We start from the raw sequence: 112723 nt of genomic DNA, 5'->3' as shown, positions 1-112723 counted from the left end.
TTATATGGTGTGAATTGGAGCGTATCACAAGGTTGACTTCCCCTGACTTGCAACACACACAGTGCGCCATGCAGGCCATGATCCCATTCCCCGAAATTTCACCCGAGATTTTCAACATCTCGCTCTTTGGTATCGACTTTGCGCTACGCTGGTATGCGTTATCCTATATCGCTGGAATACTGATCGGCTGGAGGCTGGTCGTGGCCACAGTAAAGCGCCCCAAGCTTTGGGCAAAGGATACGCCGGTTCTAAGCGTTTCAGAGGTCGAAGACCTTCTTACGTGGGTCATTCTGGGTGTAATACTTGGGGGCCGGTTGGGCTTTGTGCTGTTTTACAAACCTGCCTACTATTTGCAAAATCCGGCGGAAATCCTGCAGGTGTGGCAAGGCGGGATGTCTTTCCACGGCGGGTTGATCGGCGTCATCATTGCTTGTTTTGCCTTTGCCTGGAGGCGCGGCGTACGCGGCTTTTCGGTGGCTGATATTCTATGTATGGCGACACCCGTGGGGCTGCTGCTTGGTCGGGTCGCTAATTTCATCAATGCCGAGCTTTGGGGGAGACCGACTTCGCTGCCTTGGGGAGTCGCGTTCCCCGGCGCCGCAGCACAGGATTGTCCGGGCGTCGAGAGTATTTGCGCCCGTCACCCCTCACAGCTATATGAGGCACTGCTTGAAGGCCTGATACTAGGACTTGTCCTATTGTTTCTGGTCTATCGGCGCGACGCGCTTAAACGCGTTGGATTCGTGACGGGTGTGTTTTTTGTTGGATACGGAATTTCACGTTTCATAGTCGAATTTGCCCGACAAGCGGATGCGCAATTCATCTCACCTGAAAATCCGCTTGGCTATGTCATACAATTCGGACCTACTGGCCTTAGCATGGGGCAACTTTTGTCGCTGCCGATGATCGCCTTTGGCCTTCTCATGATTAGTCTGGCAAGACGGCGCGTAAAATGAACGGATTGCGGGAACATCTGCTGCGCCGGATTACCGCAAACGGGCCTATAACACTGGCCGACTACATGTCCGAATGCCTGTTGCATCCCAAATCTGGCTATTACGCCACCCGCGATCCTTTGGGTGCGGCAGGGGATTTCATCACCGCACCAGAGGTCAGCCAGATGTTTGGCGAACTGATCGGGCTGAGTCTTGCACAAAACTGGATGGATCAAGGCGCACCAACGCCTTTCATTCTTGCCGAAGCAGGCCCCGGTCGTGGAACACTGATGGCGGATGTTTTGCGCGCCACGCGAACCATTCCGGGATTTCACGACGCGATGGAGCTGCATCTGATCGAAATCTCAGAACCCTTGAAACTTCGACAGCGCCAAACGATAGCGCGCGGCGACATCACATGGCATGATAACTTAAGCAGCTTGCCCGACCTTCCATTGTTCCTGATCGCCAATGAGTTCTTCGACGCGTTGCCCATTCGGCAATTTCAGCGTGACGGAAATAGCTGGCGCGAGCGCCAAGTGGGCATCCTTGAAGAGGATCTGGCCTTAGGATTGTCGGATCCAATGGCACCATCCCAACTTGAACACCGCCTGGAAGATACAAAACCCGGTGACATCGTGGAATTCTGCCCGTCGGGCGCATTGGCTGCCGAGGTGATTGGTGCACATATCACGCAACAAGGTGGGTCGGCATTGATCGTGGATTACGGTGATTGGCGATCCCTTGGCGATACGTTTCAGGCATTAGAACGTCACGTCCCGGTCGACCCACTCGCCAATCCCGGACAGGCTGATCTGACTGCGCATGTGGATTTCGAAGCTCTGGCACGCGCCACACCATCCCGCTACAGCCGCCTGACGCCTCAAGGGGTGTTTCTGGAGCGGTTGGGTATTACGGCACGCGCACAGGTTCTGGCCAAAAATCTTACCGGCGACGCCCTGCAATCGCACTTAGCTGCACATCGGCGCTTGACCCAAGCCGAGGAAATGGGGACGCTGTTCAAGGTACTTTCCTTTTATCCCGACGGGGCCTCTCCCCCACCCGGACTGGAACCATGACACTTGAAATTCTGACCGCCGATTGCCTGGCCCCGCTGCGCCACGGTTTTTTCACCCGCAAGGGCGGCGCATCCTCGGGCGTTTTCAAAGGGCTGAATTGCGGGCTTGGTTCGTCAGACCAGGCCGAAGTGGTCAAGATCAACCGCGCCCGTGTCGCAGACGCGATGCAGGTGGCCCCGGATCATCTGGTCACGGTCCATCAGGTTCATTCGCCGGATGTCCAGATGGTCGAAGGCCCATTGACCGGCAAACCCGAGGCGGATGCGATGGTCACCGCCACAACCGGCATGGCGCTGGCTATTCTGACCGCCGATTGCCAACCGGTTCTTTTTGCCGATAGCAAGGCCGGGGTCATCGGTGCGGCGCATGCCGGCTGGCGCGGTGCATTGGACGGGGTGCTGGAAGCAACCGTGGCGGCGATGGAGAGCCTGGGTGCCCTGCGCACTGACATCAAAGCGGTCATTGGCCCCTCGATCAGCCAGGCTGCGTATGAGGTGGGCGCCGAGTTCATCGACGAATTTCTGGACCAGGATCAGTACAACAGCCGGTTTTTTTCAAATGGCAAAGGCGACCGCTATCAATTCGATCTAACCGGCTATGGTTTACACCGGCTACGTACCGCTGGTGTCGGCCATGCTGAATGGACCCGTCATTGCACTTATTCCGATCCCGACCGGTTTTTTTCGTACCGAAGGGCCACCCACGCCCGTGAAGCCGACTACGGCCGCCTGATTTCAACCATTCGTTTATGAATAGGGCAAGACAGCGGCACCTTGACGGTCTCCCCTGCCCGATTTCCTTCACACAAGGCTCAGTTTCAGACGCAGTATCCTAAAATTATATATTAATTTTAAATGTTTACGCGAAACTTGCGTCCAAATCATAATTCCACTGAAAATGCCCGGATATCCCTGCCAATTAATTCCAAATCGTCAAATCATGGCCGCAAAGTCTGTTCATATTGAGGACAGTTAAAAAAGATTGGTCGAGAAACGGCCTTTTCAGAGCAGAGGAAAAAGAAGAGATGAAAAAGCGTTGGTTAAATTCGGTTATCAAAAACAGCAAGACCCAGGCACCGGCATTGCCGTTTCACCGGACAGTGCGCTTAGCCCACAAGCATGCGCCCAACATCACGCTTGTGAAGAAATTAAAGACCGCCTGAGCGAGGCGGTCTTTAACGAAGGGTTCACCAGTACTTTTCGTATCAGTAAGCAAGGGTGGATCGCCTCGAGAACGGGGCGGTCCATTTCTGTTTTTACGGTCATGAAGGCCGCAATTGTGGTCGACGAGGCGAAGTGATGGAAACAAACACCCAAACTCTGGCCACATTGGTTAAATTTCCGATACAAAATCGGCAAAAACTTGACTGAATTCAGGCATTTCTGCCATGATTGAAGTGTAAATAGTAATGTCCCATGACAGTCCTTCTGTCGTTGTCGGTGGGGGCCGACGCGGTTGTGACATCCTTGTAGTAGGTACCACAGCATGACCATGCCCTCTTTTTCCAACGCCTTGCCGCAGCCGAATTCCGAATACAAAAGGCCACCAAGTCGCTCACATGCTGCCATTGAGGACCGCAAATCTCTGGTGATGCGCAAGTTTCAGATCGCCAGCTTGACACGCGATGGTGCGATCCATTCAACGGACCAGATCGGTCCGGCGACACCCGAATTCGAAGCCGCTTTTTCGGGCTTTGCACATGGTACGTTGATCAAAACATCCGAGGGGATGATCGCTGTCGAAGACCTTCTCCCCGGTATGGAATTGATCACGGCAGAACGCGGACCAATGCCACTATTGTGGATTGGGTCAATGACCTTGGTGCCCGAGCACGACAGCCCGACTTCGAAAAATACGCGTCTGACCCGCATCATGTCTGACAGTTTTGGCCTCGCCCGCCCCGCGGGTGATCTGATGGCCGGTCCGGGTGCACGTATTTTGACCCGCACGACCGAGTTCCATGACATTGTAGGCGCGGAACAAATTTTAGCACCGGCCCGCGAACTGGTGGATGGCGTTCAAGTTATTCATATCTCTCCGCCGCGACCCGTAAGTGTGTACCATTTATGCCTGCATCGCCATGCTACCATCAATGTAGCGGGGCTGGAGGCAGAGACATTTCACCCCGGTCCAGGTTTCGAATGCGCTATGGGAACGAACATGCTGGCGCTTTTCCTGTCATTCTTTCCCCACATCCACGTACCATCGGATTTCGGCCCTCTTGCGCATCCTCGCAGGGCCGAAAATGGACTTTGTGAAACGGGATAGTTGACTATCAGGCAGTCTTGTTCAAACGCTCTTCGAGAACGTCGAAAGGCACGCCCGGTTCATCCTTGGCACCGCGGATCACCAGCGACGTTTTCACGCTGCCTACGTTTTCGGCGGCCGTCAGCTCTTCGGTCAGAAAACGTTGAAAGGTCGACAGATCAGGTGCAACACATTTGAGGATGAAATCAACCTCGCCGTTCAGCATATGGCATTCGCGGACAAGCGGCCAACCATCACATCGCTTTTCAAACGCGCTGAGGTCTGCTTCAGCCTGGCTTTGCAGCCCGACCATGGCATAGACCTGCACCTCGAACCCCAGCTCACGTGCATCAACATCAGCATGATACCCGCGGATATAGCCCTGTTCTTCCAAAGTTCGAACGCGACGCAAACAAGGTGGTGCCGAGATACCGACGCGGCTGGCCAACTCGACATTGGTCATGCGGCCATCGGCCTGCAATTCGGCCAGAATCTTGCGATCTATGGGATCAAGACGTGCTGCGACCATGGCGGGTGACCTCCTTCGTTTCTTATAGCAGCGGCAGCAGCGCGCGCAATAATGTTTCAACGTCGAGCAACAATCTATCTAAACAGCTAGAATTCAACCTGAGGTCGCAATTCCTCGAATCGGCACCATCATGACCCTACGTAAATGCGTTAAATTACGTGAAAATTTGATTATTTTGCTTCACGAATCCGTTAGCTTTGAGCTAATATCCGCCTAAGCGATTCATTTAGGGTCGTGATGTGCTTTGTTTCTCCGGATCTATTTTGTGGGGGCAATGTAATTTTAAACTAAAGAGGCCTGGCCCATTCAGGCGCGTCCGTGAGCGTAAATTACTGATCGGACAAAACCCGAGGGGGTCGGCTTTCTGAAAAGAAAGTGGTGGAGGTTCACCCAATGAAACTCAAAAAACTAATCATCGCCGCAGTGGCGAGTCTTGGTCTGGCCGGTCCGTCATCGGCTGCCGTAATTGATATCGGCTTTGCGCTGGACCAATCGGGAAGTGTCGGATCGTCAAACTTCAACCTGGTGCGTACTGCACTGGCAAATGCGCTTGACCAAATCCCGACTTCGGGCCCGAACCAGTACCGGATCGGCGTGGTCAAGTTCAACAGCTTTGCAACCAATGTTGTTTCGCCTCCGACGATCGTCACAGCTGGCAACATCGCCGCGATCAAGAACACGATCGCAACGACATCCTATTCCGGTGGTGGCACAAGCATCGCGGCAGGCGTGACAGCGCTGACCAACATGTTCACTTCGGCTGGCTTGGGTGACATGACGCTGTTCAACGTGACAACCGATGGTCAGTCGTCAATCTCGGCCCTGCAGGCAGCATCGACTGCGGCTGCGGCTGCGGGCGTTGATGGCATCAGCTACGAAGGCATCGGCGGTGGCGTGAACACTGCCGGCCTGCTGAGCGTTGCTTTCCCGACACCTGCCGTGCTGGCGACACTTGCAACAATCCCGGATCCGACCAAGAACGGTTTTGTTCTGCCGGTTGCAAGCTTTGCTGATTACGAAGCCGCAATCAAAGCCAAGGTCCAGCGGATCGTGACACCGACAATCCCACTGCCAGCGGGTCTTCCGCTGATCCTGTCGGGTGTTGTGTTCCTTGGTGGTCTGCGCGCTGCGAAAAGCCGCAAGGCCGCAGCGTAACACACGCGACATAGCCCAACAAAATTGGCCCGCAGTTTTGACTGCGGGCCTTTTTTATTGCCAGTACACCGTCGAACTTTGCGGTTTTACTTTGCCAATTCCTCGATATTGATCAGCATCTTGTCCTCGCCCACATAAACTGCGGTGGCCGTGGTAACCTGTTCTTTGGTCAGCCCGTCGTGATTGTCAGGTGCTTCTGCCGGAGCGTCATCCGGGTTGGTCCAGAACCAGACGCCGCAGGGCAGACGTTCGCCGCAAATCTCGGCACCCGCCTTGCCCAGATCTTCCTGGCTCAGGCCCTCGGGGCATAGCGCGACCGAGATGATGTCGCTGCTGTCGCGCACCTCACACAACCCTTCCTCCTGCGCGGCAACGGTTGTCGCCGCCGCCATCGCCAGCACTGAGACCGCGGCTAAACTTCGAAAGTTACTCATAAATCCCTCCAATCGGGCTTTCTCATTATTTCAACAATATCAAATCAGGACCGGCGGCACACGCAAGATCACACCAAACCCATACCGGCTTACATCCAAACGCCTGTATTATAACAGTAATAGCCGCTCAGCATACCCCAAGTGACCGCCAAATCCTTCTCTTGGGCAAAAAAACTGGCGTCATCGGGATTCCGTTTCCCCGCGATCTGGCCTTGGTCGTCCAAATCCAAATAATCCCGGAGACGGGCGCCAGCTCTTGATGCGAACGGAATTTCCATCAGAGGGTTTTGTCTTGGGAATGCTCCGACTATATGAGACGGGCACATAAACGCCGGGAGAATCCGTTCATGTCAGAGACGCGCCACACCAAGACCCTGATCATCGGCTCCGGCCCTGCTGGCTATACCGCCGCTGTCTATGCCAGTCGCGCGATGCTATCGCCCATTCTGGTGCAGGGGATTGAACCTGGCGGCCAGCTGACCACCACCACCGAGGTTGAAAACTGGCCCGGTGATACCGAGGTACAAGGCCCCGATCTGATGGTGCGCATGGAGGCCCACGCCAAGGCGATGGGATGTGAAATCATTGGCGATATCATCATCGATTTAGACGTCAGCAAACGCCCCTTTACCGCGAAGGGTGACAGCGGCACCACCTACACCGCCGACGCGGTCATTCTGGCCACCGGCGCGCGGGCTAAATGGCTGGGTCTGGACAGCGAAGAGGCGTTCAAGGGCTTCGGAGTCAGCGCCTGTGCCACCTGCGACGGTTTTTTCTATCGCGGCGAGGAAATCGTGGTGGTCGGCGGCGGCAACACCGCCGTCGAAGAAGCGCTTTTCCTGACCAATTTCGCATCGAAAGTGACGCTGATTCACCGCCGGGATGAACTGCGCGCCGAGAAGATCCTGCAGGACCGTCTGCTGAAACATCCCAAGATCGAACCGTTATGGTTTCACGAGTTGGAAGAAGTTATCGGTGATGACAATCCCAAGGGCGTGACCGGCGTTCGGGTGCTCAACAACAAGTCAGGCGAGGTGACGACCATCCCCTGCAAGGGTGTCTTCATCGCCATCGGCCACGCCCCCGCAACCGAACTGGTGAAAGACACGCTGGAGCTGCACAATGGCGGCTATGTCAAGGTCCAGGCGGGCAGCACCCACACCTCGGTGCCGGGCGTGTTTGCCGCCGGCGACCTGACCGACCATATCTACCGCCAGGCGGTCACCAGCGCCGGTATGGGCTGCATGGCGGCACTGGATGCCGAGAAATTCCTGGCCGAGCAGGAATGACATCGGCGCCATCCGTCAGACTGACCCCGATTTCCGGGAAATTTTGGCGGATTGTCTGGCAGGACCGGTTACATACGGTTCTTGACGGGGTTTTGTCACCCGAGGGGCGCCTGCACCATTCCGGCCAGAAAGCGCTTTATATCTCCCCCTCGCCGGACTGGGCGGCAATGGCGGTTGATGCTTATATACGCGCCGACGATCCACCCCGTCTGCTGGTTGAGCTCGAGGTAACCGACGCCAAGGTTGTTGATTTGCGCGATGCTGACATCTGTCATGCGATTGGTGTGAAGGTAGCGACCGCCGGCGTGCCGTGGCAACCCGAACGTCAGCAGGGAAAGCCCGCTACAAGCTGGCAGGCCAGTGACGCGGTGCGGCGCACAGGGGCCGATGGGCTGATCTATCCCGCCCGCTCCTATCCGGATCGCTGGCATGTCGTTTTGCACAGGTGGAATGAGCTGGGCGCGGTCAGGATCTCGGATGCAGGCAGGGCGCAACCCTGGTCCAAATCCAAGCCGTGACCCACTGGCCACAGTCGCGAAACAGTCTGTTGCAAGCAAGATTTGGGGTTTTGTTTTTGCATAAGCTGTGACATGTGTTCACGCGTGAACATACTTTTGAGTCGCCTTTATGAATTCGATCGACCCCAAACCCAATCTGCCGGAAAGCGATCAACTTTTTCGCCTTCTGCGCCAGCTCGATCTGGCGCCGGACGCGTCGCAGCGGGCCACCGCCACGGCGCTTGGGGTTTCCCTGGGTGGGCTGAATGCACAGCTTCGCGCAGCAGCTGAGGCAGGCTTCATCAGCATAAGCGACCGCAAGGGCGATGACCGTCGCCAGCGTTTCGCCTATGCGCTGACGGCGCGCGGAGCTGCGGAAAAAGTACGTCTCACAGATCAATTTCTCGCGCGGAAACTTGCAGAATACGACGCTCTGCATGCCGAACTGACCGGCACCGCCAGTAATCTTGTTCCCCTCAAACACAGGACCAGTCTCGTGCAAAACAACCTTGCTCCCATTCCCGAACTCTTTGTCTCTTACGAAAGCGCGCAGAAACTGAAAGTCGAAGCCGCCGATCTTGTCAGCTGGGATCTGACCCCGCGCCAGATTTGCGATCTGGAACTTCTGATGAACGGTGGCTTCAGCCCGCTCAAAGGTTTTTTAAGTGAAGAAGACTATAACGGCGTTGTTGAGAATATGCGTCTGGCCGACGGTAAGCTCTGGCCGATGCCTATCACGCTGGATGTCTCCGAGAAATTCGCCGAAGGGCTGCAGATGGGGCAAGACATTGCCCTGCGCGATCAGGAAGGTGTCATTCTGGCAACGATGACTGTCACCGACAGCTGGACGCCCAACAAGAAGCGCGAAGCCGAAAAAGTGTTTGGGGCCGATGACAGCGCCCACCCGGCCGTGAACTACCTGCACAACACCGCAGGCAACGTCTATCTGGGTGGCCCGGTGGTTGGTATCCAGCAGCCGGTGCATTACGATTTCCGTGGCCGCCGCGACACCCCCAACGAGTTGCGCGCTTACTTCCGCAAGCTGGGCTGGCGCAAGGTCGTGGCCTTCCAGACCCGCAACCCCTTGCACCGCGCGCATCAGGAGCTGACCTTCCGCGCCGCAAAAGAAGCGCAGGCCAACCTGTTGATCCATCCGGTCGTGGGCATGACCAAACCCGGCGATGTCGATCACTTCACCCGCGTGCGCTGCTACGAGGCGGTGCTGGACAAATACCCAGGATCGACCACCACGATGTCGCTGCTGAACCTGGCGATGCGCATGGCCGGCCCCCGCGAGGCCGTCTGGCATGGTCTGATCCGCAAGAACCACGGCTGCACGCATTTCATCGTCGGTCGTGATCACGCGGGCCCGGGCAGCAACTCCGCCGGTCAGGATTTCTATGGCCCCTATGATGCGCAAGAGCTTTTCCGCGAGCATCAGGAAGAGATGGGCATCGAAATGGTCGACTTCAAACACATGGTCTATGTGCAGGAACGTGCCCAGTACGAGCCGATGGACGAGATCAAAGACAAGGACAAGGTGACCGTCCTGAACATCTCGGGCACAGAACTGCGCCGCCGTCTTGCCGAAGGTCTGGAAATTCCGGAATGGTTCAGCTTTCCGGAGGTGGTGAAAGAGCTGCGCCGGACCCGCCCGCCACGGTCCAGACAGGGCTTCACCGTCTTTTTCACCGGCTTCTCGGGCTCGGGGAAATCGACGATCGCCAACGCGCTTATGGTCAAACTCATGGAGATGGGCGGTCGCCCGGTCACTCTGCTTGACGGTGATATCGTCCGGAAAAACCTCAGCTCAGAACTGGGTTTCTCAAAGGAACACCGCGACCTGAACATCCGTCGTATCGGCTATGTCGCTTCTGAGATCACCAAAAACGGCGGTATCGCCATCTGCGCGCCGATTGCGCCCTACGCCACAACCCGCCGCGCCGTGCGCGAGGACATCGAAGCGTTTGGTGCCTTTGTCGAGGTTCACGTAGCGACCAGCATCGAAGAATGCGAACGCCGCGACCGTAAGGGCCTCTACAAGTTGGCGCGCGAAGGCAAGATCAAGGAGTTCACCGGAATTTCTGACCCTTACGATGTACCGGAAAATCCTGAGCTGAGCGTCGAGACTGAAAATGTCGATGTCGACAACTGCGCGCATCAAGTGGTTCTGAAACTGGAACAGATGGGCCTGATTGCAGGTTAATCCAACCAGTACAAGTGACTACAAAACGGGCTACCCTTTGCCAGGCGGCCCGTTTTTTGTTTTATCTGTGATTTATGTACGCGATCTCACTCACTTCGATCCCACCGCGTTTTGACAGGTTGGGTCCTGTTCTAAATAGCCTGATGTCACAAGACCCGGCGCCGACTGCGGTGATATTATGCCTGCCGTACCGCTACCGTCGGTTCCCTGGTGAGGTGGTGCTACCAGAGTTGCCTGACGACGTAAGCTTGATGTGGGTCGACCACGATCTGGGACCGGCGACCAAAGTCCTACCCGCCGCTGGGGCACTAGCGGGTACATACCAGCACTTAATCTACTGCGACGACGACTGGCTGATGCCACCGCATTGGGCTGCCACACTATTAGCGGTACAGCGTAGCAAAGAAGCTGTCGCCTGTACTGGTTATAATGTCTGTCGGTTGGGCCGCACTTCCAAGACATCTTCTGAAATGGTGGACATTGCACAGGGATTTTCCGGCGTTCTGGTGAATCCGGCGTGGTTGGCGGGCAACGATCTAGCGCCACCAGAGCCGGCGTGGTCTGTCGATGATATCTGGCTATCGGGGCAATTGGCACAGCAGGGCATCCAAATCAGGTTGGCTCCGGAAGCGCGCCACAATTTACGTTTGGCGTACGCGGATGAACACAGCTTGCAGGACCGTTTGATTCCTGGCCTGGACCGCGATTCCGCAAATCGAGCCTGCGCTGACTTGTTATATGAAGAATTCGGAATCTGGCCGACACGGGTTTGAACCTGCCGCCAAGATTAACCCTTTTGGCGCTCACTAAGTTGCTGCGCGCCGCGTTCAGCCAAGGGGCCAGTGCCATCTTTCCAACGGCGGTGAATCCAGAACCACTGCTCCATCCGCTCGCGCACCTGATGTTCCAGCCGGTCATTGACTTCCTGGGTCATAGTCACAGCATCTGTCGGCTCAACCGGTTCTTCTACAAGAATGTTGAAATCCAGGCCATTCTCGGCCCGTATTCCCCAGACCGGCACCAATGGTGCATCAAATTTCAACGCCAGCTCTGCCGTCGCCAAAGGAGACATTGCTGGTTTACCGAAGAATTTGAGAGGCACGCCATCGTGAGCGTTAAGATCAGTCAGAATGGCCAAGACGCCACCACTGCGCAGGTGTTTGACCATCTGCATCATGCCGCGTCGCCCTTGTTCGAACATCGGCTGTGACAGCGCGCCCATCGCCGCCGTGTAGCGGGTATTGAACCAGTCATTATGCATCGAGCGATAAAACACGCCCATCTCGAACCCCTGCTCGATCATTGCGACCCGTGCAGCGTTGAAACTGCCAAAATGTCCGGTCACGAAAATAATCGGTCGGCCATCTGCCTGGGCCTGTTGTATCGTCTCAACGCCCGGTCCGAAGACTTTGGAATGACGCGTCCGTTCCGAGAATTCCTTATGCGAAAAGAGCTCGATCATGTTGCGCCCGGCATTGTCGGGCACAGCACGCATGAGGCGTGTCACTTCAGCCTCGGGCAAGTCTGGCAGAACATGGGCAAGGTTTTCGCGAACACGTTTGTCATACCCGGCGATCGGTGCCACGACCTTGGAAGTCAGCCATCCGACAAGCGGAATGCGCCATCGATAAGGAAACAATCGTGCAAGCGCAATTGGCGCATACATTGCCAATCCGACAAATGTATCGCTGACACGACTTGCAAATGGGGTAGACTTGTCGCTCATTACCTTGCCACAATGGGGTTAGTCGACGCAGACATAAGCTTGTACCCGTTCAATCACAAGGTTTAACGGCTTGTGCGAGAAAGGGTAAGCCAAGCATGACTGACCCTCGGAACATAAAGGCGAACGTCGGCTGATATCAGCCCCCATCCTTGCCCGCTAACTTTAACACCGGATATCGCATCAGGTGGACCAAGTGCGGAAACACCAGCCTTGGCCGTTCGGTACAGCCAGTAACCCTGCCCGGAGACAAGGGTTGGATATGGTCAAAATGGTTTGGCCCAACGAACCAAATTCGACACAGGATGTAGAAAAATATTAAAGCTCTAGAGGTAAGTTTTCCGGGTCATAATCATCCCGTTTAGCCTTGCGCGCGTAGACACTGGGATGAACCTGTGCGGTGACATCCACGTCCCTTGGCTCCGACCTAGGCAGATAAAAACCCAAGACCTTGCGGCGAGCGTACCATTCCAAGCGGTGCGACCGTTTTGGCAAATATTCGAGGATTTTCCAGGCCCATGACATCGATTCATGTAGATCATCGGTTTCGTTCGGCGCTGCATAATGCCACGTACTGTTCTTGGGATTTTCACCGAAAACCAATAGATTAGGTAGTTTTTTCCGAAAGCGCAGACCATTTTCAGCAGCCTCATCCATCATCCATTTCAGCGCAATTTTCGCTGCCCCGCTTTCGGATTCGGGATAACCGCCGCCGATGTCGGAGTGCACGCCTGAGAACCAGACCTGCTTGATATCCTGATCTTCTGCGACATCGTCTTTGATGAAGGGATTCGGTTTGAATTTCTGCGGCTCTTTCCAGGGGGTCAGGCGAAACATGCGCCGCCTCTCGTCAATAGCCATCGCATGGCGAAACGTCTGCACACTTGGGTTGGAGTGCGTGTAAGGCAGCACCTGAAATGACGGCACATAAAAGCGATCTGGCCTTGGAATGATGACCGATCCGACGGTATCCCAACACCCCATGAAACGGATCGGCACATAATTGGTCTGCAATACGCGGTGAATGCGCCAGGCGATCTTGAAATCATCCTCTTCGCTGGCCTGTTTGTAAGCGGTCAGGGCATAGCCACAGAGGTTATCCTGCTCTGGCGACAAAAGCCCAATTAACTTCATAAATCCTGCCAAAACGCGGACCGTGTACGCACCCCGACTGAAGCCGAACAAATAGATTTTATCGCCTTGTTGGTAGTGTTTAACAATGAATCGATACGCCTCAAGCACGTTGTCATCGAGCCCATATCCGGTGGCCAGGCCAAAGACGCCCTTGGCTTTGTTCTTGAGGACCGCCCAGGCACCGCTGTTACTGATCGTACCAACACCAGGGTCGTAATAAGCGACCTGCCTCTCATCCTTTTCCAGAATGCGGAAAAACTTGAGGACATTGGATTGATGTTCTTTGATTTCGTTGCCGGTACCGTCGCAGCAAATTACAATAGATTTTGACATTCCTTTTGATCCTTTCAGATCTGAATGCCAATCATGCTAACGGCGATGTTAACGCAATACAAACAGGGCGGTTACCAGCCCTGCTCAGCACTTTATCGAGTGACTTGAAGGTTAGTGAACCGCCACAGGCTCCATGTCGTTTTGCCGTGCCAGAACAAAGGCCAGCGACCTGTCACGCACCAGAGCCAGGCGTTCGCCATCACTGGTGTGAACAGCATAAAGCGTCTCATGACCCATCGCCTGCTCACGCATTTCCTCGGGCAAATCTGCGACATTTACCGCACGCACATAGACAATTGCCCGCTCTGCGTCAGCTCCAAAATTATATTTCGTATCCATACCACTTACCCCTTTCTGATCTTGATCGTCTGCACCACGGTCTCCGGCTGTGCCCGTGTCAAATCGACATGTAGCAAGCCGTTTTCAATGATCGCTTCGCCAACTTCGACACCATCCGCCAGCACGAAGGATCGCTGGAATTGCCGCGCGGCGATGCCGCGATGCAGGAAAATCCGGTCTTCGCCCTCTTCGCCCTGACGACCCCGGATGACCAGTTGCCGGTCTTCAACGGTAATCGAAAGGTTATCCTCGCCAAATCCAGCGACAGCCAGCGTGATGCGATAGGAATTCTGCGAGGTTTGTTCGATATTGAAGGGTGGATAGCCTTCATTGCCCGATTTAGCGCTGCGTTCCAGCAGGCGTTCCAGCTGTTCAAATCCGAGCATATAGGGGTGCGACCCCAGAGTAAGCTTTGTCATCGACACGTCCTTGGCTTTAAGCGACAGTCATGTGCAAGGCCCCTTTATGGCGACCTTCAGATATAAATATGGGCATTAAGCCTGTTGCGTGCAAGGGCTTTGCGAAACCGTGGTTAAGCAGTATGTTAGCGATCAAAGGTGCCAAGGAATCGTCCCCAGATGAACGCCTATCGCGATCTATCAATGAAATCCGAGGAAGTTTTGCGCGTTGAACTTGAAGAGTTTCGCCGCCAGCATCGTGATTTGGATGAGGCAATTTGTGCCTTGGAAGAAAAAGGCGCACGCGATCCGCTCACAATCAAGCGGTTGAAACAGCAGAAACTGCGCCTCAAAGACATCATCGCCATGATCGAAGACCGGCTGATCCCAGATATTATTGCCTGACGGCTTCGTCAGGGGCTTTTCCGCGCCACCAATGTGAAACTCATCGGAATTTGAGCGGTTCGACCCTCGTAAATGTCGTAGTCGACCTCGCGGTTCGAATGCGCATATTCACTAAGGCGTTCGATAACCAAACCCGCTTTAGAACAGGCGGTAACAATCTCTCCCAGTCCATGCGTGAACCAATAGGAGGTCGGACCAGGCTTGCCCGGCGTACCATCATAGGTGATGGTCTCGGACCATGTCATTGGCGTTTTGTCAAAGTAAGATCGGAACGGATTGAAGGGGTCTTTCGCGTCGGGATCGAACATTTCCATCACCGGGTGCGATTCATAGATCACCAATGAGGCGTTAGCGGACAATAACCCGGCCACAATCTCAAAAAATCGCACCAGATCCGGCATCCAGTTCAATACACCAATCGTAATCAGGCCAAGTTCAAAATCGCCGGGCATATCGTCGGGCAGATCATAAATGTCTGAGCACAGAAACTGACATTCAGACCCTGCCAAGTCCGCCAGTGTGCGCGCTTGCGCAAGGAACGCCTCGGACACGTCGATACCAAGCACTGGGATCGCGCCCAAGGACGGCAGCGATAGCAACTCACGCCCGTTGTTACATCCGATTTGCACTGCCCGGCGGCCAGCTATGCCGATATCCTGCAAGGTTTGCGTCATGGTCTGGTCAAATGTCGAAAACCCTCCCTCTTTCAGGCTCCGGATCATATCGTGCCATTCTGCTCTATCCTCGAACGCGGCAGCCGACGCATCCCAGGCATCTCGGTTGGAAGCGGTAATCTCTGTCAGCTTTTTCATTTTTGTACCTGATTGGTTGCTGCGTCCTTTTCTCTGCCAAAAGACGCTCGTTTTCAATGTCCACGCTAATTGCAATTGCCGTTCATCTTAGCAGTAGAACTCTGTGCACGGATCAGTATAGTGCGCGCTTCATTGCTAAAGGGCGTGACATGGCAGAGCGACAGGTTGGCATCATCATGGGCAGTCAATCCGACTGGTCGACAATGCGTGAGGCTGCGGTAATCCTTGATCAACTGGGGGTGACCTACGAGGCCAGAATCGTTTCGGCCCATCGCACACCGGACCGTTTGTGGGAATATGGAAAGACTGCGGTTGAACGCGGTCTCAAGGTGATCATCGCCGGTGCGGGTGGTGCCGCTCATTTGCCAGGCATGATGGCATCGAAAACCCGAGTGCCCGTAATTGGTGTTCCCGTGCAAACCAAGGCGCTTTCGGGTGTCGACAGTCTCTATTCCATTGTTCAGATGCCCAAGGGATTTCCCGTCGCCACAATGGCGATTGGCGCAGCGGGTGCAGCCAATGCCGGGTTGATGGCCGCCGCCATCCTTGCAAACGCCGATGATGCGTTGGCGCAGCGGCTTGATGAATGGCGCGCCACCCTTTCCGCCTCAATCCCGGATGAGCCCGAAGATGACTGAACCTTTACGTACCGGCGCAACCATCGGCATTCTTGGAGGTGGTCAACTTGGCCGCATGCTGTCGGTTGCAGCATCGCGACTTGGTTTCAAAACCTGCATCTTCGAACCAAGTGCGGATTGCCCGGCCAGCCATGTGGCAAATTATCACTTCAAAGCCCCGTACGAGGGTGAAGAGGCTTTGCGCAAGTTTGCAAACAGCGTCGATGTGATCACTTACGAATTCGAGAATATCCCGACCTCTGCCTTGGATATCCTTGAAGCGTTGAAACCAGTGCATCCCGACCGCATGGCACTGCGTGTCAGCCAGGATCGGTTGGTCGAGAAAGCGTTCCTGAACGATCTGGGCCTGAAAACTGCTCCCTTTGCTGCCATCGACGATCCGATCGACCTGACCGAAGCGATGTCGGAAATTGGGCTTCCGGCGATCCTGAAAACACGCCGCTTCGGCTATGATGGCAAGGGCCAGGCCCGGATCACAGCCGAAGCAGAGGCCGATCAGGCGCTGGCGGACATGGCCGGTGCTCCTGCGATCCTAGAAGGGTTTGTTGACTTCAGTCACGAAGTGTCGGTCATCGGTGCCAGAAGCGCTGTCGGTGAAGTGTCTTGTTTCGATCCAGGCGAAAACGTTCACAAAGATGGCATCCTGAGAACGACAACCGTACCAGCAAGACTAAGCGCCGCACAACGAACCGATGCCGTTCTGCTTGCCGCCAAAATTCTGAACAAATTGGACTATGTCGGCGTGATGGGGGTTGAACTTTTTGTCACGACCGATGGCCTTATCGTCAACGAAATTGCACCGCGCGTTCACAATTCCGGGCACTGGACACAGCAGGGATGCAGCGTTGATCAATTCGAACAACACATCCGTGCGGTCGCAGGCTGGTCGCTGGGGGACGGTAGCCGCTATGCAGATATCGTGATGGAAAATCTGATCGGCGATGACATGGAACGCTTACCGCAGATCATCCAGGATCCAACTGCATCGCTTCATCTCTACGGCAAGGCTGACATAAAAGCGGGGCGGAAGATGGGGCATGTGAACCGCATTTCAACAAAATCGTAAACCAACAGAACCGACGACTTCCAATCTCAAATCGCAAAAAATCAGTTTCATACGTCACTTATACCACAGGTGCTGAGGATGGCGATATTGCGAGGAAGACGAAGGAAAAGGCGCGCGTAAATTGCGCTCAAATTGAATACCCTATGAATCGCGTAGCCACGTCCCCTGACATATAGCTGATCCGCCCCCCTGAAATCGTCGCGGCCACCCTGCGCGTTGCAGCATCCATCACTGTCATGTCGGCGCGTTTGCCGGGGCTCAGTTCTCCGCGGTCGGTCAATCCCAACACCCGTGCCGGTTCGCTGGAGATCAGACTCCAGGCCCCTGCCAAATCGACAACACCGCTATCAGCCAGCAAAAACGCCGCGCGGCGCAACGATGGATAATGATAATCCGAAGCCAGCGCATCCACCAACCCCATCATCACCATTTCGATCGCGCTCACATTGCCATTATGTGACCCGCCTCGTACGATATTGGGTGCGCCCATGATGATCGCATCTCCACCCGACCGCGCCGCATCCGCCGCTTCCAACGTTTCGGGAAACTCCGCAATCGCGACGCCTCGATCTCGCCAATCGCGACGCTGCTCGGCATTGCGGTCATCATGGCTTCCCATCAGGATGCCGCGACCAGATAGCTTTGCACAGAGATGATCGACCGCCGGGCCCACCTCAGCCGAACGGGCGTGCATGGCTTGCATCATCTCAAGATGTTTTTCCGGATTGCGCCCGATCCGTAACGCCTGTCCCGTCAGGCGCGGGGGTCGCTTGCCTTTTTCCAAGGCGTCATGTGGCAGGTGATCGTTAAAGACGACATAGCCGATCTGGTATTTTTCAATCAGCTCAGCGACCGCGTCGTAATCTTCCAGCATGGGTATCTCAAATCGCAACTGCACCCGCAAATCCGTCTCGACCCGACTCTGAATTTCAGCCAAGCCATCAAAGACCCGGGTAGCAAATTCCGGGCCACGCATCCCGCCTTCCCAGCTGTAAAACTGCGCTAACGTGGCTGTGGTGATGCCATTTGCCGCCAGTTCGGCTTCTGCGGCGATCAACCCTTGATCCAAATCCTTCATGGCACCGCGACGTGGCGCCAGATGCCGTTCGAACCCGTCACCGTGTGCGTCCACGATCCCCGGCAGAACCAGAAAGCCACTCAGGTCCACCTCTCGTAAATGCTTGTCCTCTAAGACCAGCCCATTGCCCAAAGCAATCGGTTGCTCTGCCATGCCATCAGGCGTCAATACGCGCGCGCCGACAAGCCGCAATTCGAGCGTGCTCATTCGCTGCCGCCCCAGAACAATTCACCGATGCCCAGATCGTGATCGAATTTTCCGTCACGCAGAAATGCCTGAACCTGTGCAATGACTATAGGATTATTCATCATGAAGGTATGCGTCACCGGTAATTCAATATGATCCGTCATACCCTCGACACGGGTTGACGCAACCGAAACTTTACCATCATCCGGACCTTCGATCAGGATTGAAAAATAGGGGTTAAGTGACCTCGTTCCGGCAATGACGCCGAGTTCGAAATCCACAGGTGGTAAACGTTCGGGTAACCCTTCCGGCCCGGTTTCCAATTGCACCGAGGCTGGACCGTTGAGCCATTCGAACAGCTCCAATGTTCCCAACTCATCCACGACTTCCGAGCCGTGATTTGGCGGCGCCAGCATCACCACGCGCCCAAAGTTCTCCTGATCGTGATCCTTTAGCCAGGCCCGCAGCAAGATGCCCCCCATTGAATGGGTGACGAAATGCACAGTCGTGTCGCCGCAGGCCTGAATTGCGCTCGGCAGTGTTTCTTCAGCGAGTTTGGTGATCGGTTTTTCAGTCGACGGATATCCCGGGGCCACCGTCTTGTATCCGTCATTTTCAAGAACTTCCTGCATCAGCAAGAAAGAGGTTTCCGTTCTGGCCAATCCGTGCAGGAGCACAACGCAATCCGCATGAGCACTCAACGGCAGGACAAACAACAGAGGAAACAGAATTCGCATCATGACCTTGAGATACGCGCAATTTCCCCGTTACAAAAGAGGCTCTCACGCAACGGAAGACGCTAATCATGCCCATTCGCCTCGCGACACGCGCGATCATCGTCCAGGAAAACCGCCTGTTGCTTGTCAATGCCTTCCCGGGCGGCAAAAGTGATCTGTGGTGCGTGCCTGGCGGCGGGGCCGAAGCTGGGGCGTCGCTGCCCGACAATCTGATCCGTGAAGTTCACGAAGAGACCGGATTGACGATAGAAGTCGGCACACCGTGTCTGATCAATGAATTCCACAATCCCGATGACGGGTTTCACCAGGTGGATATCTTCTTTCGCTGCTCAATCAAGCAAGGCACGATCAGCGACGATTGGACCGATCCCGAGGCAGTAGTGACGAACCGGCGATTTGTAACACGCGAAGAGATGTCAGCGCTGCGCTATAAACCCGACAGCCTGCCTCACGTCGCCTTTTCCCGCGGCATGGGCTATGATCCGTTGGAACGCTTGATCTGGTAGGAGTTGCGATGAACAAGGCCTTCACCAAGGAAGAAGACGGCAGCACCCCTCCGCGATTGCCAGACCTGCCCGTTTCCGAGCATCCCAATCACGTCACGCCCCGCGGGCTGGCCATGTTGCAGGAACAACAAAAAGTTGTTGAAGCAGAAGTTGGCCGGCTGCGCGACAATCGCGAGTTTCTGGATGATCTTTATCCGCTTGCAGTTGCAGAACGTGACCTGCGTTATGTCGAGGCAAGATTGGCCAGCGCCGTCCTTGTTACGCCGCCTGAGCATGCAACTCATGTCAGCTTTGGCGCCAAGGTCACGGTGGAAGATGAAGACGGGAAAACAGCCAGCTACACCATCGTCGGCGAAGATGAAGCCCAGCCTGAGATTGGCTTGATAGCCGCTTTCTCGCCGCTGGCGCGTGCGTTGATGGAGGCACAGGTCGGCGATATTGTCGAATGGCCGAAGCCCACTGGCACAGTCGAACTTGAAATTATCGACATCCTTTTCTGACCTGCTTCAGATATTAGCTTCTTGGAGTAGAAAGACCGGAAGAACAAAACTCGTGATCTTCGAGAATGCCTGACGCGTTTGGTTTCACTGACGCTTTGGGCGCTTTACAACCGATATGGCCACACCGCCCAATACCAGTGCGGAAGCCAGCGAGAATTGTAACGTCAGCGCCTCATCCAGGAAAAGCACACCGCCTACCGTAGCAATGACAGGCACGGTCAGCTGCGCAACCGCCGCTACCGATGACGCCAATGATGGCAGAACACTGTACCACAACGCATAGCCCATGCCTGAAGTGACAGCCCCGCAGATGATTGCCAACAGAATGCCTTGGGACGTCAATATGGTCGGCTCGACCGATGGCAGAAGATACCCCACAAGTGCGCCCATTGGCGCCGCCAGAATGAAGTTGGCCGCGGTGCCTTGCAATGCGTCGCGGCTCAGCCTCCCAGCAAGCGAATAAACACCCCAACCGACACCGGCGAGCGCCATGAGCAATCCATGCACCAAGCTTACCGAAGTGTCGCCACCGGGCCATAAAAGCCAGGCCAAGCCAGCGAATGCCAGCACAGCCCCAAACCAGCGACGCGCAGGCATAGGTTCGGATTTGATCAGCCCCCCCGTGAACATGGTAATTTGCACGACCCCGAAGAGGATGAGGGCACCCAGCCCTGCATCCAACGCCCTATAGGCGGTTGAAAACCCGTAGAGATAGATCAGAAGTGAGGCGACACCAGCCACCCGGCCTGCTCCACCAAGCCGCACGCCACCGCGCAACAACACACACAGAAGTGCCAGAACAGCTGCCCCTGACAACAGCCGGATCACCCCAAAGCTGACCGCATCAATGCTGCCGCCTGCCAGCGCCAACCGGTTGAGAACGGAATTGGCGGCAAAGGCGATCATGGTTAAGGCCGACATCAGGAAAAGACGCATCAGAGGCTTTCAAAGGCTTTGGGATAGATCAACGTCTCTTTTGGCACATCACTCCCCGGACCAGCCAGCAACGTATGCGTGATCGGATAGGGAGATGTCAGCTGCGCCGCCTGCGCAAGGTTGAAACCACATTTCGAATAGAAATCCGGTTCCCCCAGGACCACAATATACCTGCAACTGATCCGCGCCCACTCTGTCAGCAAACCCAACATCCGTTTGCCGTTGCCCTGCCCCTGAAGTTCGGGATGGATCGCGACCGGTGCCAGGCAGAGCCAACCCTTCGGCTGGACGAAACCGGACAAAGCGTAATAGCCCGCAATCCCGAAATCCTGCCAGGGCAATACCATTTCACCTGCAATCTGCTGCTTTTTACGCAGGGTTTCCACCAACCGGACCTCATCCTCGCCACCAAAGGCCGCCCGCAACAGATCAGACACCGCTGCTTCTTCACCGCGCCGCATCTCACGGCAGAAATCAGGGCCTCTAACCATTTTGGGCCCCTGCATGCATCAGGTAAAACTGCCAAATGGAATGAAACTCACGAAGTCCCCGACCTTGATTTCCTGACCTGCATCCGCCATTTCCACAAGGCCCTCGGCCCAACTGAGGCCGCTGATCCGCCCGGACCCTTCAGATTTGAAAACTTCGGCGTGACCATCGCGAATGCGGGCGCGTAAGTATTCACGGCGTCCCGGTTTTTTATTCTTTGAAAACGCAGCGGGGACCTGAAAGGCTTGTGGCGCGCGCCATCCGGCCCCAGCCAGTAGGCCCATTGCCGGGCGCGCAAAAATCAACGTGCAGACAAGCGCGGCTACCGGATTTCCCGGCAGGCCGAACACCGGCGTCCCCTGCCACATGCCCAATGCCAAAGGTCGCCCAGGCTTTAGCGCGATCCGCCATTCCGCTATGGCTCCCGCCTCATTCAGCAGGGCCGAGACGTGGTCTTCATCACCTGAAGATGCGCCGCCAGATGTCAATATCACATCGGCCTGTTCTGCCGCGCGGTCAAAAACGCGTCGCAGGGTTTGGCGGTCATCGGTCACTTTGCCAAGATCAACCGGCAGATACCCGAATTGACGCACCAGACCTGTCAGCATTGGCCGATTGGCATCATAAATTTGACCCGCCGACGCTGGTGCGCCCGGTTCGACCAGCTCATCGCCAGTCGAAATTATGGCAACCCGAAGTGGTCGGTAAACCGGCAAATGCGCGGCACCCACCGCTGCCGCTAACGCCAGATCCGCAGATGTCAGAACCCGGCCGGCCCTAAGAGCGATATCCCCGGCGCAAACATCCTCGCCCGCCTTTCGGGTGTTCGCACCGGGTTTGAGGCCTGCACGAAAGGCAATCTGCCCATCGCCAACGGTTACGTCCTCTTGCAAGACAACGGTATCGACGCCTTCGGGCAAAGCGGCACCGGTCAGGATACGGATCGCATGTCCAGCGGGCACATGGCCTGCAAAAGCCAGACCCGCAGCCGCACGGCCATCGACAAGCGGCAGCACCGCATCACCGCCACCCAGGCTCTCATGCGCATATCCATAACCATCAACGGCGGTGTTCGCCTGGGGCGGGTTCGAGCGCAAGGCCATCACAGGCGCGGCTAGAACCCGGCCCAATCCGTCGGTTAGTGTGCATTGCTCTTGCGTCACAACCGGGTGCAGCCGGTCCTGCAACATCGCAAGAGCCTGGTCTACCGGCGTCCAGTCCACCCCGGCAGGCAGCGCAAAACAATCGTCGCGCAGGGGCGGCGGTTTGAGCGTCACAACCCAACCTCCGTCAGAACAAAATCCGCAATGGCGGTCGTATCGTCCAGATCAAAGACCGGGCAATCCAATTCCAGCGCGGTATCGCTCGCGACCGCGCGGATGGTTTCATCCGAGACTGCGATTAGAGAGTTGCCGGTTTCGGCACGGAAAGCTTCGATCTTGGCATGATCATCGCGCTTGTAACCCTCAACGAGCACCAGATCGACCGGCGACAGTCTGGCCAGTAATTCGGAAAGTGGCGGCTCCTCCTCGTTGCGCAATTCATGCATCAAAGCCCAGCGATTGCGCGAAGCAAGCAGAACTTCCTGAGCGCCCGCAGACCGGTGGCGAAAACTGTCTTTACCTGCGTGATCCACGTCAAAGCTGTGATGGGCGTGCTTGATCGTGGAAACGCGAAGACCGCGACTGGTGATTTCGGCCACAAGCCGTTCCATCAGGCCGGTCTTGCCAGCATTCTTCCAACCGACAACGCCATAGATTTTCATGTCTGTGCCTCTCGCAGGGTGCGGGCTCTTTCAAGGTCCTCTGGCGTGTTTACATTGAAGAACGGATCACCTGCGCCGTCAAACAATGCTTCGCGCCCACCGTGGCTGTCAGTCCATTGAACCACCTTACGCAAGCCAGTTGTCAACGCGTTTCGCAGATCATCTCGCCTCGCTACAGGCCAGAGACCAAAAGTCGGATGTCGCCCGTCCGGCGTAGCGGCAAGTACCAAGGGCACATTTTGGCCTTCAGACGCCGCCAAAAGACGCGGCACCAGATCGTGGGGAAAAAACGGCGTATCGGCGGCCACGGTCACGATCGTATCAGCGCCTTTGCCGGCGGCCCAGTCCAGCCCGGCCAACACGCCTGCCAGGGGACCGACAAAGCCTTCGATACTGTCAGCCAGCACGGGCAAGTCGAATTGCGCGAAACGCGTTGCATCGCCGTTTGCATTAAGTGCCAGATCGGACACCTGCGGCTGCAACCGATCGATCACCTGATCCAATAACGTGACTTCACCCAGCTTTAGCAGCGCCTTATCGCCGCCACCCATGCGCCGCGCGAGACCACCAGCAAGGATCACACCAAGGGGTTGCTTCATACCTGCGCCCCCTTACGTCCGGATTTGCGCGGCTCTTCCTTGATCTGCTCCGGGTCGGCATCACGGTCCAGGCGCTGTTCACCACTGAGGCAGACAAACCGCTTACCGCGCATGCGGCCAATCAGAGTCAGGCCCACCTGCTGCGCGATCTCCACACCCCAAGCGGTAAAGCCTGAGCGCGAGGCGAGTACGGGAATGCCCATCAACGCGGTTTTGATCACCATCTCGGAGGTCAGCCGCCCGGTGGTATAGAGCAGCTTGTCTGACGCCCCTACGCCCTCGGACAGCATCCAGCCGGCAATCTTGTCGACAGCATTGTGGCGGCCCACATCCTCCATGTAGACCAGCGGGCGTGCGTCCTGACAAAGCACGGTGCCGTGAATGGCACCAGCTTCGAGATAGAGTGAGGGGGTACGATTTATCTTGGCGGCCAATGCATAAAGATCCGAGGTTTTGATCCTTAGATCAGGCAGGGTTACCCCATCCAGCCCCTCCATCATGTCACCGAAAACTGTACCGACAGCGCAGCCGCTTGTTCGGGTCTTTTTCTTGAGCTTTTCCTCATAAGTGGTCTGCCCATCGGTCCGCACCACAACAGTTTCGAGATCTTCGTCGTAATCGACCCGCTCAACCGTTTCACCGTCGCGCAACATACCCTGGTTGCGCAGGAAACCAAGCGCAAGGTATTCAGGGTAGTCGCCAATGGTCATGGCGGTCATGATCTCTTGCCCGTTCAGAAAGATGGTCAGCGGGCGTTCCTCTACCACCGAAATCCGCGTTATCTGCCCGACATGATCCACACCCTCCACCGCGCGGGTCAAGCGCCCCGCAGCGGGGTCGGGTGCAATTAAATAATCATTTAGGTCTTCTGTCTTTGCCACGGTCGGATCCTTGATCGTGCGAGGTTACACGCAATCTAGGGCCAAGTACCGGGGACTAAAACCACCAATCGCAAACCGTAGGTGCGCGATCAGTATTGCAGCGTCTTGGCACGGGCAACCGCATCAGGCGCCCACTCACGCAGAACCTTGCTGTTGTCGTCGCTGTCATATTCGTAAAGTTCTTGTTCGCGCACGCCTGGAACCTTGGCAAACTGCTCTGCCAATTTGACGGGATACCAGGTGGTTTGAATGTTCTCGAACCCGGGCAAACCGGCCAGAACGGACGAGGTGCTGCGCGCGCACATGGCAGAGGGCACGGCGCCATAGGACATAACCGCGTTGATGGCGGCCTCGGCAACGGCGGGCGAAACATCAAGTTCCTGCACTTTCACGTGGTAGGTCTTGCGGGCATGGTAACGTGTGTAGACATCGGCAACCGGCGGGGTGATGCCAAAGACAACATCATTCCGCTCGGGCAGGGATTCGTGTTTGAATGATCCGGCCGGGTCAAAAATCACACGTTGTGAACCGTTGATCATCAACGAAGTATGCGCACCTGCCCCGGTCCGGTTGTTGATCATGGTGAAAAGCGTCAGACGCGTCGGTCCTTCGTGCCGGTATGTCGCCCTGGCGACCGCATCATCGGGAGCCCATACCTTTTGGCCCGCACATCCCGTCAGAGCCGAGGCCGCAAACAGGGCCAATACCAAATTACGCATGTTATTCCCCAGGAAAAGCGGCAGACGCTTTTGTCTTCAACCGTTTACGAGTGCGAGAAACACAAGGAAAACAACGATAACAACGCAAGACCAGCCAACCGCTTTGACAAAACCTTCAAAGGTTTTTTCCTGCGTGGTGATGTTCATCTCGCCATGTTTGTGATCGGCCATTTTTTATCCCTCAAAAAGGTAAATTCCGGATTCTGAAGTTGGATACTTGATTTTGCCGGGGCTGTCACCACCCGAAACCGACCCGGCTCAGGCTTTCTCAAGGTCCTCGACCAACCGAAAACCAATACGGTTCGGTGCGGATTCCTCAACCTTCTTGGGTAAGGCACGCAGCATCACGTTGAGTTGGCTGACATGTTGCACCAGTTGGGTTTTACCGCCCGCAGGATCGCTGCCATAGAAGGTCACGATGTCCGGATCAAAATAGCCCATACCCTCGATCCTGAGCACACCGGCGTCGCCCCCGGTAAACCCCATCGCCACCTCATGTTCATTATCCAGCGTCTTTTCAAAATTCTGAATATAGAGAATCAGCCGTTCATAGGCCCATTGCGCCGGGCTTTTCTTTTCCACCGACTTCAGCTCGATACCCGCGGTGACATCCTCACCACCCTTGCATCTTTCGGGGTCGGCATGCACTTCGTGGCAGCGCGGTATCGCATCCGCTTCAAGCGCCTCGGCCGAGGTTTCGATCTTGTCACCCATCACAACTCATCCCTTCATCTGCCAAAGCCACGCGCCATCCTGACGCCGTGTACGGCTGATTTCCCCAGCCTGATGCAGATGATTGAGATGCGCAACCGCTTCGACAAGGGCCAATCCATAGGTTCCGGCATCAATTTTTCGTTTGAAGAGCGGCGCAAAGCATTCGCCTGCGGTGTGTGGGGACTTGAGATGCGCGCGCAATCTCTCCAATGCGCCATGATGGTTTTCAGCCAGTTGACGCATCCGCACCGGCAGCCCGGTAAAGGGAAGCTTGTGGCCCCCCAGCACCAGATGATCCTCGCGCGCAAGTGTCGCAAACCTCTCACAAGAGGCAAGCCAATCACTAAGCGGATCGGCTTCGGGTTCGGTCGGGTAGACGCCGATGTTTGGGCTGATCGACGGCAGGATCTGATCCCCTACCAGCACCAGAGTGTCGTCGCGGCTCCAGAGCGTCAGGTGCTCGGGTGCATGTCCATTGCCGATCCGAACGTCCCAGTCCCGTCCCCCGACATGCAACACATCCGCCTCTTTTACGCGGGTATAGCCAACGGGCAATGCGTGGCAGGTATCTGCAAAATTGAAGGGGCGGGTATCCTTGCGCGCCTCATAAATTGCTTGATCCATCCCCGCCGCGCGCCACAGTTTCAACGCCTCTTCGGTTGGACGCTCTTCTTCATCTAAGATGAGCATGCGCGCCATCAACCAACTGGTGCGCGTGGCAACCAGTTCGGCGCCGAACCGCGCCATCAACCAACCCGCCATGCCGACATGATCCGGATGGTGATGTGTCAGGATCACCCGACCCACAGGCTTACCCGCCAGCGGCCCGTCCAACACCTGTTGCCACAACGCCACCGAGCGTTTCGAGTGGATGCCCGTATCAACGATTGTCCAACTGTCGCCGTCGTCAAGCGCGTAGATATTCACATGATCCAGCGCCATCGGCAGCGGCAGGCGTATCCACAAAACCCCATCGGCAATTTCAATGGCATCGCCCTGTTCGGGCGCAGTTTCCCAAGGGTATCGCAAAGCGCCACCGGCCCCGTCCATCACGTATCCAACTCTTCCGCGCTGATCGCATAGAGGTCATCGGCCCCGGCGGTGGCATGGGCCAAAAGGCCAGTGTGTTCAGGTAGCAGGCGTTTGACATAGAAACGCGCAAGTTTGCTACGCGGTCCGATACCCTTTTCGGTGATGGCGGCGGACAGGTGAAAATGTGCCCCCAAGACCCGCGCAAAGGCTTTCAGAAACGGCACCGAACCGGCAAACCGCTGATTTAAATCCTTCTGGCCCAACATCCATTCCAACGCTTCGCGCAACGTCTCAGACGCTTGCCAGACAGGCTCTGCCAGATCGGGTAGGTCGGTGCGCGCGGCCTCGGCCTGCTCTTCGATCTCATCCAGAAGCGCATTTGCCGCGTCACCATCATCCATCAATTTTCGCGCTACCAGATCCATTGACTGGATGCCGTTGGTACCCTCGTAAATCGCGGTGACGCGCACATCTCGATTGTACTGTGCAGCCCCGGTTTCCTCGATATAGCCCATTCCGCCATGCACCTGGATGCCCATATCGCTGACATTCATGCCGGTTTCGGTTCCGAACGCCTTGGCGATAGGTGTTAGAAACGCCGCCCGCGCAGCCCATTCGGCATCACCGGTTGCGGTCTGCATGTCGATGGCGACGGCGCAGGCCAGGGCAATCGAACGCGCGGCAAAGATATCTGCCTTCATCGTTGTCAGCATTCTGCGCACGTCGGCATGGTCGATAATGGTGCCTGTCCCGTCCTTAACCGGGCTACGGCCCTGTTTACGATCCAGCGCATAGGCCAGTGCGTGCTGATAAGCGCCTTCCGCCGCACCGATCCCCTGCCCGCCCACACCAAGACGGGCGTTGTTCATCATGGTGAACATGGCCCGCATCCCGTCATGTTCCTTGCCAACCAGCCACCCGGTTGCCCCATCATATTGCATCACCGCAGTCGGACTACCGTGCAGGCCCAGCTTATGTTCAAGGCTGACGACGCTCAGGCTGTTTGCCACGCCGGGTTTGCCTGTGTCATCGGGGATGTATTTGGGCACCAGAAACAGACTAATGCCTTTGGTGCCGGGCACACCGTCCGGCAGGCGCGCCAGAACCAGATGGCAGACGTTTTCAGTAAAATCATTGTCGCCCCAGCTAATGTAGACCTTCTGACCGGTGACGGCGTAGGTACCATCACCCTTGGGTTCCGCCTTGCTGCGAAGCGCCCCCACATCGCTGCCGGCCTGCGCTTCGGTCAGGTTCATGGTGCCCGACCATTCGCCACTGACCAGCTTGGGCAGATAAACCTCCTTGATCGCATCGCTGGCGTGATGTTCCAACGCCTCGATTTGTCCCTGTGTCATCAAAGGGTTAAGCTGCAGACTCAGACATGCCGCCGACATCATTTCATTCACTGCCGTCGTCACCGTCATCGGCAAACCCATACCGCCATGATCAGGGTTCGCGCTGATCGAAATCCAACCACCTTCGGCAATTGCCTTGTACCCCTGATCAAAGCCCGGGCTGGTACGCACCACGCCGTTTTCCAGCTTGGCAGGATGAAGATCGCCGTTGCGCTGAAGCGGGTGCAGAACCTCTTCGCACATCCGGGCCGCCTCTGTTAGGATCGCGCCGGTCACATCCGGCGTCGCCTCGGCGAAGCGATCCGTCTTGATGATCTGGTCCAACCCGACCACGTGATCAAACAGAAATTTGTAATCCTCTACCGGCGCGCGATACGGCATGGGTAACTCCTAAGTCAAAAAATCCGGGGCAGCTTGGCATCGCCCGCTGCACCCTATATGCATTCCATCCGCGATCTAGCGTATCTGATCGCGCAGGACCATCAACCAAAACGCCGCGTCAAAATTCCGGGACAGCTCATGCAGATCAACCAGATATCGGCAAATGCAGACGGGTTCAAAAGTGCCTCAGAAGTGTTGCGCAAAGGGGAGCTCGTGGCCTTCCCCACCGAGACCGTCTATGGGCTGGGCGGGGATGCACGCAACGATCTGGCCGTGGCACGCATCTTTGCAGCCAAGGGGCGCCCAAGATTTAACCCCCTGATTGTGCACGTGAATTCAATCAGCGCCGTGCAAAAACTTGTCGAATGGCCGGAACAGGCAGATATCCTGGCGCAGGCGTTCTGGCCCGGACCGCTGACATTAGTCTTGCCGCTGAAACCCGGATCGGGGCTGTCCCCGCTGGTCACTGCCGACCTGCCAACGCTTGCGGTTCGCGTACCGGCGCACCCGGTTGCGCAATCTCTTCTGGCGGCTTTCGATGGCCCGGTTGCAGCACCTTCGGCCAACCCGTCGGGGCGGATCAGCCCGACGACGGCCGCGCATGTGATGGCTGGTTTGTCGGGGCGGATCAGCGCGGTTCTGGATGGTGGACCCTGTGAGGTTGGGGTGGAATCCACGATCCTGGGGCTTGCGGATGCTCCTACCCTGCTGCGACCCGGCGGTTTGCCTGTAGAGGCGTTGGAAGCTGCGTTGCATGGGCCTGTGGCGCGGCATTCATCCGACGATCCGCTGACTGCCCCGGGCCAGATGGCATCGCATTACGCCCCTGACGCACGGGTCAGACTGAACGCCGCTGAGACCCGGAAAGACGAGGTTTTGCTGGGCTTTGGCCCGGTTGAGGCCGATCTGAACCTGTCCCCCGCCGGGGACCTGACCGAAGCTGCCGCGAACCTTTTCCATCACCTGCACGCGCTGGATGCGATGGACGCGGCGGGGATCGCGGTGTCACCCATCCCCGAGCACGGTTTGGGGCGGGCAATTAATGATCGGTTACGCCGAGCGGCCGCACCGCGGCCCTAACTGACCCCCGAATCACCCCTCAACCCACTGGTTAACATGGGAAAACCCATGTCGGTATAACGTCGGTATTTTGTCGGTATTACGTCGGTATAAGGCACCGAAAACCAGCGTGTTAACAGAGCGCACGGGCAAAAATCGCGGGTTTCAATGAAAGGGGCGGCCTGGCAAACACCCCACAGAATGACCTTTTGCGGGAATTTGAGATCAACGCGGCTGGCGTGATCTTTCCATGAACAGAGCCTTGTCACGACCATAGCGACCGATAACTTCGTTGGAATAGCCCGTCTTTCTGGCGACATTGAGGGAAGCGGCATAGTCGGGGTCAAACATGCAGGCTGTCTGGGCGAATTCCAGATGCCGATCCGCCCAACGGAGCATCGCGGTCACCGCTTCGGTCGCATATCCGTTGCCCTGCGCGTCGGTCTTGAAAGCCCAGCCTGCTTCGGGTTTGCCTTTCAGGCTTGGACTGGTGTCTCGATGATAATCGGCGAACCCGACCTCACCCAGAAAAGCCCGGTCTTTTCTGGATTCGACAACCCAATACCCAAATCCCAGATGATGCCAATGGCCCGCATAGCGCAACAGGCGCGACCAGGATTGTTCGGCCGTAAACGGTGTGCCCGATATATGTGCCACGACCCGAGGATCAGCCCACATCGCAGCGCTTTCCGGAAAGTCGCTGGTTTGATGCCCGCGCAGGACCAGACGTTCGGTTTCCAATACCGGGACCAGATCGTGATGGGGCATGAGTTCGGGCTTTCCTTGGCGTCGCGATCCGAGACTAGCACACTGTTTTTTCACTGCCAGCAAAGATGACCAAGCGTGAGGCCAAGCTGTGATCCAGCGCAAACGCGCCGGTCGAAACCGCACCCGTGATCATCCAGACCGATGACGCGACGCGCGCCAGTGTGGCGACGAAGTGAGGCAGTCGGGACAGGGAAAACCCCCGAACATTGGCTGTAAGCGATGCGAATGACCGGCGTGACGCAAGGTTAACCCTGCCAGGTGGCGGGAAAATGCCTGTCGTTAAAAGGCCAGTCCCTGCAAGCGTTTGGATAGGTTTACAGAGTGCCCCGGCAGGCAAAATGCCGGTGTCTGTGGTCCGGCCTGTCATCAAACAGGACCTCAGTTGTGGAAAATATGATATTCTTCGCCATAGGTTGCGTTGGTCCAATAGCTTTGCCGTATGTGTCCAGCGCTGCTTTTATTTTGAAGATGGGAAGGCAAATAAGTCAAAATACGCAGGAAATACCCGGCATCCGGGGATGCCATGAAACCACCCTGCGTATTTCGATAAAGGCCGACCCGATATCCAAGACCCAAATATTTCGAGCACCATTAGTGCGCATTTTTAATAGCTATTTGGAGAGATTTAATGACGAACGATTCCAGACATGACATTGACGTGATTGAAAGCCGCGACGCAGCCGACGATCAGCAGGTTGATACACCTGCCCCGCTCAACACCTATTCCCATCAATTCGGGCGTACTGTCATACCCTCGGCCCAGGCATCGTCGAGGACGGCGACCATCCCGTCAATCAGTGCAGAAGACAGCCGCGAGCGCCGTGCGCGGTCCGCCTTTGAGCGTCGCCTTCAGCCTGATTTTCAAAAATTTGAGAACCGCCAGCCCGACGAGGGCCAATCCTGGAGCACGCAGTTTCCCGGATGCGAGGGTGCAGACGATGGTGATGACGACCTGGCAGAGACCGGTCGCACCACGATCGTACATCAAAGAGCGGCTGAAACACTCGAGAAACCGGAACGCCTTTTGAACAAGACCGCGGTTGCCCTTGTGATCGTCGACGGGCCCGGACCCGAGTTCAAGATATCGGATGCCGAACGCGAAAACATCGAAAGTCAATGGCAGGAAGCAACGGAGTGGATCAGCGCCCAAAGACCGACTGCCAAAATCTCGTGGTACACCGAGGTGCATGACGCGTCGGTCGATATTACGCCCTGGGAAGGCGCACCCTGGAAAGGCATGCCGAACTATGATGGCGTTTCGGCGATGTTTACCAATTCCGCCAACGGGAAGATCTACGGATTTGACATCAGTGTCGGGGCCAACAGCTCAACGCCGCGGCCGCAATATTTTCGGATTTCCAGCGTGGCCAATGGTGTCGACGCAGGATACCCCAAGGACATCAAGGACCATTGGGACCTGCCCGCGCAATTTGACAGTGGCGTTGATGCCGCGTGTTGGCGGGAAAAGAACGAGAAAATTTACCTGTTCAAAGGGTCGAAATATGTGCGCGTTGACCCCGAAACCTTTGCTGCCGATCAGGGATATCCCAAGCAAATCGCGGAGGGTTGGAAAAACATCGATCCAGAATTTGCCAAAGGTGTAGACGCTGTCCTTGGCCACAAGGGCAATAACAGCATCTACATGTTCAAGGGCGACCAGTATATCAAATTCACCAATGGCAGCAGCACAATGGCGGCGGGATATCCCAAACCAATCGCGGATCATTGGGGCGGTGAAAACCTGGGTAATTTCGCCAAGGGGATTGATTGTGCGTTCTGGCGGGACAGCACCTCTACCATTTACCTGTTCCGCAATTCCCGGTTTGGCGGCAAGTATCTGCAGATTGATCCGGACACGTTCACCGTCAAGGAAAAGTATAAAGAAGGGGTGCCGATCGGGCTGTCAAAAGAGGATGCGGAAGCGCTGTGGCGCAACCCCGCACTGGAACAACTGGGCGTCGAGGGAAGCATGGCAGGCGCAGAGCAGCTTGCCTTGAATGCGAAGGCTGCTGGCGGTGCCCAGAACGCCATTATCGCCTTTGTCACCAAATGGACGGCGGTGCATTCCGGCTATGCAAGTGGTCATCGGTTTACGCTTTCCAAATCGAGCCTTGCCGGCAATTTTTTCCGCACAATGGCGCATGAGACGCTGCATCTTTTTGGCGCGAAGGACGAATACAAGACCACCTCATCCTGCTCGAAGGAATACGGGAGGTTTTTCAAGGCAAAGAACACCAATTCCCGTTCCTGTACCCCGAGCCCGGTGCCTTGCATCATGGATGCGAATGAGCCCGCTGTTTGTGCCTACACGGAATTACATGTCGGCTGGGGCCCGTTTGAAGAGAAGGTCGACGCAACTGTCTTCCGGGGCGACACCGGCAAGACCTACCTTTTTGGCGGGGCTCATTACATCCGATACTCTGATATCGCTGACATCAAGGAAGGGCGCGACAAAGGCTACCCACGCTATATCGCAAGCGGGTTCTCGGGGTTGCCAATTGGTTTCAAGCTGGGCATCGACACGGCGCTATGGCGCGAGGACAACGAGGCGCTCTACTTTTTCAAAGGCGACGAATATGTCCGGTTTGACAAGGGCAGCAATACGGTCAAATCGGGATATCCCAGGAAAATCAAAAATCACTGGAAGGGGCTTCCTGTTGAATTTCAGTCGGATCTCGATGCGGCGTTCTGGCGAAAGTCCAATGACCGGATTTATCTTTTCAAGGGCAATAAATACGTCCGGATGGAAGTGACCGCGAGTGGCATCACCATGGAATCCGAGTACCCGAAAAGCATTGCCACCCATTGGGATGGGCTGACAGGGGTTGATGCCGTGTTGATGCGCCGCGACACCAATCAGATCTATTTCTTTCATGGCACGCGATATACGCGGTTCTCAAAGGTGAGTGACGGCAAGGACGCGGGTTATCCGAAGTTCATCGACCGCACCTGGATGCCGTTTCCGCGATAAGAGCTGTGCAACGGCGGCAGGTGACCGGAAAGGCGCTGCAGGTTAGTGGCAAAGGCTCAGGGCGCAACAGCGTCATCTGTGGCTCTGAATTGAACCTGGCCCTTGCAGCCATCTGCCAAAGAAAAAGCCCCGCCGTTTCCGGCGGGGCTTTGATCTTGTTCAGGCAGGTGCCTTACTCGTCGCGGCTTTCCGGTGTTTCCACCAGATTGTCGAACTCGTCGCCACCGATGATGTCATCCTGCGTCGGCGCGGCGAGGGCAGCGGCGGCTTCGGCCTCTTCCCGGCGTGCTTCGATGACGACATTGTCACGCTGCTGCGCGATGTGGCGCATCTGCTGCGTAGCCCCACCGGTGCCGGCTGGAATCAGACGGCCCACGATGACGTTCTCTTTCAGGCCGACCAGCTTGTCACGTTTGCCCTGAACCGAGGCTTCGGTCAGAACCCGCGTGGTTTCCTGGAACGAGGCTGCCGAGATGAAGCTGCGGGTTTGCAGCGACGCCTTGGTGATCCCCAGAAGGATCGGTTCGCCCTGTGCCGCACGACCGCCCTTCGAAATGGCCTTTTCATTGGCCACATCGAATTCCTGCTTGTCCACGTGTTCACCTTTCAGCAGCGTTGTATCGCCGCTATCCAGGATCTCCCATTTCTGCAGCATCTGACGCACGATGACCTCGATGTGCTTGTCGTTGATCTTCACGCCTTGCAGACGATAGACCTCCTGCACCTCGTCGATCATGTAATCCGCCAGCGCCTCGACACCCATGATGGAGAGGATGTCATGCGGGGCCGGGTTGCCGTCCATGATGTAGTCACCCTTCTGGACGTAGTCACCTTCCTGAACCGGAATGTGCTTGCCCTTGGGCACCATGTATTCGACGGGCTCCATCGTGTCGTCCGCGGGTTCGATGCTGATGCGACGCTTGTTCTTGTAGTCGCGACCATAGCGGACATAGCCATCGATCTCGGCGATGATGGCGTGATCTTTGGGGCGGCGCGCCTCAAAGAGTTCGGCCACACGCGGCAGACCACCGGTGATGTCCTTGGTTTTCGCACCTTCGCGCGGAATACGCGCAACCACGTCACCGGCCTCGATCTCCTGACCGTCTTCGATCGACAGAATGGCGTCGACCGACATCGGGTAGGTCACCGGGTTACCAGCATCGTTGCGCACCGGTTCGCCATCGGCACCGACCACCAGAACTTCGGGCTTCAGCTCGTTGCCCTTGGGGGCCGCGCGCCAGTCGGTCACGATCTTCTGGGTCATGCCGGTGGCATCGTCGGTGACGTCCCGCACGGCAACACCGCTGACCAGATCGACAAACTTGGCCGTCCCCGACTTCTCGGCGATGATCGGCAGGGTATAGGGATCCCACTCGAACAGTTTGTCGCCACGGGCCACCTTGGCGCCTTCCTTGACGAAAAGGCGCGTACCGTAGCCAACCTTGTGGCTGGCAAGCTCAACGGCGTTTTCGCCCATGATCCGCAACTTCATGTTACGGCCCATGACCAGTGTGGCGCCGCTGGAGCTTTCCAGGGTCTGGGCATTTTCGAATTCGATCTTACCCTCCTGGCTGGCTTCGAGGAACGACTGCTGACCACCCTGAGCAACGCCTCCGATGTGGAAGGTCCGCATCGTCAGCTGGGTGCCGGGTTCACCGATCGACTGTGCCGCGATGATGCCCACGGCCTCGCCGTTGTTGACCATCGTACCGCGTGCAAGGTCACGACCGTAGCACATGGCACAAACGCCGTCTTCGGCCTCACAGGTCAGCGGCGAGCGGATGCGCGCGGTTTGCACCGCCGCCTCTTCCACCGCATCGGCCATGCGTTCGTCGATCAGCGTGCCATTGGCAATCACCACCTCGTCATTCGACGGGTTCAGGATATCCTCGGCCGCGACACGGCCCAGAATACGCTCACCCAGCGTTGCGACGACCTCACCATCATTGACGGCGGCCTCGGCGGTGATCGCACGATCGGTGCCACAGTCATGCTCACGAATGATGCAGTCCTGCGCCACGTCCACCAGACGACGGGTCAGATAGCCCGAGTTTGCGGTCTTAAGCGCCGTATCCGACAGACCTTTCCGCGCACCGTGGGTCGAGTTGAAGTATTCAAGAACGGTCAGGCCTTCCTTGAAGTTCGAGATGATCGGCGTTTCGATGATGTCGCCGTTCGGCTTGGCCATCAGGCCGCGCATCCCGCCCAGCTGTTTCATCTGAGTGACCGAGCCACGGGCACCGGAATGCGCCATCATGTAGACCGAGTTCGGCTCGGATTCGGCACCGTTCTCATCGGTACCAGAGGCCGAAATCGTGCCCATCATGGCGTCGGTGACCTGATCGTTACATTTCGACCAGGCATCGACCACCTTGTTGTACTTCTCACCCTGGGTGATCAGGCCGTCCATATATTGCTGTTCGAAGCCTTTGACCTGATCGCGGGTTTCTTCGACGATGCCCCACTTGGTATCCGGAATGACCATATCGTCCTTGCCGAACGAGATGCCCGCCTTGAACGCTTCGCGGAAGCCCATGGTCATGATCTGGTCACAGAAGATAACCGATTCCTTCTGACCGCAGTAGCGGTAGACGGTGTCGATCACCTGCTGCACTTCTTTCTTGCGCAGCAGCTTGTTGACCAGGCTGAACGGTGCCTTGACGTTTTTCGGCAGAAGCGCGCCCAGACGGACACGGCCCGGCGTGGTTTCCACGCGGGAAATCACTTCGTTGCCTTCCTCGTCGATCTGAGGAATGCGCGCGGTGACCTTGGCGTGCAGGTGCACCTCGCCCGCGTCCAGCGCATGCTGAACCTCTTCGATCGAGGCAAACGCCATGCCTTCGCCCTTCATCCCCTCGCGTTCCAGCGAGACGTAGTAGAGGCCAAGGACCATGTCCTGCGACGGCACGATGATCGGTGCGCCGTTGGCAGGCGACAGAACGTTGTTCGTGGACATCATCAGCACGCGTGCTTCCAACTGCGCCTCAAGGCTCAGCGGGACGTGCACGGCCATCTGGTCACCGTCGAAGTCGGCGTTGAAGGCCGAACAAACAAGCGGATGCAACTGGATGGCTTTGCCTTCGATCAGGACCGGTTCGAACGCCTGAATGCCAAGACGGTGCAGCGTCGGCGCCCGGTTCAGCATGACAGGGTGTTCGCGGATCACCTCATCCAGGATATCCCAGACCTCGGGGCGTTCCTTTTCCACCAGTTTCTTGGCCTGTTTCACAGTCGACGACATGCCTTTGGCTTCGAGCCGCGAGTAGATGAACGGCTTGAACAGTTCCAGCGCCATCTTCTTGGGCAGGCCGCATTGATGCAGCTTGAGTTCCGGGCCGGTCACGATGACCGAGCGGCCCGAGAAGTCGACGCGTTTCCCCAGAAGGTTCTGACGGAAACGGCCCTGCTTGCCTTTCAGCATGTCGCTGAGCGATTTCAGCGGGCGCTTGTTGGCACCGGTGATGACACGACCGCGACGGCCGTTGTCAAAGAGGGCATCGACCGATTCCTGCAACATCCGCTTTTCGTTGCGCACGATGATATCGGGCGCGCGCAGCTCGATCAGGCGCTTCAGACGGTTGTTCCGGTTAATCACGCGGCGGTAAAGATCGTTGAGGTCGGAGGTGGCAAAGCGGCCCCCGTCGAGCGGTACCAGCGGGCGCAGCTCTGGCGGGATGACCGGAATGACGGTCATGACCATCCATTCGGGCCGGTTGCCCGACTCGAGGAACGATTCAACGACTTTCAGGCGCTTGATGATCTTCTTGGGCTTCAATTCGCCCGTGGCTTCGGCCAGATCGGCGCGCAGCTGTTCGGCTTCGGCCTCAAGGTCGATATTCTGCAGCATCTCGCGGATGGCTTCGGCACCGATATTGGCGGTGAAGGCGTCCATGCCATAGGCGTCCTGCGCATCCATGAACTCCTCTTCTGAGAGCATCTGGCCGTAGGTGAGATCGGTCAGGCCCGGTTCGATCACAACGTAGTTTTCGAAATAGAGCACGCGTTCCAGATCACGCAGCGTCATGTCCAGCATCAGGCCGATGCGCGACGGCAGCGACTTCAGGAACCAGATATGGGCGCAGGGTGCGGCCAGTTCGATATGGCCCATGCGTTCACGGCGAACCTTTTGCAGCGTGACTTCCACACCGCATTTTTCGCAGACAACGCCGCGATATTTCATCCGCTTATATTTGCCGCAGAGGCATTCGTAATCCTTGATCGGGCCAAAGATACGCGCGCAAAAGAGGCCATCACGCTCGGGCTTGAAAGTCCGGTAGTTGATGGTCTCGGGCTTTTTGATCTCGCCGTAGGACCACGACAGGATGCGCTCTGGCGAGGCCAGAGACACCTTGATCTCGTCGAACACCTTGACCGGGGCGACGGGGTTGAACGGGTTGTTTGTCAGTTCCTGGTTCATTTTCAAATCCTTGAATTCGGGCGTTGGATGGGCGGTGGGGCTGACCCCACCGTTATTCCGCATCCTCCGCGTCCAGGAGTTCCATGTTCAGGCCGAGGCCACGGACCTCTTTGACCAGAACGTTGAACGATTCCGGCACACCAGCTTCGAAGTTGTCTTCGCCTTTGACGATGCTTTCGTAGACTTTCGTCCGTCCGGCAACGTCGTCCGACTTGACCGTCAGCATCTCTTGCAGGGTGTAGGCGGCGCCGTAGGCTTCGAGCGCCCAGACTTCCATTTCCCCGAAACGCTGACCACCGAACTGCGCCTTACCACCCAGCGGCTGCTGTGTGACGAGGCTGTAAGGTCCGGTTGAACGGGCGTGGATCTTGTCATCGACAAGGTGGTGCAGTTTCAGCAGGTACTTGACGCCTACTGTGACCGGACGGGCAAATTGTTCACCGGTACGACCATCAAACAGGATCGACTGACCGCTTTCGTCAAAGCCTGCGCGTCTCAGCGCATCGTTGACGTCCGCTTCTTTCGCACCGTCGAAGACCGGCGTTGCGATCGGTACACCACCGGTGACGTTACCAGCGGCTTCGATCAGCGTTTCCTCGTCCATACCGGCGATGCCTTCGTCGTAGACATCTTCGCCATAGGCGATTTTCATCGCTTCACGTACCGGGGTCATGTCGCCCGAACGGCGGTATTCCTGCAACGCCTCGTCAATCTTGACGCCAAGGCCACGCGCGGCCCAACCCATGTGGGTTTCAAGGATCTGACCAACGTTCATCCGGCTGGGAACGCCCAGCGGGTTGAGACAGAAGTCGACCGGCGTCCCATCGGCCAGGAATGGCATGTCTTCCATCGGTACAACCTTGGAAATCACACCCTTGTTGCCGTGACGACCGGCCATCTTGTCACCCGGTTGCAGCTTGCGCTTCACCGCAATGAACACCTTGACCATCTTCATCACGCCCGGGGGCAGATCGTCGCCGCGGCGCACCTTCTCGACCTTATCCTCGAAACGGGCATCCAGTGTGCGTTTCTGCGCCTCGTATTGCTCGTTCAGGGCCTCGACGATCTGGGCATCCTTCTCGTCCTTGAGGGCCAACTGCCACCATTGGCCTTTGGTCAGCATATCCAGCAGCTCTTCGGTGATCTCCGAATTGGATTTGACACCTTTGGGGCCTTTGACAGCAACCTTGCCGAGGATCAGCGATTTCAGACGGGCATAGATGTTGCGATCCAGAATCGCCAGCTCGTCATCGCGGTCACGCGCCAGGCGCTCGACCTCTTCGCGTTCGATCTGAAGCGCCCGTTCGTCTTTTTCCACACCGTGGCGGTTGAAGACACGGACCTCGACCACTGTGCCGAAATCACCCGGTTTGACGCGCAGCGATGTATCGCGCACGTCCGAGGCTTTTTCACCGAAGATCGCGCGGAGAAGTTTTTCCTCCGGCGTCATCGGCGATTCACCTTTGGGGGTGATCTTACCGACCAGAATATCGCCCGGCTCCACATCGGCACCGATATAGACGATGCCCGCTTCGTCGAGGTTGCGCAGGGCTTCCTCGCCGACATTGGGGATGTCGCGCGTGATCTCTTCCGGACCCAGTTTGGTGTCACGTGCGGCCACTTCGAATTCCTCGATGTGAACGCTGGTGAACACGTCATCGCGCGCCACACGTTCGGAAATCAGGATCGAGTCCTCGAAATTGTAGCCATTCCACGGCATGAAGGCCGTGACCACGTTCTTGCCAAGCGCCAGTTCGCCCAGATCGGTCGAGGGGCCATCGGCAATCACCTCGCCCTTCATCACCGTGTCACCCACTTTTACAAGCGGCTGCTGGTTGATGCAGGTATTCTGGTTCGACCGCTGGAATTTGCGCATGCGGTAGATGTCGACACCCGCATCGCCCAGTTCCAGATCGCCGGTGGCCCGGACAACGATCCGGGTGGCATCGACCTGGTCGATGATACCGGCACGTTTTGCCAGGATCGCAGCACCCGAGTCGCGCGCCACGACGCCTTCGATCCCGGTGCCCACAAGCGGAGCCTCGGACCGCAGGGTCGGCACGGCCTGACGTTGCATGTTCGATCCCATCAGGGCGCGGTTGGCGTCGTCGTTTTCCAGGAACGGAATGAGCGAGGCCGCAACCGAGACCAACTGTTTGGGCGACACGTCGATCAGGTCCACATTCTCGCGCGGGGCAAGCATGTATTCGCCCGACTGGCGGGTCGACACCAGATCGTTGATGAAGTTGCCTTTTTCATCGAGCGTTGCGTTGGCCTGCGCCACGGTGTGACGCATTTCCTCGGTGGCCGACATGTATTGCACTTCGTCGGTCACATGGCCCGCTTCGACCTTGCGATAGGGTGTTTCGATGAAGCCGTATTTGTTCACGCGTGCAAAGGTTGCAAGGCTGTTGATCAGGCCAATGTTCGGCCCTTCCGGCGTTTCAATCGGGCACATCCGACCATAGTGGGTCGGGTGCACGTCGCGCACCTCAAATCCCGCACGTTCGCGCGTCAGACCGCCCGGCCCAAGCGCCGACAGGCGGCGTTTGTGGGTGACTTCGGACAGCGGGTTGGTCTGGTCCATGAACTGGCTGAGCTGCGAAGAACCGAAGAATTCACGCACCGCAGCAGCAGCGGGTTTGGCGTTGATCAGATCCTGCGGCATGACGGTGTCGATCTCGACCGACGACATGCGTTCCTTGATCGCGCGTTCCATCCGCAGAAGGCCAACACGGTACTGGTTCTCCATCAACTCACCAACCGAGCGGACCCGGCGGTTGCCGAGGTGGTCGATGTCGTCGATATCGCCCTTGCCATCGCGCAGCTCGACCAGCGCTTTGATGCAGGCCACGATATCTTCGCGGTCCAGCGTGCGCTGCGTGTCAAGCTTGTCCAGATCGAGACGCATGTTCATCTTGACCCGGCCAACAGCCGACAGGTCATAGCGTTCGCTGTCGAAGAACAACGTGTCAAAGAGGGCCGAGGCGGCCTCTTCAGTGGGCGGCTCACCTGGGCGCATGACACGGTAGATATCCATGAGCGCGCCAACGCGGTTCATGTTCTTGTCCACCGCCATGGTGTTGCGCATGTAGGGGCCGACATTGACGTTGTCGATATCCAGAACCGGGATGTCGGTGATGCCCGCATCCAGCAGCTCTTGCAGCGAACCACCGCTGATTTCACCGGCCTTGTCGTATTCCAGCGTCAACTCGTCACCGGCTTCGACATAGATCGCGCCGGTTTCTTCGTTGATAATGTCCTTGGCCACGAATTTGCCGAGGATCTGCTCGAAAGGCAGCAGCAGGTCGGTAACCTCGCCTTCGTCGATCAGTTTCTTGACCGCACGCGGGGTGACTTTCTTGCCGGCCTCGGCAATGACTTCGCCCGATTTGGCATCAACCAGGTCATAGGTCGGGCGGGTGCCGCGCACACGTTCCGGGAAGAACTTGGTGACCCAGCCCTTTTTCTTCTTCAGCTTGTAGTCGACGGTTTCATAATAGGCATCCATGATGCCTTCCTGATCCAGGCCAAGCGCATAAAGCAGCGTCGTCACCGGCAGTTTGCGGCGACGGTCGATGCGGGCATGCACGATGTCCTTGGCGTCAAACTCGAAGTCCAGCCAGCTGCCGCGGTAGGGAATGATGCGGCAGGCAAAAAGCAGTTTGCCCGAGCTGTGGGTTTTGCCCTTGTCGTGGTCAAAGAACACACCGGGCGAGCGGTGCATCTGGGAAACGATCACACGTTCGGTGCCGTTCACCACAAAGGTGCCGTTCGGGGTCATCAGGGGCATATCGCCCATGAACACGTCCTGTTCCTTGATGTCCTTGACCGATTTCGCACCGGTATCATCATCGACATCAAACACGATCAGGCGCAGCGTTACCTTCAGCGGAGCGCTGTAGGTCATATCGCGCTGCATGCATTCTTCGACGTCGTATTTCGGTTTCTCAAGATCGTAGTTCACGAATTCCAGCACGCTGGTTTCGTTGAAATCCTTGATCGGGAAGACCGACTGAAAGACGCCTTTCAGGCCTTCGCCATCCTGCGGCTCGGGCTGATCGCCCGAATCCAGGAACAGATCATAAGAGGATTTCTGAACCTCGATGAGGTTTGGCATCTCCAGCACTTCGCGGATTTTGCCGAAATATTTGCGTAGACGTTTCTGGCCGAGGTAGGTCTGAGCCATGGTCGATGTCACCTTTCGTTTCTCACCGGTCGCGCATGCAGTCGGGCCCCTGCACCGCGTCCTTCCGAGACGATGGGTTACGATCAATTCCCGGTTCGTGTCCCACCACAAACCTCCCGATCGCGAAACCACATCTTAGAAAGGGCTCTGGGCGATGTCGCGCGACAAAGCCCTTTCTAAGACAGGTTCGGCTGGGCCCGGAAATACCGGACCCAGCCAGAATTTTGATCCGGGTTGCCCCGGCGAGACTTACTTCAGTTCGACTTCGGCGCCAGCTGCTTCCAGCTTGCCTTTGATCTCTTCTGCTTCGTCTTTCGAAACCTGCTCTTTGACAGCTTTGCCGCCAGCTTCGACCAGGTCTTTTGCTTCTTTCAGACCCAGACCGGTGATGGCGCGAACCTCTTTGATGACGTTGATTTTCGACGCACCGGCCGATTTCAGGATAACGTCAAATTCAGTTTGCTCCGCACCGGCGTCGCCGCCTGCATCGCCTGCCGGGCCCGCCATCATGACCGCGCCGCCAGCGGCGGGCTCGATGCCGTACTCGTCTTTCAGGATGGTTTTCAGTTCTTGTGCTTCGAGAAGCGTCAGACCAACGATCTCTTCTGCCAGTTTTTTCAGATCAGCCATTTTAGACTCTTTCCGTTTAGATGTGTTCCAACGTCGGGAAATCAACCCTACGCGAATGTTACAAGTTGCTTCAGGCGGCTTCCGCCCTCTCTTCGATCGTCGAAAGGATGCTCGCGATGTTAGAAGCAGGTGCGCCAATGGCCCCCGCGATGTTCGAAGCAGGTGCCCCGATCATGCCGGCGATGGTCGCGATGAGTTCATCGCGCGACGGCAGTTTCGAGGTGGCTTCAACACCGGCACGGTCCAGAGCGGTCTCACCCATCGCCCCACCAAGGATCTCAAACTTCTTGTTATCCTTGGCAAAGCCCTCGGCCACCTTGGCTGCTGCCACGGGGTCCTCGGAGAAGGTCAGAACGGTCATACCCGAGAGATAGTCGGCGATGCTTGCGCATGGCTTTCCTTCAAGGGCGATTTTGGCGAGCCTGTTTTTAGCGACGCGAACGGATGCCTCGGCGTCGCGGGCGCGCGCACGAAGATCCTGCATCTCAGCAACTGTAAGACCCGTGTAGTGTGCAACCACCACAACGCCAGAGCTTTCAAAGATCTGGCCGAGTTCGTCGACCACTTTCTCTTTCTGGGCTCTATCCACAGTTTCACTCCAGTATTGGAAGGCTTGCGCCCCCCGGCTCAGATTTACCGGAACCGAAGTTCCGGCGTTTAAGTCCGAATTACGGGGCAGCACCAAATCGCCCGAGGTCAGTCCACGGTCAATTCACGTCTTTTCCCGTCTCAGGCAGGAGATTAAGCCTCGGATCAAGCCCGACGCACCCGCCATCTTGGACGAATCAACAGATCGCCGCGCGGACGCGACGACCTGTATGGCTGTGCCCAATAGGCCTTGGTGGCCAAAATGTGAAGGGGCAAATCGGCACCGATCAGAAGTTTTTTGCGAAAACTGCCTTTTCCGGGCGTAAATGCCCGGTTTACTGTCCCGAACATGACACAAGCTGGTCCGTCACATACGCCCCGAACGCTGCGCGACGTTGTGAATACGCGCTATACCAGAATCAGGTATGCGGCGGGTAGCGATGACCATCTGATCATTTCCTTTTCCAGCATCGGGCGGCGCCGGGCCGAGATGCCGCCCGATGAATTTACCGGCACGCTTTTGCGCCAGCCAGAGCAGCATTGCATGTTCATCAGCGACCTGCGGCGATCCTGGATGAACGACCCCCATTACCTGAAATCGGTAAAGAGTGCCGTCGACAAGATACGCAAGCGCGAAAACATCAACCGGATCACCACGCTGGGGCTAAGCATGGGCGCTTTCAGTGCGCTGGTGGCATCAGCCCTGTTCCCGGTCACCACGGCGATTGCCATTTCGCCGCAATTCACGATGTCCGGCGCCGTGATGCCGAAAGAGACACGCTGGCGGTATTGGCGTAAGGGCATCAAGACATTCCGTTTTGAAACCGCCGAAGCCTCTCCCGGGCCGGGACGATCCTATATTTTTCACGGGCTAGAGAATGATCTGGACCAGATGCGCGCCTTTTCAGTCCTGCCAAATCGCGATCATTTCGTATTCCCCGAAAGCAATCATTCCGAGCTTGGGCGTCTTTTCAAAGAAAATGGTGTTCTGCTTGATCTGGTCAACGCCTGTGCCACGCGCAACCGGAAGGAAGTCGCGCGTCTTGTCGGCAGTTGTGGGGGGACGTGGCGCGCCAGATACGAAAAACAGCAAAAGCTGGAAAATGCCGCCTGATCCATCTGGGTATGGAAACGAAAAGACCCGGCGCGCGGATGCGGCCGGGTCTGAGCATTGGTATGTTTGCCAGGCTTAGTTGCCTGCGGCGTTGTCCACAGAAACACTCACGCCCGGACCCATTGTCGAGCTGAGCGAGATTTTCTTGAGGTAGGCACCCTTGGCACCGGTCGGTTTGGCCTTGGCCACCGCTTCAACGAACGCACGAATGTTTTCGACCAGCTTGGCCTCATCAAACGACGCTTTGCCAACACCGGCATGCACGATGCCGCCTTTGACGGCCTTGAACTGTACTTCACCGCCTTTGGCAGCTTTGACAGCGTCGGCGACATCCATGGTGACGGTCCCGACCTTGGGGTTCGGCATCAGGTTGCGCGGGCCCAGAACCTTACCCAGACGGCCAACGATCGGCATCATGTCGGGGGTTGCAATACAGCGATCAAAGTCGATCTTGCCGCCCTGCACGGTTTCCATCAGGTCTTCGGCCCCAACGATGTCAGCGCCTGCGGCCTGAGCTTCCTCGGCCTTGGGACCACGGGCGAAGACCGCGACGCGCACGTCTTTGCCGGTGCCATTCGGCAGACCGACAACACCGCGCACCATCTGGTCGGCGTGACGGGTATCAACGCCCAGGTTCATGGCGATCTCGATGGTTTCGTCAAATTTGACGTTCGAATTGCCTTTGATCAGCGCAACGGCCTCTTCGACTGTCACATTCTCTTTGCCGGCAAATGCTTCGCGTGCCGCGCGGGTACGTTTTCCAAGTTTTGCCATCTTACTTCACCTCGATGCCCATGGACCGCGCCGAGCCGAGGATGATTTTCATCGCCGCTTCGACATCATTTGCGTTCAGATCTTTCCATTTCGCCTCGGCGATTTCCTTGACCTGCTTGGTGGTCACATGACCAACGGTTTCGCGTCCGGGAAGTTTGGCTGCCGATTTCAGCTTCGCCGCTTTCTTCAGATAGTAAGACGCGGGCGGCGTCTTGATGTCCATGTCAAAGGACTTGTCCTGATAATAGGTGATCACGGTCGGGCACGGCGCACCGGGCTCCATTTCCTGCGTCTTGGCGTTGAACGCCTTGCAGAATTCCATGATGTTGATGCCGCGCTGACCCAGTGCCGGACCGACCGGCGGGGATGGGTTTGCTTGACCGGCGGGCACTTGCAGCTTCATCTTGCCTGCGAGTTTCTTGGCCATTGGCCTTCTCCTTTTACAGCATCCGTCCACCGCGGGTGGCCGGACAGGTTTGCCCGTGGTTCGGTGCCGTCACGCGTGACGACCGCCTCCCACGATTGAACACGTCAGGTCTGTTTCGTGACCTGCGTGAATTCCAGTTCGACCGGAGTTTCCCGGCCAAAGATCGACACCGTCACCTTCAGGCGTTGGTTGTCGTCGTCCACTTCTTCGACCATGCCGTCGAAATCTTCGAACGGTCCGTCATTGACCTTGACCTTCTCACCCACTTCAAAGTGGATAAGCGTGCGCGGCGCTTCTTCGCCTTCCTGCACGCGGTTCAGGATCGCGTTGACCTCGGCATCGCGCATCGGCATCGGGCGGCCTTGCGGGCCCAGAAAACCGGTGACGCGGTTGATCGAGTTGATCAGGTGATAACCCTGATCCGACATTTCCATCCGCACCAGCACATAACCCGGCATGAAACGTCGCTCGGCCGTTACCTTCTTGCCGCGGCGGATTTCAATCACTTCTTCGGTCGGCACGAGGACTTCTTCGATATCGTCCTCAAGAGCATTCTCGATGACCGACTGTCTGATTTGCTCGGCGATCTTCTTCTCGAAATTCGAGAGAACACTAACCGAGTACCACCGTTTTGCCATTCCGCACCTTGTCCTCGTTCTGGCAGGCCGACCGGCCAGCATTCATTGTCTTTTCAGGCGTTTACACCTGAGTTACCGAAACAAAAAATCGGCGCGCAACTCGAATCGCAGCGCGCCATGTCCCTAAGATAGCGGTCCACTACCCCCGTTCGCCCTTGATTTCAAGGGTTGGCGGGTGATTTTCTGATGACTTAGCCGAACAGCCCCAGAACGCCCTGCAAGCCACTGCGGATCAGCAAATCGACCAGTGCAAAGAACACCGCTGTCAGCGTTGCCATGATGAAAACCATCACGGTGGTCAGCAAAACCTCGCGCCGGGTCGGCCAGACGACCTTGGAAACCTCGGCCCTGACTTGCTGAATGAACTGAAGCGGGTTTGTGCGTGCCATAAGCGCTGACTTCTCTCAGATAACTCTCTGGGGCGACATACGCGGGCATTGACACAAATTCAAGGGCAGATGCCAAGGTGTCTACATCTGTTTGCAAATCTTTACCGCGTGGTAATTCGGCTCACCCCCGCTGAGCCTCTTTCGCCAACCGATCAAAAGGATCCGGGCGGTCCGCTGCTATATTCTGATTCTGCGAAAAGTCAGGCACATGGATCTGATCGCTCCAGCTGCCCGGCATCCGGTCCAGAACCGCGTCGATGCGTTCTGCCATCGCCTGAGCGCGGTGGCGAATATTCTCAGCCAGTTCGGGACGGCGCGCATGCAGTTTTTGCCACGCACCGACGACCAGTTCGGCCACACGATCCGGTCCAAGCGTAAGATACCCGATCAGCACCACCCAGAAAGCGACAAAAAGAGTGATTGGGATCAGCCACGGGCGCACATAGACGACCGCCGCAATCAAAGCAAAGAACGCGAATTTGCGGGACGGTCTGTAGCTGCCGACATATGCGACGGCATTTTTCAGGTTACGTTTGAATTTTCCCGGACCCATCTTTTCCTTAGGCTTTGATTGCGCCATGGGTTTGTCGGTGGTCCTGGCTTTTTGGAACAGCTTTCTGGGATGCTTGATCGGCTCAGCGTCGGCCTCGTCGGCACCGCGTACAAGCTCGGGTAGGACTTCGCGACTGACCTCGCGTTTTTGCGCTACCATCATCTGACGGATCAACATATCAGCGGTCGCATCGGCATCGCCGACGGCGGCATTCGCCCCGTGCGAAACGTCCGTCGCCCTGTGCGTGTCTGACGGCGCTTGTGATGTATTTTCTAAACCACTCATCTATTTCGCCCGAAATATCCCACGCCCCCACGCGGACCGGAACACTGCCAAACTGGCAAGTCCCGATTAAAGGTTATCTTAAGGCCGAAATCGGGCGGAATCATGGCAAACCCATGTTGGAAACAAGGCCCGACAACGTAGCACCACTGAATTCGTGAGAAAATATTTCGAATTTGTGAGAGTTGGCAGTGCGCGCAGTCTCAAGCTATCCAGTCTCGGCGCAATTTCCCTGGAAACAGGGAATTTACAGGGAAATTCTGCTAATTTAGCCTGAAACCTACTGATTTTGATGATTTTAGCCCTGAATACCGACGCAATAACAGGCGCTTACGGACCAATTCCCTGTTCTTTTGATAACAGGGAAGGCGCTGGCGCTTATCGAAAACCCGGCATGTTCAGTTCTTTCAAGCTGCCGCTATCGTCTTCATCGTCGTCGGCATCTGCCAGATCCGCCAAAAGCAATGTGACAGCGTGGCCGTTATTGGCCAAACGTGTTTGTTCAAACAACTCGACATCTGACCGGCTCAACCAGGCAAGCGGGTTGGTTTCCGTGACGCTACTAAATCCTTTGGTGCCATTGGCTACAATCTTACCGGCCAGGCTGAGTTGGGGCAGCCGTTCGCCACGCTTGCAGGTGATCCACGGAAACCTACTGCTTTTGACAGAATACCGAACTTGACCATTTCGCGACCAAACCGCCGCTAGGCATTCTTCCCTGCGATCGACCATGCGTCGGATTGTTGCCTCCAGGCTGACGTTTAGATGATCGCGCAGCCGCTGAGCATCTTTCAGATCAGGATCCTGGGAAAGCAACGGATCGAACAGTTTGAACGGTGCAAGCAAATTGATGGCGAACGCGTTCGCCTCTGACTCCTGTCGGTATTGGCGTTGGCCAGCGCGCGTCTCGCGCATATCCTTTGCCTTGCAGGTGAATCCTCTGTCGCCGGACAACTTGTGCCGCTCCATCAGAAAATGCCCCAGCTCGTGCGCAATCGTAAACCTGGCTCGTTGATCGCCATATCGTGTGTTAGCCAGGATCGACCCGGCGCTCCGGACCGTGTCTGTGAGAAGCATGCCCTCAAAACCATCAAACACTTGCGACTTGATATCAGCGATGTCCAACGCGCGCGCAATTTGACCCACTGGTACGGGTGCATCGATTGTTTCAAGCTGTGCGAATATTGCCCGAGCGATCGCCGTAGGTACGTGCAGGTCAGCCAGATCAATGCGGGAGAGTTGCAATTTCTAGCCTTGGCTTCCAGGCCGCGTCTTCATTGCACGGATTGTGTCTTCGACAATAGCGCGGTCTCGCGGGGAAAGGTCTTCCAGGCCGCGGTGGATGCGTTCGATCTGCAAGGTGTCGGCGTCGGGTTCGTCGTCCTCGCCCACCAAAGCATCGATGCTGACCCCGAAATGCTTGGCCAGTTTCCGGACAAGATCAAAGGATGGATTTTGGCTGTGCCCTTTTTCCATTTCCCAGATATGTGCCTTGGAAACCTCAACCGCATCCGCCACCGCCTGCAAGGATTGCCCGCTCTTCTGGCGCAGGCTGTGCAGACGCTCTCCAATATGCATGAATGCCTCCTTGTATGATGTGTCTGACAAATGCATACACCCTTGCTTTACAAGATGCCAATCGTAAGATATATCTTACACCGAAGGCCGATGAAGTGATTCTACCGGCGAGCAGATATAAGGAGGTCGAAATGGCCCGACAGAATTTGGAATGGATCGCCATTGGCGATCTCACACCGTGGAAGCGCAACGCGCGGACTCATTCGAAAAAACAGATCCGGCAGAGAGCATTGAGGCGTTTGGATTTACCAACCCAGTGCTGATTGACGAGCGCCGGACCATTCTGGCGGGGCACGGCCGGGTGGCAGGCGCGAAGCTTCTGGGCATGACAGAGGTGCCGTGCCTGAGGCTGGACCACATGAGCGATGATGAGAAGCGCGCCTATGTTCTGGCCGACAACAAGCTGGCGCTGAATGCGGGCTGGGATGAGGATTTGCTGGCGGCGGAGCTGGGCGCGCTGACGTCAGCGGATCTCGACTTTGATGTCTCGATCACGGGGTTTTCTATTCCCGAGATCGACAATGTGCTGGAGGCGGTGTCGCCCGAAGAGCTGGGCGATCCGGAGGATGACGTTATGCCCTTTGATGCACCAGCCCGCGTGCAGTTGGGTGACATTTGGCAGCTTGGTCCGCACCGGTTGATCTGCGGCGATGCGCTGGAGGCCGATGTTGTGTGCGCGTTGATGGACGGCGGAGAAGCCCGGATGGCGTTCAGCGATCCGCCCTACAATGTGCCGATCGACAGGCACGTTGGGAACTCCGGCAAGATCCAGCACCGGGAGTTTGCCATGGCCTCCGGCGAGATGAGCGAGGCCGAGTTCACCGGGTTCCTTGCGACGGCCTGCCAAAACCTGGCGGATCACAGTGTCGACGGATCGATCCACTTCATCTGCATGGACTGGCGTCACATGTCCGAGATGCTGGAAGCGGGACAAGGGGCTTATGCCGAGCTCAAGAACCTGATTGTCTGGGCCAAGGACAATGGCGGCATGGGCACGTTCTATCGCTCGCGCCACGAGCTGATCTTTGCCTTCAAGAAAGGCACCGCGCCCCACATCAACACATTCGAACTGGGCCAGCACGGGCGGTACCGCACCAATGTCTGGGAATACCGCGGCGTGAACAGCCGCCATGCGGGGCGCATGGAGGAACTGGCACTGCATCCAACGGTGAAGCCGGTGCAGATGATTGCCGATGCGATCCGGGATGTGTCAGCCCGGGGCGACATCGTGCTGGATATCTTTGGTGGGTCTGGCTCGACGCTGATTGCGGCGGAGAAGACCGGGCGGCGCGGCTATCTCTGCGAGCTTGATCCGATCTATTGCGACCGCATTCTGGCGCGGTGGGAGGCATATGCCAAGGATGCGGCGGAGCAGCTTGTTTGTGGTTGGCAGAGACCCGTGGCACAAAACCTGGAGGCTGCGGAATGAGTGGAGAGAAGAACAAGCTGCCAGTAGAAAAGCCAGGCGCCACCTATGAGGTCGGCTATGGCAAGCCGCCGGCGACGACCCGGTTCAAACCCGGGACGTCCGGCAATCCGCGAGGGCGGCCAAAAGGTGCGAAGAACAGGCTGCCCAAGCTCAACGAAGAGCGCCTGAAGAGCATCATCCTGCAGGAGGCCTACCGCGACATCACCGTGCGGGACGGCGCGTGCAACGTCACGATCCCCATGGCGCAGGCCGTCATGCGGTCCCTGTCGGTCAATGCCGCCAAGGGCCAACATCGCGCGCAGCGGCTCTTTGCCGAGATGCTGTCGACGACCGAGCGGCAGAACAAGCAGCTGGCGGATGAATGGCTGAGTACGGCGATGGACTACAAGATCGAGTGGGACGAGGAGCTGGAGCGGCGCGCCCGGCTTGGCATCACCGACCTGCCCGATCCGGTGCCGCATCCCAACCACATCAAGATCGACATGAACACTGGCGAGGCGCGGGTTGTGGGTCCATGGACCAAAGAAGAGAAAGCCGAGCTCGATATGTGGCTGGCAAAGCGCGACGAATGGGAAGCCGATCTTGCGGCGCTGAGGGATGATCTGGCTGCCGAAGAAAGCGAAGGCATCCGCGAGATAATTCGAGGCGATATCATACACGCCGAACGCATCCTCAGCATCATCGGCCAGTTGACGGAAAAGTTCAGGCGGTAGTTCGGTTCAATGGTCATGGTAGGGCTGGCGGTCAATCAAAGGACGACGCCAGCCCCTACCGGTCATCCAACATTGATGCAGAGAATGACAGGAGTGAGCCCAACCTGTGAATTCGATTTTTCTGCTGCGAGCGCGCGCAGCGCAAAAGATGCTGCATATGCAAGATTTGGCCCGCCACGTTGCGGCAGAAATAACGGACATGGCGTATCTGCGGTGACTCTGGTTTTGGAGGTTCCGAACATCGTTAACGTCGATGGTGAGGGTTAGATCTCCGACAGGCCCTAGCGTAACGCAAGACCCGAAAAATGAAAAACAGGCGGAGATGCCGTGGGCGCAAAGGAGTGGACCTGGGCAACAACCGCGCTGGTCAATCGGCGTTGTGACATGCCAGTTGCCAGTTTTCACCGACCGTTCGCAGTACCGGCATATCCCGGCGGCACACGTCAGTCGCACTTTTGCACCTGCTGACAAAGGGACATCCGCTGGGCAAATCCAATGGGCTGGGCAGATCACCGGACAACGCTTCATCTGTCGCTGCCGTTTCCCCCGGTTCAATGGATGGCCGCGAGGCCAGAAGACCTTGGGTATAGGGGTGCTTTGGCGCGGCGAACATCGCCTCAACCGGTGCTGTTTCCATCACCCGGCCCATATATAAAACCACCACCCGGTCCGCGATACGGTGCACAACGCTCAGATCGTGGCTGATAAAGATGATGCCGATCTTCAGCTCGCGTTGAATATCTTCGATCAACTTCAGAATTTGGGCCTGCACCGAGACATCCAGCGCCGAAACGGCCTCGTCCATCACCACCAGTTTGGGATTTGCAATCAGCGCGCGAGCGATGCCAACCCGTTGGTTCTGACCGCCGCTCATGTGATGTGGCAAACGGTCGTAATGCACCGGTTCCAGGCCAACGGTGGTCAACACCTCTTCTGCGCGCGCCCGCCGCTCCTGTTCGGATGTCACACCATGAAACCGCAGGGTGTCGGCGATCGAATTGCCGATCGACATGGCCGGGTTCAGCGATCCGTTCGGATCCTGAAACACCATTTGCATATAGGTACGTGCGGCACGCAAATCAGGTTTGGACAACGCCCGCAAATCCCGGCCCATAAGAGTGATCTCACCTGATGCGGGCTCAATCAACCGCAAGACAAGCCGACCAAGCGTGGATTTACCGCAGCCACTTTCGCCAACGATGCCCAGCACTTCGCCGCTGTGCAGATCAAACGACACATTGCTGACTGCGTGTAGGGGTTGAGTTCCAAACAGGCTGGTTTTGCTGCGTATCTGAAAGACCTTCGAGAGGTCGCGCACCTTGAGAATTGGATCAGTCATCTGATGCCCCCATCTGGGGTTTGACATGGCAGGCAATGGTGTGATCCGGACCAAGGCTCTCCAGGGTGGGCGTTACCTGTCGGCAGTCATCTCTGGCAAATGCACAGCGCGGCGCAAAAGCGCATCCGGTCCGCTCGCCCAATGGGATGGCGGGTGTGCCGGGGATCGGGCTGAGCGGTTGCGTTGAATCCTCAAGCGCGCGCACCGTGTTGATCAGACCCTGGGTGTAAGGGTGGCACGGGTTGGCAAAAATCTCCCGCACGGGGGCCTTCTCTACCACCCGCCCAGCATACATCACCATCACCTCATCTGCGATACTGGCAACCACGCCCAGATCATGGGTGATCATGATCAGCAGATTGCTGATCTCGGCCTGAAGCGCCTTAAGTAGCTGCAAAATCTGGGCCTGCATGGATACGTCCAGCGCGGTTGTCGGTTCATCTGCAATCAGAATTTCCGGTTTGCACGACAGCGCAGCCGCAATCATAATCCTCTGGCGCATGCCCCCGGAAAACTGCGCCGGATAATCCGACAACCGATCCCGAGGCGACGGAATACCCACCTGGCGCAGCAACTCAACCCCCTCGGCTGCGGCCTCAGCCTTGGACATATTACGATGCAAAAGCAGGCTTTCGGTGACTTGCGCGCCGATGGTCATGGCCGGGTTCAGTGACGTCAGGGGGTTTTGGAAAATCATCGAAATCCTGTCACCACGGATGTCCTGAATCTCGCGGCGCGACATGGTCAACAGATCTTCACCATGAAACTTCGCGGAGCCATGGGTGACCTTGCCTGGCTTTTGCACAAGCTGCATGATCGAGCGCAAAGTGACACTTTTTCCTGAACCGCTTTCGCCAACAATGCACAACACCTGTCCCGAGTTGGCCGAGAATGACACGCCGTCCACCGCGTGTAGTTTCCCGCGCGCCGTGGCAAAATGCGTGCGCAGGTCTGTGACTTCCAGCAGCGGTTGGGTGGTTGTATCTTTCATGATTTACCCGGCCGATCTGGGATCGAAGATATCGCGCAAACGATCCCCGATCAGGTTGAACAAAAGTGCGGTCAAAACGATCATCACGCCCGGCACAAAGGTTACATGTGGCGAGCGGCGCAATACGCCCGCTCCTTCGGCCACCATCGCCCCCCAATCGGCGGTGGGCGGTTGCACCCCAAGCCCCAGAAAGCTGAGCCCGGAGGCCACAACCACCATCAAGCCGATCAGCGTGGTGACATAGACAATCACCGGTCCGATCATATTGGGCAGAATATAGCGCCACATGATATCATGCGACGTGGCCCCCGCACTGCGCGCCGCCTCAATGTAGGGGCGTGACAACACCTGCTGCGTCGAGGTGCGTGCCACGCGGGTGATGTAAGGCAACAACACCACGAAGATCGACACGATGATGGTCAACAATCCCGGCCCCATCACCCCCGCCACAGCAATGGCCAGCAAGACGATGGGAAAGGCAAAGAAGATATCCAGAACCGCCATCAGCGCCGCATCTACCCGCCCTCCGGCATAGCCTGCGAACAGGCCGATCAACACCGACAGCACCGTCGCCGCCAAAGTGGGCACGATGGACACAAACAATGAAATGCGCGCGCCCGCCAGGGTCCGCGACAGCAGATCACGCGCCTGATTGTCAGAGCCCAGTAAAAGCCCTTCGGACCACAGGGGCATATTGGGGGTCGCGGCCACGGCATCATCCGGATTATGCGGGCTGAGCCACGGCGCAAAGACCGCCACAAACAACAGCACCGCCAGACAGCTCAGCAAAACAACCATGCGCCGGTCTTGCAGCAACCGCCTGACGACCCCGGCGATGACAGAGGTTTTCCGCGATGCACGCGGGGTCGCGTTGGGTGTTGAGGACTGGCTCATCACGAATGCCTCAGTTTGCGCGACAGCATTTCATTCACCAGATCAACAGCCAGGTTGATCAGAACAAAGCTGAAAGCGATGAACAAAACACAGGCCTGCACCACAGCGACGTCGCGCCCGAGAATGGCCTGATACAGCAATTGCCCGATACCCGGCCAGGCAAAGACCACTTCGGTAAAGAGTGCCCCGCCGATCAGATAGCCCAGCTGCAGCCCCACGATATTCAGGATATGCGGCAGGCTGTTGGGCATGGCATGTTTCATCATCAACTGCCTTGTCCCGACGCCGCGCGCAATGGCCACGGCGATATAGTCACTGGTCAGCACCTCAACAAAGACGGCCCGCACCATCCGCACGATCACCGCGGCCGAAGCGGCAGCCGCCGTCAGCGCAGGCAACACCAGATGGTTGGCAATGTCCCAGGCATCCCCACCGCCAAAAGCCTTTGTCATCCCGCTGGCCGGAAAAATGCGGTATTGCAGGGCGAAGATGTAAACCAGAACGAGACCCAGCCAAAACGGCGGCATCGCCCCCAGTATCTGGACCAACCCCATGCTGATGCGATCAAACCATCCGCCCTGACGTGCCGCGGATACGATCCCGACAACAACCCCCAGGCCAACCGCCACAAACAAGGCAGCAGCGGCCAAAAGCAGGCTGTTGAGATAGCGCGGCACCACCTCGGCAAGAACCGCATTGCGTGAAATAAGGGAGGTACCGAAATCACCCTGAAGCGTGTTTTTCAGCCAAATCATATATTGCAGGGTCACCGGCTGGTTCAGGCCCAGCTGTTCGCGCAGGGCTTCTTTGGCGGTCTCAGAGGCTTGCGGCCCCAGCAAGGCTGTCGCCACATCTCCGGGCGACAGTTGAAGCAAGGCAAATACAACGACTGAGACCCCAAACATCACAAACGCAAAGCGCACGAACCGGGATATGATGGCTTGGATCATCTGCGGACATCCTGCAAGTTTATGTGGCGGTGGCGGTGGCGATGGGATGAGTGCGGCCACACCGCAGAATGGTCGCACTCGGGCTTATGAAGAAAGGTAGGTGGCCTATTCTTCGATATAGACGTTCGAGAAATCAAACCAGTTTTCGGCAGGATTCACGAAGCCTTTGACCGACTTGTTCAGGAACACGGGCTGGCTGTCATTGTACATCGGAACAAAGCCTGCGTCTTCCATGATCAGACGGTTGGCCTCCTGATACACTTTGGCCGCTTCGGCCTTGTCTTCCATCGCCACGGCTTTGTCGAATAATGCATCAACCGCTTCGTTGCAGTACCAGCCGGAATTCACACCATTGGGCGGATGCCCGGTGCAGCGTGAGACAACACTTGTCCAGGACGGCACGGATGTGCCCCAGCCCATGGTGCCAAAGCCGGTGTCTTCGTTCAGACCAGCGGCCCATTTGCCAAGATAGGCGATCCATTCGTTCTTGATCAGGTTCACATTGATGCCAATCGCGGCCATGTCGCGCTGGAACCATTGCTCGGACAGCTCACCCAGACCATAGATGAAGATCTCCATGTTCACATCAAACCCATCGGCGTAACCCGCTTCGGCCAGCAATGCGCGGGCTTTGTCAGGGTCGTAGGGGTACATGTCAAAGTCGGGGTCATATGCGAAGGTCCCAGCCGACAGCATCCCATAAGCGGGCGTTGCCGTGCCACGCATCAGCTGCTCGGTCATGCCTTTGCGGTTGAACCCGTGCAGAACCGCCTGACGAACGCGTTTGTCCTTCAGGATCGGGTGCTTGTTGTTGAGATGCATGTACCAGATCGACGGCACATTGGCGTTGGTTGAAAGCGTCAGGAAGTCTTCCTGCTTCAGATCCTCGATCTGCTCCCACGGGGGAACCGTCATCATGTGAACCTCTTCGGCCAGAAGGGCGTTCACGCGGGTCGAGCTATCGGAGAGTTTAACAATCACCAGCTGGTCCAGCTTGGCATTTTCGCCCCAGTAGTCCTCATTGCGCTCCAACACGATCTTGACGCCCTGCTCGCGCTCGACAAACTTGAACGGGCCGGTGCCGGTGGGGTGCAGGGCGACTTCTTCGTTGCCATGCTTTTCAATGGAGGCCGGGCTCATCATCAGAAACTGGCCGTAGCTGTGGATCGTGCCGTCAAACCATTCGTAGTTTGGATTGGTCAGCGTGAACCGCACGGTGTTGTCATCGACAATCTCAAACTTTTCGATCCAGCCCGTGGTGCCGCCCATATAACCGGCAGACTTTTCATTATATTGCGGCGCGTCGGGGTTCATCACCCGGTCAACGTTGTATTGCACCGCTTCGGCGTTGAAATCGGTGCCGTCGTGAAACTTCACCCCCTGGCGCAACTTAAAGGTCCAGACCTTGCCATCTTCGGTGATCTCATAGGATTCAGCCAGGGCAGGCTTCAGCTTCACATAGGGTGCATCTGGATCATGCAGATCCGCCTCCAGCAGACCTTCGAACACCTGCCGCGTCACCGATCGGCCAATCCAACCACCCATCGCATGTGGGTCCAGCGCGTCGGCCTCGGCCGGTGTGGCCCAGACAAGCGTGCCTTGCGCAGCAGCGGGCAATCCACCGATTGTCAACGCCCCCAAAGCACAGGCTGCACCTATTGATTTAATCCAATTCGTGAACTTCATTTTACTTCCCTCCCTATGGGATATTGTCCGGGTATGGCCCCGGTTGACCTTCAGTTTGCCAATGCCCAAAGCGATGTGGCGGGATGCCGCGCGTGCCAGGGCATGGCGTCTTCAAGTTGGCGCGCCAGGCGCAACAGTATTCCTTCACAACCGAACCGCGCAGTGAACTGCACACCAATCGGCAGCCCCTTGGCCGTGATGCCAAGTGGCAGCGAAATCGCGGGCTGTCCTGTTACGTTCCACACTGGCGTGAACGGAATGATCGTCATCAGATGATCCCACCATTCCCGCGATGTCAGGTCAGCGTTCTGATCGAGCACGCCGTGGGCAAAGGGCGGCGTGGCAATCGTTGGCGTCATCAGCAGATCGTATTGTTCAAAAAACGGCGCAATGCTGCGGCAGCAGGCGTTAAAGCCGCCCAGCACAGTGGCAATCGTTTCGGGCGCGTTCATTTTGATGCCTTCGCGGTAAATATTCCACATCACGCGCTCCAGCGTATCGGGTCCGGGCGCTCGGCCGGATGTCTCGGCGGTTGCCTTGATCCAGGCGGTTTCGCCCACAACCCAGGCTGCGTTGATCGCCTCGGATAGTTGTTCGGCATCGAATTTCGGCGCGTCTTCGGCCAGCTTATGGCCCATGGCTTCGAGCATATGCGCGGTTTGCATCACGGCCTCGGAGACAGCCGCGTCAGGTGCAGGGGCCCAGGGCGGTACAGCAGAAACCGCGACGCGAAGCCCTTTGGGGGCACGTTCCAGATCACCGCCATAGGGCGCATCAGGCAGGGGGATCTGGTAGGGATCACCCACCCCCGGCCCGTTGGTACAATCCAGCATATGGGCGGTGTCGCGCACGGTGCGGCTCAGGATGCCTTCGCAGGACATCCCAAAAAGTGCTTCGCCGAAATCCGGGCCAAGCGGGTTGCGCCCGCGTGTCGGTTTCAACCCGACCAATCCGCAAGCCGAGGCTGGAATGCGAATGGATCCGCCGCCGTCATTGCCATGGGCAAACGGGACATATCCCGCCGCAACAGCCGCCGCCGAACCTCCACTGGACCCACCGGGAGAGAGCCCCTTTTGCCAGGGATTATGCACAGGACCAGACGCCAGCGGCTCGGTGGATGCATTATATCCGAACTCCGGACATTTACTGAGCGCGACAGGCACCGCGCCGGAGGCCCGAAAGCGCTTCATCAACTCGGTATCGTGGGGGGCTTTCATTCCTTCGCAAAGGCGCGACCCGTTTAGCACCGGTTTGCCTTCCAGCATCAAAACGCAGTCTTTGATGATCATTGGCACACCACCAAAGGTGCCTGATGCCTTTGCATCCTGAGGCATGGCAGCGATATCGTCACGGAACACATCCAAAAGCGCGGATAGTTTAGGGTCCAACGCATCAATTGCACGCAAAGCCGCCTCGGCCAGCTCACGCGGCGTGACATCCCCCGCCTGCACGAGTTCAGCCAGCCCAATCCCGTCAAAAGATACGTATTCCACGAAGTTCAAATCGTATTCCTTTCAGGTTTGTGTTCTGGTTCACGCCAAAACAGACGGCATTTCCCCTTGGTGCCACAGCGCCAATTGATAGCATTGCGCTTATTGCAAGGCCTCCAACACACCCTTGCAGGCGGCATCAATCGCAGCGGCCTGATGCTGCTGAAGCGCCTGCTGCCCATAGCCCGCCATAATATCAAGCATCGGATCGACAATATCGGTGGTTACGCCCGACAGCTGCTCCATCACGGCCAACCCGCAATAGGGGACAAGATTGGGAGAATACCCGCCCTCATGGGCCATAAGCAGTTTGCCACCACATAGTTTATCGGCAGCATCCATTAGCATTTGGGTCAGAGTGCGATAGCCACCGCTGTGCATCATCATACGCCCCAGCGGATCAACCGCACCCGCATCAAAGCCCGACGACACGATGATCATGTCCGGCTGATAGGCTTCAAGTGCTGGCACGACGATCTGACGAAACGTCTGCTCATACGCCCCGGTGCCGGAACCGGGCGGAAGCGGAACGTTGATGGTGTACCCTTCGCCAGCACCTTCTCCACGTTCGTCAATATGGCCGGTTCCCTTGGGATACAGATCATCCTGATGGATCGAGATCATCAACACATCGTCACGATCCCAAAACGCAGACTGTGTACCATTGCCATGATGCACATCCCAATCGACAACCGCGATCCGTTTCGCGCCGTGCTGTGCCAGCAGTTTCATCGCGGCAATGGCGACGTTGCCAAACATGCAAAATCCGCGACCCCAGTCAGCTTCGGCATGGTGGCCCGGTGGGCGGACCAACGCATAAGCATTCTTGACCTGCCTCGACCAGACGGCCTCGGCGGCACTGATCACTCCACCAGCTGACAGCATGGCAATCTCAAAGCTGCCAGGGCCAAAGGGGGTCAGCTCTCCGGCGTCACCACCACGATCATTGCTCATCTTTTGTAGACGCGCGACATAATCTTCGGTGTGGAAACGTGTGATATCCTTGTGCTGCGCTGCGACCGGTTTGATCAGTTCAAGATCATCCATGATGCCCGACACCTCCATGAGGTTGCGCATCCGTCGCTTGGTCTTGGGAGATTCGGCATGTTCATCCGGTTCAACTGTCAGGCCCGGTTGCAGGTAAAGCGACGCTGTTCCTGTATCGTGCCACATATAAAGTTCATGCGTTAGAAATCCGGTTTTCATCGCGGTCTTGTCCCCTCAGCGGTCTTGGCAGCTTGCACGACCAGAGTGACAAATGGCTGGGACAAGTCTTTTCTCTGCGTCTTTGATTTCTTTCTCGCCGCGCCAAATCCTTGACAAGATCGTAGTTTTGCGGACCAATGCCTCATGTTCACACAGCCTGAAAGCAAACAAACCTTCATCACCGGCCCTCAAAAAGGACGCTCCCCGGCAGCCTGTTGGTCACGCGCACTTTCAAATTGCTTCTTCCCGATCGAGGCATCAAACTTCACCGCCAAGTCAAGATTTCAAGGCTCAGTGACGGTTCGATCCGTGGGGGATATCAACGTCTCCCGGATGCAGTCAGACGGGCATCACCTGAACCGAACCAAATCAGGCATTGCCAAATCATCGCAGGAAAGCCTGCTGTTTATCATCCCCACCCAAGGGCATTTTTCGTTTGAGCATATGGGCCGTGAAGGTCTGGTGCGTCACGGCGATGCCCTGCTGTTGAAAACATCAGAACCCTACCACACTGTTTGTTCTGACAAATATGCGAACGTACTGTTCGAAGTGGCGGTGCCCAAGCTGGAACATCGCATCGCCAGTGTCGAAGATGCCTGTGGGCGTACGATGACCCTGGACAGCGCGTCGCGCTGGTTTTTCAAACAAACGCTAAGTTCCATGCTGGATCTGGAAAACGACGATGAGACCGACCAGAATGCGATCAGTAACGAACTGTCAAACTACATCGTCAGCCTTGCCGTCAAAAACATCGGGTTGCATTTGCTGGGTGGTCAGGGAAATGCAAGCAGCACCTACCGCGAGGGTGCGCGCCAACGCGTGGCGACTTACATCTTGGACAATCTTTCTGATGCGGACCTGACCCCTCAAAAAATTGCTGATCATCACGGCGTATCGGTCAGCTATCTGCACAAGCTCTTTCACGGTTCCGGCACAACTGTCACCCAGCTGATCATCGAAAAACGCCTGAGCATGTGCCTCGAAATGCTGAGGAATCCAGCCTGCAACGGGCTTTCTGTCACCGAGATTGCCTTTCAAGCCGGATTTTCCAATTCGGCTCATTTCTCAACCCGGTTTCGCAAACAGTACGGGTTTCCTCCGCGTCAGGCCCGTGCGTCGCAGGATTGCTGACCGCACACTGATTGTCTGACATAACAGCAGGCGCCAGGCTGTTCACCCTCAGACATCCAAAACCAGCCTTCCTGATTTGGCGCGCGATACACAGACCATCATGCAGGAATTCTCAGCTTTCTCGTCGTCATCTAAAACCAGATCACGGTGATCCACATCGCCCTCTAGAACGGCTTGTTCACACGTGCCGCACAGGCCTTGGGTGCATTGGGTCTCAATCTCCAATCCGTGCGCGCGCAGAACTTCGAGCAATGTTTGATCGGCACCCACGGTCAGAACCTCACCGCCTTGGCCCAACTGAACTTCAAACGCCGTATCTTCGGCCGTGTCACTTTGCACTGCGGTGAAATGTTCAAAATGCACGGTCATCGGTGGCCACGCCCGGCAGGTGTCCTTGACGGCATCCATCAAGGGCGTTGGCCCACAGCAATACACATGCCGTCCGGCCTCATGCGCTCCGATCATAGCGGCCAAATCCGGCAGGCCATCCTTGGCGTCGTTGTGATAGGAAATCTTGTCCGATAGAGCGCTATCCTTCAGCAAATCCGCAAAACCAAACCGGTCCTCGCTGCGGGCCAGATAATACAAACGGAAACTCTTGCCCAAACCCGCCAGCCGCTGAGCCATCGCCAATATCGGTGTGATGCCGATACCGCCGCCGATCAGGGTGAAATCAACCCCGTCCTCTTTCAATCTAAAGTGATTGCGCGGTTCGCTGATTTCGATAACCTGACCTTCGGCAAACTCACGGAAAACCGCCTCTGATCCGCCGGTGCTGTTGGCATCTTTTTGAATACCGACGCGGTAATAACCGGTGTCGGCGGGGTCTGAGCAGATCGAGTATTGTCGCGACAATCCTTCCGAGATGAACACATCCACATGTGACCCGGCGGTGAATTCCGGCAAATTCTCACCGCCTTCAGGCTCCAGTCGGTAGCTGCGCACATCAGTGGCTTCGTCGCGGATCTTTGCTATTCTGACCTTCATTTTTCTCTACCTGTTTGTGCCACAAATTCTGGTGGCATATGAACACTGATCTCTGGCAATGGGCCGTCAAACCGCTCGGCCTGTACCAAAGTTGAATTGGGCGATGGCCCCTGTCCAAGACGCGACGTACCGACATCTGCGGTCAGCACATTCGGATTGCCATGAACGCAGGTTTTTGCATCCCCGTCCATAGGCGCATACCAGGCCCCCGTCGGCAAAACGAGCACGTGATCAGCCACCCAATCCACCACTTTCGCCGCGCACAGCAGCGAGCCAGTGTCGTTGAACACACGTATGATATCACCGTCTTGAATGCCTCTGCGATTAGCCTCTTGCTGGTTCAGATAGCCCGGTTCGCGGCCCTTGATTTTTGAGGCTGCTGAGGCCCCATTTCCATCCAACTGCCCATGAATCCGGCTGCGCGGCTGGGGCGACATCAGATGCAGGGGGAACTCTTCCGCACGTTTCGATCCCAACCAGTCATGCGGGGGCAACCACATCGGATGCCCCGGACAATCGTCATAGTTAAACCTGGCGATGGTTTCGGAATAAATCTCAATCCGCCCACTTGGGGTTGGCAGCGGGTGCGCCTTGGGGTCGTCACGGAAATCCTGCAGCAACACCCTTTCGACATCTTCCGGGCAATGCTCGAACGAGCCCTGCTCCCAGAAGGTTTCAAAATCCGGCAAAGTGACACCCATTTTGGCAAATCTTTCCTGACTTTGGGCGTACATATGGCGCAACCAGTCATCTTCATTTCGGCCTTCGGTATAGCGCTTCAGCGTACCCATGCGTGCGGCCAAGCCGCTGAAGATGTCGTAATCCGTGCGCGAGTCACCAACTGGCTCCGCGCATTTTTTCATCGCAATCAACCGGCGGTCCGAATTCGGTGCCATCACATCGTTGCGTTCCATCGTGCTGGCCACCGGGAAAACGATATCGGCATGGCGCGCCATCGCGTTCCATTCCAGCTCATTCACAATCACAACGTCAGGGTTGCGCCACGCCTGGCGCAAACGATGCAGATCCTGATGATGGTGAAACGGGTTGCCACCCGCCCAGTAAACCGCCCGGATATCGGGAAAGGTGATGATTTGCCCATTGAAATCAATTTGTCCCCCGGGATTTTCCAGCATCTCGGTTACACGTGCCACCGGGATACGCTGCCGTATGGGGTTACTACCTTGCGGCACCGAGGCATAGCGGCGCCGATGCACCGGATTTGCCACCCCGTTGAATGAACTCAGCCCAAAGGCAAAGCCCCCGCCCGGCAGCCCAATCTGGCCCACCATCGCTGCCAGAACAATAAGCATCCAAAACGGCTGCTCGCCTTTCTCGGCGCGTTGCAGGGCCCATGTGGCGGTCAGCAAGGTGCGCCCGGCGGTCAGCTGCTCGGCCAGATCGCGTATGGTCTGCGTATCCAGATCGCAAATCCCGGCCGCCCATTCGGGGGTTTTCGGGGTGCCGTCCGCATCCCCCATCAGATAGGGTAGGAACCGGTCAAACCCGACAGCATAGCGATCTAGAAAATCGCGGTCATGGCGGTCGGTCTGCACCAGGTGATAGGCCAGCCCCAACATCAACGCTGTGTCAGTGCAGGGGCGCGGGCTTATCCAATGGCTGTCCATGACGCCATCAACATGGCTTTGGGTTGGGCCAATGGTGATCAACTTAACGCCAGCCTCGCCGCAGGCCTTTATCCAATCCGCATTGGTATGTGCACTGACCCCGCCCGGAGACACCTGCCCGGTGACAGAAGGCAGCCCACCAAAGGCCACGATAACATCCGTATTATCTCGGATCACCGGCCAGGTCGTACCGCTATAAATGATGTCATCCTCGGCGCCAACGATATGCGGCAACAGCACTTCGGCGGCGGCATGGGAATAGGTGTTTACGCTGGCGGTATACCCGCCCACGGTGTTCAGAAACCGGTGCACCTGGCTGAGCGAGTGATGGAACCGCCCCGCGCTGGCCCAGCCATAGCTGCCGCCAAAAACCGAAGCTGCGCCGTGGTCCTTGTAAACCTGCCCCAATGCATCTGCGGCCAAATCAAGGGCCGTGTCCCAACTGACCTCGACAAAGGGCTCATCCCCCCGCGCCGCCTTGGATTTAGCCCCGTTTTCAAGGTACCCCGCCCGCACCGCTGGTTTTTTGATCCGCAAGGGAGACGTCACCAATTCAACAAATGACGCCATGATCGGCGTCGGGTCGCGTTCAAACTCCGGCGCGCGCAATGTGACGCCCGCGCCTTCGGCCTCCACAACTTCGAACACACCAAAATGGGTTCCGGTGTAGGATTTTCCGCTCACGTCGGTCCCGTCAGAACTTGGCCAAGGCCCAGATTGTCATAAGCCTCTTGCAATTGTGTTTTCAGCCAAGACACGCCGGGGCGCCCCAAATGCCGCATCGCCAATATCTGTTGCGCCGGGGCCCATTGCTCAGACCCGCGCAATGCGTCGAGATAAAACAATTCAAACAGGTCGCGTTGCGCGTGGCTCCCGCCGATACACTGCAAAAAGGGCAGCGCCTGTGCGAACTGTTGTGCGGCTGTCACGTAATCCTTGTTTGCCAGCGCCAAAACACCGGAGGCGGCGGGGGCAGCCACGCGCACCCAGGCCACCTTTTCATCTTCGGATGCGGTGTCGGCGCGTGCGATCATGCGATCCACCATCTTGGGGGCATCCGAATGCTCTGCGCGCGCCAATGCATAAAGAAACTGAAAGTCCAGAAAGACGGAAACCTGACTGCTGGCATTTGCGGCAACCTGAGCGGCAAGGCCATGCCACCTGTTGCCCACATCCAATCCAATGCGCTCCAGCCGGTACAGCAATGAAATCCCATTGATCTGATCCTGAACACAGTTCTGGTTCAAGGCCCAGATGGTCTGATCATAGATATCCAGGGCCTCGTGCCCGCGATCCAGATCAATCAGGAACAGACACACATGCCACCAGTTATGGGTCGTCATGAACGATGTCAGCCCTGTCCAGGTATCGCTGACGTCCATCATGAACTGAATGCCGACGTCCATCGTGTTGCGGGCCTCATTGACATGCGCCATCGCGTGATGCGCCCAAGGCTCGGCGCGGTTCAGCGAAACGGCACGGTGAACCGCGCGTTCAGCATCGTCCAGCAGGTGGCATTCCTCGTATCCAAAGGCCAGCATACCGTGCAAATACGGGTTCGCATCACACGCGGCCGCAACCTTCAGCGGGGCGCGTAAAATGCCCGCCGGATTGCCAGTGTCAAAATGCAGGGCTTGCGCCCATTTGGCGGTGATGATGTCAGTGGGATGATCGTCAAGAACCTGTTCCAGCACCTTGGCCGCCGACCGGCGTTCGGTCTTGCACCAATGCTCGGCCGCTTGAATGATGGCCTGCTCACGCGGCAGGGCATGGGGGGCCAGCGCCTTGGCACGACTCAGATAGGCCTGCGCCTTTTGCATCCCATCCGCCGTTTCCGCCGAGGCAAAAAACTGCGCCGCATAGGCCTGTGCCACGGGGCAGTCATGATCAGTGTCGGCAAGGTCGACAATGATATCGACCTGAGTGGTAAACCCCAGCAGCCCATCGCCAAACTGATCCAGCGTCTGAACGGTTTGCTCAGAGGATGCGGTGACCTGAAGGTCGTGTTTATCGGTCCAGATGGGCATGGCGCACTCCTGCGGGTGTCATCTATCTTGGGCGAGAAAGCGTTGTAGCTGCGCGGTGACAAATTCGTGGTTTTCAAGGTTGGACAGATGACCGCTGCCTGGCACTTCCACCATCATGGCGCCGGGGATGGCATCGGCAATCACCTTTGAATAGGCGGGTGGTGTGGCCGTGTCAGATGCGCCAACCAGCACCAGACTGCGGGTCTCAATCCGCGCCAGCCTATCCAACGCATCATGATTGCCGATCAACGTCGCAGCCTGCACCAACCCCTCCGGCGTGGCGCGCGACATGGCGGCCAAGGCAGCATCAAAAACGGTTTCGGAACACTCCGGCGCTACCAAATCACGCATGATTGCTTCGCATAATTCAGCCACCGGTGTGCCGCTCTCCAACGGCGTACGCACAGACGCAACAAATTCTTCCGCATCCGATCCGCCATCCAGGCCAAACTTAGGCGAGCAATCCAGCAGCACCAGAGATTGCACCAATTCAGGGTCGGCCAAGGCCAACTCCATGGCAATCATCCCGCCAAGGGACAAGCCAACCACATGGGCCGCATTTGTCTTAAAATCTTCACGCATGGTGGTCGCCAGAAACGCAGCCATTTTGGTGGGTGTCGTCAGTGCCGCGATGTGATCGGACCCACCATAGCCCGGCATATCCCAGGCAATCACGCGGTGGGATTTGGACAAGACCTGCATTTGCGGCCCCCAGGACTGGCTGGAGCCCGGCATCCCGTGCAGAAACACAACGCTGGGGCCTTCACCCGCCTCAATCCATGAAACATCGCTTTCCTTGCAGGTTTTCATCATATCACGCACGCTCGGCACGAACGGGCATCCGCTTGATACCATTGATGAAATGAGACCTGACGCGGCTATATTCATCCGTCATATCGATATGTTTCACGCGTTTGAGCATCTCTTCGATGACAACCCGGATTTCCAGTTTGGCCAGAAACGTACCAAGGCAGAAATGCGGTCCCTGATGGCCGAACGACAGGTGGTCGTTGGGCGTGCGCCCGATGTTAAACCCAAACGGATCCTCGAACTGGTCTTCGTCGTGGTTGGCCGAAATGTGGAAAAACACCACCTTGTCCCCTTGGGCAATGGGGACACCGCGAATTTCGGTATCCATGGTGGCGGTGCGCCGAAAATGCATGATCGGGCTTGCCTTGCGCAGCACCTCTTCGATGGCCAAAGGCAGGCGCTCGGGTTCGCGGCGCAGGATCTCCATTTTGTCGGGGTTTTCCATCAACAAGATCATCGCATGACTGATGCTGTTGCGGGTGGTTTCATTCCCGGCCGTCATCAACAGCGAGAAAAAGTTCTGGGTTTCAAAATCCGACAGCGCTCCGCCTTCGGGTTTTGCCGTGGCGAGCTTTGTCATGATGTCGTTCATCGGGCATCCGCGCCGCTCATCTGCTAGCCCTTGTGCGTAGTCGAACACCTTTTTGGCATAGGGGCTGCGGAACGGGTACAGACGATACGGATCCGTATCGACCAGATCAACGGGGGCCTCGGTAAAATCAGGTTCGCTGTTGACGATCATCGCATCGCCCCAATCGACCAGCTTGTCAGCGTCCGCGACCGGTGCTCCCAGAATACGGCAAAGCAGGCGCATGGGAATGATCCGCGACAGGTTGTTCACCAGGTCAAATTCGCCCAGATCGAGGCATTCTTCGATGACCTCTGCGGTCAACACACGGAAATCATCCTCAAATTTCTTTACAGCTCGCACTGTGAAATCGCGATTGACGATACCACGCAGACGGGCGTGATCGGGCGGATCAATTTCGATCATGTTGCGGCGGTGGGCAAGTTCCTCTTCGTTCATCTCTTCCAGGTGAACGCCGTAGTTGGAGGTGAACGTCTTGTAGTCGCTCATCACACGGGCCGCATCACCGTATTTGGTAATGGCCCAGAACCCTTTGTTGCCGTCCCATTCTTCGTGCCAACAGACAGGACAATCGCGGCGCATCATTGCAAAGGTGTCGTGGGGGACGGCCTCTTTGTAGATGTCGTGACTGATGACATCGAGCCCGTCAATCGTGGGTGTTTTTGAAGTTCGCATGGTGGTTATCCTCCGCGATGGTTCAATAAAGTTCGAGGTACTCGTTGTGTTCCCAATCGGAAATGTGCTGTTGCGCGCGGTCTAGTTCGAAGCGTTTGACCGTGGTAAACAGGCGCACGAATGGGTCCCCAAGCACTGCACAAAGATCGGTATCACTTTCCAGACAGGCCAACGCCTCGCCCAGTGTTTGTGGCAAGGCCGGGGCTGTGGCGTCATCTTCGGCCAAGCCGGGTTTGGGGTCGGCAAGGGTCAGTTTTTGCTCAATCCCGATCAGGCCCGCCGCAAGGGTGGCCGCCTGGAAAAGATAGGGGTTGGCCATGCCCGCCCCGCCGCGCATTTCCAGATGTGTTGCCTTGTCGCGCGAGGCTTTCATGCGCAGCAGTGCGGTGCGGTCCTCAATCCCCCAGGTAGCGCGGGACGGGGCGAAACTGCCTTTTTGAAAGCGGTGATAGCAATTGATGGTCGGGGCCATGAGGGCAGTCAGGGCGTTTGTATGTGCAAGAATACCTGCCGTGAATTGCAACGCCATCTCCGATAACCCGTCTGGGTCATCCGGGTCATTGAACTTGTTTTCGCCGCTGTTTGCATCGTTCAAACCCATGTGAAGATGATATCCGCAGCCTGCCAACCCCAGCTGCGGTTTCGACATGAACGTTGCCAACAGCCCATTGCGCGCTGCAAATTCCTTGACAATGGCCTTGAACCGAAACGCGCTGTCAGCGCCGGACATGCCATCTTGCGGGGCAAAATTGATCTCAAACTGTGAAGGGGCATATTCCGCGTTGTGCGTTGTCAGCTCAAACCCCATCTCTGTCAGGGTATCCATTAGATCGTTGATGAAATCCGTGTAGTGATTGCGCGCTGTCGCAAAAATGTGTTGCCCCGCAAACAATGGTTCCTTGGTTTCACCATCGTAGAGGTAAAATTCCAACTCATGTCCGGATTTCACGCTGAACCCCATGGCATGCGCCTTGTCCAATTGAACCTGCAACAAGTTGCGAGGCGCTTGTTCCAAAGGCACCCGGTTCTGCCCCCAATGGGGGGTGCAGATCAGGCTGGCTGAGCGGCGGTCCCACGGTAAAACGGTCAGCGTAGAGAGGTCGGGGATCAGAAAGGCATCCATATAACCAACTTCTTCGGCGATCCCGGTGTCGGGCACCACATAGCTGCCCGAATCCAGACCCAACGTGCCACCATACATGTTCACACCCTTTTTTGCGAAGCTGCTGAAGGCGCCGATAGGCACTGTTTTGGAACGTGGAATCCCCATGATATCTGACATCTCAAACCGGACATAACGCACGTCGTCTTCGCGAAGTTTTTCAGCCACGGCATCAACTGTCGAAATTTGTGTCATTGGTTCCCTTGCCGTTTGTGTCGCCGATCTGGATGATTGCCCATTTGCCATTACCACTTTGGGTATCTGCGCATCGAAACTCTTTTGTTTGAAAGCAGTCTTTCTATTCCGTCCGTGTAAGGCATCGCCACAAACACGGGTTTTCCGCTTCAATCCGGCATGGTTTGGGCTGTTTGGAGTGAACAACATCGGGCAGCCCCAACGTCAAATCAAACCCCCATCGGTATGACCACACGCACCACAGACATCCTAGTCAAAGGTGATAACAGAGCGCACCGTTTGCCCCTCGATCATCGCTTCAAAACCGCTGTTGATATCCTCAAGGGCAATCGTCTGGCTGACCATGTCATCCAGGTTCAGGCGCCCGTCCAGATACAGTTGCACGTATTTGGGCATATCTATCCGAAACCGGTTCGACCCCATGTCACAGCCCTGCACCTTTCGTTCTGCCAGAAAATGCAACCCGGACAGCTGGACTTTGTCCTCAGCCCCCATCAAGCCGATGATGGTTGCAGTGCCGCCTTTTGACAGGCACATAAACGCCTGTTCGGCAGCGCTCGGGTGGCCTATTGCCTCAAAACTGTATGTGACGCCTTTGTTGTTGGTGGCCTCCAAAATCTGCGCAACAGGGTCATGCTCTGACGCATTGCATAGATCTGTCGCTCCAAAATTGCCTGCAAGGCTCAGCTTGTCAGGATTGACATCAATCGCAAATATGCGCCTCGCCCCGGCGAGATACGCGCCCTGAATAACGTTCAAGCCGATGGCACCACAGCCAAACACCGCAACCGTCGCACCCGGTTCAACCCTGGCCGTGTTGAACACCGCCCCCAGCCCAGTTGTCACGCCGCAGCCAATAAGCGCCGCGCGATCAAACGGTATATCGCGCGACACCTTTGCGACAGCGTTTTGATGCACAAGGATCTGCTCGGCAAATGCACCCAGCCGCATGAATTGCCCCACAGGCCTGTCATCCATGGTGATCCGCGGCGGCGCATCCTGCGCTCGATTTGTGCTGTCAGGATTTTCGCAGATTGCTGGTGAACCGCTCAGGCAATGCTCACATGCGCCACAGAACACCGACAGACAGGCGATAACGTGATCCCCTGGGGCCACATAGGTCACATCACTTCCCACGGCCTCGACCACGCCGGAAGCCTCATGGCCCAAAACCGCTGGCAAAGCCGTTTTCAGATGCCCCTGCATGAAATGCAGATCTGTGTGGCACAACCCGGAAGCCTTGATGCGCACCAACACCTCATTCGCTGCGGGCTTTTCAATTGACAGGTTTTCGATCTCCAACGTGCCCGGGGCTTCATACAATACAGCTGCACGCATCTGGTCGGTCCTCGGTTGTTCAGAAACAAATATCTATGGGTAAAGTGATGGCACAATTCCGGACCGATACTATCTTCAGGCCCCAAGAATACTTTTCTGTGCGTGTACAGCTGCGTTCGGGCCGGCACCCAACAACGTTTATTGTTTTTTGCCCCTTGTTCATTGAACTTTTCTCGTCTTTTTTTGTTGAGCCTTCCCCCACAACAAGTAGCCCGCCGACGGGGAATGTCGTCGCTGTAAGTGTCCTTGTTCGCAGTGCCTTCGATACCCACTTCGGCGCCGGGGTCGGTGGGATACATTAGCCCTTGCACGGTATCCACGTGTACCGATGCATTTGTCGCTTCCAACACGCCACCAAAACGGGACATCGTGGCATCCGGGTTAGGATTGCCTTCACCCTGAACGACAAAGACTAGCTCGTCTTACCCACGGCTCTCGTCATCGACCAGATACACGCCGGATTTTGTTTTTGGGGTCACTGCTTACGCCCGTCGCGCCACAGGATTCACGGTTGGTTGCACCGCTCAAGCATGCCAACAATGATCTTACCGCATTTGACAATCACTCCGTCTCGCGTTTCGATTGATAAATCCATCCGCAGCAATAGGGTGAACTGGACATCGCACCTCAACCTGGCATTCAAACACCGGTTCGGTGTTGCACTGCGACGCGGAAACAAACGTGCTGCAACTACAAACGAATGCTGCGACCGCGAAGACTAAAAATCCAAGGTCGGTTGTGTCCGCTTAGCTGCCCTTCAGCATAAATTTGGCCAACCAAACTTATCGAATGACTGCTCTGAATCCAGAGTCCCGAATGCTGCACTTTATCCGAACAGCCACGACACACAGAAATCCGACATTGGCTATGCTATTTCTCCTATTTGCAGGTGAAATAGGCCAAGCCTAACCTGCTGGGTGAAGCAGCCGGTACATCCCATTAATGACCAATGCTGCACATCGCTCGTACAGCAGCTTCCAATTGCGTCAATTCTCGACAATGAGCCCATTTTTCCAATTGCTGCACCGTGATCAATGAGATCCAATCACCAAATGCAGGTATTCTATTCCCTGAGCGTTTCCTTAAACGCCTCAGCCAGAAATTCACGGCAAACCCGCACCCGCTTTGTGATATCCCTGCCGACGCGGGACAACAACCAAAGATGCCCGTTGGGAGGGGCCCAGTCGGGCAGCAACCGAACCAGATCACCTCGATCAACAAACATTTGTGCTACCTGAACCGGTAGCGCGCCATAGGCATCCCCGACGGCGAGAAACTGAGCCAAAGTCGCATAGTCGCTGACAACAAGCGCATCGCGATTGACGGGAACTTTGTCGGCGCCTTTGGTATCGTGCAGCAGTTCCAATGTCCCAGCTGCTTCATCATGCATGGGCAGGATATACCGAAACCTGCAAAGGTCATCGGGCGATTTAATTGCATTGAACACTGCTTTGGGAGCCGCATAGAGCCCCATCCGGACAACGCCCACATGTGTCGCCCAATAGTCCATGTTTGGAAGTGTGTCTGTTCGCGTAATTCTGATTGCGATATCGACCTTGTCGGTCGTCAGATCAACAATGGTATCCGCGGATGACAAGCTGGTGCTGATATCCGGATATTTCCGCAAGAGCTGGTGAAGCATCTCTGGCAGGACGGTCATGGAAAAATCGATTGGTGCGGATATACGTACCACTCCCGCCGCGTCCATCGCGCTCTCGGTGATTGCGAACATGCCATCGTCAATCTTCATCACCGCGTCACGGATAAAGGGATAGAACGCCGCGCCCTCAGCGGTGATCCGCGACGATCGCGCAGCACGGTCAAATAGCTTTACCCCCAAATTATCCTCAAGCCGCGTAATGCGCCTGCTCACACTGCTTTTGGTTTCATGCAGCCGTCGTGCAGCGTTTGCAAGTGAACCAGCCTCCACAACCGAGCAAAAGGTTTTTAAATCGATTACGCGCGCATTGATAGTTTCCAAAATTGCAACCTCAGGTGCCAAATTTTTCGGCTATTAGCATCAATTCTGCAACGATATACCCCTTTCAGCCAACAAGGCAATTCAATTCACTTCGAAAACTGCAACCTGAATTATGGGCGAGACACATGAAAAACCTGATCAAAACAACCGTATCCACAGCCGCACTGGCACTATTTGCAGCCACATCCTTCGCCGATGGGATGAGTGAAGGCGGTGGCGCACGCTATGTCTGGACTGAAGGCGCCTTTGCTGGCGAATACCGCCTGACCCTGTTGGCCGACGGTCAGATCAAATGGGAAGGTCTCGAAGGAGCAGAAAAGGGCAAGTCCGCGACTGAAAACGGTTTCTATTCAACCGACATCGCCGAGGGTGTCTACCTTCTGTCGTGGCTGGAAAAAGCAGGTTACACCGTCAACGTGATCTTAAACACCGAAGCCAAAACCATCAACGGCATCGTTTCCAACGAAGAAGAGCACTATTCGCTCAAAGGCGAGCTGCTAGAATTCTCCACTGGCAACTGATCCGGTCCGGCCCACGGTACTGAGGGTGGGCCGCATCCTCCCAGTTTCAAGAAGGAATACCGCTATGTCACAAGTCCACCTGAAGCCGGCTGACGGCAAATACGCAGAGTTTCACGCGGGACATCCCAGCGAGATGCCCACCTATGTCGCATCGTCCGAATTGATAGTTCGTGACTTGCAGGCGATGGCAGCCTGGTATGAAGACGTCATTGGACTGGAATATACAAACGGAAATGTCGGTCAGATCAAAATGGGTATCGCTGGCGAACCCTTATTGACGCTAACACAAGACGTAGAGGCCGAACTTGCACCGAAGTCTGCGCCGGGTCTGTTTCACAACGCTTTTGTCGTGCCAAGCCGTGCCGCCCTCGCACGCTGGTTCGCCCATGTGGTTGACAGCAAAATCACATTGTCAGGCGCGTCGAACCACCTTGTCAGTGAAGCCATCTACCTGGACGACCCCGAAGGCAATGGCATCGAGGTCTATCGCGATACGCCAAGGTCCGAGTGGACGTTTGATGACAACGACTTTGTTCAGATGGCATCTCTGCCAATGGATCTGGACCGGCTGTACGCGGAAGGCAAGGGCCAGCCCTGGTCGGGTATGGAGGCGGGTACGTCACTGGGCCATATCCACCTGAAAGTATCGTCCAACAGCGACATCAACGCTTTTGCACAGGACCTGCTGGGGTTTGACCTGATGCTGGGCTACACCAGCGCGTGGTTTTACGCGACAGGTGGCTACCACCACCATATCAGCGCGAACGAATGGCACAGCAAGGGTCAGCCTGCGCGCGATGACAGCATGACCGGGCTCAAAAGCTACACGCTTCAATTCAACGACCGGTCGCTGCTGGATCAGGTGGCCGCACGGCTGCCCGACAGCGGTTACACTTATTCGATCGGCGATGATGAGATCGTCGTTCGCGATCCCTCCGGCATCGACGTCCGGCTTGTCTGAATATCTGGGGCAGCGGAAACGGCGCCCCTTTCATCTCAATCTCAATCAGAAGGTCGCTAGAAATGACTGATACATCTTCTCTTGCAGCGCTCATGCTGCGGCTGGGCACGGGTACGCTTTTCATTGCGCATGGGCTGCTCAAACTTGTTGTCTTCACCCCTGCGGGCACCGCCGGGTACTTCGAATCTATCGGTTTGCCCGGGATGCTGGCATATCTGACCATTGTCGCAGAACTTGGTAGCGGTGTTGCCCTGATCGCAGGTGTTTACACGCGACTGGTATCGCTCGCCCTCATCCCCGTATTGCTTGGTGCAGCCTATTTTGGGCATGACAGCAACGGCTGGGGGTTTTCCAACGAAGGCGGCGGATGGGAGTTTCCGGTGTTTTGGGCTGTTGTGATGCTGGCTTTGGCTATTCTCGGAAATGGCGTCTATTCCGTGCATTCGTTCTTTGCCAAAGCAAAGCCCGCCTGACTTTATGCGCCATGTGTCGACGATGTCGCTGACCTCCAGTATCGGGCTCATGGCAATCTTTGCCGTGGACCTGATCGACATCCTCTTCATCTCTCTGCTGGGTATTGATGAGCTTGCCGCATCCGCAGGTTACGCCAGCACGCTGATGTTCTTTGCCAGCGCCATTAATATCGGTCTGTCGATTGCGGCTGCAGCACTTGTCTCGCGCGCGATCGGGGCACATGAGGAAGACGAGGCCAGAAGGTATGCCACAAGCGTTGCTGTCTTCACGTTCGCGGTCGGCCTTGCTGTTCCCGTCATCATGCTTGCGAATGCGAACTACCTGCTGGGCCTGGTCGGCGCAGAAGGAGAGGTCGCGGCGAAAGCAAAATCCTACCTGATGATCATCCTGCCCACTACGATGTTCTCGGGCATGGCAATGGTCACTGTCGCGGTATTGCGGGCCTATGGCGATGCCCGACCCGCGATGTATCCGTCGCTTTTGGGGGCGGTGTGAACGCAGTTCTCGATCCTCTCTTCATCTTCACCTTGGGTCTGGGGCTGGAGGGCGCGGCCTGGGCGACAGTAGCCGCCCGGACCGCCACGATGGGCTTTGCGCTTTACCCGGCGATCAAAAAATATGACGCCTTTGCCATCTGTAGCCTCAAATCGGTCTGGCGCGACTTGCCCAAGGTCACTGGGATTGCGATACCCGCCGTTCTGACCAATGTCGCGACACCCCTGGGAAGCGCTATCGTGACGCGGGAAATGGCCAAATACGGAACTGAGGCCGTCGCTGGCATGGCCGTCATTGGCCGTCTGGTGCCTGTCGTCTTTTCCGTCGGTCTGGCGCTGTCCGGCGCGATTGGTCCGATCATAGGACAAAACTTCGGAGCCTCCCGCATGGACCGGGTGCGCGAGAGCTACATTGACGGGCTGAAGTTCCTGACCGTCTATGTCTGCCTTGCGGCACTGCTGCTCTATCTTCTGCGTGTACCATTGGCGAATATGTTCGATGCGCAGGGTGATGCGCGGGTGCTGCTGTTCTGGTTTTGCGGGCCGCTGGCGCTTGCCAACTTCTTTAACGGTGCAATCTACGTATCCAACGCGTCCTTCAACAACCTGGGCCACCCGGCCTATTCAAGTTGGATCAATTGGGGACGCCACACGCTGGGCACCTGGCCGTTCGTAATCGTATTCGCTGGCTGGATGGGTGCGCCAGGCGTCTTGGTCGGCCAGGCCGTTGGTGGCATCCTCTTTGCGGCAGTCGCTGTGTGGCTGAGCTTCCGGGCAATCGAACATCCCGGCGAGAACCCGTTCATGCCGTTTTTCTGCCCCCTGCAATATCGCCTGCATGTGGTGAGCGGGCGCTGTATTCGTTGAATTCAGCAGAAATTTAGTGGAACCGAAACCCGCCACACCGAATGTTCTCGGTTGCAAACTCAAAGAATGCATGGACTCGGGCACTTCGCCGGATGTCAGGGTGCGCCAGCATCCAAAGGGTTGAATTGAACTTCTCCTCCGGATCGTGAACACGAACGAGGTCCGAACAAGCCTCACCCAAATAGCAAGGTAAAGCACCAAACCCGAGGCCGCCGCGAACCAGCTCAAAAACACCCATCAGAGAGTTAGACACTGTAACGGGTGTGCCCTCTGGTTTGTGCTTTACAGTGATCTGGCTCATCGGTGATTGATTGAGACTGTCATTCAGCCTGACCCATCGCTGCTCTGTCGCAGGAAGATTCTTCACCCTATCTAGATAGTCTTTCAGTGCATATGCCGCGTAGGAAAGCTCTGTCAGGTTACGACCAATCCAATGCTCAGGTGGGGAGTTTGTGGGGCGCAATGCTATATCTGCATCACGCTGCATCAAGTCGAGTGGTCGCGTGTCAGACAAGAGCTTCAGTTCAGTGTCAGGGAATTGTTGCTGAAACGTTGAAAACACCGGGGTCAAACAGTGGAGCAGTGAATCCGTTGTTGTTACCGTCAAAGCGCCTGCCAACCGCAAGTCCTGACCGCCCAGTTCCCGCTGGATACTGTTCATGCCGTCGCGCAACTGAAGCCCATTTCGAAAGAAGTGCTCGCCCGCAGCAGTCATGACATAGCCGTGGCTTAACCGCTCGAACAAGGCAACACCCAGGCGGGCCTCGACACCCTCGATCCGACGAAACACGGTCGAATGGTTGACCCCCAATTGACGCGCGGCACCGGACAGACTGCCGGCCTCGCAAACAGCCAGCACAAAGGGGATATCGCTCCAGTCCAGTTTCTGTGCATTCATGCAAGCTCTCCTTGCTGAAACTGTGAATTATCTTGCGGTAATTATCAAGATATCTGTTGTTCAAGCGAACGATGGAGACACGAAATGTTTACGCCCCTGAACCTACCGCAACGTGTTGGCCCCAAACCAGAAACAACCCACGGCCTGCCCCATGCCCAGATCACCCAGCATGGCCCTGATGACATTGTCGATCAAATGCGCGACTGGGCGTTTTCACTGCCCGGTGTCGATGAGACACACAGCCTGGTGTCGGTTCCCGGTGCCCGCGCGATGGTCATGCATGATGAGGCTGCCTGCAATGACGAGGCCTTCATGATCGGTCGCGAGATCGCTCATATCCACCCCAAGCCCGACAATGGCAGCATGCATGTGCAACTCCCTGAAGGCGATGCTCTGGAAGTGGTGAACAAAGGCTGGGGCGAGCATCACACACTGGTCGATCTGGGCCGCCGCCCGGTTGGCTTGGTGATGGTGTATTCGCCCCGTGACGAAGCTGAACTGGCCATCATTAAATCCATTCTCGGCCGGTCTTACGAATTTGCGACTGGCACAAAAATTGCAGCCTAACCCTGAAACGAAAGGACAAGACATGAAACATTTCACTTTTGCTTTGCTGACCTCATTGCTGCTGGCCCCGGCTGTTTTTGCACAGGAGATCGAAACCAAATCACTGGATGAGCTTTACGCTGAGGCCATTGCCGAAGGTGGAGAACTTGTCATCCGTGCGGGCGGCGATAAGGACGATCAGGCGGACTATTACCTGGATATGTTCAAAGAGCGTTTTCCAGAGATCAAACTGACCCACAGCGTAGACCTGAGTTTCTATCACGCTTCGCGCTATGACAATGCGCGCAAAGAAGATGATAAGGCCGATGTGCCGGACATCATTCAACTGCAAACACTGCATGACTTTGACTACTATGCTGAGCGCGGACTGCTTGAGCGTTACAAGCCGAAGAACTGGGAAAAAGTGTACCCAGACTACAAAGACCCCCATGGCAACTGGACAGGTCTGTTTGGCGTGGCGTTTACCAATGTGTACAACAACAGCGTCATTGCAGATGCGGATGCCCCGCGTGATGCGATGGATTACCTTGATCCGGCATTGAAGGGCAAATTGATCTTAGTCTATCCCCACACGGATGACGCCGTGCTGTACCAGTTCTGGAACCTGAAGGAAAAATACGGCTGGGAATATCTTGAGAAACTCGTTGCGATGGAACCAACATGGGTACGCGGCACGTCTATGCCTTATGTGGCCATCGATAATGGCTGGTACGGCGCGAGCTTCACCACGTCCTGGGCCTTTGTGCCGTGGGAAGGCAGTGATACACGCCTTGTGCTGCCCGAAGAAGACTTCTTCCTGACATGGTTCCAGGTTGCCGCCATTCCGACGGATGCCAAGAACAAAGCAGCGGCGAAACTTTATCTGAACTGGATGCTGTCTGAAGAATTCCAAGGCAAATGGCTGCAATTCCCGGCCCGCATGGATATCGAAGCCCCTGGTGGATACAAATCCCACCAGCACTACAATACGTCCCCCGCAGATTTCCACCGCTTCATGCTCAAGCGTGACCTCGTAGAACGCTTCCGCTTGCAAATCGAGCAACTCGTTGGCCCAGCCACTGGCCCCGCACCGCTCGACCTGGACTACACCGTTAAACCTTAAACCTATCTCGAGCGTTGCCCTCGAAAACGTAAGGGCAACGCGCAAACCCCTTCATACAATGGAGAAACACCATGAAGATCCTTATCGTAGGCGCAACAGGCCTGATCGGCGGCGCAGTAGCAGATGCACTTTCTGCCAACCATGACATCATCAATGCGGGCTACAGTGATGGCGATGTGAAAGTCGACCTCGGTTCCAAAGCCTCCATTGAGGCGATGTTCAAGTCCATCGACACCGTCGACGCGGTGGTCAGCACTGCAGGTCTGGCCGGATTCGCGCCCTTCAACGATCTGGATGATGCCGCTTACGACCTTGCGCTTGGCAACAAAGTGATGGGGCAGATCAACCTTGTTCGTGTTGGCCAGAACCACATCAGCGACGGCGGCTCGTTCACGCTGACAGCGGGCATTTTGTCCCGAGAACCGATGCCTGGCTCCGTCGTGATCAGCTTGGCAAACGGCGCGTTGGAGTCATTTGCGAAAGCCACGGCGCTAGAACTTGATCGTGGATTGCGAGTCAACACGGTTAGCCCGGTCTTTGTCAAAGAGACCATGGAAAAGATGGGTATGGACCCGAGTTCCGGTCTGTCCGCATCAGACACCGCCAAGGCCTATGTTGCTGCCATAGAGGGCTGCATGAATGGCGAAACGCTGGATGCGCCTGACTACGCATAGCCTATCATACCTCACAAGATCAGCACTCTAGGCTAACCCATAATACCTTCTCGGGCGATTCTGCGGAGAGCCGGGTGAAACGTTTAACTAAACTGGTTTTTTTGTTCAAACCTGCCATTCAGGTTCCAACACCGTATGGCAGGTTTGTCCGCGTGCCCAACCTTGGACTTGCATCAATCTGATGACCGGAATGCGGGACGAAGCCGCCTTTTGCTCACACGGCTATTGCTGACGCAGAAACTCCTCGCAGGCGCGGCACGCAGTTTATTGCGTCGCAGAAGACTGCCCGATTGCGGTCATTCAATGGTGTAAAATTCAGCCAATTCCAAACCGCCTTTTCGCTGCAGCTGGGGCCGACAATCGGGGAGCGGACATTTCAGCCGTTCCGCTATTTCTTCCAAATGACTGGTTCCAGAAATCTTGACTAGCTAGCTGTAAGGATTTTGCCAAACTGGCTTCGCGAGTTTTCCACCATCTTGCTATCTATGTCGAAATTGACAATGACCTGTTTGCTGGTGTTCAAAAGTCCGATTTCAGCAAGCTATTCAACTTCACCCGCATCATTGAACTGGGCAGCTACCATTGTGTCATATGCGCTGTTTATGTCTTCTTTTAGGGCTGCAACCGCGCGATCTGTATCATCTTTCAGGATACCATCGACGATCTCTTGATGCTGTTCATTGGAAATTTTGTAGTGCCCAAATGTCTGCAGCAAGTGGAAGTAGGGATTAATACGCAGCCAGATATTACTGACAATCTCTAGTAGGGTATCAGATCCTGCCTGTCGATAGATGGTAAAGTGAAAGTTATAGTTGGCGTGAATGAAGCCTTTGACTTCTCCTGCACGTTCGGCGGCAATCATGGCGTTCAGCTTGTCCTGGATATCGCGCTTGAACTCTGCGCTGGTGTTCGCGATCGCCCAGCGAATGCAAAGCGTTTCCAGTTCCAGCCGCACGTTTCGCAGATCGGTAAAGACCGTCTTGTCGAGCTTCGGAACCCCTATAGATCGCCCCGAGACAACGGTAAGCGCGCCAGCAGCCATCAGGCGGGTTGTCGCCTCACGCACGGGCATCGGGCTTACATCAAATGCCTTGGCGATACTGGCGACTGTAATCGATTCTCCGGGCGCCAGGTTTCCCTCCAGAATCAACTGGCAGAGCTGCTGATACACTTCAGTTTGAAGCGTTTTGCGTTGCACAGGTTTGACGGTGTTCAGGCCGGATTTCATTCATGAGGTCCTTCAGATGCTGATTTCTTTTAGCCTTCAGTTTGTGGTTTTTAAAGATCATTGACTTTTGATCAAAGATCAATAATCAATATGATGCGTTAATAATAAAATTTACCGGAAAAGGGAGGAATCATGCTTGGATATAGGAAAGGGGCAGCCAGATGGGTTGCGGCATTGGGGTTGTCTGCGCTAAGCGCAACGGCCGCTGTTGCCGAAGAGAAATACGATGTCTATCTGTCGATGAGCTATATCGGCAATGACTGGCAGGCAGAGGCCGCCAATATGGTCAAGGCACTGGCATCGCATTCCAACTATGCGGATCGGGTCAATTTGCAGGTACAGGTAGCGGGACCAAATGCACAACGTCAAATCCAGCAGATCAACGCGATGGTACAGGCTGGTGCCGATGCCATCGTGGTTTACCCGATTTCACCAACTGCGCTGAACAACGTGGTCAAGAATGCCTGCGACAAGGGTGTTGTAATCATCGCCTATGACGGTGAGATTTCCGAACCCTGCGCCCTGAATGTCACGATTGATCAGCTTGAAGCAGGTCGCGTGACGGCGGAATGGCTGGTCGAGAAAATGGGGGGCGAAGGGGACGTTGTGATGATCACAGGTGTGCCTGGAACATCCGTGGATGCGGCGCGTACCGCCGCTGCGAAAGAGGTGTTCGATCAGCACGAGGGGATCAACGTCGTTGGTGAAGCCGTCGGCATGTGGAGCCAGGCTGTCGCGCGTACCGAAATGTCCAAGATACTGGCCACCCGCGATTGGGGTGACATCGATGGGCTTTGGATGCAGGTCGGGTGCTTCACGGCCAATGCCATGCAAATGGAGGCTGGGATTGCCGCCGACAGTCTGTTGCCTTGTGCGGGAGAGGGATCAAACGGTGGGCGTGTCCAGATGCTGCCCGCAGGATCCGAAGTTGAAGGTGCCGGTGGGCCCTATGCTCCCTTGAGCGCGCCACGGATTTCCTATGCCTCGCCGCCTTACTCAGGTGCCTTGGCGCTGAAGCTGGCTGTTGACAAGCTGGACGGCAAAGACGTGCCAGACCTGACCACACTCCCGCTGCCAATCGTGACCAGCGAAACGATTCAGCTGTGTGAAACCGGGTCCTGGGAAGAACAGAAGGCTGGCTGCAATGCATTCCTGCCATCATTGGTTTCGAACCCCGGCTGGTTCGCGTCGATCTTCTCGGAAGAGCTGCCCGAGGTCGGTTTGAACGCAGCCCTTGTCGGTCAACCTGAACCATAGGGTCGAAAACTTGAAAAATACCTGCGCCCGGCCATGCTATTTGCCGGGCGCAAATATCGACCGTTTGGGGAAGGCGAAATGTCCGAAGCCACCAGTGCTCCTTTCATAGAAGTCAAGAATGTCAGCAAGGCCTACGGTCCGACGATTGCCAATGACAACATATCTTTCAATGTGACTCGCGGCAGTGTGCACGCGGTGCTGGGAGAAAACGGCGCGGGCAAATCGACAACCATGAAGCTGTTGTCGGGACTGATCAGGCCCGATAGCGGCACAATCCGGATCGATGGCGGTGAAGTGTCCTTGAAGTCCCCCAGAGACGCGCATGCGGTGGGCATTCAGACCGCCTTTCAGGAGCTGACCTTGATCCCGGACCTCAGCGTTCTGGACAATATGCTGTTGCCAAAATCCGCAACAAATGCCCTGTCGTTGCTGAAACGAACCGAGGCGGCCCGTGCGGTATCAGATCACTTCAGCCAGTTGGGGCTGGTTGTTGATCTTGACGCCGAAGTGGGTGATCTGGATCTGGCCACCCGTCAAAAAATAGAAATTGCCCGCGTTCTCTATCGTGACCCGGAAATTCTTCTGCTGGACGAGCCGACATCAGCCCTGACCGGAGAAGATGTCGATTGGTTGGGCCAGGTCATCGCGGACGCCAAGTCGCGCGGTGTGACGGTCCTGTTCATATCGCACCGGATGCCCGAGGTGCGGGCCTTCTGCGACACGCTGAGCATTCTGCGTAACGGTCGCCATGTAAAATCTGCGCGGGTGGATGAGATTTCGGATAACGAAATTCTGGAACTGATCATTGGCCGCTCGATCGAAAGCACATTCCCTGCTCGAAACGCCTCATTCGGCAAAGATAGCGAACCGGTACTGGAGGCACAAAACCTGTCGGCAGGCAACAAACTGAGCGACATCAGCTTTGGGCTGCATGCCGGTCAGATCATTGGTGTGGCCGGGCTTCAGGGGATGGGGCAAAAGGATCTTTTTGCGGCCCTGTTTGGCGAAATCCCGATTGACGCAGGCGAGATTCGGGTTGATGGCCACGCTGTCTATCTTGGTTCTCCCGCAGATGCCTTGCATCCCTCCGTTGCAATTGGGCTGGTGCCCGAAGAACGAAAAACCGAAGGCCTGTTCCTGACACTCACGGGCAGACAAAACGCAAGCCTTCCAGTGGTTGATCGTTTCCGAGGCAAGTTCCTGCTTGACCATGATGCCGAGGCAAAGGCAACAGCGGCAACTTTTGCTGCTGTGGAGGTAGACGCCCGTGCGCAATACCTGCCGGTCAGCGCGTTTTCGGGCGGTAATCAGCAAAAGATCGCGATTGCCAAATGGCTGGTGGCACAGAGCCGGATCTTGCTGCTTTTCGACCCGACGCGCGGCATCGACGTGGGCACGAAGCACCAGCTTTACGAACTGATGAGCGAGTTTGTCGCGGCCGGCGGTGCCATCCTGTTCCATTCCACCGAAATCCCCGAGCTGGTGCATATGTCTGACCGGGTGGGCGTGCTCTACGAAGGGCGCATGACAACCTGGCTTGAGCCTGAAGAGATCACGGAGACCAATATTCTGCAGGCTGCCCTTGGTGCCACGAAGCAGCCAGATGGGGTCGCCGCATGAGTGGTGCGGACATCACTTTGACAGCGTCAACTGCGCGCAAAACGCGGGCCCGGCGAAGCCTCGCGCGTAATCGGCCCGTGCTGGTGGCCTTGGCCGTGTTGGCGGTGTTGCTGGCCCTGACCAGCGCCATCAGCCCTTATCCACTGTCCTATTTCGATGTGTCCTTCTTGGCCAGCGGCGGTGCGACAACTGCACTGGCCGCGATGGGGCAAACGCTGGTGATCCTGTCCGGTGGCTTCGACCTTTCGGCGGGGGCCGTGGTGTCGCTGGTCAATGCGGTGCTTGCCAGTCAGATGGATCCCACGAATTTTGAAGCTTCGGTACCTCTATGGACAGCTGTCGGTATCGGTGTGGGCATGTGCGTGGGGGCGTTCAACGGCTTTTTCATCGCGTTCATGCGGCTGCAGCCCATCGTGGTTACCCTGGCGACGATGTTTATCATCCAGGGGCTGACCCTGCTGGTTCTGAGCAAGCCGGGTGGGTTTGTCTCCCCGTCCATCGGGGCGGCTTACATGGGCGATGCCATCCCCAATCTGCTGCCAGCATCCGTGGTGCTGATCGGGGTGGTGATCCTGTTTTGGCTGTGGCTCAAACGAACGCCTTTTGGTCTCGCGCTTTATGCCGTGGGCAGTGATCCCGAGGCGGCGGCAGCAACCGGGCTTCGCACCAATTGGGTTGTCTTCTTTACCTATGTTCTGGCGGGCGGTCTTTACGGGCTTGCGGGTGTCTTCGTCAGTGCGCAGACCGGATCGGGTGATCCTCTTGTCGGAAACTCCCTGCTGCTGCCCACCTTCGCCGCTGTCGTGATCGGCGGCACAAGACTGGGTGGTGGAAAGGGGGGATTGGTCGGGACAGTCTTTGGCGCCTACATTCTGATGATTGTCGTCAACATCCTGTTGTCGCTCAATGTGTCAGCCTATTACGCCACGATCGCGGAAAGTGCTGTTCTGATGCTGGCGGTTCTGGCGGGGTCACTTTCCGCCAATAGCCCGCTGGCGCACAAATTGCGTGGCGCAAGAGACTACTTGTCAGCAAGGCGAAAGGGTATGTTGGTGTCTCAACGGCCCAAGGCCGACAACCGGCTGATCTTTGCGACAGGCGCAGCAACACCGGACACGACACTGCCAAGCTTCTGGGTCCGCAACAGCGTCATGCTGCGATATACGCTGCCTGCCTTTGCCTGCCTACTGATCGTCCTGATCTTGACGCAGGTGGTGCTTGGCAATGTCTTCACCAGCTTTCGCTACTGGGACGCCTTGTTGGTGCTGTCCTCCTTCCTTGCCATACTTGCGCTTGGTCAGGGGGCGGTCATTCTGACAGGCGGGCTTGATCTGTCCGTTCCCTGGACAATTGGCCTGTCGGGCATTCTGGTGGCGGGCATTGTTCACGGAAGCAATGGCGCATTGATCTATGCAGTGCCCATCGTGATGGCCGTCGCTGTGCTGATCGGCTTTCTGAATGGGTTGGGCGTTGTGGCTCTGGGACTGTCGCCCATTGTTGTCACACTCGCCATGAACGGCTTGCTGCAAGGGGCCGCACTTATCTATTCGAACGGTACGCCGGATGGGTTTGCCGCACCGGCACTGCGTTGGGTGATGACCGGAGAGGTCTTTGGCCTTACCCCAATCATTCCGCTGCTTGCAGTGTTTGTGACCATTGCGGTGCTGTTGCTAAGCCGCACTGCCTTCGGGCGTCGGGTCTATGCCATTGGCAATAGCGAAACTGCGGCGCGGTTGTCGGGTGTCAAAACCGCCAGAACCCTGATCCAGGTCTATATTCTGTCCGCCCTCTGCGCCGCTATCGTGGGCATTCTTCTGACAGGGTTTTCGGGTCAGGCGAGCCTTGGGATGGGGGATGACTACCTCTTGCCGTCAATCGCCGTTGTGGTCGTCGGCGGTGCACTGATCACCGGCGGGCGGGGCCACTACATCGGCATGTTTGGCGGCGCTCTGCTGCTGACCGCCATGCAAACCCTGCTTGCGGGCACAACATTGCCCTTCGCCTTCCGGTCCGTGTTTTTTGGCCTCGTTATCCTGGCCGCCGTCATCGCCCTGCGCGAAAAGAGGAGCCACTAGCCATGTCAGAAAACGAAAGCATTCAACTGCCAGGGTTAAAGGGACAGCGGGTGGTCGTGACCGCTGGCGCAAATGGCATCGGATTGGCCATCGCGCGCGTGCTTCATGCCCAGGGCGCACGCCTTGCGATTTGCGATGTAGACGAGGCTGCGCTTGCCAGAGCCAAAGCAGAACTTGGGGGTTGCCTGGCCTGCGTCACGGATGTCTCTGATCCCGATGCGGTCGATGCCTTCTTCGCGGATGTTGAAAAGACGCTTGGCGGGCTTGATGCACTGATCAACAATGCGGGCATCGCAGGTCCGACCGGTGGGGTCGAGGACATCGCGGTCAACGACTGGAAACGCTGCATTGATATCTGTCTGACAGGCCAGTTTCTGTGTGCCCGCGCGGCTGTGCCCATGCTCAAGACAGCGGGGGGTGGGTCCATTGTCGGCATGTCCTCGGCGGCTGGCAAACACGGCTATGCTTACCGTACGCCTTATTCCTCGGCCAAATTTGGCGTCATCGGACTGGTGGAAAGCCTTGCCAAGGAACTTGGCCCTCACAACATCCGCGTCAATGCGATCCTGCCCGGTATTGTGGCCGGGCCGCGCATGGAGGGCGTCATCCGCGACCGTGCAACCGCAACCGGTGTCAGCTACGAGGAGATGGAATTGGATTATCTGCAAAAGATATCGATGCGCCGCATGGTGACAATGGATGATGTGGCCCACACGGTTGCCTTCCTGCTTTCAGACGCGGGCACAAACCTGTCCGGCCAATCGCTGGCTGTTGACGGCAATGTCGAGACGCTTTGATCATGGCAAGAGTTGTGATCATAGGATGCGGTCTGATCGGACGGGCCTGGACGATCAGTTTCCTGCGCGGGGGGCACGATGTTGTCATATGGGATCCCGAACCCGCAGCCATGAAAAACCTGCGCGACAGCCTTGCGGCAACCTTTGACGACTTGCGCGATCATGATCTGTTGAGTGAGCCAACCGAGCTCCTTTTGTCGAGGCTGACCCTGGGCGAAACACTGGAGCAGGCCATCACCGATGCCCGCCACGTGCAGGAGAACACACCAGAGGTTCTGGACAGCAAGCGGGCAATTTTTGCCCGACTTGAGGCTGCTGCCGGGCCGGATACCGTACTGGCAAGCTCGACCTCGGGACTTTTGCCATCTGCGATTTTCGAAGGGCTAGAAACCGCTGATCGCTGTCTGATCGCCCATCCGATCAACCCGCCTTTTCTGGTGCCTGCTGTCGAGATCGTGCCCGGGCCCGGCACCCGTTCGGATGTCGTTCAACGTACTGCCGATCTGCTGTCTTCACTTGGGCAGGCGCCAATTGTGATGAAGAAAGAAGTTGACGGTTTTCTGATGAACCGCCTTCAGGGTGCCTTGCTGAACGAGGCATTCCGGCTGGTCGCCGAAGGCTATGCCAGTGCCGAGGATGTCGATATTGGTATTCGAGACGGGCTCGCCCTGCGATGGGCTTTCATGGGGCCATTTGAAACAATTGATCTGAACGCACCGGGCGGGGTGCGTGACTATGTCGACCGCTACGCAGGGATGTATCGCCAGATCACCGAAGGGGCTGCACCTGTTCCGGATTGGACCAGCGTCGTTCTGGATGAAGTTGAAACAGACCGCCGCGCATGCCTGAAGATCGAAGACCTGCCCGAACGGCAAGCCTGGCGTGATCGTCGTTTGATGGCGCTGGTCGAGCACAAGAACAAAGTGAACAGGGGAGATGGAGCATGAGCACAGCAACGACCCAGAACGGCAAGGTGATCATCACCTGTGCCGTGACCGGTGCGATCCATACACCGAGCATGACACCGCATCTGCCGATCACGCCGGATGAGATTGCCAGCGAAGCGATTGCCGCGGCCGAAGCGGGCGCGTCAATCCTTCACCTGCATGCCCGCAATCCCGAAACCGGTCAGCCCGATCAGACGCCCGAGGCCTTCGCGCCATTTCTGCCTCGGGTCAAACAGGGCACCAATGCTGTCATCAACATCACCACCGGCGGCAGCCCCTACATGACGGTGAAGGAACGTGTCAGCCCGGCGGCTACATATCAGCCCGAAGTTGCCTCGCTCAACATGGGGTCGATGAATTTCGGGCTGTTTCCCTTGCTGAACAAATACAAGGATTTCAAGTTCGACTGGGAGCGCGCGCATCTGGAAGGCTCACGCGATCTGGTCTTTCGCAACTCTTTTCAGGACATCGAATATGTGCTGGAGACCTGTTATGGCAACGGCACACGGTTTGAATTTGAATGCTACGACATCTCGCATCTTTATAACCTCGCCCATTTCGCAGATCGCGGATTGGTCAAGGCACCGTTCTTTGTGCAGTCGGTATTTGGCCTGTTGGGGGGTATTGGACCTCACCCCGAGGACGTCATGCATATGAAACGTACCGCTGACCGGTTGTTTGGCGATGACTTCCGTTGGTCGGTTCTGGGGGCCGGTTCCAACCAGTTCCGTATTGCAGCACAGGCTGCCGCCCTTGGCGGCAATGTCCGCGTAGGCCTCGAAGACAGCATCTGGGCCGGAAAGGGTGAGCTTGCCACTTCGAATGCCGTTCAGGTCAAGAAAGCTCGTCAGATTATCGAAGGCCTGGGGCTGGCCATCGCCACGCCTGACGAGGCACGCGAAATTCTGTCGCTGAAAGGCGGCGATCAGGTGGCTTTCTGAGCCCCGGAAAACAGGAGGAAATGAACATGCGGATCGAAGTTCTGCTGGACGTGAAAACCACACTTGGCGAGGGCCCGGTCTGGGATGTTGAACAGCAAAGGCTCTATTTCATCGACTCGATGGATGGCCGGGTGTTCCGTTGCACCGCGAATGGCACGGAAATCCGGGCCTGGGACGTGCCGGGCAAGATCGGGTCAATGGCGTTGCGCAAGGATGGCGAGGGCGCGATCGTCAGTCTTCAGGGCGGGTTTCACCGGCTGGACTTCAACACGGGCGATTGCGAGCTGTTTCATGATCCTGAACCGAACATGCCCGCCAACCGCCTGAACGATGGCAAAGTCGACCGGCGCGGACGGTTTTTTGCAGGCTCCATGGATACGATGGAAGAAGGGCCATCGGGTGCGCTTTACCGTGTTGATCCCGACTTCAGTGTAACCAAGGTGGATGATGGCATCATATGCTCAAACGGCCCGTGTTTCAGCCCCGATGACAAGACGTTCTATTTTCAGGACACCTGGACAGGTGAAATCTGGGCCTACGACTATGAAATTGAAACCGGTGCGGTTTCAAACCGGCGCACATTTGCCAAGGTAGACGGCAGCAATGGCGGGGCGGCGGACGGGTCAACCGTTGATGCCGAAGGCTATCTTTGGAACGCGCTGGTTTATGATGGAAAGCTGCTGCGTTTTACCCCTGATGGCAACCTCGACCGCGTCATTGACATGCCGGTAAAGAAGGTCACCAGCGTGAATTTCGGAGGTCCGGACATGGATATTCTTTTTGTCACATCGATGGCCAAACCACCGTTGCCACGCTTTCCCGGTGACGGTGTGCAACGAGGTAGCCTCTTCGCGATCTACGGATTGGGTGTAAAAGGTATGCCAGAGCCAAGATTTGGCGCCTGATTGCCCCTCTGAATCCCTGATCAATCTCCCGCAAATCTGTAGCCTCGAAGTTTCCTGTTTATGAAAAGCCGACATTAAGCTTCGGTGCAGCATTGGTCATTTGGGCTCAGTCGTTGAATCCGCGACCCCTTGCTGGAATGCCCGCTGTCAGGTAGCGAACGACACGTGATAATCACGATAGTTCGGGAAACCCTTCCGATTGCAGATGTTTCGCCGGATTGCGTGGGGACTTGGCGAATGGCCGGACTCAGAGCACCTTGGAAACTGGAATCTCCGCACAGGCATTGGGCGGGAGAGAGCCCTCTTTGACAATTTCTGCAACCTGTACGAACGTCTGAGATGGTGCGCATATCATGACTACCAGAACACCGTAGCCACGCCAGAAGATCTATGGAGTAGGGCGGTACGCAAGTCCGGTGCGCGTCGAGGATTGGAGTTATCCCGGTTTGATAGACGGGGTGATAGTTTAAATATCGTTGAATTTATTGGCGCCAGCTTTCTATTTGGTGGTGCCACGCCCTAACCCATTCTATGCTCCTGACCGGTCTGGAGTGCCATTTGCGACACTGAACTGCTACCTAGCTGACTTGGATTCCCATAGGGTGGTTCATGTCTTGCCGTTGCGCTCGAATGCTTCTCATGCTATTTTAAGTTGTATTATTTTAATGACCTTAGAGTGTTAGAGGCGATCCACCATGAAAATAATCCTTGTTACATTCGCCATTTTGTTACCGTTCGGCCAGTACAGCATACCGCCCGTGGGCGGAGACGGCGCGGTTCAAAACTGCAATCCCAAGCTCTACCGGTGCTGACAGCGACATCTAGTGTCTTTGAGGTTCTTTTCCTGTCGCGGGAGCAGCCGAAATGGGCGATTGCGAGGGCATAAGTTGCTACCTTGAGCAGCTTCGAGTGTTGGTAAAAGGGTTTGCGCAGAACACCGGCATCAACACCTTCTGGTTATATTTTATCATTGGGGCAGTAGCACTTTTGCTATTTTCCCGGGATCGGCTGGACCGATCGCTGAAACAACGAGACAAAGCCGGCGATGGTTCCGATGGTCAACCCCTTCCCTCCGGTGAGAATCACGATTTCGAAGCCTTCGTACGGACCTTTCGTCCATCCGAGATCTGCATCTCGCGAGCGTTCAGGCGGGCTTGGATATCCTATGCGGTAATTCTGGTGGCGCTCTATTCCGCAGCCAGCTTCATAATTGCGCTGATGGCCGGAGTGATGACTTGGGAGCAGGCGATCGCAGGTCTGTCGGGCAATGACCAAGCCCAGACCACCATAGCTTCCGGCCAGCCGCAGACACGGGTGGCGTTCCTGAGCACCTTCGAAGTGTCCGAGATCGAAAGCGAGGCCACAGCCGAGGCCGTGGCGCCCAAGCAGACCCAAGACATCGCGGAATGGCCCTTGCTGGTCGCGCTGATGGTGGTCGGGCTGATCCCGGCGATCCCGGGGGTGGCGCGGATCGAGCACGGCATCCGGAATTTCTCGCTGGAGCTGGCAGGGATTCCGCGTGATGTGGTCGATCTGTGGAAACAACTGGGCGGCACGCCGATGCTGCCCGACCCGGCGGATCAGCGTGAGGTGCTGCTGGCGGCGCTGTCCAATGGCCGGGGGGCGGTGATCGACAGCGCGCTAAACTTTGCCGGGCGGTTCTTGGGCGAAGCAGAGACGGCCGCAGCCCGCGATGACCTGGCGCTGGCTTTTCTGTTCTTGGACTGGACCAGCGGCGACAAGCCCTGGCCGGATAAAGAGATCCAGACGCTATACAGCCGGGGCGATTTGGAGGACATCGCTCAGTCGGTGTCCGAGATCGAGAAGGATCTGCGCCATTTTGTGGCGGTGAATACGCTGATCGAGCGCAAGGCAGGTGCCACGGCGGTGCCGACCGGATGGAACGATCCGGGGGTTCGGTTTCGGGGGCCAGGTTTCACCCCGCCGGTGGACGGGGAGATCGAGGGGATCGATCTGCAGGGACGCTGGGCTGATCTGAGCGGGCGTGCGGCAAAGGTCGCCGATCAGGTCCGAGCCAAGGTCGCGCTTTATGCCGAGCGGGTGGACGTTCTGCGCAAGGACGGCCTGCTGGTCCATCTCTACGACTGGATCGAGCGGGCCAAGGCGGTGACGGTCAACTCGGACGGCGGCGAGTCGAGGCGGTCACACCATACCGGGGTGGTGCTGCTTTGCACCTTGATCTATGCCCTCTTCGGGGTTTTCGTGCCGTTCGTGTCGGATTACTTCAGCGGCGCCCCGGCACCGGACGAGCCTGCGGTCAGCCGGGTGCTACGCTATACTTGGACCAAAGGCTTTCCCTGGGCGATGGAGGCACTGGCCTGCTTTTTGGCGGCGAGTTTGGCGGTTAAATCGCTACGCGATACCCCGGCGTTGCGGCTGGACTGGCGGCGGTTTCGCACATCGGGCTGGGGATGGGACTATGCCAAGCTGGCGCTGACCACCGCGGTGGTGGCGGTCTTCCTGATCCTTCTGGCGAACTGGTTGGCGCAATTCGCATCGGTCAGCGCCGAGAACCGGTTCACCGCCCGGACCCTGCCCTGGCTGCTCTTGGACCCAAGGTACTGGTTCAACGGGTTGCATCTGGCGGCGCTGACGGCGAGCTCGGTCGTGCTGGCCCTCGTGGTGGCGCTGATCTCGGATCTGCACGACCAATCCCGCTCAATACCGCGGCTCTTGATAGTCACGGGAGGAGGACTGATGGCGTTGGCGGTGTTTAAGTTCTTGGAGTTCGCGGTGCCTGTGATGCCCTTGTTGCTGAACGATGCGGTGCCGCTGAATGACTACTTTGGTGCGGGCGAGCGCTATGAGTTGATGGCATTCGTGATTGTCGCCTCAATTTGGGTTTATCAACGGGCGAGGGCGCGCGATGGGTGAGAGCAGGCTTTGGCGGCTGGGATTGTCCCTTGTATTGGGGCTTTGGGCGCAGGGGGCGAAGGCGCAGGACAGCCTGAGGGTTGGGGTGCGGGTCGATGCCGCGCCCTTCGCCTATAAGACACCTGAGGGCGAATATGCCGGCTTTGTTTTCGAGCTCTGCACCTATGCGCTGAAAGCAGCGCGCTTGGACTACACCGCGCAGGATGCCAATGTCGACAGGCGGCTACCTGGTCTGATCAGAGTTGAAGGCCGGCCGCGTGAATACGATGTCCTATGCGATCCAACCTCAATCACGCTGAGCCGCGCCCGCGACTATGTCCTCTCGGCGCCGGTCTTCGTCTCGGGTGGGTCCTTCCTGCACTCGGGGAAAGCGGATCAGGCGCTGCTGGGGGAGGCGAACAGGACACTGGAGGTCCGACCGGCGGTGGCGGTCGATGGCGCGCGATTCGAGACAAGAAGCACTTACGCTCTAGAGTCGACCCCGCAAACCAATGTGCCCGACTGCACGGAACTGCCCGAGGGCGCGATCATCGGCGCGCGGCTGGGCTATGTCCGGGAAACCACCGGGCGAAAAGTGATCGACCGAGCATGGTCCTCAGGCGCGCCGCCGATCCATCTGGCGCATTTCCAGACGATCTGCGCCAAGCCGTATCCTTCCCATGCCGATGCGGTGGAGGCGCTGTGCAGGGGCGACGAGATTAGCTATCACTTCGGCGACCGCGATATCATAGACTATTACCGGCGCAAAATACTCGAGACCGATCCCTCCTGCGACGCCACCACCCACGACCTATCCTTCACCTCAGAACCCTATGCAATTGTAATTTCGCCCGAACTCGACCCCAAGATAGCGCGTAGTATCACAGCGGGTGTGCTCGAGGCATTGGGTTCGGGAGTGAAGACCGAGAATGACCCCGAACAGGTTGTCGCCCTGCCTAACTATCTGTTCGCAAAATACTTTCCCGACCGGCGTATGTCCGAAGCATTGCACCAACTATATACAGTGATGCGTGTGCCAGAGTAACTGTGTAAAGTTAGCAGTAGTCCCTTCATGCCGGGAAAAGTAAAAACGCTCATGAGAAACGGGTTTTTCGCCGAAGCGGGCATCGGTGCCAGTGCAGCGAATTCACACATTGTCCGCGATTTGATCCTCCAAGGCGCTCAGCATGCTGCGTTGTTCATGAATGGCCGGTTTCCCAGCCACGTTGCAGCAACAGTCACCGCGCTCTTGCAGCGTTTTTCCCGCTGCGTGCGCGCGCAGCACGAAATCGTAACGACCGGGTCGGGCTCAGAGCGGACCTTTTCTGCGCTGTGCGCCAATGGCCGTTCTCTGCCATTTCCAGAAACAACTGGACTTCGCCGCGACATCGAGCGGTAGTGTAAGCACTTTTGATGCCGCCCGGGAACACCGGGCTCTACTCAGTACAAGGCGAAGGGTTGGCCTTCGTTGAAAGAGTGGAGAAAACGATGACTATCAAGATCAAACAAGAACCCAAAGTCGCAGACAATAAAGCGAACAAGGCAAAGCCCAAGCGGCAGGAACAACTCTCAAAGCTTCTGAACCGCAAGTCTGGTGCCACGATTTCACAGATTCAAACTGCTTTCGGTTGGCAACCGCATACGGCACGGGCTGCACTTTCGACACTACGCAAAGCCGGAACTGCGATTGAACGGTCCGACACGGACAAAGGATCAGTTTACCGTATCGTCAGTAAGGCCTGAGACGATGGATGCGGATCAGACGCTCGAACTTGAGCGAGCGATTTTAGCGATTGATCATCTGGATCGAGGCAAATGCCTGGATCGGTGGCGTGAGGCGTTCAACCGACCTCCGCCGAAGCATCTCTCACTGCAGTTCATAAAACGGGTGCTGATCTGGAACCTGCAGAACCAGACGCTGGGCGGTGTGTCGGCTAAAACTGAGCGTCGTCTGAAGCAGATCGCAGCCGGGCAATCTGTGCCCGCGACAGCAAAACCGGGGTCCCACCTGGTTCGGGAATGGGAGAACCTGGCAGGTTGAAGTGGTGGATGGCGGCTACGTCATGGATGGCAAGACCTGGCGGTCCTGGTCGGCCATCGCCAGGCACATCACAGGCGCCCGATGGTCCGGACCGCGCTTCTTCGGGGTGCAGTGATGCGCCGCATCCGTTGTGCCATCTACACCCGCAAGAGCTCCGAAGAGGGGCTGGAACAAGACTTCAACTCGCTGGATGCCCAGAGTGAGGCTTGTGAGGCCTATATCGCCAGCCAGAAACATGAAGGCTGGGAGGTGGTGCCGGATCACTATGATGACGGGGGCATCTCGGACGGTCATCTGGATCGCCCTGCGCTGCAGCGCCTGATGCAGGCGGTGGACGAGAAACGCGTCGATCAGATTGTTGTCTATAAGATCGACCGCCTGACCCGGTCACTCGCTGACTTCGCAAAACTGGTCGACCGGCTGGATGCGGCAGAGACGTCCTTCGTGTCGGTGACACAGAGCTTCAACACCGCGACCAGCATGGGGCGACTGACGCTGAACATGTTGCTGAGCTTCGCCCAGTTCGAGCGCGAAGTGACCTCCGAGCGCATTCGCGACAAGATCGCCGCCTCAAAGCGCAAGGGCATGTGGATGGGTGGCCATGTACCGCTGGGCTATCAGGCAAATGGGCGGACGCTGAAAATCGATGAAACTGAGGCGCCCACGATCCGGACGCTCTACGACCTCTACCAGAAACTTGGTTCGATACGAGATGTGAAGATACGCACGGAAGCTCTGGGCCTCCGGTCTCGTCGTCGCGAACGGTCATGCGGTCGCATGTCCGGAGGCATTCCTTTCGACCGAGGTCATCTCCATCACATTCTCAGCAACCCGATCTATGCCGGGCGAATCCGGCACAAGGGGCAGATATATGACGGGCAGCATCCCGCTATCATCGACCCGCAGACATGGGACAAGGTGCAGGACCTGCTGCAAAGTGGCGCCGTAATGTCACGCGGCTCCAGGAAAAAAGCAACCACCTCGCCGCTGGCTGGCAAGCTCTTTGATGAGACCGGTGATCGCCTGACGCCCAGCCATAGTCGGAAGAATGGCAAGAGATTGCGCTACTACGTCTCCCGACGAGTAATTGCGGGTGGCAGCAAAGAACATCCAGATGCCTGGCGGCTGCCCGCTGAAAAGGTCGAGGGGGTGCTGACCGAAATGATCAGACGCCATCTCGGAAGGCCGGATGCAGCGGCATCAGTGACGCAGGGTTTGCCTGCAGCCGAGATCAAGACGACCGCCGCGAGACTGACCGCTTGCATCAGCTCGACTGACTGCCTGAATTTGATCGAAAAGGTACATCTGCGTCCGGGCGCAATGCGCATTCAGTTGGACACTCTGGTTCTTGCAAAATGGCTGGACTGCCTGCCGGGACATATCAACGCATCGGAACTGACAATCGAAACTCCATTCCAGATGCGCAGGAGGGGTGTCGAGCTGAAACTGCATCTTGGTGATCCGCCGCAGGAGATCGACAAAACGTTGGTGCAGAACATTGTAAAGGGGCGCCGCTGGTTGGCGATGGTTATTGATGGCAGGTCGATCTCGGAAATCGCAGAGGTCGAGAACGTATCAACGCGCCGCGTCCAGGACATCGCCGGTCTCGCACTGATCGCTCCTGACATTCTGGATGCCATCACGCTTGGCGAACAGCCCGATGGTCTCTCCACCGATTACTTGATCAAGACCCGCTTCTCTGCTGTCTGGTCAGAACAGCGCGCGCAATTCGTCGCGCTCTAAAACTCCCTCTCCCAAACTCGTACCGCCGGAATCGCAAACAGAGACTTCGGCCCGAAAACGACCCAGAAAGCACTCCGGATCGCGTCTCGCTTTAAAACGCGGTGCGCCAAGCGGCGGGAAACGCGCGACAATACCGAGGCAAACCAGCAGCGCCAGAAATCAGGGAAGTGTTTGGCAGGGGCAGCAGGGTTCGAACCCGCGACCTACGGTTTTGGAGAACGCAGGTCTGGGATTGACAGGGATATTCTGAGATATCTAACCATTTACATTTTAATGAAGAATCAATTCTGGTACATTTCGGGGTATCTGTATCAACGCACAAAAACGCACAAAAAACGCACAAAAAATGAAGATGAGATTGAACGAGAGCCAGGCGCTCAAGCTGAAGCACAAGGACAAGGGCTACGAAGTCCGGGATGAAATCGTACGCGGGCTGGTTCTGCGCGTCGGGAAGAAAGCCCCGAAAGTCTGGGAAGTTGTCGTTCAGCAAGGTAAGAAGCGCCGCCGCCAAAGGCTGGGCACCTTCCCTGCCCTATCGGTCAAGGATGCTCGAAAAAATGCTGAAGCGGCCAAGGAATCGGCCCGCACGTTCACGATGGTCGATGGCCCAAAGACCGTTGAAGACATTTTCGAGGCGTACAAGACGGCGCGGCAATCTCAGATGCGCACCTGGCATGACGTGCAATCGGTTTGGGACAATTGGGCGATGGAGAGAATTGGCCACGTAAGAGCGACCGACCTGACAATTCATCATGGCCTGGATTTGCGTGCGCATATCTCCGCAAAATCCTCACCGCTTAGAGCGGGTTCTGTAATTCGGTATCTACGCCCTATGTTCGCCTGGGCAGCAGATGAACAGCTGATTGACGACAATCCCTGGGCCAGACTGAAAGTTGGTGTATCTGCCACGTCCCGTGACCGGGTGCTTTCTGTTGGTGAATGGAATGCGGTTTGGCAGGCAACATATGACCAGCAATATCCGCTCGGCCCCTTTTCCCGAGTACTAATGCTGTCGGCTCAGAGGATCTCCAATGTCGCCCAGATGCGTTGGGATGAAATTCATGGCGATGTCTGGACCATTCCACGCGAGAAGGTGAAATCGACACGTCCGGAAAGCGCCGCCGCACACGAAGTGCCGCTATCCCGAGCATTGGCGGAAATCATCTCTGAACAGCCTCGCCTGGGCCCCTATGTATTCACCACCAAAGGCGACCGTCCCATTTCGCCCGGCTCTAAGCTGAAGAAGCGTTTGCAGCTTGCCTCGGAAACGTCGGACTGGCGGTTCCACGACCTTCGGCGAACTGCGGCAACGTTGATGACGACAGGCAAGGTCTTACGCTTCATCGTGGAGCGCGTGCTTGGACATACTGATAGTAGCGTTACAGCAGTTTATGACAGGGCCACATATCGCGATGAAAAGCGAGAAGCGCTTGAAGTTCTGTCGGCAACTGCGTTGCCGCCCAAATCGGATGACGAAGCGATGCGTGGAGTTAAACGGTTATGAGCGGGTCAAAGAAACCCAAAAAGGTTCGAGTTGGTGGCGGAATCACCGGTTACAATCGCGAGGCGACATTGCTGGATGACGATTACCGGGATGATTATCTATCTGGGCGACCGGTTCCTGCAGCCCTGCGCCGAAACCCGACGCGGCCATTTATCGACCTTAGGCGAGGTATTGAGGACTTTTGCCGCGAAGCCTTCGAAAATGCTTGCTTGCCAGACCCCTTTTCCCTCCTGCCTTCAGATAACGGCCTCGCCCCGCTGTATTGGTCGCAGTTGGCAAACAGAGAAAATCACGAGATCAAGGCAGCGTTAAATGGTGATTACAAGCTTTGCGCTCTCTTGCACTGCCCAAAAGAAGACCATTCTCCGTTGTGGTACGCCGCTCGAATGAGCGTGACTCTAGTGGAGCTTGATATAGTTTGCGCTCAAGGCCGTGCCGGGGAAATTTCCGCCGCAGAGGTTTCCAATCTTTCAGCGCACTTAGGGTGCGAAATCGGAAGGCTGGAAAACGAGTTTAGATTAAAGGTGGCACACGAACGCAAAGCACTAACTGGTCAGGCTGTCTCTGATGGCAGCTCGCTGGGGGGCAGGAAAACCGCTGAGAGGACGCAACCCAGGACACAACGCATTCTTGAGGCTATGGCGACACGTCTCGGAGAAGAAAAGATGACAGTCAATAACGCTGCACGCCTAACTTTCGAGGTCGACAAACTCGGCTCAAGCGTCGCTGCCAATCGAAAACTTTGGACACGGCACTCTGGTTAATCCGTGAAGAAAATTGGGACATCACCCCCTGATGTCCCACATGAGTCACTCTACCACCGTAGCATACCATCAACGTGGAGCTACGGAAATGACCATAGAACCAACCCACTACTACACCTCTTCAGACCCGGAGATGCGTCCTCTGGGTAAGGAGCAAACGCTTGCGGCTTGGCGCAGCCATGGTCGCGGCCCCGCCTACATCAAGATGGGCCGCCGCGTTCTGTATCGCGGTGCTGACATCCTGAACTGGATTGAGGCAAATCGTGTTCCTACTGAAGACGCATAGAAAAACCCCAGCCGGACGGACCGGACTGGGGCTCTATTCGAAGGATAGCTTTTTCGAATGTAGCGCAGTCGGGCCGTCCTTTCAATGTCGAAAGGATAACCAATGACCGACATTAAGACCAAACCACCAAGCAACACGATCCGCATCATGCGGGTTGCAGACCTCCCGCCGGACCGCAATCCGGCGCAGTACGAAATCCAGAATGGCGATGATAAGCCCAAGGTGGTGACACTGATGAAGCGTCAACGCCAGATGATGGATTTGCTGATTGCCGCGCCCGTCTACTGTGCATCTCCAGTCCGCCTCTCGGATGTGGTGCATATCCTGAAACGCGAAATCGGCCTCGAAGTTGAGACTAAGTTCTACCCTGGCAATCCCATCACGGGTGCCGGGGCATATGGAGTTTATTTCCTGACATCGCAGGTTTGCCGTCTCCCCGAGCAGAAGGTAGCGGCCTGATGCATATGGAGAAGCACACACCCCGCCCCATATCGCCTCTGGAACAGCAGGTCCGCCGCATTCGCTGGCAGTCGGGCGTCTCTGAAACCACCGCGCGCACCATTGCTGGCCTTCTCTTCGGGGAGGGCCGGTAATGTCCAAGCAACACGAAACATCGGACAGTTATCACGGTGAAATTGTTCGGCGCGGGTCACACCGCGCCATCATCTGCCGCGATGGTATCCAGTACATCATCCAACAAAGCAGGAAAGTCCGCGCCGGGAGCACTTGGAGGGCTGTCGGGTACTGCACCACCAAAAAAGCGCTGATCCGCCTGAGCGTCGCCTTGGAGCCGCTCCTTGTGCCGGAATTGGAGGCGTTGCCCGACCATGCGCATCAAAACTGGGCGGTTCAGGTCGAAAACCCCGCTGAATTCAGTCAGAGGGCGGCGTGATGCCCGGCAAGCCATACAAGCAAAACAAAAGGGGGGATGGTCGCCATGTCCAGCTTCTTGAATGGCTTCAAGCCAGCGAAGCGTGGTCTGCACTCAAGCCAGGCCCCCGTGCGCTCTATATCGAGCTTAAGCGGCGCTATACCGGCGGCAATAACGGTTCTCTGCATATGAGCCACAGAGAAGCCGCAGCAGCGCTCAACGTTGGCCGTGATACAGCGGCGGGATACTTCTTATCGCTGATAGAAACCGGGTTCATTGTAATGACCCGAGGCCACTGCCTAGGTCCGTCAGGTGTCGGCCAATCTGCTCACTACCGATTGACCGAAATGCCGTCCGCAGATGGACCCGCGACCAAGGAATTCATGTCATGGAAAAAACAAAACCCCCGTAGGAAAATCCGACACCCTATGGCAGGAAAATCCAACACCCTCTGTCGGAAAACCCGACATTCGGAAATTCAAATGTCGGAAAATCCTACCGGTTTTGGCCAAAAACGGCCTTCTACCGTGTCGGAAAATCCTGCCATTTATACATATAGCCATATCCCCCACAGCAAAGTTGAAGCGAACACGAGGCTGAAATCAGGTCACGGCCTCTGCGGCCTCGCTCGCAAGGAGGCAGCATGACAGGCGAAACGAAAGACGAAGCGAAATTGATGGGCAGGCGCGGCAAAAATACAGCCAATCCGCCCAAGCAACGCAGCAGCAAAGACATTGCCGAATCCGATGATTTGTCCAGCATTCCTCGTTTTAAGCCACTCAAAGAGGGCGCATGGGCATTTTGCATTGAATCCGACGAACAAGCTCAAACTCTTTTTGGAAATGGGTCAATGGAATTTGCGACGGCGCTAGCTGCGCACTGCGGCAACGTATCTGGAACGCGCGATGCTTATGAGCTGGATCGAAACTATGCTTTAGCCTTGGTGGCGGAAATTGCTCCCCAAGATGGCATAGAAGCGATGTTAGCCACGCAGATGGCAGCGGTTCACGTTGCGATGATGCGTCACTCGTCAAAATTGGCAAACGCGGACACTCTCCAGCAACTGGATAGCTACGAGCGTATTTTCAACAAACTCGCACGCACTTTCACAAGCCAAATGGAGGCTCTCCGAAAACACCGCCACGGCGGGCAGCAGAAGATGACCGTCGAGCACGTTACCGTCAACGACGGTGGACAAGCAATTGTTGGTCATTTGACTAGGGGGGGTGCAGCAAAATGACGGACTACCCCATGCACAATTCCCCGCGCTGCACGGCGCGTTCAAAGCGCAGTGGGTTGCCCTGCAAATCACCCGCCGTTCGGGGGTGGTCTGTCTGCCGAATGCATGGCGCACGCGGCGGCGGACTGAAAGGACAGAAGAATGGCAATTACCGACACGGGGCGCACTCCCAAGCATTCTTGGCTGACGTCAGTTTTTCTCGCGAATTACTTGCGGCGGCCAATGGCGCGCTCGCGAACCTAAAAACATCCAAACGAAACTCAACCGGGGCAGTGACCTCAAAAACCTACAAGGAACAAGAAAATGACTGAGGCAGTAAATACACTTGAGCAAAAGCGCCGTCGCTTGGATCTCATTCGAAAGCAGGCCGCTGCACGCAAGGCGGCAGCAGAAAGCAGGGGTGGTGGACAGACATTCGAAATTGAAGGTCCGGAAGGCCAAGTTTACGAGGTTCAGGCTGAAAGCCTTGAAGCCGCAGCAAAGGCTGTAAATGACCTCTCAACACCAGAGAAACCTTGGGGCCAGGTGCTCAAAGAAAACCTCCTGGGCGACGATGATCCAACGACCCAAAATACAGGCGAAAAGATTGGCTCGTTTCTAAACAAGGCGGGTGAAAGTCTGACCTTTGGTCTTGTCGGGGATGAGGCCAGCGCGAAGGTTGAATCGGCCCTTGGCATAGGTCGCCCCACAGCTGCCGATTTAGTGACGGGCGATAACCGCAGTGCATACGAGCGCCGCCGCGACCACTACCGGCAGCAGGAAGATCAGTTCGCGGAAGACCATCCTGTCGCGGCTCTCGGTGCTGAGTTCGTTCCATTGGCCGTTCCAGGTGTCGGCGCAATGGCAGCAGCGGCCAAAGGAACCACAATGACGGGTCGCATGTTACGGGGCGGTGCGGTTGCAGGTGGCCAAGGCACGACGTACGGTTTCATGGAGGGCGAGGACGGGTTGGAAAACCGGCTGCAACAAGGTGCCACGACAGGCGCGCTCTCCGCAGGCATCGGAGCACTTGCCCCGGTTGTTGGGCGTGGCGTCGAAAAGTATGCCGACCACCGGGCAACCAAAAGAGCCACTAACGAGATGGTAAAAAACGCGCCCTCTCCGCAAGCATTGAAAGACGATGCCACTGGCTTCTACAACGCCGGTAAGGCTCGTGGTGCCATTGCATCGGCAGAGGACGCTCAGGGCCTTGCAGCCGACGTGGCAGAGACGCTCAAGCGCGAAGGTGTCATGCGGGCAGATGGGTCGCTGATTACCCGCGATCCGGACGCAAAACGCATCCTGGACGAATTGCAGGATCTGGGCCGGTTCGGCCTTGACGGCAATCAGGTCAAACCTGTGCGGGAACTATTCAGCGGAGCGGCAAGCGATGCTAGTCCTGCACGGGCGCGAATTGGTAAAATCCTCTTGGACAAGTTTGATGATTTTGTCGGTCAACGGGCACCAGAATACCGTCAGGGTGACGAGTTGTACCGACGCGCCAAGAAAACTGAAGCGGTCGACCAGATGATAGATGTCGCTGACACCAGCGATACGGCAAATGCGCTTCGTCGGGAATTCCAGAAGGCCGACCGAAACCAAATCAAAGGCAAGTTGGGAGGCATGACCAGTGACGAGATTACCGCCATGCAACGGGTTGCGCGGGGTAGTCGGATGGAAAATACCGCTCGGGCGGTAGGGCGTTCTGCCCCCAGCAGCGTCAGCGGCGCTATGTTTACCGGTGGTGTCCCATTCGCTTCTGCGTCGATGGCTGGCAGCCCGGGCATAGGCGCAGCGGTGGGCGGTACCGTCCTTGCAGCGGGAATGGCTGGTCGAGGCATCTCAAACAGCATGCAACGTGCAAGAGCGGAGATTGCAAAGGCCCTCATGGCTTCAGGTGGCACCATGCCTCAAGCTATAGCGAGCGACCCGCTTAAACAGAAGATTATGGAATTGCTGTTGGGCGGAGCGCCTCGCGCGGGTCAGATGATTGGCGGCGTGTTAGACCAATAAGAGAGCGAGACCATTGCCGAGCATGAGCAGGAAGCCAATTCCCATTATTCCAAGGAAATATGCGAATGCCGCTTCCTGCCAGCTATCCACCTGCTCTTTCGTTGCGCCGGGTCGCACGACCCTTGCGCCCGTTGTCACGACGGCATCCAACCCGTCAGCGAGCAGGTCGGGCAGTTCTTTGAGGAGCGCAACCATGACAACGATGGAAGAGAACGCGGCGTACACGCCAAAGCAAACCAGAACTGCATTGGCAAAGGAATAAAGCATGAACAATATGTATGAATCCGAGCCGTATAATTCAAGTTCCGAGCTGTTCATGGCAATTGCAGAGCGTGAGCGGGACGCCTTGCTCGCAATCACCAGACTCGACGAATATATGCACTTTCGGGAGCAACTGGAACAGATGAGGGCGCGAGGCGGAGAATTCAATCTCGCCCGTTTTGCGTTAGAAATCGCCGTCTACAGCGTCCTCATGGATTACGAGGAAAGCTTAGGGTTGCCCACCCGGGACATACCCAAGCCCGATGGCAAGGGTGGGATTGAGCCGGAAACGGTGGTGCCGGAGGAGTGGAAAGCAAATTCGCCTTAATTTTGATCGAATCTGTATCGGTGCTACTATTACGTGTGGTTTTTGAAGGATGAATTTAATGGATGATTTTCAAATTGGGCAAAATCGGTACCTACCCACTAATGTAAGAATGGTTGGCATTGCTCCTGTGAATCAACGTCACTTAGCGCTCGTTGTCGGGTTGGTTGCGGTTGGCTTACCTACAGTAATGCTGATTGCAGCATTCAATCCGATTTATGATACGTGTTTTCGAGACTCCATCAGCCATTTTTATTACGCGCCCTTCATGGGGAGTTTTTTTGTAGGCGCTCTGGTTTTCATAGGTGCTTACCTAATAGTGTACTCGGGTGAAGATAAACATGGCGCTGAAAACCGATTGTCTTCTTGGGCTGGAATATTTGCTTTCGGTGTTGCGCTCTTTCCAACATCCAATCACGGGTGTGATGCAGCTACTTTCGAAGCTCGTGCATTTGTCGACTTTTCAGTCCCCGCTGGTGATAAAGTTCCACAACCAATGGCAGAGCCAAACCTAGACGAATTTTTCCAGATGATTGAATTTGATCTAGGTATCTTTGTTCTTGGTTCGGATATTATTCATTACTTCAGCGCCGCGCTGCTATTTGCGTTTTTAGCGTGGTTTGCCTTTTTCGTGTTCACAAGCGTCGAGCCAAGCCAGCGAAACCCTGACAACTCCCTGAAACCCCAAAAGGCTCTCCGAAATCGAATTTATTGCATTTCCGGAACAATTATTGTCGTTTCGATGATCGCGATGATCTTGTCAAAAATCTTGACGCGTGTTTTCGGATTCGAACTTGCATGGTGGAATGATGGCAATTGGACATTTTGGTTCGAGGCGTTTGCGCTTTGGGCATTCGGGTTTTCTTGGATGGTTAAGGGCAGGTTCTTAGAAAGACTCGAAGATAATCTAGACGTCGGTAGTGATAATGCTTTGCCTGAAGCATAGCCAAAAAACCTAGTTTTTAGTCCGGAATGACCAGAGTGGTGATGCTATCTCTGGAGAGTCAATTTTCGTAGATGTTGGAGAGGGTGTTTATGGGTACAGAATCTCAAAACGAGGCAATAATCGAACTGTTACTCAAAGAACTGGAACTGACAATCGGCAATACATATTCTGTGCGAATGAAGTTCATTTTTACTGTCTGGATTGGGCCCTTTCTTTTGTTGGGGGCGATGATAGTAGCAACAAAGGGTAATATCTCCATACCAAGTGAATTGCTTACATGGATTAGCGCCGCAGTGGCTTCATTGTGCTATTTTGCGCTTGGTTTTATTGCTGGCCGTTATGAACAAGGAAATTGGAAGCGTTGTGACGAACTTAGAACACTTGTCGCCAACCTTACTAAACTAGATCCAAAACTGCACAATGAAGTTCTTGATGAGCGAAACCAAAAGGACGTGATTATCACGTATTTTTATATGTTCGCAGCCATGTGGGTAATATTTGTTTGCTGCTTGGCTTTCGCAGTGAAGTTTACATGATTTCAGGTGCCCAACTAATAGATTCGTTCCCACAAATGAGGCCACATTGACAGTGATCGGTCTTGTGGAACCTGACATGGGACGTGAAAAACGACAGAAGAACAGCCCTTAAAGTTGAATACGAGGGTTTCTGGGCTGACTAATTTTGGGGAGGATTTAGATGACAATTGAATACTACGAAAAATTTGAGAAAACCTGCGCTGGTTTGAAAAATATCGCGATGATAATTGCAATTGTTGTTGGGGGTGGGTGGACACTGCACGTTTTTCAAGCGCAGCTAAACGTAGAGCAAGCCAAGGCAGCTCTGCAAAAATTAGAGATGGAAATTGCAGAAAAAGCTGCTTTGGAAGTTAATGTTGAAGCCAAGCAAGTTGAAACCACAGGGCTTGGCTATAAGCCTGCTTTACCGTTGAAGATCATTGCCGGGACGATCCAAATTTCCAATAGAGGCAATCGCGATACCCAAATTGACCTCTCTTCTGGCCCTGTCACAATCGCGCGGATATTAGGCTTCGACGACAAAGGTGAGCCCACTTTTGGGTCACGTTCCACGGCTTTTGTTTACTATACTCACGATGGACCCGCTGCTGGTAAGATATTGTTAGCAGAGGGCAGCGAGAAGCTTCGTTTCATTGCAAATGTAAAGACGTCAGGACTTTACTCAGTCATTTTTACTGTGCCCCGAGATGAGGCGGAGTTTGAGGTAGCTGAAGCACTTTTGCCTGAAGCCACAACTTATTCTTGGACAGGTAGCACCCTTGTTGCAGTCAAGTGATGTTTTGGCTGACGAAAAGCAGACGACGAGGCGAGCTGCAGCATTATGCAGAAAGGGCTCAAATCAGGCATCCGCCTTCCATGTCATTGAAGATGAATAGGCAATCATGCGCATATACGTCGCAACATCGTGAGCAGAGAATAAAGTTATGGTGAAGGGTAAGATTTTCGAACGTTATTCGACGTACTGGGGGTAACAAGTGATTAAAAGCCTTATTTAGATGTCGTGTCATGCATCCCCAAATTAACAGCTTACACGTCCCCAACTAAGGCTGATTTAGTGTAGCGTTGCACCTTGCATTTCACCGGCAGGTTGCAGCGTTTTTATTTGTGAAACATCCCTGAATCAGGTGTTGTGTCCTTAGCAAATCAATTGTCCTTCAACGTCACAACGGACCCTGCAAAAATACCACCGTCTGAGACCAAATCCCAACCAAGTTTATTAACTATGGGAACAGTGTTTTCAACGTCACTTGACGCATCCATCGATCAGGTGAACACGTCCTTTGTTTTTCTCATTACACTTTTGCAACTCGAATATTTTGGAATTGCGAACACTTTTCAGAGTTTTGTCGTGAATCACGAATTCGTAGTCACCTTCACCAACCAATAGTTTTGAACCCTGCAAAACATAGACGTATTTTTTCTTTAAGAGTGCATGCGGCGAAGGCTCAAACATCGCCGTTCGTCCGAATTCCGTTACCTCAACCGTGCCGTTGCCATCAAAATTGAATTGCACAAACGTCAATGCAATGTCTCTCAATCCAGTCACTCTGTCTGCCGTTCTCCAATTGCCCGCAACATTATCTTTGCTTGTCTTGCAGCTACTAACCAAAAGCAAAATCAAAAGACCTTTGATGATTGCGTGCATGTTAGGGCTCCCCACCAATTTAGTGTCCGAGGCATTGTTTTGCTTAAGTAATATTTTTATTCGGCTTCGGTCTCTGAGTGTCCCTTTTAACATGGCAGCGCTCAAGGGCCTAATGGATGTAACTTGCTATTGTGCTTTCAGGGCTCATGTCTAGCCCCCAGTTTCAGTACCAGTGATTTGGCCAACGTTCCGATTTCTATTCAACAGCTTACAAGCAAAATTGGCTTGGTATTCTCAACCAATTCGAACTTAAAACTGACTCCGGCACTTTCGAATTTATATTTTTGAGCTCTGGGTTCGAATTTGCCAATGGATTCGCCGGTAAATTTGTCAATCACATGTATGATTGTTTGACTGTATTCAGCGTTCGCGAGTGGGAACTCTTCAAACTCTTTACAAGCAGAGTTCTTTGGAATGGAGAACTCTCCTACAGGTGACATAAACTCCTGAGAATTCACGTTCCAAGGTTTAACCTGAAAAGCGAAATTTCGACCACACCAGCGTTTGTCGCCGCAAAAATAATCGGGCAAAAAAACTGTTGCAAAGTAGAGGCCGAAAGCGCCGATAAGCGCTACGAACAACGTAACAATTGCGTTGGTTCTGTTCATGTGTTCTCCAATCTTTCAAATCAATCCGAGTCCGGGCCACCGGTGTTTCCAGCTAGTGTAAAAAGGACAGGTATTGCGTTGTAATACCACTCAACTCATTTTCAACGCCACTCCCGGCCCAGCAGCTACGTCCCCGTTGTCTAAAAACTGGATACCTTGAGCTTCTAGGGCTTTGCAAAGTGCGTCGTGAGTATCGGCATAGCCAGCCAACGGCCCATTCTTGCTTTCTAGTCTCTGAATAGTCGCCCAGCCAACACCGCTTTCTTCAGCGAGTTTCCTCGCGGACCACTTTAGAAGACCCCTTGCTGCTCGGATTTGTTCTCCGTTCATCATGAAACCTGATATAATTTATATTGACTTTGCTTGTTCATATCCTTATATAAATTATATCACCTTCGGGAACAATGAATATGACCATAAACCGCTCAGAAATCTTCACCTTCGCCTGGACTACTGCGCGCCAAAACCTCTGGTCACGCCGGTTGCCCGCTTCTGAGCTTCGCAGCCTGTTTCCCCAAGCTCTGCGTGATGCATGGCGCGAGATGAAGCGCCGGGCGGTGATTGCGGCTGAACGTGCCAAGCAGGCGCTGCGCCCCTCTGCCGAACTCTGGTCAGAGATACAGAACCTGGAAAACCGCACCACGCTGGGCCACGAAGGCATCAACCGCCTGTCGGATCTGCGTTCCGCCTATCACGCCTCCTGCGACCGTGAGGCCGAGGAGAAGGCCGCTGCGGAACTGGAGGCCAAGCGCAAGATGATTGCCGCCGCCAAGGGCCGGTTTGCTTCTGTCACCTTCACCAAGAAAGATGGCAGCGAACGTGTCATGCGCGTACAGCCCGCCAAGCTCAAGTTCCACCTCAAGGACAAGACAGCTTCAGAGAGCGCCCGTAAGGCCGCGCTGACGCGCGCCAAGCGTCACCCGCACCTGATGCCCGTCTGGGATGCAGAGGCGTCTGAGCCGCGCTCTGTAAACCTCGCCACCATCTCCCGCATCGCCGTCAACGGCGCGGTGCATGAATTTCCAATCCACTAGTTCACCGGAGGAACCTGATCGTGAGCATCACCAACAACATCGACGACGCCCATTCTGCCATCTGCGATGCGGAGAACCTCATCCACGCCCTGAAAATCATTGTGTGGGAAATCATGAACACCGACGACATTTCAACGACAGGTCCGGAAGTCAGGGCGCTCACCGGGGTAAGCAATGCGCTCGGAGATTTACTCAAAGACTGGCAGACGAATTGATACTCGTGAAGGAGGGCAAAATGGCCAAACTACAATCAGACCTACAGCATGATGCAATGGTCATCGAGGGGCTACTAGCCGCAATGGAAGCCGCAGATGATGCAGATGAGCGCGCAGGCGTGAACATCCTCATCGGCATTGCACGTGCGAAAGCAAAGCAACTCAACCGAGACCTTGATGCCATCAACGGGAGTATTCCACATGACGCAGGTTGAGACACCCAGGTTGAACTTTGACGAGGCATTGGAGCGGGTCAACTTCTACGCGGAGACCGTAGGTGTATCACCACCTTGTCGTTTGCTTGGCGATGATGGCGTGCCCTCAACAGAGCTCTCAGCTTTCTGCCTGACTTATGGCGCAAGCCTCGACTGGATATTCCTGGGCGACCTGCGCGGGATGATCCGGAACAGCTATAGGTGGGCAACCAGCGATAAGCACAGTGACGCCGCCTGAATTCCCCCAAATCGGAGACTGAGACATGAAAGACCATATCTACGACCTGGAGACGGAAGGTGACCCTTCCATGAGCGCTGGCCATATTCTCGCGCTGGCCCGTGTCGGCGTAGCAGCATCTGACAGTGTCATGAGTGTCGACTTGCAGCGCAATGGCTACCAGAACCTCTTTGAGGTGATTGGCGACATTGCTGGCAGGTTGATGGATGAAATCTCGGAGCTGGAACACCAGAACGAGATATTGACCATGGCCACTCAGGCATCGCAGGGAAAGGAGGTGAGATGACCTGCGGTGTCTGCCATCCAGAGGCTTTCCGAGAGGGTCAGGGGCGTGTCTTCGGATACGCGGTTGCTGACCGCCCAAGCCGCGTGGCGGCAGGCATTCGTCGGCTTCACTATTTGGGGGCAGAGCACGTGTTCACTGATGAGCCAAAGGGCCGTGTGAAAGACCGTCCCGGTCTCAAGATACTGCGCAAGGTTTTATGCCGTGGAGATAGGGTTATTCTGGCAGATGAAAAATCACTGGGTACCAAACCCGCCTATGTCGCTGCGAACATCGAAACGTTTGAGGCTCGGGGTATCAACGTCGCTATTATGAGAAAGGTGTATTTTGAAGAATAGAAGCCCCACCAGCTGGACTTGGCGGGGCTCCCAGACTTTCCGCCGCTGTCAGAGGCAACGCTGGCAACTAACAACAGAGAAATGAACTTGGAGTTACCCTGATAGGAGAATTTCATATGCCCCTGACAATGGACGAATTCGGATACTTGCGCGAGACGATTGAGCAGGTCAAAGGGCTGGCCGCGCTGGCCAAGCTACAAGCACAGGCGGAAGAAACTTCCCCTCAACCAGGGCAATATCTACCCGTCCTGCTGAGCGCCCTGGGCCGCGCATGCGACGACGCGATAGCCGTTGCCGAGGGCATGGTGGAGGTGCCTGACCTTTCCTAGTTTGTTCAAGTGAACTTTTTACCCCATGTAGGGGATTTTTTGACGAATGAATTACTACCAAACCAATAGACAGTGGTCAGACCAGTTCCTGCCGCAGATCAAACGTATTGTGGGCAGCCATCTTCTCGAAACCGCGCCAGATCCACTGGACTGGCATCAGGCCACCGACTTGCTAATGCTCGATGCCCGCGACATGCGCATAGCCGCACGAGTGCGCCGACCGGGCTATGCCAATCTCTACCCGCATCAGTTCACCATCCGGTCCCGCATCACCTCAGGCGCAGAGACGGAGCTCAGCAAAATCGTCAATGGCAAGGGCGACTGGCTGTTCTACGGCCACGCCAACGCGGCACAAACGGGGATAGAGAGCTGGCATCTGATTGACCTGCGGGCATTCCGGGCAGCGCTCATACGTCAGGGGGCTGACGGGCTGGTGTGGGGCAATAAGACCAACGCCGATGGTACACGGTTCACCTGGTTCGATATCAGGAGTTTTCCGGACCAGCCGAGTTTGGTGGTGGCGCGGTCGGGTGATCATCTGAGATGATTTGATCAATGACGGCCTCCTAAACCTGTCTGACTTAGGAGTAAAGTCTGTTAAAGCCTCTCGTACAGTTTTGTGTCTGCGCCTATTAGTTAGTATTCATCATACACTGAACACGTCGATGCACCACTTCTGGGAGAAGTGAAGGCAGGATAAGTTTCCTGCCTAGGGTGAGCAGCACAGGCTGCATATAGAATATCATCATCTGGCGGCCAACTATCAGGAAATCGATAACTAGACCCTCTTTGTAACTTAACTTTTTTCAGAAATTTCCTCTTGAACCTTACAAAGTCTAAACCTTCTGACGTTCGGCCATTACTGCTGCTTTTCCCAGAAACAGCGACAGCAACATTCACAGGGTAGGCGCAGTTGTTCTTTACTCCTACAAAATAGATGAACTCGCCTCGATTTTCTTCGACGTGAGACAAGCAGCCATCTTTATTTGACCAATCATGCTTTGTCTTTACTCTGTACCATTGTGTGCCAGTACAAATTTGAGGGTTTGCAACACCTTTTGCAACGATGCAGTATGTATAACTGGCTTTTCCTGCAATGTTGAAACCAACTATTTTATTGGGAGCCAAAACAGCGCGATCCACCCCTAATTTTCTAGAGCCACCCGCGCGCCAGTTAATGAGAATTCTTTTTCCGCATTTATTTGCCAAGTAGACACTTAAGTCTGCTGCACTATGGAACTGCACACACGCATCAACCTTTGTTGGCTGCAGAAAACCAACAAGACACAATGCAAACAAATACAAACTTTTTTGAGTAAACATATCAACCACATTTCCCTGTTAAACAATCTTGATAAGCGCATTTAAGTTCATTTGGCGTACTACCCTGTGGGGATCTACCCTGATCCTCTTTGTATGTCTCAGTAGCATTTCCGAGTATGTGGAAAATATCGCCAATGTGCATTTTTCTATTGTTCTGCCGCGACGATGAATGCCGCTTGCTAGAATTTCGAAGATATACATAGAGTTAGAGTAGACGGGTTCGTGGCACTTCGGAAGGTTATGTGAAATCGACCGTCATGCTGAAAAACCACATCAATTGTCCCCGATATATTCCCCAAACAACATCTACGCTTTGATGGTTTCGTGAAGCTAATCGAAAACGCCAGGAATCTCGAGGAAAACAGGCTCATCTGGAGCTACGCCATAAAATGCTCGGAAATCAGTCCAACTTAGCAACTTTGAAGGTGTCGACATCCCTTCGTGGGCAATTTTAATGTCGATCCCCGAATCTTGCACTGCTGTTGTAACTCTTACTAAGTCATCTTTCATCGACGCTAACTCGCTAGTGTGACGCGAACTTGCAGCTAGTAGCGAAGCCATTTGCTCTTGAAGCCCATTGGTAGCTGTAATGTTTTGCTGAATGGACTGATTCAACTGGTCAATAGAAGATTGAAGCGTCCGCATAGCCTCATTCGCGCTCGAAGTATTTGCTTTAACAACGTAGTCAGAGACTTTGAAAGATATCCCCCAAGCTAACAAAGCTGTCAGAACAAGGCCGATGACCAGTCGTACCAACCATACAGTCCAAGATACCGCGTCCATTTTCAATCCTTTCACCACCACAATCAGATTTCGCACCGTTCTACTAAATTTCGGTGAAACCTATGTCGAACAAATCCTCCAGCAGTTACCTTATGCCTTCCATTCAGCGCATGCCTCTTCAACTAACTTAGTAAACACTCCAATTACGGCCAAGTTTAGGTTTTTTTTGAGAAACCGCACAAAAAAACGCACAAAAATCAAATCTGCGCAGCCTTGAGTTTCATATAAGTTATTGATTTTATTGGCAGGGGCAGCAGGGTTCGAACCCGCGACCTACGGTTTTGGAGACCGTCGCTCTACCAGCTGAGCTATACCCCTAAGGCCACGGCAGGGATTATGACACCTTGGCGCGGGAATCAAGCGCCGTTTGATTTCTTTTCCGGGTTATCGGGTGAACACGTCCGCCCTGCATCAAGTCGCCGTGACGCGTGTTCCAACTGCACCAGATCACCACCGCAGATAGCAGCCTCATGCTTGAGTATGTAAGCCATCGGCCAGTCCCACCAGGCAATCTCGAAAAGATGCGCGATCGTATCGGGATCAAACCGGCGGCGGACGGGCCGGGCCGGATTTCCGACGACAATTGTGTAGGGTGAGATTTCGCCGGCCACGATAGCGCCTGCACCGATGATCACACCGTCCCCGACCCTGGCACCGGGCAGAATGCGGGCATCGTGCCCGATCCAGACATCGTTTCCGATCACCGTGTCAGCTCCGGCGCCGGGAAGCGACGCGCGGTCTTCGTCGAACCCACCATCGAAAACGGCAAAGGGATAGGTTGAGAACCCGTCATAGCGGTGATTGGCCGAGGCGGTGATGAAAACCACACCATCAGCGATCTGGCAGAACTTTCCGATGTGCAGCATTTCAGCCGAATTCGGGAAGAGATAAGGTGCCAATCGCGCAGCCCAATCCTGAGTCGGGACCGCAGAGCTGGCATAGGTGTAATCACCTACGATGATACGCGGGTGATCCAGTGCGGGTTTCAGAAATACAGTACCGGGGTGGGTGCTCCCATCGGGAAGGGTCAGGGGGTGACGTGTTTGCGCATCAGGAAATGTGCCGGGCATAACGGGCCTCGCCTTGGTCTGAGAAACATTGAGCGGTTTGTCGATCAGGCGGCGTTGTTCACAGCACTCTCCATCGGTTGCAGATAATATTTAGGAACGGGCGGGCAAAAGAAAAAGGGCGCCCGCGCGGGACGCCCTTTGTAGAATGATCCGACTAAAGGATTATTCGATAATTTTGGCGACGACGCCTGCGCCGACGGTTCTGCCGCCTTCGCGGATGGCGAAGCGCAGGCCGT

117 protein-coding genes, 1 tRNA gene and 1 pseudogene are annotated in these 112723 nt (G+C 56.0%); 62 read left to right on the top strand and 57 right to left on the bottom strand.

Annotated features, from left to right (window positions below; translation table 11 throughout):
- Positions 1 to 68: 68 nt before the first annotated feature.
- The 5 genes from lgt (at position 69) to Q1B27_RS12220 (ending at position 4282) form a co-directional block, all read left to right on the top strand.
- Positions 69 to 956, top strand: coding sequence for a prolipoprotein diacylglyceryl transferase (lgt, locus tag Q1B27_RS12240; protein WP_299848324.1), 888 nt, complete (start codon positions 69 to 71; stop codon positions 954 to 956).
- Positions 953 to 2014 (top strand): SAM-dependent methyltransferase, encoded by a 1062-nt coding sequence (locus Q1B27_RS12235; protein ID WP_299847944.1) that lies wholly within the window; start codon positions 953 to 955, stop codon positions 2012 to 2014. Before lgt ends, Q1B27_RS12235 begins: the two co-directional genes overlap by 4 nt.
- Positions 2011 to 2766: a peptidoglycan editing factor PgeF gene (gene pgeF, locus Q1B27_RS12230; protein ID WP_299847942.1), complete on the top strand. Its 756-nt coding sequence runs from the start codon at positions 2011 to 2013 to the stop codon at positions 2764 to 2766. Before Q1B27_RS12235 ends, pgeF begins: the two co-directional genes overlap by 4 nt.
- Positions 2767 to 2995: 229 nt before the next feature.
- Complete coding sequence (locus Q1B27_RS12225) at positions 2996 to 3313, top strand: hypothetical protein (RefSeq protein ID WP_299847939.1); 318 nt, start codon at positions 2996 to 2998, stop codon at positions 3311 to 3313.
- A 186-nt stretch (positions 3314 to 3499) separates the two neighbouring features.
- A complete protein-coding gene (locus Q1B27_RS12220) occupies positions 3500 to 4282 on the top strand; it encodes a Hint domain-containing protein (RefSeq protein WP_299847937.1) in 783 nt (260 codons plus the stop codon).
- Positions 4283 to 4289: 7 nt separating this feature from the next.
- Here the strand turns inward: Q1B27_RS12220 and Q1B27_RS12215 are convergent, their stop codons facing one another.
- Positions 4290 to 4790 (bottom strand): Lrp/AsnC family transcriptional regulator, encoded by a 501-nt coding sequence (locus Q1B27_RS12215; RefSeq protein WP_299847935.1) that lies wholly within the window; start codon positions 4788 to 4790, stop codon positions 4290 to 4292.
- 393 nt (positions 4791 to 5183) lie between these two features.
- Here Q1B27_RS12215 and Q1B27_RS12210 point away from each other — a divergent pair, with 393 nt between their 5' ends.
- Positions 5184 to 5945, top strand: a complete 762-nt coding sequence (locus Q1B27_RS12210; protein ID WP_299847932.1) for a VWA domain-containing protein — start codon at positions 5184 to 5186, stop codon at positions 5943 to 5945.
- An 86-nt stretch (positions 5946 to 6031) separates the two neighbouring features.
- Here Q1B27_RS12210 and Q1B27_RS12205 read toward each other — a convergent pair whose 3' ends face one another.
- Complete coding sequence (locus Q1B27_RS12205; RefSeq protein ID WP_299847930.1) at positions 6032 to 6379, bottom strand: hypothetical protein; 348 nt, start codon at positions 6377 to 6379, stop codon at positions 6032 to 6034.
- Between the two features lie 347 nt (positions 6380 to 6726).
- Between Q1B27_RS12205 and trxB the strand changes: the two genes are divergently transcribed.
- The 4 genes from trxB to Q1B27_RS12185 all read left to right on the top strand — a co-directional run bounded on the left by trxB (position 6727) and on the right by Q1B27_RS12185 (position 11144).
- Positions 6727 to 7668: a thioredoxin-disulfide reductase gene (gene trxB / locus Q1B27_RS12200; protein WP_299847928.1), complete on the top strand. Its 942-nt coding sequence runs from the start codon at positions 6727 to 6729 to the stop codon at positions 7666 to 7668.
- Positions 7665 to 8186, top strand: a complete 522-nt coding sequence (locus Q1B27_RS12195; protein WP_299847925.1) for an RES family NAD+ phosphorylase — start codon at positions 7665 to 7667, stop codon at positions 8184 to 8186. Before trxB ends, Q1B27_RS12195 begins: the two co-directional genes overlap by 4 nt.
- Before the next feature lie 109 nt (positions 8187 to 8295).
- Positions 8296 to 10371, top strand: a complete 2076-nt coding sequence (locus Q1B27_RS12190; RefSeq protein ID WP_299847923.1) for a bifunctional sulfate adenylyltransferase/adenylylsulfate kinase — start codon at positions 8296 to 8298, stop codon at positions 10369 to 10371.
- 230 nt (positions 10372 to 10601) lie between these two features.
- Entirely contained in the window at positions 10602 to 11144 is a 543-nt protein-coding gene (locus tag Q1B27_RS12185) for a hypothetical protein (RefSeq protein WP_299847921.1), read from the top strand.
- A gap of 14 nt (positions 11145 to 11158) precedes the next feature.
- Here the strand turns inward: Q1B27_RS12185 and Q1B27_RS12180 are convergent, their stop codons facing one another.
- The 4 genes from Q1B27_RS12180 to Q1B27_RS12165 all read right to left on the bottom strand — a co-directional run bounded on the left by Q1B27_RS12180 (position 11159) and on the right by Q1B27_RS12165 (position 14319).
- Complete coding sequence (locus Q1B27_RS12180) at positions 11159 to 12097, bottom strand: lysophospholipid acyltransferase family protein (protein WP_299847919.1); 939 nt, start codon at positions 12095 to 12097, stop codon at positions 11159 to 11161.
- 315 nt (positions 12098 to 12412) lie between these two features.
- Complete coding sequence (locus Q1B27_RS12175) at positions 12413 to 13561, bottom strand: DUF2235 domain-containing protein (RefSeq protein ID WP_299847916.1); 1149 nt, start codon at positions 13559 to 13561, stop codon at positions 12413 to 12415.
- A 111-nt stretch (positions 13562 to 13672) separates the two neighbouring features.
- Positions 13673 to 13900 (bottom strand): DUF1150 family protein, encoded by a 228-nt coding sequence (locus tag Q1B27_RS12170; protein ID WP_299847914.1) that lies wholly within the window; start codon positions 13898 to 13900, stop codon positions 13673 to 13675.
- A 5-nt stretch (positions 13901 to 13905) separates the two neighbouring features.
- Positions 13906 to 14319 carry an Hsp20 family protein gene (locus tag Q1B27_RS12165; RefSeq protein WP_299847913.1) on the bottom strand — a complete coding sequence of 138 codons (414 nt, stop codon included), beginning with the start codon at positions 14317 to 14319 and terminating at the stop codon, positions 13906 to 13908.
- A 159-nt stretch (positions 14320 to 14478) separates the two neighbouring features.
- Between Q1B27_RS12165 and Q1B27_RS12160 the strand changes: the two genes are divergently transcribed.
- Positions 14479 to 14703 (top strand): DUF465 domain-containing protein, encoded by a 225-nt coding sequence (locus Q1B27_RS12160; protein ID WP_299847912.1) that lies wholly within the window; start codon positions 14479 to 14481, stop codon positions 14701 to 14703.
- An 8-nt stretch (positions 14704 to 14711) separates the two neighbouring features.
- On the opposite strand, the gene Q1B27_RS12155 is transcribed toward Q1B27_RS12160, so the two are convergent.
- The gene (locus Q1B27_RS12155; protein ID WP_299847911.1) at positions 14712 to 15515 is read right to left on the bottom strand and encodes a bifunctional 2-polyprenyl-6-hydroxyphenol methylase/3-demethylubiquinol 3-O-methyltransferase UbiG; all 804 of its coding nucleotides are present in this window, start codon (positions 15513 to 15515) and stop codon (positions 14712 to 14714) included.
- Between the two features lie 149 nt (positions 15516 to 15664).
- Here Q1B27_RS12155 and purE point away from each other — a divergent pair, with 149 nt between their 5' ends.
- Entirely contained in the window at positions 15665 to 16153 is a 489-nt protein-coding gene (gene purE / locus Q1B27_RS12150; protein ID WP_299847895.1) for a 5-(carboxyamino)imidazole ribonucleotide mutase, read from the top strand.
- The gene (locus Q1B27_RS12145; RefSeq protein WP_299847894.1) at positions 16146 to 17219 is read left to right on the top strand and encodes a 5-(carboxyamino)imidazole ribonucleotide synthase; all 1074 of its coding nucleotides are present in this window, start codon (positions 16146 to 16148) and stop codon (positions 17217 to 17219) included. The genes purE and Q1B27_RS12145 overlap by 8 nt, the downstream gene beginning before the upstream one ends.
- Before the next feature lie 127 nt (positions 17220 to 17346).
- Here the strand turns inward: Q1B27_RS12145 and Q1B27_RS12140 are convergent, their stop codons facing one another.
- Both Q1B27_RS12140 and Q1B27_RS12135 read right to left on the bottom strand, forming a co-directional pair.
- Positions 17347 to 18504, bottom strand: coding sequence for an alpha-D-ribose 1-methylphosphonate 5-triphosphate diphosphatase (locus Q1B27_RS12140; RefSeq protein WP_299847893.1), 1158 nt, complete (start codon positions 18502 to 18504; stop codon positions 17347 to 17349).
- The gene (locus Q1B27_RS12135; protein WP_299847892.1) at positions 18501 to 19220 is read right to left on the bottom strand and encodes an alpha/beta fold hydrolase; all 720 of its coding nucleotides are present in this window, start codon (positions 19218 to 19220) and stop codon (positions 18501 to 18503) included. Before Q1B27_RS12135 ends, Q1B27_RS12140 begins: the two co-directional genes overlap by 4 nt.
- 68 nt (positions 19221 to 19288) lie before the next feature.
- Here Q1B27_RS12135 and Q1B27_RS12130 point away from each other — a divergent pair, with 68 nt between their 5' ends.
- Entirely contained in the window at positions 19289 to 19726 is a 438-nt protein-coding gene (locus Q1B27_RS12130) for an NUDIX hydrolase (RefSeq protein ID WP_299847891.1), read from the top strand.
- An 8-nt stretch (positions 19727 to 19734) separates the two neighbouring features.
- Entirely contained in the window at positions 19735 to 20226 is a 492-nt protein-coding gene (locus tag Q1B27_RS12125; RefSeq protein ID WP_299847890.1) for a GreA/GreB family elongation factor, read from the top strand.
- Between the two features lie 84 nt (positions 20227 to 20310).
- Here the strand turns inward: Q1B27_RS12125 and Q1B27_RS12120 are convergent, their stop codons facing one another.
- The 11 genes from Q1B27_RS12120 to Q1B27_RS12070 form a co-directional block, all read right to left on the bottom strand.
- Positions 20311 to 21162, bottom strand: a complete 852-nt coding sequence (locus Q1B27_RS12120) for a DMT family transporter (RefSeq protein WP_299847889.1) — start codon at positions 21160 to 21162, stop codon at positions 20311 to 20313.
- Positions 21162 to 21653 (bottom strand): GNAT family N-acetyltransferase, encoded by a 492-nt coding sequence (locus Q1B27_RS12115; RefSeq protein ID WP_299847888.1) that lies wholly within the window; start codon positions 21651 to 21653, stop codon positions 21162 to 21164. The genes Q1B27_RS12120 and Q1B27_RS12115 overlap by 1 nt, the downstream gene beginning before the upstream one ends.
- Before the next feature lie 18 nt (positions 21654 to 21671).
- On the bottom strand, positions 21672 to 22928 hold the full coding sequence (gene glp, locus Q1B27_RS12110; protein ID WP_299847887.1) for a gephyrin-like molybdotransferase Glp: 1257 nt from the start codon (positions 22926 to 22928) through the stop codon (positions 21672 to 21674).
- The gene (gene mobB, locus Q1B27_RS12105) at positions 22925 to 23416 is read right to left on the bottom strand and encodes a molybdopterin-guanine dinucleotide biosynthesis protein B (protein WP_299847886.1); all 492 of its coding nucleotides are present in this window, start codon (positions 23414 to 23416) and stop codon (positions 22925 to 22927) included. The genes glp and mobB overlap by 4 nt, the downstream gene beginning before the upstream one ends.
- Positions 23413 to 24015 (bottom strand): molybdenum cofactor guanylyltransferase MobA, encoded by a 603-nt coding sequence (mobA, locus tag Q1B27_RS12100; RefSeq protein ID WP_299847885.1) that lies wholly within the window; start codon positions 24013 to 24015, stop codon positions 23413 to 23415. The genes mobB and mobA overlap by 4 nt, the downstream gene beginning before the upstream one ends.
- Entirely contained in the window at positions 24012 to 24896 is an 885-nt protein-coding gene (fdhD, locus tag Q1B27_RS12095) for a formate dehydrogenase accessory sulfurtransferase FdhD (protein ID WP_299847884.1), read from the bottom strand. Before fdhD ends, mobA begins: the two co-directional genes overlap by 4 nt.
- Before the next feature lie 89 nt (positions 24897 to 24985).
- Entirely contained in the window at positions 24986 to 25615 is a 630-nt protein-coding gene (locus Q1B27_RS12090; protein ID WP_299847882.1) for a hypothetical protein, read from the bottom strand.
- A 36-nt stretch (positions 25616 to 25651) separates the two neighbouring features.
- Positions 25652 to 25786 (bottom strand): aa3-type cytochrome c oxidase subunit IV, encoded by a 135-nt coding sequence (locus Q1B27_RS12085; RefSeq protein ID WP_299847880.1) that lies wholly within the window; start codon positions 25784 to 25786, stop codon positions 25652 to 25654.
- 87 nt (positions 25787 to 25873) lie between these two features.
- Entirely contained in the window at positions 25874 to 26329 is a 456-nt protein-coding gene (locus Q1B27_RS12080) for a DUF6173 family protein (RefSeq protein WP_299847878.1), read from the bottom strand.
- Positions 26330 to 26335: 6 nt separating this feature from the next.
- Complete coding sequence (locus Q1B27_RS12075) at positions 26336 to 27379, bottom strand: MBL fold metallo-hydrolase (RefSeq protein WP_299847876.1); 1044 nt, start codon at positions 27377 to 27379, stop codon at positions 26336 to 26338.
- Positions 27379 to 29097 carry an acyl-CoA dehydrogenase gene (locus Q1B27_RS12070; protein ID WP_299847874.1) on the bottom strand — a complete coding sequence of 573 codons (1719 nt, stop codon included), beginning with the start codon at positions 29095 to 29097 and terminating at the stop codon, positions 27379 to 27381. Before Q1B27_RS12070 ends, Q1B27_RS12075 begins: the two co-directional genes overlap by 1 nt.
- 138 nt (positions 29098 to 29235) lie before the next feature.
- Here Q1B27_RS12070 and Q1B27_RS12065 point away from each other — a divergent pair, with 138 nt between their 5' ends.
- Positions 29236 to 30177, top strand: a complete 942-nt coding sequence (locus tag Q1B27_RS12065; protein WP_299848323.1) for an L-threonylcarbamoyladenylate synthase — start codon at positions 29236 to 29238, stop codon at positions 30175 to 30177.
- Positions 30178 to 30381: 204 nt separating this feature from the next.
- Here the strand turns inward: Q1B27_RS12065 and Q1B27_RS12060 are convergent, their stop codons facing one another.
- The gene (locus Q1B27_RS12060) at positions 30382 to 30924 is read right to left on the bottom strand and encodes a GNAT family N-acetyltransferase (RefSeq protein WP_299847872.1); all 543 of its coding nucleotides are present in this window, start codon (positions 30922 to 30924) and stop codon (positions 30382 to 30384) included.
- A 628-nt stretch (positions 30925 to 31552) separates the two neighbouring features.
- On the opposite strand from Q1B27_RS12060, the gene Q1B27_RS12055 reads away from it, so the two are divergent.
- On the top strand, positions 31553 to 33895 hold the full coding sequence (locus Q1B27_RS12055; protein WP_299847870.1) for a hemopexin repeat-containing protein: 2343 nt from the start codon (positions 31553 to 31555) through the stop codon (positions 33893 to 33895).
- 172 nt (positions 33896 to 34067) lie between these two features.
- On the opposite strand, the gene rpoC is transcribed toward Q1B27_RS12055, so the two are convergent.
- The 4 genes from rpoC to rplJ form a co-directional block, all read right to left on the bottom strand.
- The gene (gene rpoC / locus Q1B27_RS12050) at positions 34068 to 38312 is read right to left on the bottom strand and encodes a DNA-directed RNA polymerase subunit beta' (RefSeq protein ID WP_299847868.1); all 4245 of its coding nucleotides are present in this window, start codon (positions 38310 to 38312) and stop codon (positions 34068 to 34070) included.
- A 52-nt stretch (positions 38313 to 38364) separates the two neighbouring features.
- Positions 38365 to 42501 (bottom strand): DNA-directed RNA polymerase subunit beta, encoded by a 4137-nt coding sequence (rpoB, locus tag Q1B27_RS12045; protein ID WP_299847866.1) that lies wholly within the window; start codon positions 42499 to 42501, stop codon positions 38365 to 38367.
- A gap of 249 nt (positions 42502 to 42750) precedes the next feature.
- A complete protein-coding gene (gene rplL / locus Q1B27_RS12040; protein ID WP_299847864.1) occupies positions 42751 to 43131 on the bottom strand; it encodes a 50S ribosomal protein L7/L12 in 381 nt (126 codons plus the stop codon).
- A 70-nt stretch (positions 43132 to 43201) separates the two neighbouring features.
- Positions 43202 to 43720 carry a 50S ribosomal protein L10 gene (gene rplJ, locus Q1B27_RS12035; protein ID WP_299847862.1) on the bottom strand — a complete coding sequence of 173 codons (519 nt, stop codon included), beginning with the start codon at positions 43718 to 43720 and terminating at the stop codon, positions 43202 to 43204.
- A gap of 348 nt (positions 43721 to 44068) precedes the next feature.
- On the opposite strand from rplJ, the gene Q1B27_RS12030 reads away from it, so the two are divergent.
- Complete coding sequence (locus Q1B27_RS12030) at positions 44069 to 44833, top strand: hypothetical protein (protein ID WP_299847860.1); 765 nt, start codon at positions 44069 to 44071, stop codon at positions 44831 to 44833.
- A gap of 75 nt (positions 44834 to 44908) precedes the next feature.
- Here the strand turns inward: Q1B27_RS12030 and rplA are convergent, their stop codons facing one another.
- The 7 genes from rplA to Q1B27_RS11995 form a co-directional block, all read right to left on the bottom strand.
- Positions 44909 to 45607 (bottom strand): 50S ribosomal protein L1, encoded by a 699-nt coding sequence (gene rplA / locus Q1B27_RS12025; protein ID WP_299847858.1) that lies wholly within the window; start codon positions 45605 to 45607, stop codon positions 44909 to 44911.
- A gap of 1 nt (position 45608) precedes the next feature.
- Positions 45609 to 46034, bottom strand: coding sequence for a 50S ribosomal protein L11 (rplK, locus tag Q1B27_RS12020; protein ID WP_085801610.1), 426 nt, complete (start codon positions 46032 to 46034; stop codon positions 45609 to 45611).
- Positions 46035 to 46138: 104 nt separating this feature from the next.
- Positions 46139 to 46672 (bottom strand): transcription termination/antitermination protein NusG, encoded by a 534-nt coding sequence (nusG, locus tag Q1B27_RS12015; RefSeq protein ID WP_299847854.1) that lies wholly within the window; start codon positions 46670 to 46672, stop codon positions 46139 to 46141.
- Positions 46673 to 46863: 191 nt separating this feature from the next.
- A complete protein-coding gene (gene secE / locus Q1B27_RS12010) occupies positions 46864 to 47061 on the bottom strand; it encodes a preprotein translocase subunit SecE (RefSeq protein ID WP_085801612.1) in 198 nt (65 codons plus the stop codon).
- 121 nt (positions 47062 to 47182) lie between these two features.
- Positions 47183 to 47899, bottom strand: a complete 717-nt coding sequence (locus Q1B27_RS12005) for a hypothetical protein (RefSeq protein WP_299847849.1) — start codon at positions 47897 to 47899, stop codon at positions 47183 to 47185.
- A gap of 375 nt (positions 47900 to 48274) precedes the next feature.
- Positions 48275 to 49141: an ImmA/IrrE family metallo-endopeptidase gene (locus Q1B27_RS12000; RefSeq protein WP_299847847.1), complete on the bottom strand. Its 867-nt coding sequence runs from the start codon at positions 49139 to 49141 to the stop codon at positions 48275 to 48277.
- 3 nt (positions 49142 to 49144) lie between these two features.
- Complete coding sequence (locus tag Q1B27_RS11995) at positions 49145 to 49474, bottom strand: helix-turn-helix transcriptional regulator (protein WP_299847844.1); 330 nt, start codon at positions 49472 to 49474, stop codon at positions 49145 to 49147.
- 178 nt (positions 49475 to 49652) lie between these two features.
- On the opposite strand from Q1B27_RS11995, the gene Q1B27_RS11990 reads away from it, so the two are divergent.
- A complete protein-coding gene (locus Q1B27_RS11990; RefSeq protein WP_299847842.1) occupies positions 49653 to 50903 on the top strand; it encodes a DNA methyltransferase in 1251 nt (416 codons plus the stop codon).
- Positions 50900 to 51616: a DUF5681 domain-containing protein gene (locus Q1B27_RS11985; RefSeq protein ID WP_299847840.1), complete on the top strand. Its 717-nt coding sequence runs from the start codon at positions 50900 to 50902 to the stop codon at positions 51614 to 51616. Before Q1B27_RS11990 ends, Q1B27_RS11985 begins: the two co-directional genes overlap by 4 nt.
- A 367-nt stretch (positions 51617 to 51983) precedes the next feature.
- Here Q1B27_RS11985 and Q1B27_RS11980 read toward each other — a convergent pair whose 3' ends face one another.
- From Q1B27_RS11980 to Q1B27_RS11950, 7 genes are all read right to left on the bottom strand, one after another.
- Complete coding sequence (locus Q1B27_RS11980) at positions 51984 to 52955, bottom strand: ABC transporter ATP-binding protein (protein ID WP_299847838.1); 972 nt, start codon at positions 52953 to 52955, stop codon at positions 51984 to 51986.
- Positions 52948 to 53946 (bottom strand): ABC transporter ATP-binding protein, encoded by a 999-nt coding sequence (locus Q1B27_RS11975; protein ID WP_299847836.1) that lies wholly within the window; start codon positions 53944 to 53946, stop codon positions 52948 to 52950. The genes Q1B27_RS11980 and Q1B27_RS11975 overlap by 8 nt, the downstream gene beginning before the upstream one ends.
- 3 nt (positions 53947 to 53949) lie before the next feature.
- Positions 53950 to 54840 carry an ABC transporter permease gene (locus Q1B27_RS11970; RefSeq protein ID WP_299847834.1) on the bottom strand — a complete coding sequence of 297 codons (891 nt, stop codon included), beginning with the start codon at positions 54838 to 54840 and terminating at the stop codon, positions 53950 to 53952.
- Positions 54840 to 55790 (bottom strand): ABC transporter permease, encoded by a 951-nt coding sequence (locus tag Q1B27_RS11965; protein WP_299847831.1) that lies wholly within the window; start codon positions 55788 to 55790, stop codon positions 54840 to 54842. Before Q1B27_RS11965 ends, Q1B27_RS11970 begins: the two co-directional genes overlap by 1 nt.
- Positions 55791 to 55895: 105 nt before the next feature.
- Entirely contained in the window at positions 55896 to 57476 is a 1581-nt protein-coding gene (locus Q1B27_RS11960; protein WP_299847829.1) for an ABC transporter substrate-binding protein, read from the bottom strand.
- A 50-nt stretch (positions 57477 to 57526) separates the two neighbouring features.
- On the bottom strand, positions 57527 to 58969 hold the full coding sequence (locus tag Q1B27_RS11955; RefSeq protein ID WP_299848322.1) for an amidase: 1443 nt from the start codon (positions 58967 to 58969) through the stop codon (positions 57527 to 57529).
- Positions 58970 to 59068: 99 nt separating this feature from the next.
- Positions 59069 to 60172, bottom strand: coding sequence for a class II histone deacetylase (locus Q1B27_RS11950; RefSeq protein WP_299847827.1), 1104 nt, complete (start codon positions 60170 to 60172; stop codon positions 59069 to 59071).
- 144 nt (positions 60173 to 60316) lie between these two features.
- Here Q1B27_RS11950 and Q1B27_RS11945 point away from each other — a divergent pair, with 144 nt between their 5' ends.
- Positions 60317 to 61303: a helix-turn-helix domain-containing protein gene (locus tag Q1B27_RS11945; RefSeq protein WP_299847825.1), complete on the top strand. Its 987-nt coding sequence runs from the start codon at positions 60317 to 60319 to the stop codon at positions 61301 to 61303.
- A gap of 48 nt (positions 61304 to 61351) precedes the next feature.
- On the opposite strand, the gene Q1B27_RS11940 is transcribed toward Q1B27_RS11945, so the two are convergent.
- From Q1B27_RS11940 to Q1B27_RS11905, 8 genes are all read right to left on the bottom strand, one after another.
- Entirely contained in the window at positions 61352 to 62290 is a 939-nt protein-coding gene (locus tag Q1B27_RS11940) for a PDR/VanB family oxidoreductase (RefSeq protein ID WP_299847823.1), read from the bottom strand.
- On the bottom strand, positions 62287 to 64602 hold the full coding sequence (locus Q1B27_RS11935) for a molybdopterin-dependent oxidoreductase (RefSeq protein ID WP_299847821.1): 2316 nt from the start codon (positions 64600 to 64602) through the stop codon (positions 62287 to 62289). The genes Q1B27_RS11940 and Q1B27_RS11935 overlap by 4 nt, the downstream gene beginning before the upstream one ends.
- Positions 64599 to 65945 (bottom strand): tetratricopeptide repeat protein, encoded by a 1347-nt coding sequence (locus tag Q1B27_RS11930; protein ID WP_299847819.1) that lies wholly within the window; start codon positions 65943 to 65945, stop codon positions 64599 to 64601. Before Q1B27_RS11930 ends, Q1B27_RS11935 begins: the two co-directional genes overlap by 4 nt.
- A gap of 18 nt (positions 65946 to 65963) precedes the next feature.
- Positions 65964 to 66758 (bottom strand): alpha/beta fold hydrolase, encoded by a 795-nt coding sequence (locus tag Q1B27_RS11925; protein ID WP_299847817.1) that lies wholly within the window; start codon positions 66756 to 66758, stop codon positions 65964 to 65966.
- A 1-nt stretch (position 66759) separates the two neighbouring features.
- Positions 66760 to 68019: a cytochrome P450 gene (locus Q1B27_RS11920; protein WP_299847816.1), complete on the bottom strand. Its 1260-nt coding sequence runs from the start codon at positions 68017 to 68019 to the stop codon at positions 66760 to 66762.
- A 22-nt stretch (positions 68020 to 68041) separates the two neighbouring features.
- Positions 68042 to 69376 carry a glutamine synthetase family protein gene (locus Q1B27_RS11915; RefSeq protein ID WP_299847812.1) on the bottom strand — a complete coding sequence of 445 codons (1335 nt, stop codon included), beginning with the start codon at positions 69374 to 69376 and terminating at the stop codon, positions 68042 to 68044.
- A 249-nt stretch (positions 69377 to 69625) separates the two neighbouring features.
- Positions 69626 to 70714: a Zn-dependent alcohol dehydrogenase gene (locus Q1B27_RS11910; protein WP_299847810.1), complete on the bottom strand. Its 1089-nt coding sequence runs from the start codon at positions 70712 to 70714 to the stop codon at positions 69626 to 69628.
- A 1063-nt stretch (positions 70715 to 71777) separates the two neighbouring features.
- The gene (locus tag Q1B27_RS11905) at positions 71778 to 72695 is read right to left on the bottom strand and encodes a LysR family transcriptional regulator (RefSeq protein WP_299847808.1); all 918 of its coding nucleotides are present in this window, start codon (positions 72693 to 72695) and stop codon (positions 71778 to 71780) included.
- A gap of 125 nt (positions 72696 to 72820) precedes the next feature.
- Here Q1B27_RS11905 and Q1B27_RS11900 point away from each other — a divergent pair, with 125 nt between their 5' ends.
- The 5 genes from Q1B27_RS11900 to Q1B27_RS11880 all read left to right on the top strand — a co-directional run bounded on the left by Q1B27_RS11900 (position 72821) and on the right by Q1B27_RS11880 (position 76012).
- Positions 72821 to 73216: a MoaF C-terminal domain-containing protein gene (locus Q1B27_RS11900; protein ID WP_299847806.1), complete on the top strand. Its 396-nt coding sequence runs from the start codon at positions 72821 to 72823 to the stop codon at positions 73214 to 73216.
- Between the two features lie 64 nt (positions 73217 to 73280).
- Positions 73281 to 74177, top strand: a complete 897-nt coding sequence (locus Q1B27_RS11895; protein ID WP_299847804.1) for a VOC family protein — start codon at positions 73281 to 73283, stop codon at positions 74175 to 74177.
- A gap of 62 nt (positions 74178 to 74239) precedes the next feature.
- Positions 74240 to 74650 carry a DoxX family protein gene (locus Q1B27_RS11890; protein ID WP_299847802.1) on the top strand — a complete coding sequence of 137 codons (411 nt, stop codon included), beginning with the start codon at positions 74240 to 74242 and terminating at the stop codon, positions 74648 to 74650.
- A 22-nt stretch (positions 74651 to 74672) separates the two neighbouring features.
- Positions 74673 to 75146, top strand: coding sequence for an MATE family efflux transporter (locus Q1B27_RS11885; protein WP_299847800.1), 474 nt, complete (start codon positions 74673 to 74675; stop codon positions 75144 to 75146).
- A complete protein-coding gene (locus Q1B27_RS11880; RefSeq protein ID WP_299847798.1) occupies positions 75143 to 76012 on the top strand; it encodes an MATE family efflux transporter in 870 nt (289 codons plus the stop codon). Before Q1B27_RS11885 ends, Q1B27_RS11880 begins: the two co-directional genes overlap by 4 nt.
- 13 nt (positions 76013 to 76025) lie before the next feature.
- On the opposite strand, the gene Q1B27_RS11875 is transcribed toward Q1B27_RS11880, so the two are convergent.
- The gene (locus Q1B27_RS11875; protein ID WP_299847796.1) at positions 76026 to 76910 is read right to left on the bottom strand and encodes a LysR family transcriptional regulator; all 885 of its coding nucleotides are present in this window, start codon (positions 76908 to 76910) and stop codon (positions 76026 to 76028) included.
- Between the two features lie 84 nt (positions 76911 to 76994).
- Here Q1B27_RS11875 and Q1B27_RS11870 point away from each other — a divergent pair, with 84 nt between their 5' ends.
- The 3 genes from Q1B27_RS11870 (at position 76995) to Q1B27_RS11860 (ending at position 79253) form a co-directional block, all read left to right on the top strand.
- Positions 76995 to 77477 carry a luciferase family protein gene (locus Q1B27_RS11870; RefSeq protein ID WP_299847794.1) on the top strand — a complete coding sequence of 161 codons (483 nt, stop codon included), beginning with the start codon at positions 76995 to 76997 and terminating at the stop codon, positions 77475 to 77477.
- A complete protein-coding gene (locus tag Q1B27_RS11865) occupies positions 77395 to 78579 on the top strand; it encodes an ABC transporter substrate-binding protein (protein WP_299847792.1) in 1185 nt (394 codons plus the stop codon). The genes Q1B27_RS11870 and Q1B27_RS11865 overlap by 83 nt, the downstream gene beginning before the upstream one ends.
- A gap of 71 nt (positions 78580 to 78650) precedes the next feature.
- On the top strand, positions 78651 to 79253 hold the full coding sequence (locus tag Q1B27_RS11860; RefSeq protein WP_085799195.1) for a short chain dehydrogenase: 603 nt from the start codon (positions 78651 to 78653) through the stop codon (positions 79251 to 79253).
- A 541-nt stretch (positions 79254 to 79794) separates the two neighbouring features.
- Here Q1B27_RS11860 and Q1B27_RS11855 read toward each other — a convergent pair.
- Positions 79795 to 80481 (bottom strand): GntR family transcriptional regulator, encoded by a 687-nt coding sequence (locus Q1B27_RS11855; RefSeq protein WP_299847772.1) that lies wholly within the window; start codon positions 80479 to 80481, stop codon positions 79795 to 79797.
- Positions 80482 to 80613: 132 nt separating this feature from the next.
- On the opposite strand from Q1B27_RS11855, the gene Q1B27_RS11850 reads away from it, so the two are divergent.
- The 21 genes and pseudogenes from Q1B27_RS11850 to Q1B27_RS11745 all read left to right on the top strand — a co-directional run bounded on the left by Q1B27_RS11850 (position 80614) and on the right by Q1B27_RS11745 (position 102338).
- Entirely contained in the window at positions 80614 to 81738 is a 1125-nt protein-coding gene (locus Q1B27_RS11850) for a sugar ABC transporter substrate-binding protein (protein ID WP_299847770.1), read from the top strand.
- Between the two features lie 78 nt (positions 81739 to 81816).
- The gene (locus tag Q1B27_RS11845; protein WP_299847768.1) at positions 81817 to 83358 is read left to right on the top strand and encodes a sugar ABC transporter ATP-binding protein; all 1542 of its coding nucleotides are present in this window, start codon (positions 81817 to 81819) and stop codon (positions 83356 to 83358) included.
- The gene (locus tag Q1B27_RS11840) at positions 83355 to 85433 is read left to right on the top strand and encodes an ABC transporter permease (protein WP_299847766.1); all 2079 of its coding nucleotides are present in this window, start codon (positions 83355 to 83357) and stop codon (positions 85431 to 85433) included. The genes Q1B27_RS11845 and Q1B27_RS11840 overlap by 4 nt, the downstream gene beginning before the upstream one ends.
- A 2-nt stretch (positions 85434 to 85435) precedes the next feature.
- Positions 85436 to 86230: an SDR family oxidoreductase gene (locus tag Q1B27_RS11835; protein ID WP_299847764.1), complete on the top strand. Its 795-nt coding sequence runs from the start codon at positions 85436 to 85438 to the stop codon at positions 86228 to 86230.
- Between the two features lie 2 nt (positions 86231 to 86232).
- The gene (locus Q1B27_RS11830) at positions 86233 to 87177 is read left to right on the top strand and encodes a 3-hydroxyacyl-CoA dehydrogenase (RefSeq protein ID WP_299847762.1); all 945 of its coding nucleotides are present in this window, start codon (positions 86233 to 86235) and stop codon (positions 87175 to 87177) included.
- Complete coding sequence (locus Q1B27_RS11825) at positions 87174 to 88118, top strand: 3-keto-5-aminohexanoate cleavage protein (RefSeq protein WP_299847760.1); 945 nt, start codon at positions 87174 to 87176, stop codon at positions 88116 to 88118. Before Q1B27_RS11830 ends, Q1B27_RS11825 begins: the two co-directional genes overlap by 4 nt.
- Positions 88119 to 88144: 26 nt before the next feature.
- Entirely contained in the window at positions 88145 to 89023 is an 879-nt protein-coding gene (locus tag Q1B27_RS11820) for an SMP-30/gluconolactonase/LRE family protein (RefSeq protein WP_299847758.1), read from the top strand.
- An 864-nt stretch (positions 89024 to 89887) separates the two neighbouring features.
- On the top strand, positions 89888 to 91918 hold the full coding sequence (locus Q1B27_RS11815; protein WP_299847756.1) for a hypothetical protein: 2031 nt from the start codon (positions 89888 to 89890) through the stop codon (positions 91916 to 91918).
- A complete protein-coding gene (locus Q1B27_RS11810; RefSeq protein ID WP_299847754.1) occupies positions 91911 to 92942 on the top strand; it encodes an ABC transporter substrate-binding protein in 1032 nt (343 codons plus the stop codon). Before Q1B27_RS11815 ends, Q1B27_RS11810 begins: the two co-directional genes overlap by 8 nt.
- A gap of 27 nt (positions 92943 to 92969) precedes the next feature.
- Complete coding sequence (locus Q1B27_RS11805; protein WP_299847752.1) at positions 92970 to 93296, top strand: hypothetical protein; 327 nt, start codon at positions 92970 to 92972, stop codon at positions 93294 to 93296.
- Positions 93297 to 93355: 59 nt separating this feature from the next.
- Positions 93356 to 93640, top strand: a complete 285-nt coding sequence (locus tag Q1B27_RS11800; protein WP_299847750.1) for a DUF3489 domain-containing protein — start codon at positions 93356 to 93358, stop codon at positions 93638 to 93640.
- A gap of 4 nt (positions 93641 to 93644) precedes the next feature.
- Positions 93645 to 94053, top strand: a pseudogene (locus Q1B27_RS11795) (DUF2924 domain-containing protein).
- Positions 94053 to 95681 (top strand): recombinase family protein, encoded by a 1629-nt coding sequence (locus Q1B27_RS11785; protein ID WP_299847743.1) that lies wholly within the window; start codon positions 94053 to 94055, stop codon positions 95679 to 95681. The pseudogene Q1B27_RS11795 and the gene Q1B27_RS11785 overlap by 1 nt, the downstream one beginning before the upstream one ends.
- A 358-nt stretch (positions 95682 to 96039) precedes the next feature.
- Positions 96040 to 97185: a site-specific integrase gene (locus Q1B27_RS11780; protein WP_299847741.1), complete on the top strand. Its 1146-nt coding sequence runs from the start codon at positions 96040 to 96042 to the stop codon at positions 97183 to 97185.
- Positions 97182 to 97949 (top strand): hypothetical protein, encoded by a 768-nt coding sequence (locus Q1B27_RS11775; protein WP_299847739.1) that lies wholly within the window; start codon positions 97182 to 97184, stop codon positions 97947 to 97949. Before Q1B27_RS11780 ends, Q1B27_RS11775 begins: the two co-directional genes overlap by 4 nt.
- A gap of 88 nt (positions 97950 to 98037) precedes the next feature.
- Positions 98038 to 98235: a helix-turn-helix domain-containing protein gene (locus tag Q1B27_RS11770; protein WP_299847737.1), complete on the top strand. Its 198-nt coding sequence runs from the start codon at positions 98038 to 98040 to the stop codon at positions 98233 to 98235.
- 102 nt (positions 98236 to 98337) lie between these two features.
- Entirely contained in the window at positions 98338 to 98694 is a 357-nt protein-coding gene (locus Q1B27_RS11765) for a hypothetical protein (protein ID WP_299847735.1), read from the top strand.
- A gap of 133 nt (positions 98695 to 98827) precedes the next feature.
- Positions 98828 to 99127: a hypothetical protein gene (locus tag Q1B27_RS11760; RefSeq protein ID WP_299847733.1), complete on the top strand. Its 300-nt coding sequence runs from the start codon at positions 98828 to 98830 to the stop codon at positions 99125 to 99127.
- Positions 99127 to 99753, top strand: a complete 627-nt coding sequence (locus Q1B27_RS11755) for a hypothetical protein (protein ID WP_299847731.1) — start codon at positions 99127 to 99129, stop codon at positions 99751 to 99753. The genes Q1B27_RS11760 and Q1B27_RS11755 overlap by 1 nt, the downstream gene beginning before the upstream one ends.
- A complete protein-coding gene (locus Q1B27_RS11750) occupies positions 99750 to 100346 on the top strand; it encodes a hypothetical protein (protein WP_299847729.1) in 597 nt (198 codons plus the stop codon). Before Q1B27_RS11755 ends, Q1B27_RS11750 begins: the two co-directional genes overlap by 4 nt.
- 303 nt (positions 100347 to 100649) lie before the next feature.
- Complete coding sequence (locus Q1B27_RS11745; RefSeq protein ID WP_299847727.1) at positions 100650 to 102338, top strand: hypothetical protein; 1689 nt, start codon at positions 100650 to 100652, stop codon at positions 102336 to 102338.
- Here Q1B27_RS11745 and Q1B27_RS11740 read toward each other — a convergent pair.
- Complete coding sequence (locus Q1B27_RS11740; RefSeq protein ID WP_299847725.1) at positions 102327 to 102611, bottom strand: hypothetical protein; 285 nt, start codon at positions 102609 to 102611, stop codon at positions 102327 to 102329. The two genes, Q1B27_RS11745 and Q1B27_RS11740, sit on opposite strands and share 12 nt — an antisense overlap.
- Between Q1B27_RS11740 and Q1B27_RS11735 the strand changes: the two genes are divergently transcribed.
- The 4 genes from Q1B27_RS11735 (at position 102604) to Q1B27_RS11720 (ending at position 105181) form a co-directional block, all read left to right on the top strand.
- Complete coding sequence (locus tag Q1B27_RS11735) at positions 102604 to 102927, top strand: hypothetical protein (protein ID WP_299847723.1); 324 nt, start codon at positions 102604 to 102606, stop codon at positions 102925 to 102927. The two genes, Q1B27_RS11740 and Q1B27_RS11735, sit on opposite strands and share 8 nt — an antisense overlap.
- A gap of 58 nt (positions 102928 to 102985) precedes the next feature.
- Positions 102986 to 103870 carry a hypothetical protein gene (locus Q1B27_RS11730; RefSeq protein ID WP_299847719.1) on the top strand — a complete coding sequence of 295 codons (885 nt, stop codon included), beginning with the start codon at positions 102986 to 102988 and terminating at the stop codon, positions 103868 to 103870.
- 89 nt (positions 103871 to 103959) lie between these two features.
- Positions 103960 to 104406, top strand: coding sequence for a hypothetical protein (locus Q1B27_RS11725; protein ID WP_299847717.1), 447 nt, complete (start codon positions 103960 to 103962; stop codon positions 104404 to 104406).
- Between the two features lie 160 nt (positions 104407 to 104566).
- A complete protein-coding gene (locus tag Q1B27_RS11720; protein WP_299847715.1) occupies positions 104567 to 105181 on the top strand; it encodes a hypothetical protein in 615 nt (204 codons plus the stop codon).
- 468 nt (positions 105182 to 105649) lie between these two features.
- On the opposite strand, the gene Q1B27_RS11715 is transcribed toward Q1B27_RS11720, so the two are convergent.
- Positions 105650 to 106051: a hypothetical protein gene (locus Q1B27_RS11715; protein ID WP_299847713.1), complete on the bottom strand. Its 402-nt coding sequence runs from the start codon at positions 106049 to 106051 to the stop codon at positions 105650 to 105652.
- A gap of 200 nt (positions 106052 to 106251) precedes the next feature.
- Entirely contained in the window at positions 106252 to 106659 is a 408-nt protein-coding gene (locus Q1B27_RS11710) for a hypothetical protein (protein WP_299847711.1), read from the bottom strand.
- A 410-nt stretch (positions 106660 to 107069) separates the two neighbouring features.
- Here Q1B27_RS11710 and Q1B27_RS11705 point away from each other — a divergent pair, with 410 nt between their 5' ends.
- The 8 genes from Q1B27_RS11705 to Q1B27_RS11670 all read left to right on the top strand — a co-directional run bounded on the left by Q1B27_RS11705 (position 107070) and on the right by Q1B27_RS11670 (position 109858).
- Positions 107070 to 107693, top strand: a complete 624-nt coding sequence (locus Q1B27_RS11705) for a hypothetical protein (RefSeq protein WP_299847709.1) — start codon at positions 107070 to 107072, stop codon at positions 107691 to 107693.
- A gap of 20 nt (positions 107694 to 107713) precedes the next feature.
- The gene (locus tag Q1B27_RS11700) at positions 107714 to 107908 is read left to right on the top strand and encodes a hypothetical protein (protein ID WP_299847707.1); all 195 of its coding nucleotides are present in this window, start codon (positions 107714 to 107716) and stop codon (positions 107906 to 107908) included.
- Positions 107909 to 107928: 20 nt separating this feature from the next.
- Positions 107929 to 108123 (top strand): hypothetical protein, encoded by a 195-nt coding sequence (locus tag Q1B27_RS11695; protein ID WP_299847705.1) that lies wholly within the window; start codon positions 107929 to 107931, stop codon positions 108121 to 108123.
- Positions 108110 to 108361 carry a hypothetical protein gene (locus tag Q1B27_RS11690; RefSeq protein WP_299847704.1) on the top strand — a complete coding sequence of 84 codons (252 nt, stop codon included), beginning with the start codon at positions 108110 to 108112 and terminating at the stop codon, positions 108359 to 108361. Before Q1B27_RS11695 ends, Q1B27_RS11690 begins: the two co-directional genes overlap by 14 nt.
- Before the next feature lie 25 nt (positions 108362 to 108386).
- Positions 108387 to 108647 carry a hypothetical protein gene (locus Q1B27_RS11685; protein ID WP_299847702.1) on the top strand — a complete coding sequence of 87 codons (261 nt, stop codon included), beginning with the start codon at positions 108387 to 108389 and terminating at the stop codon, positions 108645 to 108647.
- Positions 108644 to 108982 carry a hypothetical protein gene (locus Q1B27_RS11680; protein ID WP_299847701.1) on the top strand — a complete coding sequence of 113 codons (339 nt, stop codon included), beginning with the start codon at positions 108644 to 108646 and terminating at the stop codon, positions 108980 to 108982. The genes Q1B27_RS11685 and Q1B27_RS11680 overlap by 4 nt, the downstream gene beginning before the upstream one ends.
- 116 nt (positions 108983 to 109098) lie before the next feature.
- Positions 109099 to 109311 carry a hypothetical protein gene (locus Q1B27_RS11675; protein WP_299847700.1) on the top strand — a complete coding sequence of 71 codons (213 nt, stop codon included), beginning with the start codon at positions 109099 to 109101 and terminating at the stop codon, positions 109309 to 109311.
- 46 nt (positions 109312 to 109357) lie between these two features.
- Positions 109358 to 109858: a hypothetical protein gene (locus Q1B27_RS11670; protein ID WP_299847699.1), complete on the top strand. Its 501-nt coding sequence runs from the start codon at positions 109358 to 109360 to the stop codon at positions 109856 to 109858.
- Between the two features lie 89 nt (positions 109859 to 109947).
- Here the strand turns inward: Q1B27_RS11670 and Q1B27_RS11665 are convergent, their stop codons facing one another.
- The 5 genes from Q1B27_RS11665 to Q1B27_RS11645 form a co-directional block, all read right to left on the bottom strand.
- Positions 109948 to 110634 (bottom strand): hypothetical protein, encoded by a 687-nt coding sequence (locus tag Q1B27_RS11665; RefSeq protein ID WP_299847697.1) that lies wholly within the window; start codon positions 110632 to 110634, stop codon positions 109948 to 109950.
- Between the two features lie 330 nt (positions 110635 to 110964).
- Positions 110965 to 111417 (bottom strand): hypothetical protein, encoded by a 453-nt coding sequence (locus Q1B27_RS11660; RefSeq protein WP_299847696.1) that lies wholly within the window; start codon positions 111415 to 111417, stop codon positions 110965 to 110967.
- Positions 111418 to 111659: 242 nt separating this feature from the next.
- Positions 111660 to 111735, bottom strand: a tRNA-Trp gene (locus Q1B27_RS11655).
- 38 nt (positions 111736 to 111773) lie between these two features.
- The gene (locus Q1B27_RS11650; RefSeq protein ID WP_299847695.1) at positions 111774 to 112487 is read right to left on the bottom strand and encodes a CatB-related O-acetyltransferase; all 714 of its coding nucleotides are present in this window, start codon (positions 112485 to 112487) and stop codon (positions 111774 to 111776) included.
- A 162-nt stretch (positions 112488 to 112649) separates the two neighbouring features.
- The coding region (locus Q1B27_RS11645) for a hypothetical protein (RefSeq protein ID WP_202814033.1) at positions 112650 to 112723 on the bottom strand (74 nt) is incomplete at its 5' end.

Origin of the sequence: uncultured Roseovarius sp. (assembly GCF_947489715.1) — a bacterium.
In the GTDB taxonomy this organism is placed as follows: domain Bacteria; phylum Pseudomonadota; class Alphaproteobacteria; order Rhodobacterales; family Rhodobacteraceae; genus Roseovarius.
Note: the sequence above shows the minus strand (reverse complement) of the source record. Positions and strands in the feature narration are given on the sequence as shown.

What these genes read in the sequence shown, in the direction of transcription:
- rplL (WP_299847864.1), bottom strand. Translation starts at nt 43,131, where the DNA reads ATGGCTGATCTGAAAAAACTGGCAGAAGAGATCGTTGGTCTGACGCTT.
- Q1B27_RS11870 (WP_299847794.1), top strand. Translation starts at nt 76,995, where the DNA reads ATGTTTACGCCCCTGAACCTACCGCAACGTGTTGGCCCCAAACCAGAA.
- Q1B27_RS11695 (WP_299847705.1), top strand. Translation starts at nt 107,929, where the DNA reads ATGGCCAAACTACAATCAGACCTACAGCATGATGCAATGGTCATCGAG.
- Q1B27_RS12075 (WP_299847876.1), bottom strand. Translation starts at nt 27,379, where the DNA reads ATGGACGGGGCCGGTGGCGCTTTGCGATACCCTTGGGAAACTGCGCCC.
- Q1B27_RS11850 (WP_299847770.1), top strand. Translation starts at nt 80,614, where the DNA reads ATGCTTGGATATAGGAAAGGGGCAGCCAGATGGGTTGCGGCATTGGGG.
- Q1B27_RS11855 (WP_299847772.1), bottom strand. Translation starts at nt 80,481, where the DNA reads ATGAAATCCGGCCTGAACACCGTCAAACCTGTGCAACGCAAAACGCTT.
- Q1B27_RS11745 (WP_299847727.1), top strand. Translation starts at nt 100,650, where the DNA reads ATGACTGAGGCAGTAAATACACTTGAGCAAAAGCGCCGTCGCTTGGAT.
- Q1B27_RS11890 (WP_299847802.1), top strand. Translation starts at nt 74,240, where the DNA reads ATGACTGATACATCTTCTCTTGCAGCGCTCATGCTGCGGCTGGGCACG.
- trxB (WP_299847928.1), top strand. Translation starts at nt 6,727, where the DNA reads ATGTCAGAGACGCGCCACACCAAGACCCTGATCATCGGCTCCGGCCCT.
- Q1B27_RS11980 (WP_299847838.1), bottom strand. Translation starts at nt 52,955, where the DNA reads ATGACTGATCCAATTCTCAAGGTGCGCGACCTCTCGAAGGTCTTTCAG.
- Q1B27_RS12005 (WP_299847849.1), bottom strand. Translation starts at nt 47,899, where the DNA reads ATGAGTGGTTTAGAAAATACATCACAAGCGCCGTCAGACACGCACAGG.
- Q1B27_RS11945 (WP_299847825.1), top strand. Translation starts at nt 60,317, where the DNA reads ATGTTCACACAGCCTGAAAGCAAACAAACCTTCATCACCGGCCCTCAA.
- Q1B27_RS12080 (WP_299847878.1), bottom strand. Translation starts at nt 26,329, where the DNA reads ATGGGTGACAAGATCGAAACCTCGGCCGAGGCGCTTGAAGCGGATGCG.
- Q1B27_RS11885 (WP_299847800.1), top strand. Translation starts at nt 74,673, where the DNA reads ATGTCGCTGACCTCCAGTATCGGGCTCATGGCAATCTTTGCCGTGGAC.
- Q1B27_RS11825 (WP_299847760.1), top strand. Translation starts at nt 87,174, where the DNA reads ATGAGCACAGCAACGACCCAGAACGGCAAGGTGATCATCACCTGTGCC.
- Q1B27_RS11915 (WP_299847812.1), bottom strand. Translation starts at nt 69,376, where the DNA reads ATGACACAAATTTCGACAGTTGATGCCGTGGCTGAAAAACTTCGCGAA.
- Q1B27_RS11975 (WP_299847836.1), bottom strand. Translation starts at nt 53,946, where the DNA reads ATGAAAGATACAACCACCCAACCGCTGCTGGAAGTCACAGACCTGCGC.
- Q1B27_RS11755 (WP_299847731.1), top strand. Translation starts at nt 99,127, where the DNA reads ATGCCCGGCAAGCCATACAAGCAAAACAAAAGGGGGGATGGTCGCCAT.
- Q1B27_RS12180 (WP_299847919.1), bottom strand. Translation starts at nt 12,097, where the DNA reads ATGAGCGACAAGTCTACCCCATTTGCAAGTCGTGTCAGCGATACATTT.
- Q1B27_RS12235 (WP_299847944.1), top strand. Translation starts at nt 953, where the DNA reads ATGAACGGATTGCGGGAACATCTGCTGCGCCGGATTACCGCAAACGGG.
- Q1B27_RS11845 (WP_299847768.1), top strand. Translation starts at nt 81,817, where the DNA reads ATGTCCGAAGCCACCAGTGCTCCTTTCATAGAAGTCAAGAATGTCAGC.
- Q1B27_RS11775 (WP_299847739.1), top strand. Translation starts at nt 97,182, where the DNA reads ATGAGCGGGTCAAAGAAACCCAAAAAGGTTCGAGTTGGTGGCGGAATC.
- Q1B27_RS11735 (WP_299847723.1), top strand. Translation starts at nt 102,604, where the DNA reads ATGAACAATATGTATGAATCCGAGCCGTATAATTCAAGTTCCGAGCTG.
- mobA (WP_299847885.1), bottom strand. Translation starts at nt 24,015, where the DNA reads ATGAAGCAACCCCTTGGTGTGATCCTTGCTGGTGGTCTCGCGCGGCGC.
- Q1B27_RS11925 (WP_299847817.1), bottom strand. Translation starts at nt 66,758, where the DNA reads ATGATGAAAACCTGCAAGGAAAGCGATGTTTCATGGATTGAGGCGGGT.
- Q1B27_RS12210 (WP_299847932.1), top strand. Translation starts at nt 5,184, where the DNA reads ATGAAACTCAAAAAACTAATCATCGCCGCAGTGGCGAGTCTTGGTCTG.
- Q1B27_RS11950 (WP_299847827.1), bottom strand. Translation starts at nt 60,172, where the DNA reads ATGAAAACCGGATTTCTAACGCATGAACTTTATATGTGGCACGATACA.
- Q1B27_RS12065 (WP_299848323.1), top strand. Translation starts at nt 29,236, where the DNA reads ATGCAGATCAACCAGATATCGGCAAATGCAGACGGGTTCAAAAGTGCC.
- purE (WP_299847895.1), top strand. Translation starts at nt 15,665, where the DNA reads ATGGCAGAGCGACAGGTTGGCATCATCATGGGCAGTCAATCCGACTGG.
- Q1B27_RS11750 (WP_299847729.1), top strand. Translation starts at nt 99,750, where the DNA reads ATGACAGGCGAAACGAAAGACGAAGCGAAATTGATGGGCAGGCGCGGC.
- Q1B27_RS11660 (WP_299847696.1), bottom strand. Translation starts at nt 111,417, where the DNA reads ATGGACGCGGTATCTTGGACTGTATGGTTGGTACGACTGGTCATCGGC.
- Q1B27_RS11685 (WP_299847702.1), top strand. Translation starts at nt 108,387, where the DNA reads ATGAAAGACCATATCTACGACCTGGAGACGGAAGGTGACCCTTCCATG.
- Q1B27_RS12160 (WP_299847912.1), top strand. Translation starts at nt 14,479, where the DNA reads ATGAACGCCTATCGCGATCTATCAATGAAATCCGAGGAAGTTTTGCGC.
- Q1B27_RS11650 (WP_299847695.1), bottom strand. Translation starts at nt 112,487, where the DNA reads ATGCCCGGCACATTTCCTGATGCGCAAACACGTCACCCCCTGACCCTT.
- Q1B27_RS12170 (WP_299847914.1), bottom strand. Translation starts at nt 13,900, where the DNA reads ATGGATACGAAATATAATTTTGGAGCTGACGCAGAGCGGGCAATTGTC.
- Q1B27_RS11960 (WP_299847829.1), bottom strand. Translation starts at nt 57,476, where the DNA reads ATGAAGTTCACGAATTGGATTAAATCAATAGGTGCAGCCTGTGCTTTG.
- rpoB (WP_299847866.1), bottom strand. Translation starts at nt 42,501, where the DNA reads ATGGCTCAGACCTACCTCGGCCAGAAACGTCTACGCAAATATTTCGGC.
- Q1B27_RS11725 (WP_299847717.1), top strand. Translation starts at nt 103,960, where the DNA reads ATGGGTACAGAATCTCAAAACGAGGCAATAATCGAACTGTTACTCAAA.
- Q1B27_RS12070 (WP_299847874.1), bottom strand. Translation starts at nt 29,097, where the DNA reads ATGCCGTATCGCGCGCCGGTAGAGGATTACAAATTTCTGTTTGATCAC.
- Q1B27_RS11670 (WP_299847699.1), top strand. Translation starts at nt 109,358, where the DNA reads ATGAATTACTACCAAACCAATAGACAGTGGTCAGACCAGTTCCTGCCG.
- Q1B27_RS12135 (WP_299847892.1), bottom strand. Translation starts at nt 19,220, where the DNA reads ATGCGAATTCTGTTTCCTCTGTTGTTTGTCCTGCCGTTGAGTGCTCAT.
- Q1B27_RS12190 (WP_299847923.1), top strand. Translation starts at nt 8,296, where the DNA reads ATGAATTCGATCGACCCCAAACCCAATCTGCCGGAAAGCGATCAACTT.
- Q1B27_RS11920 (WP_299847816.1), bottom strand. Translation starts at nt 68,019, where the DNA reads ATGCGAACTTCAAAAACACCCACGATTGACGGGCTCGATGTCATCAGT.
- Q1B27_RS12145 (WP_299847894.1), top strand. Translation starts at nt 16,146, where the DNA reads ATGACTGAACCTTTACGTACCGGCGCAACCATCGGCATTCTTGGAGGT.
- Q1B27_RS12090 (WP_299847882.1), bottom strand. Translation starts at nt 25,615, where the DNA reads ATGCGTAATTTGGTATTGGCCCTGTTTGCGGCCTCGGCTCTGACGGGA.
- Q1B27_RS11765 (WP_299847735.1), top strand. Translation starts at nt 98,338, where the DNA reads ATGACCGACATTAAGACCAAACCACCAAGCAACACGATCCGCATCATG.
- Q1B27_RS12060 (WP_299847872.1), bottom strand. Translation starts at nt 30,924, where the DNA reads ATGCCCCATCACGATCTGGTCCCGGTATTGGAAACCGAACGTCTGGTC.
- Q1B27_RS11770 (WP_299847737.1), top strand. Translation starts at nt 98,038, where the DNA reads ATGACCATAGAACCAACCCACTACTACACCTCTTCAGACCCGGAGATG.
- Q1B27_RS12215 (WP_299847935.1), bottom strand. Translation starts at nt 4,790, where the DNA reads ATGGTCGCAGCACGTCTTGATCCCATAGATCGCAAGATTCTGGCCGAA.
- Q1B27_RS11835 (WP_299847764.1), top strand. Translation starts at nt 85,436, where the DNA reads ATGTCAGAAAACGAAAGCATTCAACTGCCAGGGTTAAAGGGACAGCGG.
- Q1B27_RS12205 (WP_299847930.1), bottom strand. Translation starts at nt 6,379, where the DNA reads ATGAGTAACTTTCGAAGTTTAGCCGCGGTCTCAGTGCTGGCGATGGCG.
- Q1B27_RS11965 (WP_299847831.1), bottom strand. Translation starts at nt 55,790, where the DNA reads ATGATCCAAGCCATCATATCCCGGTTCGTGCGCTTTGCGTTTGTGATG.
- Q1B27_RS12120 (WP_299847889.1), bottom strand. Translation starts at nt 21,162, where the DNA reads ATGCGTCTTTTCCTGATGTCGGCCTTAACCATGATCGCCTTTGCCGCC.
- Q1B27_RS11785 (WP_299847743.1), top strand. Translation starts at nt 94,053, where the DNA reads ATGCGCCGCATCCGTTGTGCCATCTACACCCGCAAGAGCTCCGAAGAG.
- Q1B27_RS11820 (WP_299847758.1), top strand. Translation starts at nt 88,145, where the DNA reads ATGCGGATCGAAGTTCTGCTGGACGTGAAAACCACACTTGGCGAGGGC.
- Q1B27_RS11875 (WP_299847796.1), bottom strand. Translation starts at nt 76,910, where the DNA reads ATGAATGCACAGAAACTGGACTGGAGCGATATCCCCTTTGTGCTGGCT.
- Q1B27_RS12115 (WP_299847888.1), bottom strand. Translation starts at nt 21,653, where the DNA reads ATGGTTAGAGGCCCTGATTTCTGCCGTGAGATGCGGCGCGGTGAAGAA.
- Q1B27_RS11705 (WP_299847709.1), top strand. Translation starts at nt 107,070, where the DNA reads ATGACCATAAACCGCTCAGAAATCTTCACCTTCGCCTGGACTACTGCG.
- Q1B27_RS11860 (WP_085799195.1), top strand. Translation starts at nt 78,651, where the DNA reads ATGAAGATCCTTATCGTAGGCGCAACAGGCCTGATCGGCGGCGCAGTA.
- pgeF (WP_299847942.1), top strand. Translation starts at nt 2,011, where the DNA reads ATGACACTTGAAATTCTGACCGCCGATTGCCTGGCCCCGCTGCGCCAC.
- Q1B27_RS12030 (WP_299847860.1), top strand. Translation starts at nt 44,069, where the DNA reads ATGACACAAGCTGGTCCGTCACATACGCCCCGAACGCTGCGCGACGTT.
- Q1B27_RS12155 (WP_299847911.1), bottom strand. Translation starts at nt 15,515, where the DNA reads ATGAAAAAGCTGACAGAGATTACCGCTTCCAACCGAGATGCCTGGGAT.
- nusG (WP_299847854.1), bottom strand. Translation starts at nt 46,672, where the DNA reads ATGGCAAAACGGTGGTACTCGGTTAGTGTTCTCTCGAATTTCGAGAAG.
- Q1B27_RS12220 (WP_299847937.1), top strand. Translation starts at nt 3,500, where the DNA reads ATGACCATGCCCTCTTTTTCCAACGCCTTGCCGCAGCCGAATTCCGAA.
- Q1B27_RS11675 (WP_299847700.1), top strand. Translation starts at nt 109,099, where the DNA reads ATGCCCCTGACAATGGACGAATTCGGATACTTGCGCGAGACGATTGAG.
- Q1B27_RS11940 (WP_299847823.1), bottom strand. Translation starts at nt 62,290, where the DNA reads ATGAAGGTCAGAATAGCAAAGATCCGCGACGAAGCCACTGATGTGCGC.
- Q1B27_RS11900 (WP_299847806.1), top strand. Translation starts at nt 72,821, where the DNA reads ATGAAAAACCTGATCAAAACAACCGTATCCACAGCCGCACTGGCACTA.
- Q1B27_RS11805 (WP_299847752.1), top strand. Translation starts at nt 92,970, where the DNA reads ATGCCGGGAAAAGTAAAAACGCTCATGAGAAACGGGTTTTTCGCCGAA.
- Q1B27_RS11710 (WP_299847711.1), bottom strand. Translation starts at nt 106,659, where the DNA reads ATGAACAGAACCAACGCAATTGTTACGTTGTTCGTAGCGCTTATCGGC.
- Q1B27_RS11680 (WP_299847701.1), top strand. Translation starts at nt 108,644, where the DNA reads ATGACCTGCGGTGTCTGCCATCCAGAGGCTTTCCGAGAGGGTCAGGGG.
- Q1B27_RS12140 (WP_299847893.1), bottom strand. Translation starts at nt 18,504, where the DNA reads ATGAGCACGCTCGAATTGCGGCTTGTCGGCGCGCGCGTATTGACGCCT.
- Q1B27_RS12085 (WP_299847880.1), bottom strand. Translation starts at nt 25,786, where the DNA reads ATGGCCGATCACAAACATGGCGAGATGAACATCACCACGCAGGAAAAA.
- rpoC (WP_299847868.1), bottom strand. Translation starts at nt 38,312, where the DNA reads ATGAACCAGGAACTGACAAACAACCCGTTCAACCCCGTCGCCCCGGTC.
- rplK (WP_085801610.1), bottom strand. Translation starts at nt 46,034, where the DNA reads ATGGCCAAGAAACTCGCAGGCAAGATGAAGCTGCAAGTGCCCGCCGGT.
- Q1B27_RS11985 (WP_299847840.1), top strand. Translation starts at nt 50,900, where the DNA reads ATGAGTGGAGAGAAGAACAAGCTGCCAGTAGAAAAGCCAGGCGCCACC.
- Q1B27_RS11895 (WP_299847804.1), top strand. Translation starts at nt 73,281, where the DNA reads ATGTCACAAGTCCACCTGAAGCCGGCTGACGGCAAATACGCAGAGTTT.
- Q1B27_RS11665 (WP_299847697.1), bottom strand. Translation starts at nt 110,634, where the DNA reads ATGTTTACTCAAAAAAGTTTGTATTTGTTTGCATTGTGTCTTGTTGGT.
- Q1B27_RS12055 (WP_299847870.1), top strand. Translation starts at nt 31,553, where the DNA reads ATGACGAACGATTCCAGACATGACATTGACGTGATTGAAAGCCGCGAC.
- Q1B27_RS11720 (WP_299847715.1), top strand. Translation starts at nt 104,567, where the DNA reads ATGACAATTGAATACTACGAAAAATTTGAGAAAACCTGCGCTGGTTTG.
- Q1B27_RS11910 (WP_299847810.1), bottom strand. Translation starts at nt 70,714, where the DNA reads ATGCGTGCAGCTGTATTGTATGAAGCCCCGGGCACGTTGGAGATCGAA.
- rplA (WP_299847858.1), bottom strand. Translation starts at nt 45,607, where the DNA reads ATGGCAAAACTTGGAAAACGTACCCGCGCGGCACGCGAAGCATTTGCC.
- Q1B27_RS11690 (WP_299847704.1), top strand. Translation starts at nt 108,110, where the DNA reads ATGACGCAGGTTGAGACACCCAGGTTGAACTTTGACGAGGCATTGGAG.
- mobB (WP_299847886.1), bottom strand. Translation starts at nt 23,416, where the DNA reads ATGAAAATCTATGGCGTTGTCGGTTGGAAGAATGCTGGCAAGACCGGC.
- Q1B27_RS11970 (WP_299847834.1), bottom strand. Translation starts at nt 54,840, where the DNA reads ATGAGCCAGTCCTCAACACCCAACGCGACCCCGCGTGCATCGCGGAAA.
- Q1B27_RS12130 (WP_299847891.1), top strand. Translation starts at nt 19,289, where the DNA reads ATGCCCATTCGCCTCGCGACACGCGCGATCATCGTCCAGGAAAACCGC.
- Q1B27_RS11760 (WP_299847733.1), top strand. Translation starts at nt 98,828, where the DNA reads ATGTCCAAGCAACACGAAACATCGGACAGTTATCACGGTGAAATTGTT.
- Q1B27_RS11730 (WP_299847719.1), top strand. Translation starts at nt 102,986, where the DNA reads ATGGATGATTTTCAAATTGGGCAAAATCGGTACCTACCCACTAATGTA.
- Q1B27_RS11715 (WP_299847713.1), bottom strand. Translation starts at nt 106,051, where the DNA reads ATGCACGCAATCATCAAAGGTCTTTTGATTTTGCTTTTGGTTAGTAGC.
- Q1B27_RS12175 (WP_299847916.1), bottom strand. Translation starts at nt 13,561, where the DNA reads ATGTCAAAATCTATTGTAATTTGCTGCGACGGTACCGGCAACGAAATC.
- Q1B27_RS11930 (WP_299847819.1), bottom strand. Translation starts at nt 65,945, where the DNA reads ATGCCCATCTGGACCGATAAACACGACCTTCAGGTCACCGCATCCTCT.
- Q1B27_RS12125 (WP_299847890.1), top strand. Translation starts at nt 19,735, where the DNA reads ATGAACAAGGCCTTCACCAAGGAAGAAGACGGCAGCACCCCTCCGCGA.
- Q1B27_RS11810 (WP_299847754.1), top strand. Translation starts at nt 91,911, where the DNA reads ATGGGTGAGAGCAGGCTTTGGCGGCTGGGATTGTCCCTTGTATTGGGG.
- Q1B27_RS12165 (WP_299847913.1), bottom strand. Translation starts at nt 14,319, where the DNA reads ATGACAAAGCTTACTCTGGGGTCGCACCCCTATATGCTCGGATTTGAA.
- secE (WP_085801612.1), bottom strand. Translation starts at nt 47,061, where the DNA reads ATGGCACGCACAAACCCGCTTCAGTTCATTCAGCAAGTCAGGGCCGAG.
- Q1B27_RS12195 (WP_299847925.1), top strand. Translation starts at nt 7,665, where the DNA reads ATGACATCGGCGCCATCCGTCAGACTGACCCCGATTTCCGGGAAATTT.
- Q1B27_RS11995 (WP_299847844.1), bottom strand. Translation starts at nt 49,474, where the DNA reads ATGCATATTGGAGAGCGTCTGCACAGCCTGCGCCAGAAGAGCGGGCAA.
- lgt (WP_299848324.1), top strand. Translation starts at nt 69, where the DNA reads ATGCAGGCCATGATCCCATTCCCCGAAATTTCACCCGAGATTTTCAAC.
- Q1B27_RS11815 (WP_299847756.1), top strand. Translation starts at nt 89,888, where the DNA reads ATGGGCGATTGCGAGGGCATAAGTTGCTACCTTGAGCAGCTTCGAGTG.
- Q1B27_RS11840 (WP_299847766.1), top strand. Translation starts at nt 83,355, where the DNA reads ATGAGTGGTGCGGACATCACTTTGACAGCGTCAACTGCGCGCAAAACG.
- Q1B27_RS11830 (WP_299847762.1), top strand. Translation starts at nt 86,233, where the DNA reads ATGGCAAGAGTTGTGATCATAGGATGCGGTCTGATCGGACGGGCCTGG.